This is a genomic window from Streptomyces sp. NPDC091282 (assembly GCF_044757385.1).
GTDB lineage: Bacteria > Actinomycetota > Actinomycetes > Streptomycetales > Streptomycetaceae > Streptomyces > Streptomyces gramineus.
Map to the genome: position 1 here is coordinate 890,940 of NZ_JBIVUX010000002.1, position 112,724 is coordinate 1,003,663.

Annotated in this window: 98 protein-coding genes (1 of these 98 only partly in view); 45 read left to right on the forward strand and 53 right to left on the reverse strand. The window is 72.4% G+C overall.

Annotation, left to right across the window (positions count from 1 at the left end; all coding sequences use genetic code 11):
* Positions 1-378: 378 nt before the first annotated feature.
* The 11 genes from ACIQOE_RS11075 to ACIQOE_RS11125 all read left to right on the forward strand — a co-directional run bounded on the left by ACIQOE_RS11075 (position 379) and on the right by ACIQOE_RS11125 (position 15,554).
* Positions 379-3,453: a glycine--tRNA ligase gene (locus ACIQOE_RS11075; protein WP_401411572.1), complete on the forward strand. Its 3,075-nt coding sequence runs from the start codon at positions 379-381 to the stop codon at positions 3,451-3,453.
* 318 nt (positions 3,454-3,771) lie between these two features.
* A complete protein-coding gene (locus ACIQOE_RS11080; protein ID WP_401411009.1) occupies positions 3,772-6,759 on the forward strand; it encodes an AfsR/SARP family transcriptional regulator in 2,988 nt (995 codons plus the stop codon).
* 247 nt (positions 6,760-7,006) lie between these two features.
* Positions 7,007-7,357, forward strand: coding sequence for a hypothetical protein (locus ACIQOE_RS11085; RefSeq protein ID WP_351315435.1), 351 nt, complete (start codon positions 7,007-7,009; stop codon positions 7,355-7,357).
* 112 nt (positions 7,358-7,469) lie between these two features.
* Positions 7,470-8,765, forward strand: a complete 1,296-nt coding sequence (locus tag ACIQOE_RS11090; protein ID WP_351937323.1) for a radical SAM protein — start codon at positions 7,470-7,472, stop codon at positions 8,763-8,765.
* The gene (locus ACIQOE_RS11095) at positions 8,762-9,622 is read left to right on the forward strand and encodes a radical SAM protein (RefSeq protein ID WP_351937322.1); all 861 of its coding nucleotides are present in this window, start codon (positions 8,762-8,764) and stop codon (positions 9,620-9,622) included. The genes ACIQOE_RS11090 and ACIQOE_RS11095 overlap by 4 nt, the downstream gene beginning before the upstream one ends.
* A gap of 7 nt (positions 9,623-9,629) precedes the next feature.
* On the forward strand, positions 9,630-10,439 hold the full coding sequence (locus ACIQOE_RS11100) for an aldo/keto reductase family protein (protein WP_401411012.1): 810 nt from the start codon (positions 9,630-9,632) through the stop codon (positions 10,437-10,439).
* Positions 10,426-11,109, forward strand: coding sequence for a phytanoyl-CoA dioxygenase family protein (locus ACIQOE_RS11105; RefSeq protein WP_365561493.1), 684 nt, complete (start codon positions 10,426-10,428; stop codon positions 11,107-11,109). Before ACIQOE_RS11100 ends, ACIQOE_RS11105 begins: the two co-directional genes overlap by 14 nt.
* A 17-nt stretch (positions 11,110-11,126) precedes the next feature.
* Complete coding sequence (locus ACIQOE_RS11110; protein WP_365561566.1) at positions 11,127-11,792, forward strand: phytanoyl-CoA dioxygenase family protein; 666 nt, start codon at positions 11,127-11,129, stop codon at positions 11,790-11,792.
* A gap of 60 nt (positions 11,793-11,852) precedes the next feature.
* The gene (locus ACIQOE_RS11115) at positions 11,853-13,046 is read left to right on the forward strand and encodes a cytochrome P450 (protein ID WP_401411014.1); all 1,194 of its coding nucleotides are present in this window, start codon (positions 11,853-11,855) and stop codon (positions 13,044-13,046) included.
* Between the two features lie 78 nt (positions 13,047-13,124).
* On the forward strand, positions 13,125-14,375 hold the full coding sequence (locus ACIQOE_RS11120; protein WP_401411016.1) for a YcaO-like family protein: 1,251 nt from the start codon (positions 13,125-13,127) through the stop codon (positions 14,373-14,375).
* A 3-nt stretch (positions 14,376-14,378) separates the two neighbouring features.
* Positions 14,379-15,554, forward strand: coding sequence for a TfuA-like protein (locus ACIQOE_RS11125; RefSeq protein ID WP_401411018.1), 1,176 nt, complete (start codon positions 14,379-14,381; stop codon positions 15,552-15,554).
* 59 nt (positions 15,555-15,613) lie between these two features.
* On the opposite strand, the gene ACIQOE_RS11130 is transcribed toward ACIQOE_RS11125, so the two are convergent.
* The 8 genes from ACIQOE_RS11130 to ACIQOE_RS11165 form a co-directional block, all read right to left on the reverse strand.
* Complete coding sequence (locus ACIQOE_RS11130) at positions 15,614-17,638, reverse strand: SWIM zinc finger family protein (RefSeq protein ID WP_401411020.1); 2,025 nt, start codon at positions 17,636-17,638, stop codon at positions 15,614-15,616.
* Positions 17,635-20,442, reverse strand: coding sequence for a DEAD/DEAH box helicase (locus tag ACIQOE_RS11135; RefSeq protein WP_365576974.1), 2,808 nt, complete (start codon positions 20,440-20,442; stop codon positions 17,635-17,637). The genes ACIQOE_RS11130 and ACIQOE_RS11135 overlap by 4 nt, the downstream gene beginning before the upstream one ends.
* Positions 20,443-20,538: 96 nt before the next feature.
* Positions 20,539-21,120 carry a sugar kinase gene (locus ACIQOE_RS11140; protein WP_362648802.1) on the reverse strand — a complete coding sequence of 194 codons (582 nt, stop codon included), beginning with the start codon at positions 21,118-21,120 and terminating at the stop codon, positions 20,539-20,541.
* Entirely contained in the window at positions 21,117-22,262 is a 1,146-nt protein-coding gene (locus ACIQOE_RS11145; protein ID WP_351315466.1) for an ROK family glucokinase, read from the reverse strand. The genes ACIQOE_RS11140 and ACIQOE_RS11145 overlap by 4 nt, the downstream gene beginning before the upstream one ends.
* A gap of 91 nt (positions 22,263-22,353) precedes the next feature.
* On the reverse strand, positions 22,354-23,142 hold the full coding sequence (locus ACIQOE_RS11150) for an ATP-binding cassette domain-containing protein (RefSeq protein ID WP_351315469.1): 789 nt from the start codon (positions 23,140-23,142) through the stop codon (positions 22,354-22,356).
* Positions 23,139-24,179, reverse strand: a complete 1,041-nt coding sequence (locus ACIQOE_RS11155; protein WP_365561478.1) for an ABC transporter permease — start codon at positions 24,177-24,179, stop codon at positions 23,139-23,141. The genes ACIQOE_RS11150 and ACIQOE_RS11155 overlap by 4 nt, the downstream gene beginning before the upstream one ends.
* On the reverse strand, positions 24,176-25,180 hold the full coding sequence (locus ACIQOE_RS11160; RefSeq protein WP_351315475.1) for a sugar ABC transporter substrate-binding protein: 1,005 nt from the start codon (positions 25,178-25,180) through the stop codon (positions 24,176-24,178). Before ACIQOE_RS11160 ends, ACIQOE_RS11155 begins: the two co-directional genes overlap by 4 nt.
* Before the next feature lie 199 nt (positions 25,181-25,379).
* On the reverse strand, positions 25,380-26,117 hold the full coding sequence (locus ACIQOE_RS11165; protein WP_351937350.1) for a GntR family transcriptional regulator: 738 nt from the start codon (positions 26,115-26,117) through the stop codon (positions 25,380-25,382).
* A gap of 130 nt (positions 26,118-26,247) precedes the next feature.
* On the opposite strand from ACIQOE_RS11165, the gene ACIQOE_RS11170 reads away from it, so the two are divergent.
* Positions 26,248-27,255, forward strand: a complete 1,008-nt coding sequence (locus tag ACIQOE_RS11170; protein ID WP_365561474.1) for a Gfo/Idh/MocA family oxidoreductase — start codon at positions 26,248-26,250, stop codon at positions 27,253-27,255.
* A gap of 40 nt (positions 27,256-27,295) precedes the next feature.
* Here ACIQOE_RS11170 and ACIQOE_RS11175 read toward each other — a convergent pair whose 3' ends face one another.
* The 3 genes from ACIQOE_RS11175 to ACIQOE_RS11185 form a co-directional block, all read right to left on the reverse strand.
* Positions 27,296-28,477 carry a cytochrome P450 gene (locus tag ACIQOE_RS11175; protein WP_351315481.1) on the reverse strand — a complete coding sequence of 394 codons (1,182 nt, stop codon included), beginning with the start codon at positions 28,475-28,477 and terminating at the stop codon, positions 27,296-27,298.
* 74 nt (positions 28,478-28,551) lie between these two features.
* Positions 28,552-29,214, reverse strand: coding sequence for a response regulator transcription factor (locus tag ACIQOE_RS11180; protein ID WP_351315484.1), 663 nt, complete (start codon positions 29,212-29,214; stop codon positions 28,552-28,554).
* Between the two features lie 62 nt (positions 29,215-29,276).
* Positions 29,277-30,536: a histidine kinase gene (locus ACIQOE_RS11185; protein ID WP_351315487.1), complete on the reverse strand. Its 1,260-nt coding sequence runs from the start codon at positions 30,534-30,536 to the stop codon at positions 29,277-29,279.
* A gap of 170 nt (positions 30,537-30,706) precedes the next feature.
* On the opposite strand from ACIQOE_RS11185, the gene ACIQOE_RS11190 reads away from it, so the two are divergent.
* Positions 30,707-30,907 (forward strand): hypothetical protein, encoded by a 201-nt coding sequence (locus tag ACIQOE_RS11190; protein WP_351315490.1) that lies wholly within the window; start codon positions 30,707-30,709, stop codon positions 30,905-30,907.
* 43 nt (positions 30,908-30,950) lie between these two features.
* Here ACIQOE_RS11190 and ACIQOE_RS11195 read toward each other — a convergent pair whose 3' ends face one another.
* From ACIQOE_RS11195 to allB, 4 genes are all read right to left on the reverse strand, one after another.
* Entirely contained in the window at positions 30,951-31,346 is a 396-nt protein-coding gene (locus ACIQOE_RS11195) for a ribonuclease domain-containing protein (RefSeq protein ID WP_351315493.1), read from the reverse strand.
* Positions 31,347-31,452: 106 nt separating this feature from the next.
* Positions 31,453-32,262: an AIM24 family protein gene (locus ACIQOE_RS11200; protein ID WP_351937304.1), complete on the reverse strand. Its 810-nt coding sequence runs from the start codon at positions 32,260-32,262 to the stop codon at positions 31,453-31,455.
* A 75-nt stretch (positions 32,263-32,337) separates the two neighbouring features.
* Positions 32,338-33,450: an allantoicase gene (gene alc / locus ACIQOE_RS11205; RefSeq protein WP_365561461.1), complete on the reverse strand. Its 1,113-nt coding sequence runs from the start codon at positions 33,448-33,450 to the stop codon at positions 32,338-32,340.
* A gap of 45 nt (positions 33,451-33,495) precedes the next feature.
* Positions 33,496-34,836 carry an allantoinase AllB gene (gene allB, locus ACIQOE_RS11210; RefSeq protein ID WP_390631551.1) on the reverse strand — a complete coding sequence of 447 codons (1,341 nt, stop codon included), beginning with the start codon at positions 34,834-34,836 and terminating at the stop codon, positions 33,496-33,498.
* A 284-nt stretch (positions 34,837-35,120) separates the two neighbouring features.
* On the opposite strand from allB, the gene ACIQOE_RS11215 reads away from it, so the two are divergent.
* Complete coding sequence (locus ACIQOE_RS11215) at positions 35,121-35,912, forward strand: IclR family transcriptional regulator (RefSeq protein ID WP_351315504.1); 792 nt, start codon at positions 35,121-35,123, stop codon at positions 35,910-35,912.
* Positions 35,913-36,349: 437 nt separating this feature from the next.
* On the opposite strand, the gene ACIQOE_RS11220 is transcribed toward ACIQOE_RS11215, so the two are convergent.
* Positions 36,350-36,637: a DUF5955 family protein gene (locus tag ACIQOE_RS11220; RefSeq protein WP_351315507.1), complete on the reverse strand. Its 288-nt coding sequence runs from the start codon at positions 36,635-36,637 to the stop codon at positions 36,350-36,352.
* Between the two features lie 188 nt (positions 36,638-36,825).
* On the opposite strand from ACIQOE_RS11220, the gene ACIQOE_RS11225 reads away from it, so the two are divergent.
* Both ACIQOE_RS11225 and aceB read left to right on the forward strand, forming a co-directional pair.
* Entirely contained in the window at positions 36,826-37,425 is a 600-nt protein-coding gene (locus ACIQOE_RS11225; RefSeq protein WP_365576927.1) for a nucleotidyltransferase family protein, read from the forward strand.
* Between the two features lie 184 nt (positions 37,426-37,609).
* Positions 37,610-39,232 carry a malate synthase A gene (gene aceB, locus ACIQOE_RS11230; RefSeq protein ID WP_401411027.1) on the forward strand — a complete coding sequence of 541 codons (1,623 nt, stop codon included), beginning with the start codon at positions 37,610-37,612 and terminating at the stop codon, positions 39,230-39,232.
* A gap of 11 nt (positions 39,233-39,243) precedes the next feature.
* Here the strand turns inward: aceB and ACIQOE_RS11235 are convergent, their stop codons facing one another.
* The 3 genes from ACIQOE_RS11235 to ACIQOE_RS11245 form a co-directional block, all read right to left on the reverse strand.
* Positions 39,244-39,519, reverse strand: coding sequence for an Rdx family protein (locus ACIQOE_RS11235; protein WP_351315516.1), 276 nt, complete (start codon positions 39,517-39,519; stop codon positions 39,244-39,246).
* On the reverse strand, positions 39,516-40,421 hold the full coding sequence (locus ACIQOE_RS11240; protein WP_351937297.1) for a HipA family kinase: 906 nt from the start codon (positions 40,419-40,421) through the stop codon (positions 39,516-39,518). Before ACIQOE_RS11240 ends, ACIQOE_RS11235 begins: the two co-directional genes overlap by 4 nt.
* 89 nt (positions 40,422-40,510) lie before the next feature.
* A complete protein-coding gene (locus tag ACIQOE_RS11245) occupies positions 40,511-42,034 on the reverse strand; it encodes an IucA/IucC family protein (protein WP_401411030.1) in 1,524 nt (507 codons plus the stop codon).
* Between the two features lie 93 nt (positions 42,035-42,127).
* On the opposite strand from ACIQOE_RS11245, the gene ACIQOE_RS11250 reads away from it, so the two are divergent.
* The 3 genes from ACIQOE_RS11250 to ACIQOE_RS11260 all read left to right on the forward strand — a co-directional run bounded on the left by ACIQOE_RS11250 (position 42,128) and on the right by ACIQOE_RS11260 (position 45,815).
* Complete coding sequence (locus ACIQOE_RS11250; protein WP_401411032.1) at positions 42,128-43,633, forward strand: IucA/IucC family protein; 1,506 nt, start codon at positions 42,128-42,130, stop codon at positions 43,631-43,633.
* A gap of 107 nt (positions 43,634-43,740) precedes the next feature.
* Complete coding sequence (locus tag ACIQOE_RS11255) at positions 43,741-45,015, forward strand: VWA domain-containing protein (protein WP_351315571.1); 1,275 nt, start codon at positions 43,741-43,743, stop codon at positions 45,013-45,015.
* Complete coding sequence (locus ACIQOE_RS11260) at positions 45,015-45,815, forward strand: hypothetical protein (RefSeq protein WP_351315574.1); 801 nt, start codon at positions 45,015-45,017, stop codon at positions 45,813-45,815. Before ACIQOE_RS11255 ends, ACIQOE_RS11260 begins: the two co-directional genes overlap by 1 nt.
* Positions 45,816-45,867: 52 nt before the next feature.
* Here ACIQOE_RS11260 and ACIQOE_RS11265 read toward each other — a convergent pair whose 3' ends face one another.
* Positions 45,868-46,494: a winged helix-turn-helix transcriptional regulator gene (locus tag ACIQOE_RS11265; RefSeq protein WP_401411036.1), complete on the reverse strand. Its 627-nt coding sequence runs from the start codon at positions 46,492-46,494 to the stop codon at positions 45,868-45,870.
* Positions 46,495-46,575: 81 nt separating this feature from the next.
* Here ACIQOE_RS11265 and ACIQOE_RS11270 point away from each other — a divergent pair, with 81 nt between their 5' ends.
* The 4 genes from ACIQOE_RS11270 (at position 46,576) to ACIQOE_RS11285 (ending at position 49,715) form a co-directional block, all read left to right on the forward strand.
* Positions 46,576-47,784 carry a pyridoxal phosphate-dependent aminotransferase gene (locus tag ACIQOE_RS11270; protein WP_365576887.1) on the forward strand — a complete coding sequence of 403 codons (1,209 nt, stop codon included), beginning with the start codon at positions 46,576-46,578 and terminating at the stop codon, positions 47,782-47,784.
* 49 nt (positions 47,785-47,833) lie between these two features.
* Positions 47,834-48,364 carry a hypothetical protein gene (locus tag ACIQOE_RS11275; protein ID WP_365561438.1) on the forward strand — a complete coding sequence of 177 codons (531 nt, stop codon included), beginning with the start codon at positions 47,834-47,836 and terminating at the stop codon, positions 48,362-48,364.
* A gap of 3 nt (positions 48,365-48,367) precedes the next feature.
* A complete protein-coding gene (locus ACIQOE_RS11280) occupies positions 48,368-48,976 on the forward strand; it encodes a histidine phosphatase family protein (protein ID WP_365561436.1) in 609 nt (202 codons plus the stop codon).
* A gap of 106 nt (positions 48,977-49,082) precedes the next feature.
* Positions 49,083-49,715 (forward strand): hypothetical protein, encoded by a 633-nt coding sequence (locus ACIQOE_RS11285; protein ID WP_365576885.1) that lies wholly within the window; start codon positions 49,083-49,085, stop codon positions 49,713-49,715.
* 12 nt (positions 49,716-49,727) lie between these two features.
* Here ACIQOE_RS11285 and ACIQOE_RS11290 read toward each other — a convergent pair whose 3' ends face one another.
* From ACIQOE_RS11290 to ACIQOE_RS11330, 9 genes are all read right to left on the reverse strand, one after another.
* Entirely contained in the window at positions 49,728-50,129 is a 402-nt protein-coding gene (locus ACIQOE_RS11290; RefSeq protein WP_401411040.1) for a winged helix-turn-helix transcriptional regulator, read from the reverse strand.
* Between the two features lie 214 nt (positions 50,130-50,343).
* Positions 50,344-51,726, reverse strand: a complete 1,383-nt coding sequence (locus ACIQOE_RS11295; protein ID WP_365576883.1) for a nucleobase:cation symporter-2 family protein — start codon at positions 51,724-51,726, stop codon at positions 50,344-50,346.
* A gap of 272 nt (positions 51,727-51,998) precedes the next feature.
* Complete coding sequence (locus ACIQOE_RS11300) at positions 51,999-53,372, reverse strand: 8-oxoguanine deaminase (RefSeq protein ID WP_351315597.1); 1,374 nt, start codon at positions 53,370-53,372, stop codon at positions 51,999-52,001.
* 119 nt (positions 53,373-53,491) lie between these two features.
* The gene (pucL, locus tag ACIQOE_RS11305; RefSeq protein WP_351315601.1) at positions 53,492-54,415 is read right to left on the reverse strand and encodes a factor-independent urate hydroxylase; all 924 of its coding nucleotides are present in this window, start codon (positions 54,413-54,415) and stop codon (positions 53,492-53,494) included.
* Between the two features lie 4 nt (positions 54,416-54,419).
* Complete coding sequence (gene uraH, locus ACIQOE_RS11310; protein WP_362650291.1) at positions 54,420-54,809, reverse strand: hydroxyisourate hydrolase; 390 nt, start codon at positions 54,807-54,809, stop codon at positions 54,420-54,422.
* Positions 54,810-54,813: 4 nt separating this feature from the next.
* Positions 54,814-55,326 (reverse strand): 2-oxo-4-hydroxy-4-carboxy-5-ureidoimidazoline decarboxylase, encoded by a 513-nt coding sequence (gene uraD, locus ACIQOE_RS11315; RefSeq protein ID WP_351315607.1) that lies wholly within the window; start codon positions 55,324-55,326, stop codon positions 54,814-54,816.
* Between the two features lie 144 nt (positions 55,327-55,470).
* Positions 55,471-55,839 carry a helix-turn-helix domain-containing protein gene (locus ACIQOE_RS11320; protein ID WP_351315610.1) on the reverse strand — a complete coding sequence of 123 codons (369 nt, stop codon included), beginning with the start codon at positions 55,837-55,839 and terminating at the stop codon, positions 55,471-55,473.
* Positions 55,836-56,090 (reverse strand): hypothetical protein, encoded by a 255-nt coding sequence (locus ACIQOE_RS11325; RefSeq protein WP_351315613.1) that lies wholly within the window; start codon positions 56,088-56,090, stop codon positions 55,836-55,838. Before ACIQOE_RS11325 ends, ACIQOE_RS11320 begins: the two co-directional genes overlap by 4 nt.
* A gap of 168 nt (positions 56,091-56,258) precedes the next feature.
* Positions 56,259-56,789 carry a YbhB/YbcL family Raf kinase inhibitor-like protein gene (locus ACIQOE_RS11330; protein WP_351315619.1) on the reverse strand — a complete coding sequence of 177 codons (531 nt, stop codon included), beginning with the start codon at positions 56,787-56,789 and terminating at the stop codon, positions 56,259-56,261.
* Between the two features lie 217 nt (positions 56,790-57,006).
* Between ACIQOE_RS11330 and ACIQOE_RS11335 the strand changes: the two genes are divergently transcribed.
* Positions 57,007-58,074, forward strand: a complete 1,068-nt coding sequence (locus ACIQOE_RS11335; protein ID WP_351315621.1) for an NAD(P)-dependent alcohol dehydrogenase — start codon at positions 57,007-57,009, stop codon at positions 58,072-58,074.
* A gap of 18 nt (positions 58,075-58,092) precedes the next feature.
* Here ACIQOE_RS11335 and polX read toward each other — a convergent pair whose 3' ends face one another.
* Entirely contained in the window at positions 58,093-59,832 is a 1,740-nt protein-coding gene (polX, locus tag ACIQOE_RS11340; RefSeq protein ID WP_365576880.1) for a DNA polymerase/3'-5' exonuclease PolX, read from the reverse strand.
* A 134-nt stretch (positions 59,833-59,966) separates the two neighbouring features.
* On the opposite strand from polX, the gene ACIQOE_RS11345 reads away from it, so the two are divergent.
* From ACIQOE_RS11345 to ACIQOE_RS11360, 4 genes are all read left to right on the forward strand, one after another.
* Positions 59,967-60,824 (forward strand): TIM barrel protein, encoded by an 858-nt coding sequence (locus ACIQOE_RS11345; RefSeq protein ID WP_351315627.1) that lies wholly within the window; start codon positions 59,967-59,969, stop codon positions 60,822-60,824.
* A 42-nt stretch (positions 60,825-60,866) separates the two neighbouring features.
* Positions 60,867-61,775 (forward strand): 2-hydroxy-3-oxopropionate reductase, encoded by a 909-nt coding sequence (locus ACIQOE_RS11350; RefSeq protein WP_399011266.1) that lies wholly within the window; start codon positions 60,867-60,869, stop codon positions 61,773-61,775.
* A gap of 173 nt (positions 61,776-61,948) precedes the next feature.
* Positions 61,949-63,406, forward strand: coding sequence for a catalase (locus ACIQOE_RS11355; protein WP_401411046.1), 1,458 nt, complete (start codon positions 61,949-61,951; stop codon positions 63,404-63,406).
* Between the two features lie 351 nt (positions 63,407-63,757).
* Positions 63,758-64,003 carry a hypothetical protein gene (locus ACIQOE_RS11360; RefSeq protein ID WP_399011265.1) on the forward strand — a complete coding sequence of 82 codons (246 nt, stop codon included), beginning with the start codon at positions 63,758-63,760 and terminating at the stop codon, positions 64,001-64,003.
* 198 nt (positions 64,004-64,201) lie between these two features.
* On the opposite strand, the gene gcl is transcribed toward ACIQOE_RS11360, so the two are convergent.
* Positions 64,202-65,986: a glyoxylate carboligase gene (gene gcl, locus ACIQOE_RS11365; protein WP_362650272.1), complete on the reverse strand. Its 1,785-nt coding sequence runs from the start codon at positions 65,984-65,986 to the stop codon at positions 64,202-64,204.
* 197 nt (positions 65,987-66,183) lie between these two features.
* Here gcl and ACIQOE_RS11370 point away from each other — a divergent pair, with 197 nt between their 5' ends.
* On the forward strand, positions 66,184-66,855 hold the full coding sequence (locus tag ACIQOE_RS11370) for a hypothetical protein (protein ID WP_399011263.1): 672 nt from the start codon (positions 66,184-66,186) through the stop codon (positions 66,853-66,855).
* A 21-nt stretch (positions 66,856-66,876) separates the two neighbouring features.
* Here the strand turns inward: ACIQOE_RS11370 and ACIQOE_RS11375 are convergent, their stop codons facing one another.
* Positions 66,877-68,484, reverse strand: coding sequence for an AMP-binding protein (locus ACIQOE_RS11375; protein WP_351315644.1), 1,608 nt, complete (start codon positions 68,482-68,484; stop codon positions 66,877-66,879).
* Positions 68,481-70,151, reverse strand: coding sequence for an AMP-binding protein (locus tag ACIQOE_RS11380; RefSeq protein ID WP_365561403.1), 1,671 nt, complete (start codon positions 70,149-70,151; stop codon positions 68,481-68,483). The genes ACIQOE_RS11375 and ACIQOE_RS11380 overlap by 4 nt, the downstream gene beginning before the upstream one ends.
* A 128-nt stretch (positions 70,152-70,279) precedes the next feature.
* Between ACIQOE_RS11380 and ACIQOE_RS11385 the strand changes: the two genes are divergently transcribed.
* The 3 genes from ACIQOE_RS11385 (at position 70,280) to ACIQOE_RS11395 (ending at position 75,052) form a co-directional block, all read left to right on the forward strand.
* Positions 70,280-71,113, forward strand: a complete 834-nt coding sequence (locus ACIQOE_RS11385) for a helix-turn-helix transcriptional regulator (protein WP_351315650.1) — start codon at positions 70,280-70,282, stop codon at positions 71,111-71,113.
* A 143-nt stretch (positions 71,114-71,256) separates the two neighbouring features.
* Positions 71,257-74,058, forward strand: a complete 2,802-nt coding sequence (locus ACIQOE_RS11390) for an AAA family ATPase (RefSeq protein WP_365561400.1) — start codon at positions 71,257-71,259, stop codon at positions 74,056-74,058.
* 202 nt (positions 74,059-74,260) lie between these two features.
* Positions 74,261-75,052 carry a serine protease gene (locus ACIQOE_RS11395; RefSeq protein ID WP_351315656.1) on the forward strand — a complete coding sequence of 264 codons (792 nt, stop codon included), beginning with the start codon at positions 74,261-74,263 and terminating at the stop codon, positions 75,050-75,052.
* A gap of 97 nt (positions 75,053-75,149) precedes the next feature.
* On the opposite strand, the gene dmpI is transcribed toward ACIQOE_RS11395, so the two are convergent.
* From dmpI to ACIQOE_RS11410, 3 genes are all read right to left on the reverse strand, one after another.
* Complete coding sequence (dmpI, locus tag ACIQOE_RS11400) at positions 75,150-75,332, reverse strand: 4-oxalocrotonate tautomerase DmpI (protein WP_351315658.1); 183 nt, start codon at positions 75,330-75,332, stop codon at positions 75,150-75,152.
* 92 nt (positions 75,333-75,424) lie between these two features.
* A complete protein-coding gene (locus ACIQOE_RS11405; protein WP_401411050.1) occupies positions 75,425-76,291 on the reverse strand; it encodes a LysR substrate-binding domain-containing protein in 867 nt (288 codons plus the stop codon).
* Positions 76,292-76,378: 87 nt separating this feature from the next.
* On the reverse strand, positions 76,379-77,491 hold the full coding sequence (locus ACIQOE_RS11410) for a winged helix DNA-binding domain-containing protein (RefSeq protein WP_401411053.1): 1,113 nt from the start codon (positions 77,489-77,491) through the stop codon (positions 76,379-76,381).
* 179 nt (positions 77,492-77,670) lie between these two features.
* Between ACIQOE_RS11410 and ACIQOE_RS11415 the strand changes: the two genes are divergently transcribed.
* Complete coding sequence (locus ACIQOE_RS11415) at positions 77,671-78,849, forward strand: magnesium and cobalt transport protein CorA (protein WP_365561390.1); 1,179 nt, start codon at positions 77,671-77,673, stop codon at positions 78,847-78,849.
* 42 nt (positions 78,850-78,891) lie between these two features.
* On the opposite strand, the gene ACIQOE_RS11420 is transcribed toward ACIQOE_RS11415, so the two are convergent.
* From ACIQOE_RS11420 to ACIQOE_RS11430, 3 genes are all read right to left on the reverse strand, one after another.
* Positions 78,892-79,305, reverse strand: a complete 414-nt coding sequence (locus ACIQOE_RS11420) for a cupin domain-containing protein (protein WP_401411056.1) — start codon at positions 79,303-79,305, stop codon at positions 78,892-78,894.
* A 259-nt stretch (positions 79,306-79,564) separates the two neighbouring features.
* Positions 79,565-80,500: an alpha/beta hydrolase gene (locus ACIQOE_RS11425; RefSeq protein WP_401411058.1), complete on the reverse strand. Its 936-nt coding sequence runs from the start codon at positions 80,498-80,500 to the stop codon at positions 79,565-79,567.
* Positions 80,497-80,721, reverse strand: a complete 225-nt coding sequence (locus ACIQOE_RS11430; protein ID WP_401411060.1) for a hypothetical protein — start codon at positions 80,719-80,721, stop codon at positions 80,497-80,499. Before ACIQOE_RS11430 ends, ACIQOE_RS11425 begins: the two co-directional genes overlap by 4 nt.
* Positions 80,722-80,933: 212 nt before the next feature.
* On the opposite strand from ACIQOE_RS11430, the gene ACIQOE_RS11435 reads away from it, so the two are divergent.
* A complete protein-coding gene (locus ACIQOE_RS11435) occupies positions 80,934-81,845 on the forward strand; it encodes a helix-turn-helix domain-containing protein (RefSeq protein WP_401411062.1) in 912 nt (303 codons plus the stop codon).
* A gap of 420 nt (positions 81,846-82,265) precedes the next feature.
* Here the strand turns inward: ACIQOE_RS11435 and ACIQOE_RS11440 are convergent, their stop codons facing one another.
* From ACIQOE_RS11440 to ACIQOE_RS11450, 3 genes are all read right to left on the reverse strand, one after another.
* Positions 82,266-82,607, reverse strand: a complete 342-nt coding sequence (locus ACIQOE_RS11440; protein ID WP_401411064.1) for a cupredoxin domain-containing protein — start codon at positions 82,605-82,607, stop codon at positions 82,266-82,268.
* 251 nt (positions 82,608-82,858) lie between these two features.
* The gene (locus ACIQOE_RS11445; protein ID WP_401411066.1) at positions 82,859-83,647 is read right to left on the reverse strand and encodes a ferritin-like domain-containing protein; all 789 of its coding nucleotides are present in this window, start codon (positions 83,645-83,647) and stop codon (positions 82,859-82,861) included.
* The gene (locus tag ACIQOE_RS11450; protein ID WP_399011254.1) at positions 83,644-84,333 is read right to left on the reverse strand and encodes a ferritin-like domain-containing protein; all 690 of its coding nucleotides are present in this window, start codon (positions 84,331-84,333) and stop codon (positions 83,644-83,646) included. Before ACIQOE_RS11450 ends, ACIQOE_RS11445 begins: the two co-directional genes overlap by 4 nt.
* Before the next feature lie 237 nt (positions 84,334-84,570).
* On the opposite strand from ACIQOE_RS11450, the gene ACIQOE_RS11455 reads away from it, so the two are divergent.
* Positions 84,571-86,388: a cytochrome c biogenesis protein CcdA gene (locus ACIQOE_RS11455; protein WP_401411068.1), complete on the forward strand. Its 1,818-nt coding sequence runs from the start codon at positions 84,571-84,573 to the stop codon at positions 86,386-86,388.
* A gap of 135 nt (positions 86,389-86,523) precedes the next feature.
* Here the strand turns inward: ACIQOE_RS11455 and ACIQOE_RS11460 are convergent, their stop codons facing one another.
* The 3 genes from ACIQOE_RS11460 to ACIQOE_RS11470 all read right to left on the reverse strand — a co-directional run bounded on the left by ACIQOE_RS11460 (position 86,524) and on the right by ACIQOE_RS11470 (position 88,322).
* Positions 86,524-86,856 carry a hypothetical protein gene (locus ACIQOE_RS11460; protein ID WP_365576860.1) on the reverse strand — a complete coding sequence of 111 codons (333 nt, stop codon included), beginning with the start codon at positions 86,854-86,856 and terminating at the stop codon, positions 86,524-86,526.
* 161 nt (positions 86,857-87,017) lie between these two features.
* On the reverse strand, positions 87,018-87,662 hold the full coding sequence (locus ACIQOE_RS11465; RefSeq protein ID WP_401411575.1) for a fasciclin domain-containing protein: 645 nt from the start codon (positions 87,660-87,662) through the stop codon (positions 87,018-87,020).
* Between the two features lie 408 nt (positions 87,663-88,070).
* Complete coding sequence (locus ACIQOE_RS11470) at positions 88,071-88,322, reverse strand: chaplin (protein ID WP_362647868.1); 252 nt, start codon at positions 88,320-88,322, stop codon at positions 88,071-88,073.
* 306 nt (positions 88,323-88,628) lie between these two features.
* Between ACIQOE_RS11470 and ACIQOE_RS11475 the strand changes: the two genes are divergently transcribed.
* Positions 88,629-89,306 (forward strand): methyltransferase domain-containing protein, encoded by a 678-nt coding sequence (locus ACIQOE_RS11475; protein WP_351315703.1) that lies wholly within the window; start codon positions 88,629-88,631, stop codon positions 89,304-89,306.
* Between the two features lie 14 nt (positions 89,307-89,320).
* Here ACIQOE_RS11475 and ACIQOE_RS11480 read toward each other — a convergent pair whose 3' ends face one another.
* The gene (locus ACIQOE_RS11480; protein ID WP_401411071.1) at positions 89,321-90,910 is read right to left on the reverse strand and encodes an ATP-binding protein; all 1,590 of its coding nucleotides are present in this window, start codon (positions 90,908-90,910) and stop codon (positions 89,321-89,323) included.
* A 110-nt stretch (positions 90,911-91,020) separates the two neighbouring features.
* On the opposite strand from ACIQOE_RS11480, the gene ACIQOE_RS11485 reads away from it, so the two are divergent.
* Genes ACIQOE_RS11485 through ACIQOE_RS11495 form a run of 3 tightly spaced genes read left to right on the forward strand, consistent with a single transcriptional unit; the run spans position 91,021 to position 92,275 of the window.
* On the forward strand, positions 91,021-91,392 hold the full coding sequence (locus ACIQOE_RS11485) for a hypothetical protein (protein ID WP_351942070.1): 372 nt from the start codon (positions 91,021-91,023) through the stop codon (positions 91,390-91,392).
* A complete protein-coding gene (locus tag ACIQOE_RS11490; protein ID WP_351942072.1) occupies positions 91,392-91,823 on the forward strand; it encodes a response regulator in 432 nt (143 codons plus the stop codon). The genes ACIQOE_RS11485 and ACIQOE_RS11490 overlap by 1 nt, the downstream gene beginning before the upstream one ends.
* 47 nt (positions 91,824-91,870) lie before the next feature.
* A complete protein-coding gene (locus ACIQOE_RS11495; protein ID WP_401411073.1) occupies positions 91,871-92,275 on the forward strand; it encodes an FKBP-type peptidyl-prolyl cis-trans isomerase in 405 nt (134 codons plus the stop codon).
* A 32-nt stretch (positions 92,276-92,307) separates the two neighbouring features.
* Here the strand turns inward: ACIQOE_RS11495 and ACIQOE_RS11500 are convergent, their stop codons facing one another.
* The 3 genes from ACIQOE_RS11500 to ACIQOE_RS11510 form a co-directional block, all read right to left on the reverse strand.
* Positions 92,308-93,321: a cytochrome d ubiquinol oxidase subunit II gene (locus ACIQOE_RS11500; protein ID WP_401411075.1), complete on the reverse strand. Its 1,014-nt coding sequence runs from the start codon at positions 93,319-93,321 to the stop codon at positions 92,308-92,310.
* Positions 93,322-94,758: a cytochrome ubiquinol oxidase subunit I gene (locus ACIQOE_RS11505; protein WP_401411077.1), complete on the reverse strand. Its 1,437-nt coding sequence runs from the start codon at positions 94,756-94,758 to the stop codon at positions 93,322-93,324.
* Positions 94,759-94,929: 171 nt separating this feature from the next.
* A complete protein-coding gene (locus ACIQOE_RS11510) occupies positions 94,930-96,234 on the reverse strand; it encodes a cytochrome P450 (protein ID WP_401411079.1) in 1,305 nt (434 codons plus the stop codon).
* Between the two features lie 294 nt (positions 96,235-96,528).
* Between ACIQOE_RS11510 and ACIQOE_RS11515 the strand changes: the two genes are divergently transcribed.
* The 3 genes from ACIQOE_RS11515 (at position 96,529) to ACIQOE_RS11525 (ending at position 99,644) form a co-directional block, all read left to right on the forward strand.
* Positions 96,529-98,154: an FAD-dependent oxidoreductase gene (locus ACIQOE_RS11515; protein WP_401411577.1), complete on the forward strand. Its 1,626-nt coding sequence runs from the start codon at positions 96,529-96,531 to the stop codon at positions 98,152-98,154.
* A 47-nt stretch (positions 98,155-98,201) separates the two neighbouring features.
* Positions 98,202-99,227: an amidohydrolase family protein gene (locus tag ACIQOE_RS11520; protein WP_401411082.1), complete on the forward strand. Its 1,026-nt coding sequence runs from the start codon at positions 98,202-98,204 to the stop codon at positions 99,225-99,227.
* Positions 99,228-99,374: 147 nt separating this feature from the next.
* The gene (locus ACIQOE_RS11525; protein WP_401411084.1) at positions 99,375-99,644 is read left to right on the forward strand and encodes a hypothetical protein; all 270 of its coding nucleotides are present in this window, start codon (positions 99,375-99,377) and stop codon (positions 99,642-99,644) included.
* A 77-nt stretch (positions 99,645-99,721) separates the two neighbouring features.
* On the opposite strand, the gene ACIQOE_RS11530 is transcribed toward ACIQOE_RS11525, so the two are convergent.
* Positions 99,722-101,224 (reverse strand): MFS transporter, encoded by a 1,503-nt coding sequence (locus ACIQOE_RS11530; protein WP_365561327.1) that lies wholly within the window; start codon positions 101,222-101,224, stop codon positions 99,722-99,724.
* 254 nt (positions 101,225-101,478) lie between these two features.
* Between ACIQOE_RS11530 and ACIQOE_RS11535 the strand changes: the two genes are divergently transcribed.
* Complete coding sequence (locus ACIQOE_RS11535) at positions 101,479-103,107, forward strand: molybdopterin-dependent oxidoreductase (protein ID WP_399011244.1); 1,629 nt, start codon at positions 101,479-101,481, stop codon at positions 103,105-103,107.
* Positions 103,108-103,323: 216 nt separating this feature from the next.
* Positions 103,324-104,277, forward strand: a complete 954-nt coding sequence (locus ACIQOE_RS11540) for a polyphosphate kinase 2 family protein (protein WP_401411086.1) — start codon at positions 103,324-103,326, stop codon at positions 104,275-104,277.
* 100 nt (positions 104,278-104,377) lie between these two features.
* Here ACIQOE_RS11540 and ACIQOE_RS11545 read toward each other — a convergent pair whose 3' ends face one another.
* The 3 genes from ACIQOE_RS11545 to ACIQOE_RS11555 form a co-directional block, all read right to left on the reverse strand.
* Complete coding sequence (locus ACIQOE_RS11545; RefSeq protein ID WP_401411088.1) at positions 104,378-109,276, reverse strand: DNA repair ATPase; 4,899 nt, start codon at positions 109,274-109,276, stop codon at positions 104,378-104,380.
* A gap of 78 nt (positions 109,277-109,354) precedes the next feature.
* The gene (locus ACIQOE_RS11550) at positions 109,355-111,421 is read right to left on the reverse strand and encodes a flotillin family protein (protein WP_365576837.1); all 2,067 of its coding nucleotides are present in this window, start codon (positions 111,419-111,421) and stop codon (positions 109,355-109,357) included.
* Between the two features lie 95 nt (positions 111,422-111,516).
* Positions 111,517-111,834, reverse strand: coding sequence for a hypothetical protein (locus tag ACIQOE_RS11555; protein ID WP_365576835.1), 318 nt, complete (start codon positions 111,832-111,834; stop codon positions 111,517-111,519).
* Between the two features lie 240 nt (positions 111,835-112,074).
* On the opposite strand from ACIQOE_RS11555, the gene ACIQOE_RS11560 reads away from it, so the two are divergent.
* A protein-coding gene (locus tag ACIQOE_RS11560; RefSeq protein ID WP_399011240.1) for a PucR family transcriptional regulator crosses the window boundary here: on the forward strand, positions 112,075-112,724 show its 5' portion. Its footprint extends 409 nt past the window's final position; the window shows 650 of its 1,059 coding nt (coding positions 1-650); its start codon is at positions 112,075-112,077; the stop codon falls past the right edge of the window.

Sequence of the window (112,724 nt, forward strand, 5' to 3'; positions counted from 1 at the left end):
ATAAACATCCACACTCATGGTGGCATGGAAATCGACGGGCAGAACGGCGGCCCGGGAAAACTAGTGGATTCCCTAGATCTTCGCGCCGCGCGCCCTGTCCGGGCGCCGGGCACGCGCGCGTCCGGCCGCGGGACGCGGCCGCGGACGCCCACGCCCGTGGCGACGGCCGCCGGCAGGCCCCGGCCGCTCGCAGGCCCGTCGGGCGGCCCGCGGGGCCGGTCGCAAATGGCCCGGCCGAGGCCCCCGTTGGCTCCCCGGCGATGCCGAGCGGAAACGCCCTGATTGGTAGACTCCCGCAGGCCATGGTCTCCTGAGCCTCAGCCGGGAGATGCCCTGAGCATGTGCCGTACCCGTGGAGGAATGATCTCGGTGTTGACGATGCAAGAAGCACTGCTGGTGCTGAACAAGTACTGGACCGAACACGGGTGTTTGGTCGTTCAGCCCATGAACACCGAGGTGGGTGCGGGCACGCTCAACCCCGCTACGTTCCTGCGGGTCCAGGGACCGGAGCCGTGGCGTGTCGCATACGTGGAACCGAGCGTCAGGCCCGACGACTCCCGTTACGGCGAGAACCCGAATCGGCTGCAGACCCACACGCAGTACCAGGTCATCCTCAAGCCCGAGCCCGGAAACGCGCAGGAGCTTTTCCTGGGCAGTCTCCAGGCACTGGGCATCGACACGGCGGCACATGACATTCGCTTCGTCGAGGACAACTGGGCGTCCCCGGCGCTGGGCGCCTGGGGGCTCGGCTGGGAAGTATGGCTCGATGGTCTGGAAATCACCCAGTTCACCTACTTCCAGCAGGCCGGCGGCATCACCCTGGACCCGGTGTCCGTCGAGATCACCTACGGCATGGAGCGCATCCTGATGGCGCTCCAGGGCGTCAATCACTTCAAGGACCTCAAGTACGCGCCGGGTGTCACCTACGGCGAGGCCTTCGGCCAGGCCGAGTACGAGATGAGCCGGTACTACCTCGACGAGGCCGACCTGGAGACCCAGCGGAGCCTTTTCGAGGCCTACGCGGGCGAGGCGCGCCGGATGCTCGACGCGCGTCTTCCCGTTCCCGCGTACTCCTTCGTCCTCAAGTGCTCGCACGCGTTCAACGTGCTCGACGCGCGAGGCGCCATCTCCACCACGGAGCGGGCGCGTTCCTTCGCCCGGATGCGCGGGCTGGCGCACGAGGTCGCCGAGCTGTGGGTCGCGCGCCGCGAGGAACTCGGTTTCCCCCTCGGCCGCGTGTCGGGCGGCGACGTGGTCCCGGCCTCCACCGCGGTCCCGGCCCCCACCGCGGTCGCGGCGGACGAGGCCCAGAACCGCACGGCCGCCGCGGAACCCGCGGCGGCCGAGCAGAGCGCGGTGGCCGAGCAGGACGCGGTGGCCCCGCCGGCCGAACCGGGACCGGCCACCCTCGTGGTGGAGATCGGCGTGGAGGAGATGCCGCCGGCCGAGGTCACCCGGACCGCGCAGGCGGTGCGCACCGCGCTGACGGAGAAGCTCGGCGCCACCCGGCTCGGGCACGGTGAGATCACGGTCGACGCCAGCCCCCGGCGCGTGGTGGCCACCGTCCTCGCCGTGGAACCCCGCGAGGCCGACTACGAGCAGACCGTGCGCGGGCCGCGGGTCTCGGCGGCGTACGACGCGGAGGGGAACCCCACCAAGGCGGCCGTCGGCTTCGCCAGGAGCAACGGCGCCGAACCGGCGCACCTCGGCCGTGTCACCGTCGGTGCCAACGAGCATGTCGCGCTCACCCGGCAGGTCGTCGGACGCCCCGCCGAGGAGGTCCTGTCCGCTCTCCTCGCCGAGGTCGTGACCGGACTCCGCTCCGAGAAGAACATGCGGTGGAACGCCCCGCGGCTCTCCTTCACCCGTCCGATCCGCTGGATCGTGGCCCTGCTGGGGGAGCGGGTCGTCCCTTTCACGGTGTCCAGCCTGACGTCGGGACGGACGACGCAGGTCCACCGTGACGCGGTGCCGCCCACCGCGGAGGTGGCGACCGCCGACGGGTACCTGCCCTTTCTGAAGGAGCACGGAATCCTCGCGGACGCCGCCGAGCGGCGGCGCCTCGTGGTGGACGGCGCGGCCCGGCTCGCCGAGGCCGTGGGCGGACACATCCAGACGGAGCAGTACGGCGCGCTGATCGACGAGATCACCAACCTGGTCGAGTCCCCCACCCCGATCCTCGGGAACTTCGACCCGAAGTACCTGACGCTGCCCGCGGACATCCTCGTCACCGTCATGCGCAAGCACCAGCGCTACCTTCCCGTGGTGGACGCCGGCGGCAGCATGCTGCCCCACTTCGTCGCGGTGGCCAACGGAGCGTGCGACCACGACGTCGTCCGCCACGGCAACGAGGCGGTCCTGCGGGCCCGGTACGAGGACGCCTCCTTCTTCTGGAAGGCGGACCTGGAGACCCCGCTGAGCGAGATGCGGCAGAAGACGCGCCTCCTCACGTTCGAGGAGCGTCTGGGCTCCATGGCGGACCGCGCCGACCGCATCTCGGCGATCGCCCTGCGGCTCGCGCAAGCCGTCGGCCTGTCCGGCCCGGACCGCGAGGTCCTGGAACGGGCCGCGGCCCTGACCAAGTTCGACCTCGGCTCCCAGATGGTCACCGAACTGTCCAGCCTCGCGGGCATCATGGCGCGCGAATACGCCGTGCGCGCGGGCGAGAGCCAGGCGGTGGCGCAGGCCCTCTACGAGAACGAGCTGCCGCGCTCCGCCGGCGACGCGCTGCCCGAGACCCTGCCGGGCGCCCTGCTGGCGCTGGCGGACCGGCTCGACCTGCTGGTCGGCCTCTTCGCGATCGGGGCCGAACCCACCGGCAGCTCCGACGCGTTCGGGCTGCGCCGCTCCGCGCTGGGCGTGGTCAACATCCTCCTCGGCAGGAGCGACCTGGCCGCGATCAGGCTCGGCCAGGCGCTGGCCGTCGCGGCGGAGTACCAGGCCGTCGCGGTCGAGCAGCGGCACCTGGAGGACGCGGCCCAGTTCGTGCTGCGCCGCTTCGAGCAGCAGCTGATCGAGCTGGGGCACTCCACCACCGACGTCCGCGCGGTGCTGGTGCGCGGCGACTCGCCGCGGCTGGCCGCGCGGACCCTGGAGGAGCTGGAAAGCCTGCAGGGTGACGCCCGGTTCGCCACCGTGCTCGCGGCGTTCCAGCGGGTCCGGCGCATCGTGCCGGCCGGGCTGGAGGCGGTGTACGACCCGGAGCAGCTGCACGAGCCCGCCGAACAGGCCCTGCACGCCGCCCTGGCCAAGTGCCGGCAGGTCCTCGAAGGGGAGACCTCGCTCGTCCGCTTCGCCGCGGAGACGGGCGAACTGGTCGACGCGGTGAACATCTTCTTCGACAACGTCCTGGTGATGTCCGAGGACCCCGCGGTCCGGGCCAACAGGCTGGGCCTGCTCGCCGGGGTCCGCGACCTCGCGGAGGGCATCGTCGACTGGGAGTCCCTGGTCTGAGAGATCCGCCCGGCCACGCGGCCGGAGCGGCCTCGACCGCACCTCGGCCGGCACGGCGGACACGTCGTGCCGGCCGTTCGCATGTCCTCCCCCGGAGCCGCCGTTCCCGCTCCGCGGTCCCGGCGGCGGCGGGTTGTATACACATTTTCGAGGAGGAACCGGCGCGATTGATAAGCTGGTTGTCCGCCGGCCTCGGTCGGCTGGCCATCTCAGCGCACAGGCGATCGATCCGAACGTGAACCGATCCCCACGGTGAGTTCGTGACCACGGTGGTGACGACGGCGTTGGGAGTGGTCGGGCGAGGAGGGCCTGGGCGAGGTGACGGACGAACTGTTCTTCGCCGTTCTCGGAGCGGTCCGCGCGTACCGCGGCGACGCCGAACTGCACCTCGGTCCGCCCCAGCTCCGGGCGATGCTCGCGGTCCTGCTCCTGCGGCCGGGACACACCGCGTCGAAGACGCAGCTGGTGGACGCGTTGTGGGGTCCCACGCCCCCGAGCAAGGCCACCACCACGATCCGTACCTACGCCTGGCAGTTGCGCAGGCTCCTGGAGCCGGACCGCTCCGCGCCGAGCGTGCTGGTGTCGGTCGGCGACGGCTACCGCCTGGTCGTCCCCCCGTCCTCGCTGGACGTCGGACAGGCCGAGACGCTCACGCGCGAGGCGGCCCAGGCACGCGCTTCGGGCCGGCTGGAGGAGGCGAGCGACAGGCTGGTGCGCGCGCTGGACCTGTGGCAGGGAGAGACGCTGGCCGGAGTGCCGGGCCCCTTCGCCATGCGGCAGCGCGACCGGCTTGAGGAATTACGGATCGCCCTGCTGGAGGAACGTTTCGACCTCGATCTGGCCCTCGGCCGCCACCGTCAGGTCATTCCCGACCTCGCGGACCTCACCGCCATGTACCCCCTGCGCGAGCGTCCGTACGGCCTGCTGATGCGCGCGCTCTACGGGGCGGGCAGACAGGCCGACGCGCTCGCGGTGTTCAGCGGTGTCAGGAAGCTGCTGCTGGAGGAACAGGGCATCGATCCGGGGCCCGAGCTGACCGCCGTCTACCGGCAGGTCCTGGAGAACGATCCGGCCCTGTCCATAGCGGCCGTCGAGGAACCCGCGGCGCCCGACGAGCCGAAGGCGCCCGAACCGCTTCCCGCGCCCGTCCGGGACCGGGAGCCGCTGCCCGTACCGGCGCAGCTTCCGCCGCTGCTGCCCGACTTCGCCGGCCGCACCGACGCCGTCAGCGACATGCACACCCTGCTGACGACGCCCGGCCGGCGCGCGCCGACCGTCGTGGCCATAGCCGGGATGGGCGGGATCGGGAAGACCTCGCTGGCCCTGTTCACCGCCCACGGCGTACGGCACGCCTACCCGGACGGGCAGCTCTACGCCGATCTGCGCGGCGCCGACGACAATCCGGCCGAGCCCGCGGGCGTCCTGACGGGGTTCCTGCTGTCGCTGGGCGTCGCCGCCGAGGCCGTACCCGACACCCTGGAGGACCGGACCAAGCTCTTCCGTTCGATGCTGGACGGGCACCGGGTGCTGATCGTCCTGGACAACGCGCGGGACGCCTCGCAGGTGCTGGACCTGATGCCCGGGTCGGTCGGCTGCGGGGTCATCATCACCGGCAGGTCCCGGCTCTTCGGTCTGCCGGTCACCAAGCAGCTCGGCATCGACACGTTCACGCCCGACGAGGCCCTCTCGCTGCTCGGCGCGGTCATCGGGCAGGAACGGCTCGACGCCGAGCGTGACCAGGCGCTCGAACTGCTCCGGCTGTGCGGATTCCTGCCGCTGGCGATCCGGATCGTGGCCACCAGGCTGGCGTCCCGGCCGCGATGGGCCGTCGCGACGCTGACCGCCCGGCTCGCCAACGAGCAGCGGCGCATCGAGGAACTGCGCGTCGGCGAGGTGTCGATCCACGCGGTCTTCGAACTCGGCTACCGGCAACTGCCGCCCGAACAGGCCCGCGCCTTCCGGCTGCTCGCCGTCCCGGGATCCCTGGACTTCGGGCTGCCGGTGGCGGCGGCCGCCCTCGCGACGGACGAGGAGACGGCGGAGGAGCTGCTGGAGGCCCTGGTGGACGCCGCCATGCTGGAGTCCCCCGAACCGGGTCGCTACCACTACCACGACCTGCTCCGCGCCTTCGCCCAGTGCACGGAGCCGGAACACCCGGACGAGACCCGGCAGGCCTTCGGCAGACTGCTCGACTACCTGCTGGCCACCGCGTGCAACGCCTTCGAGCAGGCCGTGCCCGGCGACCCGGTGGCGAACTCCCTCGGCCCGCTGCGGTCCCAGGGGCTGCGCTTCGACGACGTCCACACGGCCCGTTCCTGGATCACCGGTGAGATCGGGCTGGTGACGGCGGCCGCGCTGCACACCGTGGGGCTGCGGTCGGAGCCCTACGACGGTCAGTTGCGGACCGCCGTGGACCTCCTCATCGCGGTCAGTCCCTTCTGCGCGGACGTCCGGTTCGAGGAGCTGCGGTCCGCCGCCCTGGAGCTGGCGCGGGAGGCCGGGCTGCGGGGCGACCAACGGGTGCTGGGCCGGGCCCAGTTGCTGTGCAGCAGCATCGCCCTGCAGGCCGCCCGCCCGTCCGACACCGAGGAGCACGCGCGGCTGGCCGTCACGGCGTCCCGGAGCACGAAGGACACGGTCATCCTCCGGCAGGCGCTCAACAACCTCGGTGTGGCGGTCATGTTCCTGCATCGCTACGACGAGGCGGTGGAGTGCTTCGACGAGGCGATCGCGCTCGCCCGGGTCCTCGGCCACAGGTCCGGCGAGGCGGCGACCACCATCAACGCGGCGCTCGCCCGGGTGCGCAGCGGCCGGGCCGCCGAGGCGATACCGGCCTGCGAGGCGACGCTGGTGACCCTGCGTTCCCTGGGCGATCTTCCGGGCGTCGCCTACGCGTTGTACGTGCTGGCGCTGGCGCTGCACGAGCACGAGCGGTTCGGCGACGCCGTCGCCCGCTACACCGAGTGCCTCGCGGTCTGCCGGTCCGCCGGCATCCGGGGGCGCGAGGCGCACGCCCTGTACCGGCTCGCCGAGACGCTCCGCAGGACGGGCCGGTACGACGAGGCGGTGCGGTACGCCACCGAGGCCGTGGCCCGGTGCGAGCAGATCGGAGCCGTCCGGGACCACGCCTACGCGTTGATGGTCCTGGGCCGGGCCGAGGCCGACCGCGGCGCCGTCGAGACCGCCCGCCTGCGGCTCGCCAAGGCGTACGAACTCTTCACCGGGCTCGGTCTGCCCGATGCCAACGATGTCAGCCGGATCCTCGGCCGGCTGCCGGGCGGTTCCGCACCGGCGGACGCCACCTGACGGAGCCGGCAGCCGGCTCCTGAGGGCACATCACGGCACGTCGGCGAAATCCGTTTCGCGGCGGAACGGGAATGCCGAAATGGCGGGGCGCACGTCGAATATACCAGGGATGGACCACGTATATTCTCCGGCGTGCGAGAGTGGGCGCCAGCGGTCGCAATATGCGCAGAAAAAGCCGTGGAGCATTCAGTAATTCAGCTCCGGGGCGGCGCGGACCGAATTCGGCCCTTTCTTAGGAGGCGTTTGAATGCCCAAACCCCGCGAACAGAAGGACAACCACCTCATCTACGCCGACGCCGTGGGATCGCGCGGTAAGTCGGGCGTGTGGTTCGGCGAGCGCGAGGACTTCAAGGCCAAGCAGGTCAGCGTCATGGACGCCGTCAAGGAGCGGATCGAGTGGGTGCCGGTCGAGGACGCCGTCATGGCGATCAGCCTTGACCCGCCCGGCATCGTCCTGATGGCGCCCAACCCGTCGCTGCCCGGCATCATCGTCCTCGCCGACGGTGCGACGGCCGAGAACACCGAGCATCTCAAGAAGCACTACACCGAGATCGTTCAGGGCGTCCTGAAGGACGCGAACATCGCGCAAGAAGACTGATCGATCCATCCTGCTGCGGTGTCATCGGCAAGCGACGGTGGCACCGCAGCGGGCTTCTCGCTGTGCGGTTCGTTCCGACGCATGGCTGGTTCCGTTTCTTTAGGAGTTCACCGTGACGAACGATGCCGATCGACTCTGGAACAAGTATTTGCTTGTCGCGCAGGGAGCGGAGGGTATCGTCTTCGATCCCGTCTCCCTGGGGAGCGCGAGTCTCACCGCCGACGAGATGAAGCGGATACGCGACGACGAGCCTCAGATCCTGGCGGAGATGAAACAGCTGGGCTTCACCTCCGAGCCGCCGGCCGCACCTCAGCGCGATCTCATCTTCGACCGGATCAACGGGCTCGGCATGACCGGAAAGCCGCCGCGGATCAGCGGATACCGCATCGTGGTGACCGACCGCTGCAACATGACCTGCACGTACTGCTTCGTGGACACCAACACGGGCGCCGACGACATCACCATCCCCGACCTCCGCGAGGGGCTCGAGTACCTCTTCGAGCAGAACGCGGGTCAGGAGGAGGTCACCATCCAGTGGTTCGGCGGCGAGCCGACCACGCGGTTCGACCTGATGCAGTACGGCGACGAGTACGCTCTCGAACTCGCCGAGAAGCACGGGGTGGGGCGGGTGCAGTTCACCGTCGTCACCAATGGCGTCCTCATCAAGGACCCCATGATCGAGCACTTCAAGAAGTTCAAGTACGGCGTGGGCGTCTCCTTCGACGGGGCTCCCGACGACAACAAGGTCGAGCGGTTCCTGCTGTCCGGCAAGCCCGCCGACCAGCGGATCCACCGGAACATCCAGCGGCTGCTCGACGCCGGGGTGCACGTGGGCTGCAACCTCACCCCCACGCCGATCAACGTGAGCAACCTGCCGGACACCGTCGAGTACGTGCTGTCCCTCGGCATCAACTTCATCTACGTCAACACCCCCATTCCGATCTCCGGCCGCTGGCACGTCGACGGCGAGGCGCTGTGCCGCGCCGTGTTCCGTTCCCGGCTCCTCGCGCTGTCCCGCGGCGCCATGCTGTTCTCCTCGCTCGACCGCATCTACCAGGCCCTGGACACCCGCCTGCCGAAGATGTACGAGCACATCCAGCAGGACGGCGGCCTGAACGCGGCCCTGCTGTCCCGCGGGCGCATCTCCATCCTCGACCTGAACTGGCGCGACGACTCGTTCGTCTTCCCGATCAGCCAGCTTCGCGAGCAGCCGGAACTCCTCGCGGGAGCCGCCAAGAACCTCCTGCCGGCCAAGCAGTGCGGCGAGTGCCCCGCGGCCGCCGTCTGCGGTGGTCCGTCCCGCAACGACGTCTCGCTCCGGAACAACCCCGAGCCCGACCCGCAGATGTGCGACTTCTTCCAGGTGGGTCTCGAACTCGCCCTCACCGACCAGACGGGGTTGCAGTGACCGACAGCCTCGGAGCACTCAGCGGAGTGCTCGTCTCGACCGCCGACAACTGCGAAGTGAACTGCCGGTTCTGCTTCCGCGCCGATGTCGGGCGCGACGTCCTGAGCCTGGAGACCTACGCACGGGCCCTGTCGCGGCTCCACGAACTCGGCGTGGACGAGCTGTGCCTGTCCGGCGGCGAGCCGACCGACCACCCGGAGTTCCGTCAACTCGTGCGCGTCGCGATGCAGTTCGGCTTCCGCACCTCGGTGGTCACCGCCGCCAGGACCGGCCCGCGGCTCGATGCCCTCGCCGGTGTCGCCGGCATGCTCAGCCATGTCACCGTCTCCGCCGACAGCCGCAGGGCGGACGAGATCGGCCGTACCGGCCGGACCATCTCCTCGACACCGAAGGTCTTCGAGGCGCTGGGACACCGCCGGGCGAGCCTGCACGTCACCGCCTTCGAACTGGACGAGGACGACCTGAAGGACATCGTCTCGGTGGTCGAGGCGGCCGAGGTCCCGGTGGAGGTCAGCCCGCTGCTGCCGTCGCCGACGTTCCGTTTCGAGAACCCCCACCTCAAGCGCGACCTGGCGCTGATCGACACGTTCTTCGGCATGTCGGAGCAGCTGCGGACGGTGGTGTCGGACTACCACGAGTGGCTGCGCGGCCCGGTCGTGCGGTCCTGCCAGTCCGCACGGCTGTACCTGTCCGCGGACGGCTTCCTGCGCCGCTGCCCCTACGACAGTTCTCAGCAGGTGTCGGTCTTCGCGACGCGGCAGGAGATCGGCGAAGCGCTCAGGCAGTCGTTCTGCGAACCACCGACCACCGGTCTGGCGTGCATGGCGATCTGCCGTTCGGAATCCCACGAAGGGTGAGTCGTCCATGAACACGATGCAGGATCAGCCGTCCGTGGTGGTCGGCACCATGCGCTGCTCGGGGTCCTTCAACGGCCTGATGGTGCTGGGCCGCGACGCCGACGAGGGCCGGGAGTTCGTCGAGGGCGCGACCGCCCGCGGCTTCACCACGTTCGACACCTCGCCCGTGTACGCCCGCGGGAGAGCGGAGGAGGACCTCGGCGCGCACCTTCCCGCCGACGCGTCGGTCTGGACCAAGGTCGGGATCGACACCACCACGCCGCTGCCCACCCTGGACTACGGCCTCGAAGGAATGGCCAAGTCGCTGGAGGGCAGCCTGAAGCGGCTCGGCCGCGACCACGTCGAGGTCGCCTTCGTGCACAATCCGGAGCCGCGGCGGGTGTCGGACATCGACTTCGCCGGGTTCGCCGGGCACTGCTCGCGGACGGGGCAGGCGGATCTGGTGGGCGTCAGCGTGCTGCTGCCGGACGTGAGCCTGCCGCAGATCGCCGGCCGGCTGCCCGCCGGCAGCGTGGTCATGTGCGAGGCGGACCAGCTGGATCCGCGGGACACGACCGTGCGGCACCTCCTCGCCGACTACCGGCTCGTGATCCGCAGCCTCTTCTCGGGCGGCTCCCGGCTGCGGGAGGTGCCGGCCGAGCGCAGGGCGCAGACGATCGCCGCCAGGATCGCCGAGATCCACGAGATCTACCGCCCCGAGGCCGTGGTCATCGGTGCCAGGACCGGGGAGCAGCTGGACGACTACACGGCGGGACCGGCCTGGCTCGCGTCCGCCGCCCGGCACTCCGCACCCGGGCGGTCCCATGCCGCTCGATGAGACCGAGGTCGCGCAGCGGCTGCGGGTGTTCGGATTCGCCCACCTCCCGGGCGCCGCCGCGGACGCCGTGGAGGAACTGGGGCACGCCTTCGACCGGCTGATCGAGCTGCCGGCCGACGGTGCCCCGGCCGAACGGGTCACCCGGTTCGACGCCCTCGACGAGATGCCCGAGCTGCGGCGGATCTCCGGATCGGCGTGGGTGGGCGCGCTCTGCGGGGCGTTCTTCGAACGCCGCCACCAGGTCATCACCGGCGACGCCAACGCGCTCGTCGGCGACTCGTACTGGCACTCGGACGGCTTCTACACCACGCCGTTCCTGCGGTTCGTGCTGTACCTGGACGCCACCGCGCACGACACGGGCGCCCTGCGCTTCCTCCCCGGTTCGCACCGCGCCGACAACGGCTGGCTCGGGGAACCGACCCAGCACGTCATCAGGCACCGGGAGGACCTCGGCCTCACCGGCGGCGACGTCCCGGCGGTGGTCGTCGAGTCCCGGCCGGGCGACGTCATCGTCTTCGACACGAACGTCATGCACGCGGCCTGGCACGGCGACGTACGGCGGCAGCTGGCGTTCAACTGCGTCGGTGAGCCGGTGACCGAGACCGAGCAGCGCGACACGCGCCGCTACTTCCTCAACCGCTACGTCTCCGGATCGGTGTCCATCGGATGAAACTCGCCCCCTTGTCGGTGACCGACGCCGAGGTCACCCGCTTCAGGACGTTCGGCTTCCTCCACCTGCGCGGCGTGCAGGACGACGTCGTACCGGCCGTCTCCGACGCCTTCGAGGACGTCTTCGAGAACTTCCCGCAGGTCGGCCGCAAGGGGCGGGCGGGAGTCGCCCGGATCGCCGAGCGCAGCGAGGTGCTCCAGAAGGCGCTCCTGGCCGACGACCGGTGCCCCCGGGTGGCCCGCCGGCTGCTGGGCACGGACGTCGTCTACGTCGGCGGCGACGGGGTCCGCTACGACGGCGCCAGCTACTGGCACCGGGACGGCGACCACCGCGCCCTGCGGCTCCTGAAGATCGTCCAGTATCTGGAGCCGCTCGACCGCGGCACCGGAGCGCTGCGGATCATTCCGGGCACCCACCGCAGAGGCGGGAGCTGGGACTCGTTCGCCGCGGACCTGGAGAACCCGGGGCGTCGCCTCGGGATGCGGCCCGAGGAGGTGCCGGCCTTCGCCGTCGACTCCTCACCCGGTGATCTCATCGCCTTCGATCCGCACTCCTACCACGCGTCGTTCGGCGGCGGCGACCGGCGGCGGCAGATCACCACGACGTACGCGGCCGTGCCGGAGTCGGCCGAGGCGCGTCAGGAGCTGACGAGCTATCTGCTCGCCGACCGGACTCTCCTGTAGCCCCTCCCCCGGCACTCCGTCGGCCTTGTGAAGCGCGCGAATCGAACGGGTTGGATTGTGATGGACAACGTAACGGCGCAGACCACGGTGGCGCAGATCCCGACGGACCGGGAAGCGGAACCGGTCAAGTGGTTCGACGAAGTGCGTGAGTCGCACGGCGTGCACTGGGACGAGACCACGAACACGTGGTACGTGACGCGGTACGACGACGTGTACGACCTGCTGCCCGATCCCCGGCTCGGCGCCCAGGTGGAGACCTACTGCCCGCCCTCGCTGACGGAGGAGCAGGAGAACACCTACTGGCGGGTGACGGAGTTCATCGACCGCTGGCCCGTCTTCTCCGATCCGCCGCGGCACACCGGTATGCGGCGTCTGCTCCTGCCGCTGTTCACGCCCGCCGCGGTCCGGCGGATGGTCGCGGCGATGACGGACTCCGTGGCGGCGACGAGCCCCGCGGTGACGCCCGACCGGCTGTTCTCCGACGTCGTCAGGCCCGCTCTGGCGGCCGGCCTGAGCGATCTGCTGGACGAGGAGCCGGACGGGCTGGCACAGCTCGCGGACTGCGCCACCCGGATCCTGGCGGTCGGGCCGATCGAGACGTACGACCCGGCCGTCGGGCGGCTCGCGGAGGAGGCCCTGGACGAGCTGACCGCGCTCGTCGCACAGCGCTGCACGACTCCCCGGGGGGTCCTCGCCTCGGCGCTGAGCCGCGCTCTGACCGACGGGACGCTGGATCTCCTGGACGCGACCGCGATCTACGCCCAGCTGGTGAGCGGCGCGCTGGAGCCCACCGCGGCGGCCGTCGCCCGCCTGCTGGAGGCGCTGACCGGGCCGGAGAGCGCCGCCGTCGACCTGAAGGAGGACGTCGACGGCGCCGTGGACGAGGCGCTGCGGCTGGTCACGCCCTTCCACCTGGCCACCCGGCGCGCGCTGGCCGAGATGCCGCTGCACGGGCACACCGTCCGGGCCGAGTCGCGCGTGGTCCTCGTGCTCGTGGCGGCCAACCGCGACCCGAGGCGGTTCGCCGATCCGGAGACCTTCCGCGCGGACCGGACCGGGGCCCGCCATGTCGCCTTCGGGCGGGGCCGGCACGCGTGTCTGGCCGCCGGCCTCACGCGGCAGGTCATGCGGGAGATGATGCTGCAGCTCGCGGCGACCGGCGTGCTGGAGGGACTGCCCCGGCTGACCGCGGTGTGGAAGGGGGACTTCGGGGCGCGTTTCGCCGACGACCTCGTGGTCGCGCGGGACGCCTGAGGCAGGCCGCAGCAGAGCAGCAGCGACGCGCGGCGGTACGCCCTCCCGTCGGTCCCCGCTTCCAGAGAAGGCATCACGATGATGGTCGAACCGAACAGCCTGACAGCCCTGCGCCCGGACAGCTTCCGGCCCGACGCGGAGAGTTCGGACGCCGGACACGCCAGAAGCTTCGAGGAGACGTGGGACCTCCTGGAACCGCTGCTGCCGAGCGTCCCCGTCACCCGCGTGTACGACACCACCCCGCTGGACTACATCAGCTCCCCCGTGTGGTCGGCCGTGACCCCGCTGGCCGAGGACCTGATGGTGAGCGCGGGCAAGGGGGCGACACCGATCGCGGCGAAGCTCAGCGCCGTCATGGAGGCGATCGAGCGCGTCTCGGCCGAGGAGCTTCCGGCCCGCAGGATCGTCAGGGGTTCCTACGCGGACCTCGCTCCCGCCGGCGCGGTCGACCCGGCGGACTTCAACCTGCCGCTGGACACGGCGTACCGGCCCGACGCGGTCTTCTCCTGGACGGGGGCGTACGACCTGGCGCGCGGCGGCCATCATCTGGTGCCGGCCGACCTCGTCCTCAATCCCGCCACGGAAGGCATGACGGCCCGGATCGAGACCAACGGGCTGGCCTCCGGGAACACGTACTCGGAGGCGGTCCTGCACGCCGTCTGTGAACTCGTCGAACGCGACGCGGTGTCGGAGGAGGCGTTCTACTCCGCGCACCACGACCCGCTCTTCTCGCCCCGCCGGCCTCTGCGGGTCGTCTCCCCGGAGTCGGTCCCGGCCGGGGCCGCGAAGGACCTCCTCGACGCGCTGACCGGTCAGCAGCTGGTCGTGCGGATCCAGGATCTGACCAACGTGATCGGCGTGCCGGTCGTCCGGGTCGTCCTCTTCGACGACGGCTACTTCGGGCAGGAGGGCAAGGTGACCTACTTCCCCGGGTACGGGGCCGACCTGCGGCCCGAACGGGCGCTGCTGCGCGCCCTCACCGAGGCGTGCCAGGGCCACGCGAGCTTCGCCACGGGCGCGCGCGAGGTGTTCGAGACCGGGCGGGCCGGGCGCAGGCCGGCCGAGATGAAGCGGATCGACTCTCTGTACCGGAACCCCGGTTCCCTGCCGTTCCCGCGGGCCGAGGACGCTGGCGGCAGCATCCTGGAGAACCTGCGCACGATCGTGGGCCGGCTGCGGGACGCGGGACACGACCGGTGCCTGGTGACCGAACTGACCCGCGCGGACCTCGGGGTGCCGGTGGTCCGTGTCCTGGTCCCGGGCCTCGCCTCCCCCTACGGGGAGAGTTCGCGCACCCCCACCCTCCGCCTGCTGGAATCGGTGATCTGAGCCATGAGAACCACCATCTTCACCGGGCCGTCCCTGCCGCCGGGCGAGGCGCGGGCCCTGCTGCCGCAGGCGGACGTCCTTCCGCCCGCGCGACGCGGCGACGTCTACCGGGCCAGGGAGAGCGGCAGCTCCCGGATCCTCATCATCGACGGTTCCTTCTCGCAGGTGCTCCCGGTGTCCCCGCGCGAGGTCGTCGAGGTGGCCCGGGACGGCGCTCAGGTCGTCGGGGCGTCCAGCATGGGGGCCGTACGGGCCGCGGAGTGCTGGCCCGTCGGCGTCCACGGTGTCGGGGCCGTCTACCGGATGTACCGGGCCGGCCTCTTCGACTCGGACGACCCCGTCGTGGTGGCGACGGATCCCGACGACGACCACGCCGCGGTGAGCGTCGCCCTGGTCAACATCCGTGCGGCGGTCAGGAGGCTGTACGGCCTCAAGCTGATCACCCGGTCCCAGGGGGCGGAACTCCGCCGGGTCGCCGAGGAGTCGTACTATCCCGACCGGGTCTGGCGGCTGCTGTTCAAGAAGGCCGGGATCGACGACCCGGGGGGCGTGATCGCGGAAGCCGCGGCCCGCGTCGACATCAAGCGGACGGACGCGCTGCGGGCCGTCCGCTTCCTCTCGGCCCTGCCCGTCGGGGCTCCCGCCGACGGGGACGGCCGCCGGTTCGACCAGGGGCCGCGGTACGCCTCGCACGACCCGCTTCTCGGCCACAGCCGTACGGAACTCGACCTGTCCCTGCCCCCGTTCGTCTTCGGGACCGGCCGGTACCAGAAATACATCCGGTTCCTGCTGGCCGGGCAGGTCGACTTCGCGGGGCTGACCGCCAAAGGCGGGTCGAAACTGTCCCGGAATCCCTCGGTCGAGCCGGCTCTCGCGCGCCTCTTCCTGGACCGTCCGTCCCTGTCCGCGAACCTGATGGACAAGATCCGTCATTTCCGGCAGTTCGAGACGGAGGTGATGCTGTGGCATGCCGTCCGCCGGCTGAAGGACCACAAGACGAGCCGCACGAGGGTGACACCTCCGCAGGAGGCGAAGGCCAGGGACTCGGTGGCGAGGGCCCACGGCTATGACGACTGGGACGCGCTGACGGCCGACGTCCGTGGCGACGCCCTGCCCAGCGGGGTCCCCCTCGCCTGGATCGAGGAAGCCTGCCGGGACCTGGCCCTCGCCAGGTCCTGACCGCTCCGGGGGGCGGCCTCGCGGCGGCACCGGCGGGGCAGGGGGCGGGAGCGCAGCCGCTAGAGGTCGTCCGCCGCGCCGAGTCCGGTCAGTGCCCCCACCGGATCCGGGTCGGGGGTGCCTCTGGGCCACCAGTCGTCCTGGCCCGGCTCCGATTCGTAGGCGTACCACAGGCCGTCGCGGCCCAGCCGGAGCTGGACATGACCGCCGGGGTGGGTCAGGTGGTTGCGCCAGGGCCGGAACGCCGGGAGGTCGGCGGCCAGGAGCAGCGGTCTGGCCCGGTCGAAACGGCCGGCCGGCGGATCCCAGGGCTCCTCCAGCACGGCCAGCCCCTCCGGGCCGCCCTGGCGCCAGGCGGCGACCGCTCGGGCCAGGTCGCCCGGCGTGCGGCCGACGGCGTCCGCGAGCGAGGCGTACAGGGCGCGGGTGGACGCGGTCAGGCCGGAGCCGGGGCGGGCGGCGGCGAGGCGGACCGCGTCCTGCCACAGGGTCAGTTCGCCGACCGGATCGTGCCCGGTGGCGAGCAGGGCGTGGGCGCGGGCCGCGGCGTCCGTGGCGAGCTGGTCCAGGGTGAAGGCGTCGGGTCCGCCGGGCACGCCCGGGTAGACCGGTGGCTGCTCGGGGTGCGGCGGCACCGGCAGCGGGGGCGGCAGCGGCGGCAGCCGGCGCGGCTCCAGGGCCTCGGTGGCACGGACGCCGGGCAGCGGCACCGGCTGCCGTTTGCGGGCCGCGCGGGCCGCGTTGCGCCGGGTCAGCGCGTCGAGCACCTCGCGTTCCCCGCGGCCGCGGAGCAGGAGCAGGACGAACGGGTCGGCGTCCAGCAGCCGTGCCGTCCGGTAGCAGAGGGCGGCCGCGTGCTTGCAGGGGTGACCGAAGTCCGGGCAGCTGCACCGGGGTTCGAGTTCGCCGGGCCCCGGCAGCAGTGGCACCCCGCTCTCCGCGAGGGTCTGCGGCAGCTCCTTGTCGAGCAGCGCGGCGATGTTCCCGGGCCGGTCGGCGGCGGCCTCCAGGAACCGCTCCCACTCGTCCGCGCCGAAGGTACGCAACCGCACCTGCACGCGATACGGCCGCGGCCGGCTCCCCTGCACGTACGCGAGGACCAGTCCCGGTGTCACGGTGATGGCGTCCACCTGTCCCCGCTCGGCGTACCCGCGCCCGCGCGCCAGCCGTTTCGCGTCCAGCGCGCCCTCCTCCAGCGCCCGCACCCAGGCGTTGCCCCACCAGGTCCCGGCGAGGCCGGTGGGGGACGGCGGGGCGGGGAGGGCGGGGAAGGTGCGGCGCAGTTCGGTGTCGCGGTGCGGGGTCGCCATGGTGCCGGGCAGCCGCGGAGAGGCCACCGGTACGGCGGGCCCCGGGTCCGCGGGATCCGCCGCGCGGGGGCCCGCCGTACCGGGGTGTGCCTCGTCCTGGCCGGGGCGTTGCGCCGGAGCCCGCCGGGCGGGCGGGGCGTCGGTGCGGGCCGTTTCCGATTCCGGCTCAGGTACCTGATCCGGCTCGGGTTCCTGATCCGGCTCGGTTTCCGGCTCCGGCTCCGGCTCGTCCTTCGGCATCCTGAACGCGGTGCCCAGGTACTGCTTCAGGTCGCGGGCGGTGCGGCCGCGGGTCGTCTCCTGCGCCGGCGGCGCGGACCGGCGTGCCGCGCGGTCCGGGGACGCTTCCGGGGTCTTTGCCACCGCCGTCTCGGCCCGCCGCGCCTCCGCGCGGGCCGCACGCAGCGCCTCGCGCGCGGCGTCCCCGGGCCGGGCACCCGGCCGGACGGCGGCGGGGGCCGCGTCGACGGCGGCCGCCTCCTCCTCGGCGCCGGCCCCGGCGTCCCGCTGCCCCGCGTCCTTCGCCGCCGCGGCCGTCCGCAGCGCCCGCCGCGCCGCATCGCCCGGCCTGGCCTCCCGCCCGCCGACGGCAGCGGCCTCCGGAGGAACCGTGCCCGCGTCCGGGGAGCCCGCGTCCTCCCCCGCGGCAGCCGTGCCCTCGCGTCCGGTCCCGGCCGGTGCCGCCTTCTCGTCCTCGGTGTGCGCGTCGTGTCCCCGGGCCGCCCGCAGCGCCCGCCGTGCCGCGTCGCCCGGCCGCCGCTCGTCCTCGCTCATGCCGTCCTCCGCAGCGACACCAGGTCGGACAGCTCACGGTCCGTCAGTTCGGTCAGGGCCGACTCGCCGGAGCCGAGGATCGCGTCGGCGAGGGCACGCTTGGCCTCCAGCATCTCCGCGATGCGGTCCTCCACGGTGCCCTCGGTGACCAGCCGGTGCACCTGGACGGGCTGGGTCTGGCCGATGCGGTACGCGCGGTCGGTGGCCTGCTCCTCCACCGCCGGGTTCCACCAGCGGTCGAAGTGGACGACATGGCCGGCGCGGGTCAGGTTGAGGCCGGTGCCCGCGGCCTTCAGCGACAGCACCAGGACCGGAACGGCACCGCTCTGGAAACGGTCCACCATGTGCTCCCGCTCCGGCACCGGTGTGCCGCCGTGCAGCAGGTCGACCGGGACGGCGCGGTCCCGCAGGTGCGCGGTGATCATGCGGGCCATGCCCACGTACTGGGTGAAGACCAGCACCGAGCCGTCCTCGGCCAGGACGGTGTCGACCAGCTCGTCGAGCAGGGCGAGCTTGCCGGAGCGGGCGGCCTGGCCGTCGGCGCGCGGCTCCTCCTTGAGGTAGAGCGCGGGGTGGTCGCAGATCTGTTTCAGGGCGCCGAGCAGCTTGAGCACCAGGCCCCGGCGCGCGATGCCCTGCGCCGTCTCGATGGCGAGCATCGACTCGCGGACCACCGCCTCGTACAGCGCGGCCTGTTCACGGGTGAGAGGGACGGGGTGGTCGGTCTCGGTCTTGGGCGGCAGCTCGGGCACGATGCCGGGGTCGGACTTCTTGCGGCGCAGCAGGAAGGGGCGGACCAGGCGGGCCAGCCGGGCCACCGCCTCCTGGTCCTCGCCGTTCTCCACCGCGCGCGCGTGCCGGGCGCGGAAGGACTTCAGCGGGCCGAGGAGGCCGGGAGTGGTCCAGTCCAGGAGGGCCCAGAGTTCGGAGAGGTTGTTCTCCACGGGGGTGCCGGTGAGGGCCACGCGCGCGCGGGTGGGGAGGGTGCGCAGCGCCTTGGCGGTCGCCGAGTAGGGGTTCTTGACGTGCTGTGCCTCGTCGGCGACGACCATGCCCCAGGACCGGTCGGCGAGGCTGTCCGCGGCGGCGCGCATGGTGGCGTAGGTGGTCAGGACGAAGCCGCCGTCGACGCCGTCCAGGGTGCGGTCGGAGCCGTGGAAGCGGCGGACCGGGGTGCCGGGCGCGAACCGGGAGATCTCCCGCTGCCAGTTGCCGAGCAGCGAGGCGGGGCAGACCACGAGGGTCGGTTCGGTGCGGGCCCGCTTGAGATGCAGGGCGATGACGGTGATCGTCTTGCCGAGGCCCATGTCGTCGGCGAGACAGCCGCCGAGGCCGAGGGAGGTCATGAGGTCGAGCCAGGCCAGGCCGCGCAGTTGGTAGTCGCGCAGGGTGGCGTGCAGGCCGGCGGGCGGCTCGGCGGGCCTGAGGCCCTCCGTGAGGCGGTCGCGCAGGTCCGCGAGGAGGCCGACGGGGACCGCGGGGACGCTCTCGCCGTCCACCTCGGCCTCGCCGGTGAGCGCCGCGGAGAGCGCGTCGACCGGGTCGAGCAGACCCAGTTCGCGCTTGCGGGCCTTGCGTACCAGGGCCGGGTCGACGAGCACCCAGCGGTCCCGCAGCCGTACGACCGGACGGTGGGCCTCGGCGAGCGCGTCCATCTCCGCGTCGCTGAGCGGGTCGCCGCCGAGCGCCAGCTGCCAGCGGAACCGGAGCAGGTCCTCGCCCTCGAAGAAGCCGGTGCCGTCGGTCGCCGAGCCGGGGGCGGAGCGGATCACGGCGGCCGCGGTGAGGTCCTGGGCCAGGTCCCGGGGCCAGTGCACGGCGACCCCGGCCGCCGCCAGCCGGGTCGCGGCCACCCCGAGGAGGTCGCCCAGTTCCTCGTCGGAGAGGGCGAGGACGTCGGGTACGTCCTGCTCGGCCAGGCGGTCCAGCGGCGGCCACACCCGGGCGGCCCGGCGCACGGCAAGGGCCGCGTCCACCCGGGCGCGCGGGCCGAAGGCGCCGGCGTCGGACCGCCCGGCCCACAGGGCCGCCGCGTCGGTCATCAGGGTGGGGTCGGCGAGGCTGTGCACCTGGACGATCGCCGCGCCCGCGCGGTGCGCTCCCTCGCCGTCGTCGAACAGGTCGTGGGCCGACAGGTCCAGGCGGAGCGAGACGCGTACGCCCGCGTCCATGCCCGCGGCGACCTCCGCGGCCCACTCCCGGGCGTCCGGCAGCCGCTGGGCCCCGGCGGCGGCGAACGGCCTGCCCGAGGTGTGCGGTGCGGCCGGGGTGCGGGGCAGGGTGTCGGCGACGGCGTCCAGGAAGGAGCGGACCAGGGCCTCCGGCTGGGGCAGCCGGAGCGGGCCGGGGCCCGGCAGCGGGACGGCGTGGCCCTCGGCGGGCAGCGCGGCGGCCACCGCGCGCAGGTGGGCGATGTCGGCGGGTTCCAGGGGACCGGCCCGCCAGGCGTCGTGGCCGGCCGGGGTGAGGCCGGGCAGCAGGCGGCCCCGGGCGGCGAGCCGCAGCGCGTGCTGGGCGGCGGCGCCCCAGCAGGCGGTGGCGGGATGGGCGGCCGGGTCGTGGCGGGCCCGGACGAGCAGCGGCAGGGCCTCGCCGAGCGGCAGGGTCAGCGCGGGCACCTGCCGGCGGCGGACACCGGCTCCGTGCCGTCGTACGACCGTCAGGTCCTCGGTCGCGGCGGGCAGCGGGTCGCCGTCCGGGTCCCAGAAGGCGACGCGGCCCTGGCGCGGGAGGTCGGCCGGCAGGTAGACCGCGGCCAGGCGCGGCGAGACGCCGCCGGGTGTCCCGGCCGCCGTGCCGTCCATACGTTCTGCCACCTCCCGCCCACCTGTCGGATCAGACGTCTTCGACTGTACGGGCGGGGTCGGACAATCGGCTCCGGCGGCCTGCCGGTGCCCTCGCTAGGGAACGGTGCGCGAGACGACGTAGACCATCGGGTAGTTCGGGTCGGCCGTGTTCACGACGACGTCCTGGGTGGGTGCCGGGTTCTTCTGCTTGTGCGTCAGGCCCGACCAGGTTCCGGGGCCGGAGAACGTCCAGCCGGAGACCTTCCGGTCGCGGGCGGTGATGGTGATGTCGTCCTTCTTCAGGTCGCCCCGGTTGACGCCCATGCCTTCGAGGAAGCTGTCCAGACCGGCGCTGTTGGTGCGGAACTGGACATAGAGACGGCTGGTCTTCCAGTTGTTCGTCTCGTAGTAGGCGATCGTGTCGGCCGGGTGCGGGACCGGCACCTGGTAGAGCCGCCGCTGCACCTTGGAGGGCCAGCCCTCGGTGAGGCCGGTCGCGGAGTACTTGGACTCCTTGTCCTTGCCGCTGTTGCGGCTCTGGTTGGCGGAGATCACCAGATAGCCGGCCGGTACGCCGATCAGCAGCACGATGATCAGCAGGGTCAGTGCCCGGCGGCGCGCCTTGTGGCCCGGTGTCTCCGGCGGGCGGCGCGGTTCGTCGGGGGGCGCGGCCTGGCGGGGCAGTGCAGCGGTCATGCGGTGTCCCGGGTCCGGCGGGCCTCCGCGAACCGCTCGTACCGCTCGTGCCGCTCGACCCGGCGCCGCTTGGCGCGCCGGAACCGGCGGGCGACCAGGCGCGCGAGGTCGGCGGCGCCGACCATGCCGGCCTCGGGGCCCAGCTGGGCGCGGGCGATGCGGGCCTCGGGCCGGTAGCCGCGGCCGGTGAGCTGGCGCTTGAACGCGTCCCGCGCGGGTCCGATCAGCAGGTCGTCGGCGGCGCTGACGCCGCCGCCGATGACGAAGCAGGACGGGTCGAGGGCGGCGGCGAGGTTGGCGATGCCGACGCCGAGCCACTGGCCGATGTCCTGGAGCAGTTCGACGCACATCGCGTCGCCCTCACGGGCCAGCTCGGTGATCATCGGGCCGGAGATCTCGCCGATGTTGCCCTTGACGTGCTCGATGATCCCGTAGGCCACCGGGGAGTCGGCCTGGGCCAGCTCCTTGGCCTCGCGGACCAGGGCGTTGCCGGAGCTGTACTGCTCCCAGCAGCCGCGGTTGCCGCACGCGCAGCGGTGGCCGCCGGGCACCACCTGCATGTGGCCGAACTCGCCGGCGACGCCGAACTTGCCGCGCTTGACCTGGCCGTCCTCCAGGATCGCGCCGCCGATGCCGGTACCGAGGGTGATCATGACCAGGTGGTCCTCGCCGCGGCCGGCGCCGAACCGCCACTCCGCCCAGGCGGCGGTGTTGGCGTCGTTGTCGACGAGGACGGGGACCGAGAGCCGGCCGGAGAGGCGGTCGCGCAGGGGTTCGTTGCGCCAGGACAGGTGCGGGGCGAACAGCACGCGGTTGCGGTCGGCGTCGACCCAGCCGGCCGCGCCGATGCCGACGGCGTGCACGTCGTGCCGGTCGGACAGGTCCAGGACCAGCTCGACGATCGTGTCCTCGACGACCTTCGGGCTCTTGGACTTGTCCGGGGTCTCCGTGCGGAGCTTCTCCAGGATGTTGCCGTCGGCGTCCACCACGCCCGCCATGACCTTGGTGCCGCCGATGTCGATGCCGACGGTGGGGACACGGGGGGCCGTCAGGTGGGACCGGCGTTCCCTCGTCCCGACCGTTCGCAGGACGGGGGCTCGGCGGGAGCCTATGGGGGCGGTGAGGTCGCGGTAGGTGCTCATCGGGCTTGATTCTGCCGCACGGGGAGGAGTGCCGCCGTTCGGGGGAGATAAGGAAGGGTGCGCGCCGGTGCCGGGCGCGGGTGCGCGGCGGCTAGTCGCGCGGGGTCCCGGGCCCCGGGGTCCGCCGCAGTTCGTGGCTCAGTGCTTCCAGGTCGCTGCCGCCCGCCATCTGCCGGGCCAGCTCGTCCACGGTGACCGAGTCGCGGTCGTGGCTCGCCGCCATCGTGCCCCTCCTCAGCAGCACGAACCGGTCCCCGACCAGGTACGCGTGATGCGGGTTGTGCGTGATCAACACAACACCCAGGCCCTGGTCGCGTGCCGCGGCCAGGTAGGAGAGGACCACGCCCGACTGCTTCACTCCCAGTGCCGCGGTCGGCTCGTCCAGGACGAGGACCTTGGCGCCGAAGTGGACGGCCCGCGCGATGGCCACGCACTGGCGTTCGCCGCCCGACAGGGTGCCGATCGGCTGGTCGACGTCGCGCAGGTCGATGCCCATGCGCAGGAGTTCGGCGCGGGTGGTGCGGCGCATGTGGTCGACGTCCAGGCGCTTGAACACGCCCGTGCGCGGCTCCGAGCCGAGGAAGAAGTTGCGCCACACCGGCATCAGGGGCACCACCGCGAGGTCCTGGTAGACCGTGGCGATGCCGCGGTCCAGGGCCTCGCGCGGGGAGCCGAGCGTCGTCTCCTCGCCGTCGATGCGCAGGCTGCCGCCGTCGTGCGGGTGCAGGCCCGCGATGATCTTGATCAGGGTGGACTTGCCGGCGCCGTTGTCGCCGAGGACGCAGGTGATCTCGCCCGCGTGGACCTCCAGCGAGACCCCTTCCAGGGCGCGGACGCCGCCGTAGTGCTTGCTGACGCCGGTCAGCTGGACGAGGGTCATGCGGTGGCCTCCGCGCGCTTGCGGACCCAGGTGTTGAGCAGGGTCGCGAGGAGCAGCATCGCTCCGAGGAAGAACTTGAACCAGTCGGGGTTCCATTCGGCGAAGACGATGCCCTTGCTGGTCATGCCGAAGATGAGCGCCCCGACCGCCGAGCCGACCGCGCTGCCGTAGCCGCCGGTGATCAGGCAGCCGCCGATCACGGCCGCGATGATATAGATCAGCTCGTTGCCGACGCCCTCGCCGGACTGGACGGCGTCGTAGGAGAAGAGCAGGTGCTGGCCGGAGATCCAGGCGCCGAGCGCGACTCCCATGTAGAGGCCGATCTTGGTCCTGGCGACCGGGACGCCGACCGCGCGGGCCGCGTCCTGGTTGCCGCCGACCGCGAAGATCCAGTTGCCTGCGCGGGTGCGCAGCAGGATCCAGGAGGCGGCCGCGACCAGGGCGAGCCACCAGATGATCGTGATCTTGAAGTCGACGCCGCCCACGGTGAGGGTGGAGGCGAAGACCGCGCGGGCCGACCCGAAGCCCTCCATGTCGGCGATCGTCTTGGTGGAGACCGTGCCGTCGATCAGTTTGGTGAGGCCGAGGTTCATGCCGGTGAGCATGAGGAAGGTGCCCAGGGTGACGATGAAGCTGGGCAGCTTGGTGCGGGTGAGCACGAAGCCGTTGAAGGCGCCGACGGCGAGCGTCACGAGCAGCGAGACGCCCACGCCGACCCAGGTGTTCGCCGTCATCTGGTAGCTGAACATCGAGGAGACCAGCGCGGAGGAGGTCACCAGGACGCCCGCCGAGAGGTCGAACTCCCCGCCGATCATCAGCAGCGCGACCGGTACGGCCATGATGCCGATCGTCGAGGAGGCGTAGAGGACCGTGCTGATGCTCGACGCGCGCAGGAAGCCGTCGGCCGCCACGGCGAAGAAGAGGAGGACGGCCAGGGCGCCGACGACCGAGCCCAGCTCCGGACGGGAGAGGAGCCTGCGCAGCGGAGAGGTCTGCAGAATCCTTTCGTCAGGAGCCCGGTCCACGGTCGCGCTCATCGGGTGCCCCGCTCGGTGTACTGCGCCAGCTCGGCCGCCTGGTCCTTGGTGACGATCTGCGGGCCGGTGAGCACCGGCCGGCCGCCGCCGAGGACGTCGCCGTTGTACTTGTAGAGCCACAGCAGGTCGACCGCCTGGTAGCCCTGGAGGTAGGGCTGCTGGTCCACGGCGAAGCCGAGGGTGCCGTCCTTCAGTTCGGCGGCGACCTTCGCGTTGAGGTCGAAGGTGTCGACCTCGGCGCGGCTGCCCGCGTCCGTCCTCGCCTGCACGGCGGTGTCGGCGTACGGCGCCCCGAGCGTGACGACCGCGTCGACCGACCGGTCCGCCTGGAGCTTCGCCTCGATCGAGGACTGCACGTCGGGCATGTTGGTGCCGTTGACGTAGAGGTTCTCGACCTCGCCGTGGAAGGTCTTCGCGACGCCCGCGCAGCGCTGCTCGTGGCCGACGTTGCCCTGCTCGTGCAGGACGCACAGGGCCTTCTTCCGGCCGCGCCGGTTCAGCTCGTCGCCGACCGCCTGGCCCGCGACGGTCTCGTCCTGGCCGATGTGCGTGAGGGCGCCGAAGGCCTTGGACTCCTCCGAGCCGGAGTTCACGGTGATCACCGGGATGCCGGCCTTCTCGGCCCGGGCCACGGCCGCCTTGAGCGCGTCGGGCTTGGCGAGGGTGACGATGATGCCGTCGACCTTCTTGTCGACCGCCGCGTCCACGAGCTGCGCCTGCTGCTGGGCCTCGTCGTCGTGCGAGTACAGGAAGTTGATGTTGTCCTTGCGGGCGGCCTGCTTCGCACCGCTCTGCACGATGTCCCAGAAGGTGTCGCCGTCCCCCGAGTGCGTGATCATCGCGAAGGTCCAGCGGGGCGTGTTCACCGCCGCCCGTCCCTGGGCCGCCGCCGCGCTGCGGGCGTCCTCCGCCCGCTTGCCGCCGGTACTGCTGCATCCCGCGAGGGTGACGCCGAGCGCCACCGCCACCGCGGTGCCCACCCAGGTCCGAAACCGTGCCACGAGGCCGTGCCCTTCTTGCCGTGCTCATACGTGCGAGAGGGGCGGGCAAGGCTCACCGTGGGTGACCACCGACGGCGACCTCGCCTGCCCCAAAAGCCTCAGTATCGAACATGGGGACACTCCTGACGGCGGCGGGCCGCACTCCGCGTCCGCCTTGTCCGGACATTGCGACTAACACGGCGTCGGGAACGGGCCGCGGTCAGGACCGCACGAGCAGCTGGAACTCGAAGGAGTAGCGGGTCGGCCGGTAGATGTGATCGCCGAACTCGACGGCCCGGCCGGTGTCGTCGTACGTGGTGCGCCGCATGGTGAGCAGCGGGGCGCCCTCCGGCTCGGTGAGCCGCTCGGCCTCGGCGGCACTCGCGCCGCGGGCGCCGATGGACTGGCGGGCGCTGTGCAGGGTGATCCCGGCGGCCCGCATCAGCCGGTACAGGCCGGTCGCCTCCAGCTGGCCGGTGTCCAGGTCGAGCAGGCCGGAGGGCAGATAGTTGGTCAGGTACGCCATCGGCTCACCGTGCGCCAGCCGCAGCCGCTCCACCCGGCACACCTCGGTGCCCTCGGCGACCGAGAGCGCGGCGGCGATCTCGGCGGACGCCGGGACGACCGTGTTGACCAGCACCTTCGTCGCGGGTCGCTGGCCGGCCGACTCCAGGTCGTCGTAGAGGCTGCTGAGCTCCAGCGGGCGCTTGACCTGACTGTGCACGACCTGGGTGCCGACACCGCGGCGGCGCACCAGCAGGCCCTTGTCGACGAGCGACTGGATGGCCTGGCGCACGGTCGGACGGGACAGACCGAGCCGCGCGGCGAGCTCGATCTCGTTGCCGAGCAGGCTGCCGGGAGTGAGCGAGCCGTGCTCGATGGCCGCCTCCAGCTGCTGCGCGAGCTGGTAGTACAACGGCACCGGAGAACTCCGGTCCACCCTCAGGTCGAGCGGCACGGTCGGGTCCACATCTGGTTTCGGCACGGGCCCGAGCGTATCCCCGTGACGGGTTGACGGGAAGTTGTGTAGTTCGATTGTCCGGACATACGGATTGACAGCGCACCGGGTGCACCACCACCTTGTTCCCATGCGCATCGGGGTCATCGGTACGGGCCGCATCGGAACCATTCATGCGACCACGCTCAGCCGTCATCGCGAGGTCGGATCGCTGATCCTCTCGGACGCCGACCCGGCGCGGGCCCAGGATCTGGCGCACCGGCTCGGCGAGACGGCGGCGCCCGGGGCGGACGAGATCTTCCGGTGGGGCGTGGACGCGGTGGTGATCACCACGGCGACCTCGGCGCACGCCGACCTGATCGGCCGGGCCGCGCGGTCCGGGCTCCCGGTCTTCTGCGAGAAGCCCATCGCCCTCGACCTGCCGGGCACCCTGCACGCCCTGGCGGAGGTGGAGCGGGCCAAGACGGTGCTGCAGATGGGCTTCCAGCGGCGCTTCGACAAGGGGTACGCGGGCGCCAGGGAGGCGGTGCGCTCGGGCCGGCTGGGACGGCTGCACACCGTGCGGGCGCTGACCTCGGACCAGTCGCCGCCTCCGCCTCAGTGGCTGCCGCTGTCCGGCGGGCTGTTCCGGGACACGCTGATCCACGACTTCGACGTGCTGCGCTGGGTGACCGGCCGCGAGGTCGTCGACGTGTACGCGACCGGGTCGGACGCAGGGCCGGCCATGTTCCGCGAGGCCGGGGACGTGGACACCGGCGCGGCCCTGCTCACGCTGGACGACGGCACGCTCGCCACCGCCACCGCGACCCGGCTGAACGGCGCCGGGTACGACGTGCGGATGGAGCTGTCCGGGGAGCGGGACACCGTGGTGGTCGGCCTGGACGACCGGACGCCGGTGGCCTCCACCGAGCCGACCGGGCCGCCGCCCGCGGACAAGCCGTGGCCCGGTTTCCTGGAACGGTTCGGACCCGCCTACGAGGCCGAGCTGTGCGCCTTCGTCGACGTGGTGCGCGGCGGGCTCGCCAACCCCTGCGACGGGCGCGAGGCGCTCCAGGCGCTGCGGATCGCGGAGGCCTGCGAGATCTCCCGCCACGAGCGGCGCCCGGTCGCGCTCACGGAGATCCCGGACACGGCGTAGGCCGCGGCCCGCGCCGGACCACGGGCGCCGCGCGCGCCTGCTACCAGCGCACCGGCAGGGTCCGCACCCCTCGCATCAGCGTGCCCGGCAGCCACTCGCCGTGCGGGCCGTCCAGGGCCAGGTCCGGGGCGCGCTCCAGGAGGGCGCGCAGGGCCGTACGGCTCTCCAGGCGGGCCAGCGGCGCGCCCAGGCAGAAGTGGATGCCGTGGCCGAAGGCGAGGTGGCCGCGGTTGTCGCGGCGGATGTCGAAGCGGTCGGGCTCGGGGTAGCGGGTGCCGTCGCGGTCGGCGGCGGTGAGCCCGATCATCACCGCGTCGCCCTGGCCGATGGCGGTGCCGGCGATCTCCAGGGGTTCGGCCGCGTACCGGTACGTCGCGTTCTCCACCGGGCCCTCCCAGCGCAGGATCTCCTCGACCGCGCCGTCCAGCAGGCTCGGGTCGGCGCGCAGGTCGGCGAGCTGGCCGGGGTGGGTGAGCAGCGCGAGCACGCCGTTGCCGATGAGGTTGACGGTGGTCTCGTGGCCGGCGATCAGCAGCACGTAGGCCATGCCGCGCAGTTCGTCGGCGGAGAGCCGGTCGCCGTCCTCGGCGGTGGTGCGGATCAGCTCGCTGAGCAGGTCGTCGCCCGGGCCCGCGCACCGCTTGTCCTCGATCAGCTCGCGCAGGTATCCGCCGAGTTCGACGAACGCGTCGTACTCGCTGGTCGGACGGGCGGAGCCGACGACCTCGTTGGAGAGTTTCCGGAACCGGGCGCGGTCCAGCTCGGGGACGCCGAGCAGTTCGCTGATCACCGTGATCGGCAGGGGGTAGGCGAGGGCGTCGATGAGGTCGGCGCGGCCGCGCGGCAGCATCTCGTCGAGCAGGCGGTCGGTGATCTCGCGGATCCGCGGCTCCAGGGCGGCGACCCGGCGGGCCGTGAACGCGCGCGTGATGAGCCCGCGCAGCCGGGTGTGCTGGGGCGGGTCGGTGACCAGCAGGTAGCGGCCGATCAGGTCCTCGTCGAGGAACCTGAAGCCGATCTTGCCGGTGTCCTTGACCAGCCGGGGATCGGCCAGGGCGGCGCGGGCCTGTTCGTACCCGACGACCAGCCAGGTCTCGTGGTAGGCGTCGGGCAGCGGCCAGCGCACCCGGTGCACCGGGCCGCGCTCACGCAGCCGGGCGTACACCGTGTGCGGGTCGCTGCGCAGAGCGTCGCCGTACACGCCGAGGTCGGTCACCTGCATGCCCACTCCCCCTTCAGGAGGTCCCCGAGGCCGTCCCGTACCCGGAGAACGACCGGGGTGCCCCGCCGGTGCCCCTATTCGTCCAGCAGTCCCGCGTCGTAGGCCAGCAGCGCGATCTGGACGCGGTTGTTCAGGCCGAGCTTGGCCAGGATGCGCGAGACGTGGGTCTTGACGGTGGCCACGCTCATGAACAGCCCGGTGGCGATCTCGGCGTTGGCGAGGCCCCGGCCGACCGCGACGGCGACCTCGCGTTCGCGGTCGTTGAGGGCGGCGAGCCGGTCACGCGCGCGTGCCTGCCGGGTGTCGGCCCGGGTGCCGGCCGCGTGCCGCATCAGCTGGCGGGTGACGGCGGGCGACAGGACGGGGTCGCCGGCCGCGACGCGGCGCACGGCGTCCACGATCTCGGCGGGCGGGGTGTCCTTGAGGACGAACCCGGCGGCGCCCGCGCGCAGGGCGTGCAGCACCTGTTCGTCGGCGTGGAAGGTGGTCAGGACGACGACCTGCGGGGCGTCCGCACGCGCGCGCAGCCGCTCGGTGGCGGTGAGCCCGTCCACGGACGGCATGCGGATGTCCATCAGGACGACGTCCGGGCGGGTGCGGTCGACGAGCGCCTCGGCCTCGTCGCCGTCGGCGCCCTCCCCGACGATCTCGATGTCCCCTGCCCCGCCCATCATCAGGGACAGACCCGCCCGCACGAGCGGGTCGTCGTCGACGAGCAGCACTCTGATCGCTGTCATGGCTCCAACGTAATCACGCGGGTACGACGGCATGTGGCCGTCCGGTCGGCGGGCGTCGCCGGTCAGGCGGCGCCCCAGGGCAGCCAGGCCCGTACCTCGAAGCCGCCGTCGCCGGTGGCCCGGTGCGCCAGCCGGCCGCCGGCCAGCGTCGCGCGTTCGGTCAGGCCGATCAGTCCCTGGCCGGAGCCCGGGACGTGCGGGACCTCGGCCTCCGGGGCGGGGTTGCGCACGGTGATGTCCAGGCCGTCGCCCGGGGCTCCGGTGACGCGCACGGTGACCTCGGTGCCGGGAGCGTGCTTGCGGGCGTTGGTGAGGCCCTCCTGGGCGATGCGGTAGGCGGTGCGGCCCACCGAGGCGGGGACGGCCGACGGGTCGCCCACGTGGTTGTCGAGGGTGACCTTCATGCCGGCCTGGCGGGACTCGCCGACCAGGGTGTCGAGCGCGGCGAGCGTGGGCTGCGGACGGCCGCCGGCCTCGTCGCCGTCGGCGGCGCGCAGGACTCCGATGATCTCGCGCAGGTCCTGGAGGGCCTCGTGGGCGCTCTCCCGGATCACCCCGGCGGCCCGCGCGATCTCCTCCCGGGGTGCGTCGGGCCGGAACTCCAGGGCTCCGGCGTGCACGCTGAGCAGGGTCAGCCGGTGGGCGAGGACGTCGTGCATCTCGCGGGCGATGGCCTCGCGGGCCAGCCGCTGGGCCCGCTCCGCGCGCAGCCCGGCCTCGGTCTCGGCGCGCCGGGCCCGGTCGCGCAGGCTGACCATCAGCTGCCGCTTGGAGCGCACGAACATGCCGAGGCTGATGGTCAGCAGGGTGAAGAGCACGACCAGGACGACGACGGCCAGGTAGGGCAGGTCGGGGTCGGGGCGCACCCAGTAGAAGAGCGGCACCAGCGCGAGGTTGGTGCCGGCGATCCAGGCGACGTACCGGAACGGGCGGTGCACGGCGAGCGTGAACAGCGCCACCATGGCGGCGCCGCCGGCGGTGTCGGAGACGAAGCCGACCGGGACCATGGCGATGGCCAGGCCCGTCGGCCAGCGGCGGCGCAGCCAGACCGCGGCGCAGGCCAGCCCGCCGATCAGCTGGTCGGCGACGGCCAGGCCGTGCGAGACGTTCGGGTCCTGCCGCATGGTGTTGGCGGCGGCCACGCCCAGCAGCACGGCGAGCACGAAGCTGCTGAAGTCGACGAGCCAGTCCCGGGCGGTGCGCCTGGGACGCCGGCCGGCCGGGCCGGCGTCGGGATCGAGTTCGTGGATCACGGCGGACGGGAAGAGCCACCGCCGCCGCTCGAACGTGTGTACCGAGATGTCACCGCTCACGGTCGACAAATCTACGCAGGACCGGTCCGTGTCACCTCCCCGCGCGCGAAATCGCCGACCAAAGTCGGGCCCGCGGCGACTTTCGGCGCGCCACGCGCGCGTGCGGGCGGACTTCCGGCGGGCACGACTCGCCCCGCGGCCGATGGCGTGGGGGGAGGCCGCGGGGCGAGAGTCGTGCCGTGAAACAGGTGCTGGAACTGCTCGGCTTCGTCGCTCTGGTACAGGGCGTGCTGGGCCTGCTGCACGAGTTCACCCACTGGCACGTGGGACTCCTGCGGCGGCTCGGCTTCCTCGACGGCTACGGCGTCTACGCGAGCGTCGCGCTGGTCGTGCTGGCGATCGCGCTGTTCGCCGTCGCGGAGAGCCGGAGGTCCGGCTGACGACGGACCGGCCCTCCACCGTCGGGTCACCCCGGCCAGGTGCTCAGCAGCCGAAGTCGACCAGGTCGAACGTCACGTAGTGGTCCGCCGTGTAGTAGTCCTCGCGGGTCTTCTTGCCGGTCACGATGCGCCGCGCGCCGCGCGTGGAGGAGCCCGGCGTCTTGACGGTGTACTCGTGGTAGTAGCCGCTGGCCTGGCCGGGCAGCACGCCTTCCTGGTTGCGGAAGACGACACCGTCCTGCGAGTACGGGAACGGGCCGCCCGACGCGATCAGGCCGAGGGTGTCGTAGGCCTGGGACGGCAGGTCGCTGTAGCAGACGCTGCCGACCGAGGCGGCCGAGGCGTCCGCCGTGGTGGCGGTGACGGTGCCGCCGACGAGGAGGGCGGACAGGACGACGCCGGCGACGCCTGCGCGGGTGATGCGTGGGGGGAATCTCATGGCTTCATGATGACGCGCGTAGACCATGGCATGTCAATGACAAGTCTGCGGAGTTTCCCGGCAAGACCCGTGAATTTTCAGGGAGTTAACCTGGGGACCTGGGTCTTCACCCCGTGTGCGTCGAGAACAGTCCGCCCGTCGGGCCCTGCTTGTCGCCGCCCTGGGCCTTCTTCAGGGCGTTGGCGAGGCTCTCGATGGTCAGGGACTGCAGGATCACCCGGCCGTTGCCCTCCAGGGTGGCCAGGGACAGGCCCTCACCGCCGAACACGGCGTTCATCAGGCCCTGGCGGTTGAGGCCGCCGACGCGCTGCACGCCGTACTGGATGCCCTCCTCGAAGGCGACGACACAGCCCGTGTCGACCTCGATACGGCCGCCGAAGTCGGCCGGGTTGAGATCGATGAAGTTGCCGGCGCCGGCGATGATCACGGTGCCGTGGCCGGTGAACTTCTCCAGGATGAAGCCCTCGCCGCCGCTCATGCCGGTGCGGCCGCCCTGGAAGGCGATGCCGAACTCGACGGTGGACTCGGCCGCCACGAAGGCGTCCTTCTCGGCGAACCACGCGCGCGTGCCGGTCAGCTCCAGGGCGCGCATCTCGCCGGGCAGCACGCCCGCGAAGCCGACCGTGCCCTCGCCGCCCTGCGCGCTGAAGTACTGGAACGCCATCGACTCACCGGCCAGCATGCGCTGGCCGACCTGCATGGCGGTGCCCATGGCCTGGCGCAGCATGCCGCCCATGCCACCGCCGCCGCCCTGCTGCTGCCCGCCGCCGTTCGGACCGCTGAGCCGGGTCTCCATGGTCACGTTCGTGGTCTTGAAGAGGAACTTCCCGGCTTCGCAGTAGACGGTCTGGCCGGGGTGCAGGTTGACGACCGCCATCTGCATGGCGTTGCCGACGATCTCTTGCTGAAGGGTCACGGCAGAAGAACGTAGCCGACGGCCCCGCGGTTCCCCTCGCCCGCCCCGCCGGGAGGCGGGACGGGCGGGCAGGCGTCAGGACAGTTCGCGGTGGAGTGCCGTCAGGGCCGCCGTGCCGGCCTCGGTCGGCGTGCCGAACAGCCGCAGCCGGGAGATCCCGCCGTCCGGGAAGATGTCCACGCGCGCGTGCGTGCCCACCGCCGGGGAGGCCAGGACGAAGCGGTGGTTCGTGTCCGGCTGGAGGCGGGTGCGCGGAAGGATCTCCCGCCACTCGCCGTCCTCGCCGTCGCGCACCGACACCGACGCCCAGCCGGCGCTGTTGCCCTTCAGGTACGCCGTGTCGATCTCGACGGCCCGGATCTGGGACTGGGCCACCAGCCGGTAGCGGATCCAGTCGTTGCCCTGGTCGCGGCGGCGGCGGGTCTCCCAGCCGTCGTCCATCTTGCGGGAGCGGCCCGGCTGGATGGTGTTGGTGGCCGGCGAGTAGAAGAGGTCGGAGGCGTCCTCGACGCGGCCGCCGTTCTCCAGCGCGAGCACGTCGAAGGTGCCGAGCACGCGGAGCCACTCGGGGTCCGGGACGACCTCGCCGTACACGCGCAGGCGCGCGATGCCGCCGTCGGGGTGCTGGTTGACGCGCAGGTGCGTGAAGCGCTGTTCGGCCGAGACGGCGAAGCCGTTCGCCGCGTGGCCGCCGACCGGCGTGCGCGGGACCAGCGTCGTCCACTTCACGTCGTCGCCGAGGAGCTCCTCCGGGGACGGCGAGCCCGGCACCGACGTGCCCTCGACCGACACCGCCTGCGGGTAGTTGCCGCGGAAGTGCGCCGTGTCGACGACGATCCCGCGGACGACACCGGGGGCGCCGAGGCGGACCAGCGCCCAGTCGTGGTCCTCGGCCGTCGGCCAGGGGTGGCCGGCCGAGGCCCCGCGGCGGCGGCGCGTCTCCCAGCCGTCCATGACCTTGCCCTTGTGCCCGAAGTGCTCGGGGTCGAACTCGGCCCGTCCCGGCACCAGCAGGTTCTCCCGCTGGGCGAAGAACTCGTCGTTGGCGGCGATGACCCCGGCGCCGAGCCGCCGGTCGGCCAGGTCGGCGTACCGGGTGAAGGGGAGGTCGGCCGTGCGGTAGTCGGCGTACGGGTCGCCGCCGGAGTAGGGATGCGCGTCGCCGGTGAAGGTCGGGATCGCCGTCAAAGAAGGTCTTCCTCTCGGTGTCGGCCGCTGCGGGAGCGGGTCCGGTCAGGGGGTGCGGGTCAGCAGGCGTCCCTTCGGGGCGGTGAACTCGCCGTCCGCGACGATGCGTTCACCGCGCAGCCAGGTCGATCTCACGACGCCGTGGAGGGTCTTGCCCGCGTACGCGGTGACCCGGTTGCGGTGCTGGAGCCCCGCCGGGTCCACGGTGAAGGTCTCGTCGGGCGCGAGGACGGCGAAGTCGGCGTCCAGGCCCGGGGCGATGGCGCCCTTGCGGTCGTCCAGGCCGACGAGCGCGGCCGTGCGGGCGGACATCCAGCGGACCACGTCCGCCAGGTCGTGGCCGCGCCTGCGGGCCTCGGTCCACACGGCGGGCAGGCTGAGCTGGAGGCCGGAGATGCCGCCCCACGCGGTCGCGAAGTCCGCGGTCTTCAGGTCGGCGGTCGAGGGCGAGTGGTCGGTGACCACGCAGTCGACGGTGCCGTCGGCCAGCGCCTGCCAGAGCAGGTCCTGGTTGGCCGACTCCCGGATGGGCGGGCAGCACTTGAACTCGCTGGCCCCGTCGGGGACTTCCTCGGCCGTCAGGGTGAGGTAGTGCGGGCAGGTCTCGACGGTGATGCGGACGCCGTCCCGCTTGGCCTCGGCGATCAGCGGCAGCGCGTCCGAGGAGGACAGGTGCAGCACGTGCACGCGCGCGTCGAGGCGTTTCGCCTGGGCGATGAGCTGGGCGATCGCCGTGTCCTCGGCGTCCCGCGGCCGTGAGGCCAGGAAGTCGGCGTACCGGGGGCCGCCGTGCTGCGGGGCGGCGGCGAGGTGGTGCGGGTCCTCGGCGTGCACGATCAGCAGGCCGCCGAAGGAGGTGATCTCCGCCAGGGAGCGGGCCAGCTGCTCCTGGTCGAGGTGCGGGAACTCCTCGACGCCGGACGGCGACAGGAACGCCTTGAAGCCGAAGACCCCGGCCTCGTGCAGCGGGCGCAGGTCCTTGACGTTGCCGGGCAGCGCGCCGCCCCAGAAGCCGACGTCCATGTGCGCCTTGTCGGCCGCGACCTCCCGCTTGACGCGGAGGTTGTCGGCCGTCGTGGTCGGCGGGAGGGAGTTGAGCGGCATGTCGACGAGAGTGGTGATGCCGCCGGCCGCCGCCGCGCGGGTGGCGGTCCAGAAGCCCTCCCACTCGGTGCGGCCCGGGTCGTTCACGTGCACGTGGGTGTCGACCAGGCCGGGCAGCAGCACGTCGTCGCCGAGGTCCTCCAGGCGGGCGCCCGCCGGTACGGGGGCGTCGTGCGGCAGTACGGCCGTGATCGTCCCGGCGGACACGGCGACCGCGGCGGCCCGTGTCCCCTCCGGGGTGATGACGCGCGTCGAGCGCAGTACCAGTTCAGCGTCGGACACCCGGACCCCTCTCTCTGCCGCCGTCTGCTTCCGGGAAACGGGATGCACATCCACGCCACGGAATTCAACGTTCTGTTGAAGGAGTCTTCACTCCCGCTTCCGTGACGTCAAGGGCACACTGCTTCCCTGGGCCGCGGGGGCGCCACCTCTGGACCTTTCCACAAAGTGGAATTATAATTCCGTCAAGCAGAACGTAGCTACGCACAAGCAGGGCGTCAACCGGCCGCCGGGTAGGCTTCTGCTCTTCTGCCCGGCCCGAAAGGCAGCCCCGAAAGGAACGCGCCGTGCCGACGTCCAGCGCCAGCACCACCGACTCCGCCAAGTCCAGCAGCGGCGGGGTCCAGTCCCTCGAGCGCGCCTTCGATCTGCTGGAGCGGATGGCGGACGCGGGCGGCGAGGTGGGCCTGAGCGAACTGTCCGCGAGCAGCGGGCTGCCGCTGCCGACGATCCACCGGCTGATGCGCACGCTGGTCGCCTGCGGCTACGTGCGCCAGCAGCCCAACCGGCGGTACGCGCTCGGGCCCCGGCTGATCCGGCTCGGCGAGTCGGCGTCCCGGCTGCTGGGCACCTGGGCCAGGCCCTACCTCGCCCGGCTGGTCGAGGAGACCGGCGAGACGGCGAACATGGCGCTGCTCGACGGCGACGAGATCGTGTACGTGGCGCAGGTGCCGTCGAAGCACTCGATGCGGATGTTCACCGAGGTGGGCCGGCGGGTGCTGCCGCACTCCACGGGCGTGGGGAAGGCGCTGCTGGCGAGCGTGCCGGACGCCGAGGTGCGGGCGCTGCTGGCGCGGACCGGGATGCCGGCCGCCACGGAGAAGACGATCACCACGCCCGAGGGGTTCCTGGCCGCTCTGGCGGAGGTGCGGGAGCTCGGGTACGCGGTCGACGACAACGAGCAGGAGGTGGGGGTGCGCTGCCTCGCGGTGTCCGTGCCCGACTCGCCGACGGCGGCCGCCATCTCGATCTCCGGACCCGCCGGGCGGGTCACCGAGGCCGCGACCGGCAAGATCGTGCCGGTGCTCCAGCAGGTGGCCGTCGAACTGTCCCAGGCACTGGTGAACTCGGGAGCCTGAGACGCCGGAGCGCAGCGGGACCCGGGCGCCGGGCGCACAACGGCCCGGCACGGGTCACGCCCCGGCGGGTCACGGCACGCCGGCAGGGGTTAACCCGCAGCGGGTCACGGCACACCGGCGCGCGTCACACCGCGGCCGGCCGCCGTCGCACACCGGAACCCGCGCACGGCAGCCCCGCACCCTTCACGGAACCGGCGTACCCCGCCCGGCACGGGTCACGCCCCCGGCCGGTCACGGCACGTCGGCAGGGGGCACCCCACAGCGGTCACGGCACGCCGGCGCGCGTCACCCCGCGGCCGGCCGCCGCCACGCACCGGAACCGCACCCGCGCACGGCCGCCCCGCACCTTTCTCGGAACCGGCGTGAACCGGGCGGGCGCGGGTTATGTCCGGGTCGTCGATCCGCACCCGGGCGGGTCCCCTGCCGTTCGCGGGCGGTCAGCGGCCCGGTGTCTCGCCGAACAGGTCCACCGCCCGGCGCACCTCCGACAGGCCCCGGGAGAGCGCGCTCACCGACCCGATGGCTCCCGCGATCAGTAACAGGGACCGGCGCAGGCGCGGGATCTCCGGCAGGCCGCCCGTGGCCATCGCGGCGAGGGCGGCCAGCTCGTCCTCGGCTATCGCGCGGTCCGTGAACTCGGCCGGATGCGCGGCAAGTTCACGACGCAGCCGGGAGACCGCCGTCCGCAGTCCCGCCACCCTCGGATCCTCGTCTCCGCCGGTCACTGGCCTCTGTCTCTGTCCCAAGCTCCGCAGCACAGCGCTCCCCCTCCCGCCCGCACCCCCGTGACGGTGGCCGGGCCCCCCGGACGCCGGTCAGTAAACGCCTTCCTCAGCGCCGCGCGCTACAGCACGGACCGAAATTCAGCCCTGCGGAACCGGCCGCCCGCCCCGGCGTCGGGTATGCAGGACGCATGACGGACACGCATGACCAGATCGCCGGGCTGCTGCTGGCCGCCGGCGGCGGCAGAAGGCTCGGCGGGCGGCCCAAGGCGCTCCTGGCGCACCACGGACGGCCCCTGGTGGAACACGCGGTCGAGGTGTTGCGCGCGGGCGGCTGCGGGCCGGTGCACGTGGTGCTGGGGGCCGCCGCGGACGACGTGCGGGAGCGGGCGCGGCTGACCGGCTGCGTGGTCGTGGAGAACCCGGAGTGGGCGGAAGGGATGGGTTCCTCGCTGCGGGTGGGTCTTGCCTCGCTCGCCGGGGCGGGGGCGCGGGCCGCGCTGGTGTCCCTGGTGGACCAGCCGGGGATCGGGAGCGAGGCGGTGGCCCGGGTGCTCGGCGGCTACCGGGACGAGGGCTCGCTGGTGGCGGCCGCCTACGACGGGGTGCGCGGCCATCCCGTGCTGTTCGGCGCCCGGCACTGGCCGGGGATCGCCGCGAGCGCGACCGGGGACCGGGGCGCCCGCGCCTACCTCAAGGCCCACGAGGCGGAGATCGCGCTCGTGGAGTGCGCGGACGCGGCCGAGCCGTACGACATCGACACCGAGGCGGATCTGCGCCACCTTGCGTGAACAGGATGGCACCGAGCGCCACCTTGGCTCGACCCGGAGAATCTCGACATCAACAGACCATTGAACTTCCACAATGAGGAAACTAGTATCCACTGTTCAGAAGCGCCCGTCCCTTGATCGGGTGCGCTTCGCTCTACCCGGAACGACTGGCACCCGGTGCCACCGCTGAAGGAAGTGACAGCTCATGTCCGCACCAGCGCCGTCTCCGCTGGCCATCGTCGACGCCGCGCCCCTGCCCCGGCAGGAGGAGGTGCTCACCGACGCGGCCCTCGCCTTCGTCGCCGAGCTGCACCGGCGGTTCTCGCCGCGCCGTGCCGAACTCCTCGCCCGCAGGGCCGAACGCCGCGCCGAGATCGCCCGCACCTCCACGCTCGACTTCCTCCCGGAGACCGCCGCGATCCGCGCGGACGACTCCTGGCGGGTGGCGCCCTCCCCCGCGGCCCTGAACGACCGGCGGGTCGAGATCACCGGGCCCACCGACCGCAAGATGACCATCAACGCCCTCAACTCGGGCGCGAAGGTCTGGCTCGCGGACTTCGAGGACGCCTCGGCGCCGACCTGGGAGAACGTCGTCCTCGGCCAGCTGAACCTGATCGACGCCTACGCCCGGAACATCGACTTCACCGACTCCGGCTCCGGCAAGTCGTACGCTCTGCGCCCGGCCGAGGAACTGGCCACGGTGGTGATGCGGCCGCGCGGCTGGCACCTGGACGAGCGGCACGTCGAGGTCGACGGCGAGCAGGTGCCCGGCGCCTTCGTCGACTTCGGTCTCTACTTCTTCCACAACGCCAAGCGGCTGCTCGACCTCGGCAAGGGCCCCTACTTCTACCTGCCGAAGACCGAGTCGCACCTCGAAGCCCGGCTGTGGAACGACGTGTTCGTCTTCGCCCAGGACTACGTCGGCGTCCCGCAGGGCACCGTCCGCGCCACCGTGCTGATCGAGACCATCACGGCCGCGTACGAGATGGAGGAGATCCTCTACGAACTCCGCGACCACGCCTCGGGACTGAACGCGGGCCGCTGGGACTACCTGTTCTCCATCGTCAAGAACTTCCGTGACGGCGGGCCCCGGTTCGTCCTCCCGGACCGCAACGCGGTCACGATGACGGCCCCGTTCATGCGGGCGTACACCGAACTCCTCGTCCGCACCTGCCACAAGCGCGGGGCGCACGCGATCGGCGGCATGGCGGCCTTCATCCCGTCCCGGCGCGACCCCGAGGTCAACAAGGTGGCCTTCGAGAAGGTCCGCGCCGACAAGGACCGCGAGGCGGGCGACGGTTTCGACGGCTCCTGGGTCGCCCACCCCGACCTGGTGCCGATCGCCATGGAGTCCTTCGACCGGGTCCTCGGCGACAGGCCGAACCAGAAGGACCGGCTCCGCGAGGACGTCCGCGTCGAGGCCGCCGACCTGATCGCCGTCGACTCGCTGGACGCGAAGCCGACCTACCCCGGTCTCGTCAACGCCGTCCAGGTGGGCATCCGTTACATCGAGGCCTGGCTGCGCGGCCTGGGCGCGGTGGCCATCTTCAACCTCATGGAGGACGCGGCCACCGCGGAGATCTCCCGCTCGCAGATCTGGCAGTGGATCAACGCGGGCGTCGAGTTCGAGAACGGCGAGAAGGCCACGCCCGAGCTGGCCCGCGAGATCGCCGCCGAGGAACTCGACGCCATCCGCAAGGAGATCGGCGAGGAGGCCTTCGCGGCCGGCCACTGGCAGCAGGCGCACGACCTGCTGCTCACCGTCGCCCTCGACGACGACTACGCCGACTTCCTGACGCTGCCGGCGTACCGGCAGCTGCGCGGCTGACCCTCAGGGACTCATCCGTCCGAGTGGCCCAGGGACTTCCCCGGGGCCACTCGGTCGCGTACGGCCCGCTTCACCGCCGTCGGCTCGGGAAAGCCCTGCTCCTTGCGGTCCCACACCACCTCGCCGGCCACCCGGACGACGAAGACGCCGCCCCTGCCGGGCTTCAGGACCAGTTCGGTCAGTTCGGTCTCGAAGGTGGTCAGCAGCTCCTGGGCCAGCCAGGCCGCGCGCGGCAGCCAGCGGCACTGGGTGCAGTACTCGATCTCGACGCGACGGCTCTCGCTCATCCGAGGTGCACCGACCAGTCCTGCCGGGCCGCCGGCTTGCCGTGCAGGTCGGGGACCTGCTTCAGCCAGGCCGGGCGGCCCCGCTGGGCCCGGGCCGCGCGGTCGGCCTCCTCGGCGGCGAGCTGCTCGCGGCCCGGGAAGTCGGTGGGCAGCCACTGCGCGGAGGCCCGGACCCGGGCCAGCAGGTAGCCGGCGTAGGCCTCGCGCATCTCGTCGGGCGTGCCGAAGTCGGTGAGCCAGGCGTCCGGGACCTCGGCGAGGATGTCCCGGAGCAGCTTCTCGGTCACCCTGGGCGCGAGTTCGGCGTCGGCGGCCGCGGTGTCCGGGCCGAACCGGCCGAGAGCGTGGTGCCGGAAGTCGTAGGCCTTCTCGGGTGCCGAGGTGTCCCAGCGGTGGTGGAAGACGAGGGCGGCGCCGTGGTCGATGAGCCACAGGCGCGGCGGGGCGGTGCCGAACGTCGGCCAGACCATGAGGTTGGAGCTGTGCACCGTACGGTCGACGTTGACGGTGAGCGCGTCCAGCCAGACGATCCGGCCGGCCTCCAGCGGGTCCACCGGGAAGACCTCGGCGAGCTGGGGGGTGAGGTCCTTCGCGCCGGGCAGGAAGTCCATCCCGAGGTTGATCCCGGCGCTGGCCGCGTGCAGTTCGCGCACCTCCTGGTGCGGCTCGTCGGCGGCGATCGCCGGGTCGAAGCGGACCAGGACCAGCTCGGGGAAGCGCAGTCCCAGGGCCCGCGCCAGCTCGCCCACGATCACCTCGGCGACCAGCGCCTTGCGGCCCTGCGCGGAGCCGGTGAACTTCACGACGTACGTCCCGAGGTCGTCGGCCTCGACGATCCCGGGCACCGACCCGCCGGACCGCAGGGGTTCGACGTAGCGGGTCGCGGTCACCTCTCTCAGCATGTCCTCGGGCCACCCATCCCTTCGGCGTCACCGCCCCCCGGCGTGAAGCAACCATAGTAACCGAGGGTGACCGGCGGCGGAGGGTGCGGTCAGGGCCCGTCCGGCTCGTGCGCGGCCAACGGGTTCGGCAGCGGCAGGTAGCGCGCGTCGGCGCCGTCCGCGCCGGTCCAGCGCAGCAGCAGGTTCGTCTTGCCGGGCAGGGTCGGCGCGGCCGCCAGGGCGCGCGCCTCCGGGAGCCCGTGCCGGGCCAGTTCCCGGCGGACCGCGGGCCACGGGTCGAACCCGGGGCGGCGCTCGGCGAGCGCGGCGGCGACCTCGATCAGGTGGTTGACGACCAGGCAGTACACCAGCCGCTCCCACCCGGCGGCCCGCTCCACGTCGGGCAGCAGCTTGACGCCCTCGGCGTCCCGGTACAGCGCCTGCACCGGCATGCCGTCCGCGTCGACGGCCACCAGCGTGTTCTGCAGATGCGCTTCGAGGACGACGCCGTGGTCCGCGAAGGCCGTGAGCGCCGGGGGTACGACCGCGCGCAGGTACGCCCGCCACCAGGCCCCGGGGTCCGCCGCCGCGGCCGGCGGGCTGCCCTCGAAGCCCTCCACCAGGCCGGCCGCGAGCAGCGGGGTCGCGCCGGGCAGCAGCGAGCCGCGCAGCCCGTCCCGGACGACGACGGCCAACTGCTCGAAGGCGAAGCGGGCGGTGCGGTAGCCGCGGTCGCCGAGCCAGACGGCGGGTCCTTCCATGGCGGCGAAGGCGGCGGTCACGGCGGCGTCCGTGCGGCGCAGCCGGCGCAGGTCGTGCGCCCACAGCCGGCGGATGTCGTTGGTGATGCGGACGTCCAGGCTGAACTTCAGGAAGAGATCGCCCGCCGGGTCGTACACCGTGCGGATCGCGGCCGTGGGCCAGACCTCGGCCCCGGTCTCCGGCAGCCGCACCAGCCGTCCGTCGGCGAAGGCCGCCGCCAGGTCCGGGCCGGCCAGGTCGAGCTGCCAGGGGTGGGCGGGCAGCAGCCGGTAGCCCGGCGGTACGGCGGCCGCCGCGTCCAGCGCCGAGGTGTCGCCCTCCTCCACCACCTGGTCCTCGCGCACCCCGAGCAGCACCAGCGGGAACCGGGCGTGCGCCTCGGGCGCGTACGGCATCCAGGCGGTGACCGGGCCGCCGCCGCGCGCCTTCGGGGCAGGGTGGTAGGGATGGCCGGTGATGAGGGACTGCTCCGAGCGCAGGTACGGGTCGTCGGGCGCCGTCGCCCGGGCGCGTGCCGTGAGCAGCGCGGCGACCGCGTCCCTGCTGTCGATCATCTCGGCGGGCAGGTCGCCGTTGGACAGCCCGGTGTGCGCGCGCAGCTCCTCGGCGACGAGTTTCACCAGCTCGGTGTGGCCGACGCGGTGCCAGCGGCCGGCCGCGTACACCTCGGGCGCGGCCGGGCGGCGCGCGCCGCGCACCCGCAGCAGCCGGCCGCCGCCGGGCAGCTGGTAGACCCGCGTCTCGCCCTGCCCGGCGTCCGGGAGCGGCTCGGCCACCTCCCGCAGCAGGCAGTTGAGCAGGGGCGCGGCGGCGTACGCGTCGGCGCGCTCGCCGATGCGGTCGCTGGAGAGGTCGGGATCCACGCGTTCCATTCGTTCGCTGCGTCCGTACAGTCCGATCGTGATCAGTATGTCTGTCCTCGACAGCCATCATGACCGCAGAACCCCGTTGCGAGGAGCCTCACCGTGCACCGTCCCTCCCCCATCGAGACACAGCTCGCCACGGAGCTGGCCGAGGCGCGGCCGGACCTGGTGTCCCGGTACACGGCCGAGCTGCCCGGGGCGCGCGCGGCGGTGCTGACCAGGCTGTGGCGGGCGCTGGCGCACGAGCCGCTGCCGTGGGTGGCGCGCCGGGTGCGCGGCGCGCACGGCGTGGCCCTGCGGCTGGCCGACGGACGCGCGCTGCACGGCCCGCACGCGGACCCGTACGCCACCGACGCGTACGTGAGGGCGGTACGGCTGGACGGGGTGCCGTACGACGATCCGGCGCTGCTGATGACCGATCTGGGGTGGCCGCACTCGGCGGGGTTCGCGGCCGAACTCGGGCACAGCGCGGCCTCGCTGGCGCTGTCGCGGGCGGACCGGGAGACGGCCGGCGAGGAGTGGCCCGGGCAGGACTGGGAGTGGGAGCAGCGGGTCGTGGACGGGCATCCCTTCCACCCCAACTGCCGCTCCCGGCCCGGTTTCTCGGTGGCGGACCAGCTGGCGTACGGGCCGGAGCACCGGCCCGCGGTACGGCTGGAGACGGTGCCGGTGGCGGCCGGGGAGTGCCTGGTGACCGGCGACTGGCCGGACGAACTCCGGGACGGGGAGAGGCTGTTGATTCCGGTGCATCCGTGGCAGACGGCCCGTGTCCTCAAGGGCGGCCCCGGCGAGCCCTGGCGCACCGCGCATCCGCTGATGTCCCTGCGCACCCTCGCGCTCCCCGGCGGAGCGCATGTGAAGACCGCGCTCAGCGCCCGGCTGACCTCGTCCGTCCGGGACATCTCGGCGTACTCCGTCGAGGCGGCCGTGACCCTGTCGTCGTTCGCCACGGACCTGGCGGCGCGCACGGACGGGCTCCTGCACGTCACCCGCACCCTGGGCGCGGCGACCGCCGACTCGCCCGACCTGGCGGCCGTGCTGCGCGAGTCTCCGGAAACGTACGCGGCGCCGGGCGAGCGGGTCCTGCCGGTGGCCGCCCTGGCCACCACGGGACTGCCCGGCTCGCCCGCCTGGCTGGCCGGGTTCGCCCGGCTCGCGCTGACCGTGGGGCTGCGGCTGCTGGACCTGGGTGTGGCCCTGGAGGCGCACGGCCAGAACCTCCTGGTGGTGCTGTCCGGCAGCGGGGCGCCGCTCCGGCTCGTCTACCGCGACCTGGCCGACATCCGGCTGAGCCCGGCCCGTCTGACCCGGCACGGCATCACCCCGCCCGAGCTGACGGGACGCCTGGTCACGGACGACGAAACGATGCTGCGCCGCAAGCTGTTCGGCTCTCTGGTCGCGGGCGCCCTGGCGGGCACGGCGGGCTCCGGGCCGGCGCTCGCGGCGGCGCTGGAGACGGCCGTACGGGACCTTCCGGCCACCGCCGATCTGACGGCCCTCCTCGAAGGTCCGCTGCCGGCCAAGGCGTTGACGCTGATGCGGCTGTCGCCGGAGACGCCCGGGGACCGGTGGGCGGCGCTGCCGAATCCGCTGGCCGCGGAGGGGTGAGCGGCCACCTCCCGTCCCGCCACCCGCCGTTGGCCCGCCGGCCGCTCGTGTTTCGCCGTCCGGTCCTCGTTTTGGAGCCCGGCGCCTCTGATCAATAGGATCCGCCGATGATCAGAACACAACGGACGGCGGCGGGAGTCTGCGCTCTGCTCGCCGCCCTGGCGGCCGGGATCGCGTTCCCCGCCGGAGCGGCCGCCGACGAGACGGACGAGACCGGCCAGGCCGCTCCCAAGGTGGAGCTGGTGCTGGACGTCAGCGGTTCCATGCGGACGGCGGACATCGACGGCGGTACGCGGATGGCCGCGGCCAAGCAGGCGTTCAACGACGTGCTGGACGCCACGCCCGAGGGGGTTCAGCTCGGCATCCGCACTCTCGGCGCCAACTACGCCGGAAACGACAAGAAGACCGGCTGCAAGGACACCGCGCAGCTCTACCCGGTCAGCACCCTGGACCGTACGGAGGCCAAGACCGCCGTCGCCACGCTCGCGCCGACCGGGTGGACCCCGATCGGCCCCGCGCTGCTCAAGGCGGCCGACGATCTCCAGGGCGGCTCGGGTACCCGCCGTATCGTCCTGATCAGCGACGGCGAGGACACCTGCCAGCCGCTGGACCCGTGCGAGGTGGCCCGCGAGATCGCCGCCAAGGGCGTCGGGCTGACCATCGACACGCTCGGCCTGGTACCGGACGCCAAGACCCGGGACCAGCTGAGCTGCATCGCGGACGCGACCGGCGGCACCTACACCTCCGTCCAGCACAAGGAGGAACTGACCGACCGGGTCGGCCAGTTGGTGGACCGGGCCGCCGATCCGGTGGTGACGCCGGTGGCCACCGACGGCAGCGGACAGTGCTCCTCGGCGCCCGCGCTCAAGTCCGGCCTGTACACCGACCGCGAGGAGTTCGGGCAGCAGCGCTGGTACAAGGTCGACGTCAACCCCGGCCAGGAGCTGCGGGCTTCGGTCAGCGTCGCCGCCGACCGGGCCGTCAACCCCGACTACGGCGTGCTGCTGCGCGCGGTGACCGTGCACGGACGCGAGATAGTGCGCGGCGAGGCGTCGGGCACGGGCCGCACCGACGTCATCTCGACCGGCCTGCGGTACCCGAAGGCCGAGAGCGACGACGACGCGGACACCACCCCGGAGACCGTCTGCCTCCAGGTGACCAACTCCTTCTCGGCCGCGTCCGGCGTGAAGACCAGCCCGGGGATGCCCGTCGAGCTGACGGTGGACGTCGTGGACGGGCCGTCGAAGGCGTCCGACGTCGCCTCCTTCGGTCTCGGCCGTGGCTGGTGGCTGCTCGGCGCGCTGGTGCTGGCCGGCTTCCTGGCGGGTCTGGTGTGGGGCTGGGTGTCGCGGTGGCGGGTAGCGGTCTGGAGGACCAACTGATGTCGATCACACGTGTGCTGAGCGCCGCCCTGCTGGCGGTCGGGCTGGCCGCGGGTCCGGCCGTCGCCGACGACGCCTCGCCCTCCCCGAGCGCCTCCGAGGACGGCGGCGCGCCCACCCAGGCGGGCACGTCCTTCCGTACGGCGACCGAGCTCGACCAGGGGCAGCAGGCCACCGCCAGCGGATCGACGGGCGACTACCTGTACTGGTCGTTCCCCGCCGACTCCGGGCAGCGTCCCGACGTCAAGGCGACGGTGAAGCTGCCCGACTCGCACGGGACGCAGACCTGGCAGCTCGACGTGTACGACGGTCTGCGGCGCCGCCAGGCCTGCCAGTACGGCGCGGCGACCCGCACGGCCCCGCAGGGCGCCGCGACGGTGCAGCTGGCGTGCGTGATGCGTACCGTCCGCGCCTGGTCGGAGCCGTGGGCCAACGACCCGCTGCCCGGCACGTACTACGTCCGGCTGACCGTGGTGGACCTCGGCAACGCCGACCTCGGCCAGCCGGTGAGCACCGAGGTGCGGGTGGACTCGAAGGACATCGGCGGCGCGGCGGCGGTGGACGGCTCGCTGGCGAAGCCGCTGGTGCCGGGCATCGCGGTGAGCGCGGACAAGAGCGACGACGGCAAGGCCGCCGTGCTCTCCAGCTTCGGTTCCGACGACGGCTGGTCCTCCGGCTGGTGGACCGACCGCTGGGTGTGGACCGGTATCGGCGGCGTGCTCGCCGCCCTCGCGGGCATCGGCGGATACGCGCTGACCCGCGGCACGGGCCGCCCGCGCCAGGTGCCGCCGGGCGTCTGATCCGGCATGTCCCCATGGCCGGGCCCCCGTTCGCGGGGGCCCGGCCGTCGTCTCAGACCTCCCGCAGCCTCTTGGCCGGCGGGCCGTCGCCGGTCACGGTCACCCGTCCGGCCCGTACCGCGTCCGTGAGCGTCAGCTCCCCGCGGGCCAGCGCCGCGCACGTGGCGGTGTCGAGCAGCAGCCGCGCGTCGGGCTCGCGCGGCGCGGGGCCGTCGCCGTACACCGGGCCGTCCTGTGCTCCCGCGTACAGGTGGAACTCCCCTTCGCCGAGCCGGACCTCGACCAGTCCCTCGCCCGTGAGGGCCCGCAGCAGCGGCAGCGCGAACCAGTGGGCGCGGACCGCGTCGGTGGGCCGGCGCTCGCCAAGATCGGGCTCGCCCCACCGCCCCAGCGCCTGGATCACCGGCAGCAACTCGCGCCCTCGGTCGGTGAGTTCGTAGACGTACGCCGCGGCCGGCGGAGGCAGCCGCCGCCGGGTGGCGAGATGGTCCCGCTCCATGTCCTTCAGCCGGGAGGCGAGGACGTCCGTGCTGACCCCCGGCAGATCCGCGTGCAGGTCCGTGTAGCGGCGGGGACCGGCCAGCAGCTCCCGGACGATCAGCAGGGTCCAGCGGTCGCCGACGACGTCGAGGGCACGGGCCGCGGAGCAGAACTGGTCGTAGCTTCGGCGAGGTGACATGCGGCGCAGTCTAGACAAGATGTTGGACTTTCCAAGCTGTCACTTGGTAAAACCAAGCAACACGAGTTTCCGGAGGGGCGCATGGAGTTCCGGCAGTCCAACAAGCTCAGCGAGGTCTGTTACGAGATCCGCGGACCGGTGATCGAGCACGCCAACGCGCTGGAGGAGGCGGGCCACAGCGTGCTGCGCCTGAACACCGGCAATCCCGCGCTGTTCGGCTTCGAGGCACCGGAGGAGATCCTCCAGGACATGATCCGGATGCTCCCGCAGGCCCACGGCTACACCGACTCCCGCGGCATCCTCTCCGCCCGCCGGGCGGTGGCCCAGCGCTACCAGGCCCTCGGCCTGGCGGTGGACGTCGACGACGTCTTCCTCGGCAACGGCGTCTCGGAGCTGGTCTCCATGGCCGTGCAGGCGCTGGTCGAGGACGGCGACGAGATCCTGATCCCCGCCCCGGACTTCCCCCTGTGGACCGCCGTGACCACCCTGGCCGGCGGCAAGGCCGTGCACTACCTCTGCGACGAACAGGCCGACTGGTACCCGGACCTCGCCGACATGGAGTCGAAGATCACGGACCGCACCAAGGCCGTGGTCGTCATCAACCCCAACAACCCCACCGGCGCCGTCTATCCGAAGGAGATCGTCGAGGGCATCCTCGACCTGGCCCGTCGGCACGGCCTGATGGTCTTCGCCGACGAGATCTACGACCAGATCCTCTACGACGACGCCGTCCACCACTCGGCCGCGGCCCTCGCCCCCGACCTGGTGGTCCTCACCTTCTGCGGCCTGTCCAAGACCTACCGGGTGGCCGGCTTCCGCTCCGGCTGGCTCGTCGTCACCGGCCCCAGGCAGCACGCGAAGGACTACCTGGAGGGCCTCACCATGCTGGCCTCCATGCGGCTGTGCGCCAACGCGCCCGCCCAGTACGCCATCCAGGCCGCGCTCGGCGGCCGCCAGTCCATCCGCGAACTCACCGCCCCCGGCGGCCGGTTGCACGAGCAGCGCTCGGTGGCCTGGGAGAAGCTCAACGAGATCCCCGGCGTCAGCTGCGTCAAACCCAAGGGCGCCCTGTACGCCTTCCCGCGCCTGGATCCCAAGGTCCACCGGATCCACGACGACGAGCGGTTCGTGCTCGACCTGCTCCTCCAGGAGAAGATCCAGGTCGTCCAGGGCACCGGCTTCAACTGGCCCGCCCCGGACCACTTCCGCATCCTCACCCTCCCGCACGCGGACGACCTGGAGACCGCGATCGGCCGGATCGGGCGGTTCCTGAGCGGGTACCGGCAGTAGAGCCCGGCCGGGCCGTGCGCGGACCGGGCGAGGCGGGTATCCCCTCCCCATGACCCAGCGCCCGCTGCTCCTCCTCGACGTCGACGGACCCCTCAACCCGTTCCGGGCCCGGCTGCTGCGGCACCGCGGTTACGTGACCCACCGGCTGCGCCCGGCGAACTGGGCCGCCCGCCAGCGGCCCGGCTCGCGCCGGCTCCGCCGCGGACTGCGGGTGCGGCTGCATCCGGGGCACGGGGCACGGCTGCTCGCGCTCCCCTACCAGCTGGCCTGGGCCACCACCTGGATGCACGAGGCCAACGAGATGATCGGACCGGCCGTCGGGCTGCCCGAGCTGCCCGTCATCGAGTGGCCCGAGCTGTTCGCGAAGGATCCGGACGGGCTGTACTGGAAGACGCGGACCGTGGTGGCCTGGGCGGCGGGACGGCCGTTCGTGTGGGTGGACGACATGGTCACCGATCTGGACGTCCGCCATGTCGCCGAGCACCACGACGGCCCCGCGTTGCTCCTTCCGGTCGACGCGCGCCACGGCCTGCGGGCGCGTGAGTTCGCCGAACTGGAACGCTGGGCTCATAGCCTCTGACGTATGGCTGATGTCTTTCTCGTCCGGCACGGTGAGACCGAGTGGTCGCGGTCCGGACGGCACACCGGATGGACCGACCTGCCCCTCACCGAGCGCGGGCGGCAGGAGGCACGGGGGCTGGCCCCGCTGGTCCGCTCGCAGCGCCTCGCAGCCGCCTTCGTGAGCCCGCTCGAGCGGGCCCGCAGGACCGCCGAGCTGATCGGCGCACCCGACGCCACGGTCGACGCCGACCTGCGGGAATGGGACTACGGCGGCTACGAGGGCGTGACCACCGCGGAGATCCAGCGCACCCGGCCGGGCTGGTTCCTCTTCACCGACGGGGTCGCGCCAGGCCCGCCGGAGCACCCCGGGGAGACGCCGGAGGAGGTCGGCGAGCGGGCCGACCGGATGCTGGCCAAGGTCGAGGCGGCCCTCGCCGGGGCGGAGGGCGGCGTGCTGCTGGTCGCCCACGGCCACTTCCTGCGCGTCCTGACCGCCCGGCGCCTCGGCCTGCCGCCCGCCGACGGCGCCCTGTTCCAGCTGGAGACCGGCACCCTGTGCAGGCTCGGCACCGAACACGGGCGTCCGGTGATCGCGGGCTGGAACATCCGGCCGGGCGAGCCGGACCGCTGACGCGGGCCGGCGGTGTTCGGCCGGTCGGGTGTCAGTGCGCGGTCGTAGCCTTCACAGGACGGACCGGGACGCGTCCGCGGGGACCGACACCGAGGAGGAGCACACCGTGACCCGACCGCCCTCCGCCGCGCAGCGGCGGGTCATCGACGCCGCCGACCCGGTCAGCGGGCGGCTGCGGGGCACACCGGCGCAGGTGGCGGCGCTGGTGCGGCTGGGGCTCGCCTTCCGGCATCCGCGGCCGCCGCACGACCACTTCCTGACGCCCGCGGGGCACCGGCTGCGGGCCGGGGACGCGCCGGAACGGGAACGGACCGGGACGGCGGCTCCGGCCGCGGAGGACCGGGTGTTCGCCGCGCGGGTCGGCGGTGAGGAGAGCGCCGTCGACGGGCCCGCTCGCGCGCGTGAGGTGCACAGCGCCTGGCAGGGGCTCCTGGAGCTGCGCCGGATGACCAACCGCGACGGTGCCACGGACCGGCCGTGCGCCTGGGAGCGTACGCACCTGGTGCGGGCCGCCGCGCTGGCCCTGGAGGCGTCCGGGCAGCCGCCGGAGGGTCCGGCGACGGCCGGGTACCGGGTGCGGGCGACCCCGCAGCCCGAGGCGGTCGCCGTGTACGCCCCGGCGGGCGAGCCGCTGCGGGCCTGCGCGGCCGCCCTGGAGCGGGCCGGCTGGCAGACCGGCGAGTACACGGAGCCCCGGACCCGGACCCGCCATCTGCTGGCCTCACCGCGCCGGGTCTGACGGCGACGCCGGTCAGGCGTCGAGCAGTTCCGGCCGGTGCTCGGCGTCGTAGGCGGCCCGCGCCCGCGCGACGTAACCGCGGTTGCGCTCCGCCCAGTCGGTGAGCCGCCGCAGCGTCTCGTGCAGTTCGAGGGCGACCGGTGTGAGTCCGTACTCCACCTTCGGCGGCACGGTCGGGTGCACGGTGCGGGTGACCAGGCCGTCGCGCTCCAGGTTGCGCAGGGTCAGGGTCAGCATCCGGCGGCTGATGCCCTCGATCCCGCGCTCCAGCTCGGTGAACCGGATGGGACCGCGCGAGGCCGCGAGCAGGATCTGCACGCTCCACTTGCCGGCGACCCGGTCGAGCACCTCACGGACCCGGCAGGTGTCCGGGTCGACGACCTGGACGCTCGTACCGGCGTTCCTCTGGGACATCTGGCTGCCTCCTCGCGTCTCCCCCGTGCTCACCCACCATGAACCTGCCAGGCGAGTGCCGCGGCGACTGCGGAGGCCGGAGGCCGTGCCGGTCACGACCGGAACACCGACGCCGGCACCGGCGGCCCCGGTGGCACCCCCACGAACATAACCCCGCCCGGCGTCCCGCGCCGTTTCGCGCGGGACGCCGAGCGGGCGCCGGACGGGTGGGCGGTCAGGGGATCGACTGCGGCGAGACGAGCGGGACCGCCCCCGGGGTCTCGGGGGCTTCGGGTGCCGTCGTCCGCGTGCGCCGCCCGCCCAGGTGGTTGAAGACCAGGTTGAGCAGGACGGCCGCCACGCAGCCCGTGGAGATGCCCGAGTCCAGGACGATCCGGGCGGTCTCCGGGAAGGCGTGGTAGAAGTCCGGCGCGGTGATCGGGACGATGCCGACGGCCAGCGACACGGCCACGATCAGCACGTTCTCGTCCCGTTCCAGTCCGGCTCTGACCAGGGTCTGGATGCCGCTGGCCGCCACCGAACCGAAGAGCACCACGCCCGCGCCGCCGAGCACCGGTCGCGGTACGACGGCGATCAGCGCGGCGGCCGCCGGGCACAGGCCCATCAGCACCAGGAAGCCGCCGCCGGCCGCGACCACGAACCGGCTGCGGATCCGGGTCATCGCCACCAGGCCGATGTTCTGGGCGAAGGCGCTGCACATGAACCCGTTGAAGAGCGGGCTGATCGCCGAGCCCAGGGTGTCGGCGCGCAGCCCGGCCGCGATCGTCCGTTCGTCCGCGGGGCGTTCGACGATCTCGCCCAGCGCGAGCATGTCCGCGGTCGACTCGGTCATCGAGACCACCATCACCACGCACATGGACAGGATCGCCGCGATGTGGAACTGCGGGGCGCCGAAGTGGAACGGGGTCGGGAAGCCGACGGCGTCCGCGTCCGCGACCGGGCCGAAGTCGGTGAGGCCGAAGGGCAGTGCGAGGACCGTGCCGGCGACCAGGCCGATCAGCACGGCGATCTGCTTGACGAAGCCCCGGGTGAAGCGGCGCAGCAGCAGCACCAGGAGCAGGGTCGCCCCGGCCAGGCCGAGGTACTTGGCGGCGCCGTAGTCGTGCGCCGCCGCATCGGGGCCCTGCGCCCAGCCGAAGGCCACCGGGAGCAGCGAGACGCCGATCAGCGTGATGACCGTGCCGGTGACGACGGGCGGGAAGAAGCGGACGGCCTTGCTGAAGAAGGGCGCGGCGAGGAAGCCGAGGAGTCCGGCGACGATCACCGCGCCGAAGATGACCGGCAGCGCGTCGGACTTGTCGTGGGTGGAGGCGGCGATCGCGGTCATCGGGGCGACCCCGGCGAAGGTGACGCCGTTGACGAAGGGCAGCCGGGCACCGATCTTCCAGATGCCGAGGGTCTGCAGGAAGGTGGCGAGGCCCGCGGTGAAGAGGCAGGCGCCGGTGAGGAAGGTCAGGTCGGTGCCGGTGAGGCCGATGGCCGCGCCGACGATCAGGGGCGGGGCGACGACTCCGGCGTACATGGCGGCCACGTGCTGCAGGCCCGTGGTGGCCATTCTCAGGGGCGGGAGTTTCTCGTCGACAGGGTGCGAGGACACGGCGGCTCTCCTCCGGTCGGGTACGCGTCGGCTCTGACGCGGGTTTCAGGGAGGTGCGTGTGGGTCATGAGGGGGGCCTCCCGCTCGACGGAGCCGAGCGTGGGGGAGGGACCGACGTGGACGGGTGACCGTTCCCGGGCGCGCGCGAGGAAGCACACGCCCGGGAGACGGCCGCCATGGACCCGGGTGGGGTCCACGGCTGCCGGTCAGGAGCCGTCCCTCCTGACCGGAGCTGGGATGCCGTACTTGAAGTGCCGTACGGGGGCGGGGTGTTACTGGGCGAGCTGGGCGAGGCGCCGGGCCTCGGCCCGGGTGGAGCGCGCGATCGCGTCCTCGTCGACGTGCAGCAGGCGGCCCGCCTCGACGATCTGACGGCCGTTCACGAAGGAGGCGGTGACCGGGGCCGCCGCGCCGAGGACGAGGGCGGTGACCGGGTCCGCGATGGAGGCGTGTGCGAGGGTGTCCAGCTTCCAGAGCACCAGGTCGGCGAGCTTGCCGGGTTCCAGCGAGCCGATCTGGTCGGCCCGGCCGAGGACCTGGGCGCCGCCGTGGGTGCCCAGGCGCAGTGCCTGGCGGGCGTTCAGGGCGGCCTCCCGGTGCGCGCCGAGGCGGTTGATCAGCAGCGCGTTGCGCAGCTCGGTGTGGAGTTCGCCGGACTCGTTGGACGCGGTGCCGTCGACGCCGAGGCCGACCGGGACGCCGGCGGCGAGCATGTCCGGGACGCGGGCGATGCCGGCCGCGAGGCGGGCGTTGGACGACGGGCAGTGGGCGACACCGGTCTTGGTGCGGGCGAAGGCGGCGATGTCGGAGTCGTTCATGTGGACGCAGTGCGCCATCCACACGTCCTCGCCGAGCCAGCCGGTGGACTCGAAGTAGTCGGTCGGGCCCATCCCGAACAGTTCCTTGCAGAACTGCTCCTCCTCGACGGTCTCCGAGCCGTGGGTGTGCAGCCGTACGCCGAGTCGGCGGGCCAGTTCGGCGCCCTGGCGCAGGAGTTCGGTGGAGACGGAGAAGGGCGAGCAGGGTGCGACGGCCACCTGGGTCATGGCGTCGAAGGAGGCGTCGTGGTGTTCCCTGACGGTCGCCTCGGTGGCGGTGAGGGCGCCTTCGAGGGTCTCGACGGCGAAGTCCGGGGGCAGGCCGCCGTCCTTCTCGCTGCGGTCCATGGAGCCGCGGGCGAGGGTGAAGCGGACGCCCGTCTCGCGGGCGGCCCGGATGATCGCGCCGGAGAGGTCGCCGGAGCCCTGCGGGTAGACGTAGTGGTGGTCCATCGCGGTGGTGACACCGCCGCGGGCCATCATCGCGAGCGAGCCCTGGGCGGCCGCGTACACCATCGGCTCGTCGATGCGCGCCCAGGTCGGGTACAGCGCGACCAGCCAGTTGAAGAGGTTGTGGTCGGTGGCCAGGCCCCGGGTGATCCACTGGTAGTAGTGGTGGTGGGTGTTGACCAGGCCGGGCGTCACCAGGTGGCCGGTGGCGTCGATCCGGCGTTCGACGTTCTCCAGATCCTCGGGGGCCCTGCCCGCGCCGAGCGACTCGATGCGGTTGCCGGCGATGACGACGTACCCGCTCGCGTACTCGGTGTCCTGGGCGTCGACGGTCGCGATCGAACAGTTCTCGATGACGATGCGCCGGTCTGCTGCCATGATTCGTCCTTTTCGCTCAGTGGACTGGTGGTGAGGGCACGGCAGGACCCTGGGGATTTGAGTGCCGCGGCCGGAACGCAGGGCGTCGCCGGCCGCGGGTGCCGAGAAGGGGGGGTCGGTCAGAGGTTGGTGAGGTCCACCGGGATCTTCGCCGTGCAGCCGTCCCGCAGCACGGTCGCCTCGATCAGGCCGTAGGGCCGGTCGGCGGCGTAGTAGACCTCGTTGTCGTTCTTGAGGCCGAACGGTTCCAGGTCGACGAGGAAGTGGTGCTTGTTGGGCAGCGAGAAGCGGACCTCGTCGATCTCACCGCGGTTGTTGATGATGCGCGAGCCCATCTGGTACAGCGTCTGCTGGAGCGAGAGGGAGTAGGTCTCGGCGAAGGCCTGGAGCATGTGCTTCCTGGTCTGCTCGTAGGACTTCTCCCAGTGCGGCATCTTCTGCTCGTCGTCGGTCCAGTTGAACCGCCAGCGGGCGGCGACCTGGGTGGCGAGGATGCGGTCGTAGGCCTCGGGCAGGGTCGTGTACTTGTCCTTGACGAAGCCCCAGAACTCGGAGTTGGTGGAGTTCATCACGACCAGGTCCTTGAGGCCCGAGACGACCTCCCACGACCGGCCGTCGTAGGTGATCTGGGTGAGCCGGGTCTCCTGGCCCTTCCTGACGAACGAGTGCTTGACCTCGTCGGCGCCGATGAACCTGGAGTTGGCGTCGGAGGCCTCGATGCGCTCCCAGGCGTACTCCTCGATCCGGATCCGGGCCGTCTGGATCGGCTCCTGGCTGGTCACGAAGTGCCGGGCCAGGTGGATGCCGAACTGCTCGGCCGACTCGATGCCGTACTCCTTGGCGAACGCGTACACCGTGTTCTTGGTGGTGTCGGTCGGCAGGACGTTGGCGTTGGAGCCGGAGTAGTGGACCTCGTCCATGTCGCCGGAGAGCGACACCGACACGTTCAGGTCCTTGATGTGGTGGGTGGCACCGTCCCGCGTGATCTTTACGACCCGGTTCTCGGCCTTGCCGTACTGGTTCTGTCCCAGGATGGTGGGCATGTAGCTAGCTCCCTCGGTAAACGGAGTAGCCGAACGGGTTGAGCAGCAGCGGTACGTGGTAGTGCTCGCCGGGCTTGACGGCGAAGGTGATCGCTACCTCTGGGAAGAACGCACCGCTGTCCCGATTCGCGGGGGCGTCCTGCTGCGCATCGGCTTGCTTCTTCTCGAAATACGGCTCCACGGCGAAGTCGAGCCGTACGTGGGTGGTCCCCTCCGGCAGCGCCGGCAGGTCCTTGCACCGGCCGTCCGCGTCGGTCGCGCCGCCGCCGAGCTCCCGCCAGTCGGCGGCGCGGTCCCGGCGGGCGGACAGCCGGACGGCGACGCCCTCGGCGGGCCGGCCGAGCGAGGTGTCCAGGATGTGGGTGGACACGGAGGCGGTGGTGCTGGTGCTCATGGTGTCAGGCGTCCTCTGCGACGAGTCGGGCGAGCCGGATGCGGTTGATCCTGCCCAGTTCGGTGCGGACGATCTCGCGCTCCTGCTCGGGCGCGTTGCCGATCCGCTCCTTGACCGCGTCCCGCATCTCCTCGGCGGTGCGGCCGGTGGCGCAGATCAGGAAGACGTGGCCGAACCTGTCCTGGTACGCCAGGTTGAGTTCGAGCATCTCCGCCTTGAGCGCTTCGGCGGCGCCGGCCATGCCGGACTGTTCGCGGGCCGAGGTCGGGTCGCCGGGCTTGGGGCGGCCGATCGGCGGGTGACCGGCCATGGCCTCCGCCAGGTCGGCGGTGCCCAGCTCGGCCATGGCCGCGTCACTGGCGGAGTACAGGTCCTCGGTGGAGGCGTAGGGGCGGGCGGCGAGCAGTCGCCGGGCCCATGCGGTGGAGGCACACGCCTCGTGGAGGGCGGCGAGTGCCGTGTGCTCCTCCAGGTCGTTGAACCGGGCCAGACCCGGGGGCGTGGAAGTCGACGTCACGGGAGCCTCCGTGGCCGTGGGCGGCCTTCGTGCTGAACGGGCTGCCGTTAGCTAACGCCCTCCGGAACCCGGCGTCAACACTTTGTTGAAAATTCCGCGTAACAACGCCTCGGGGCCGCCACGGAGACTCCTGGCACGTGCCGTTCAGCTCTCCTTGTCGCGGTTGAGGTAGTTGTAGACCGTGAAGCGGCTGACGCCCAGCGCGCCCGCGACGGTCTCCACACCGTGCCGTACGGAGAAGGCACCCCGCGCCTCCAGTATGCGCACGACCTCCTGCTTCGCCTTGCGGTCCAGGTCGGCCAGCGGCTCGCCCCGCTTGCGCTCCATCGCGGCCAGGATGTGGTCGAGCGAGTCGGCGAGCTGGGGCAGCCGTACCGCGACCACGTCGACGCCCTCCCAGGCCAGCACGACGTCGTCGGCACCGGCCTCGTCGGGCGGGAGCATCTCCCCGCCCATGGCGTCGACCAGCGGCTTCACGGCCGTGATGAACGGCTCGTCCGCGTTCGTGGTCACTGGTCGCCGTCCTCCCCCACCACGTTGACCTGGAGCGAGATCCGGGTGGCCCCGGCCTCCAGGGTCCTGCGCAGCAGCGCGTCGACGGCGGTGAGCACGGCGTCGGCGCCGCCCTCGGCCGTGTTGCCGAACGGCCCGACGTCCACCGCGTCCAGCCGGGCACCCTCGACGACCTCGCGGGCGACCAGCGCGTGTGCGGGTGCCTCGTCCAGGTCGAAGGGCTCGGTCGTGAACTCCACTCTCAATCGCATTGTGCCCCCAGAAAACGTGCCTGACCCGCGCTTCGACCGACCGCCGCACAGCGGCGACGGACCCCTGCCCCGTCAGTTCCACCACGACGGAGCCGCTGCGCCCGCCACGAGGCGACCCTAGCCGACCCGGACACCCCCGCGCCCGGCCCCGCGCGCCGCCGGCCGGCCTCAGTCCCGCTCGAACGTGCCGTACATCGTCGCCCTCGCGACCGCGTGGCTGAACAGCAGGAAGTCCATGGCGGCCGGGGTCGAGGACGCGGACACCCCGAGTTCGTCGACGCCGACGGCGTGGACCACGAGGAAGTAGCGGTCCGGGCCGTTGCCCGGCGGTGTCGCCGGGCCGAGGTACCTGCGGTGGCCGGCGTCGTTGGCCAGCGTCTTCGCGGGGCCGGGCAGGTCCCGGCCGTCTCCGGCCCCGGCCGGCAGCTCGGTCACGGAGGCCGGCAGGTCGGCCACCGCCCAGTGCCAGAAACCGGAGGCGGTCGGCACGTCGGGGTCGAACATCGCGACCGTGAAACTCCGCGTCTCCTCGGGGAACCCGGACCAGCTCAGCTGCGGCGAGACGTCCATCCCGCCCGCTCCCAGGATGCCGCTCACCTGTTCGCGGGCCAGCCGGCCGCCGTCGGCGAGGGACTCCGAGGTCACCGAGAAGGTGCTGATCTCCGGCATGAAATCGTACGGACCGTAGGGCTTGATCATGGCAATCCCTCGCAGAGGCCGGATGGTTGCGCACACGTGGGCGACGAGCCCTCCCCGCCCTTCGGGCCCTCGTCACTCTCCGGACCTTCGATCATGCACCACCCGGTCGCCCCGCCGCACCGCGTACGGGCCCCCTTCTGACCTGAGTTGCCCGTTCTGTACAGGCCGTCCAGACTTGTGGGACACGTCTGTACGAAAGCGAGGCCGCCTCATGCAGATGCGCGCAGCCCGTATGCACGGATACCGGCAACCGCTGAGCATCGACGAGGTCCCGGTGCCCGATCCGGGGCCGGACGAGATCCTGCTGAAAGTCGCCGCGACCGGCATGTGCCGGAGCGACTACCAGCTTCTCGACGGCTATTTCGAGGGCCCGTTCCCCGTGGACCTCCCCTACATCCCCGGCCACGAGGTGACGGGCCGGGTGGCGGGGCTGGGCAGCGCGGTACCGAAGTCGGTGGGCTACTCGGAAGGCGACATGGTCGTCGTCAACCCCAGCTGGGGCGACGGCACCTGCCGGCAGTGCCGCGAGGGCAACGAGAACCTGTGCAGCGGCAACGGCCGGTGGGTGGGGTTCGGCCCGCCCGGCGGCTTCGCCGAGTACATGGCGGTGGAGTGCCGGCACGCGATCCCGGTCTCGGAGGACGCCGCGAAGTTCCCGCAGCTCCTCGCCCCGATGACCGACGCGGGCATGACCCCGTACCGCGGGATGAAGAAGCTCCGGGACGCGGGGAAGCTGGGGCCGGGCCGCACGGTCGCGGTCACCGGCATCGGCGGCCTGGGCAGTTACGCGATCCAGTACGCGAAGCTGCTGGGCGGCGGCGCGACGGTGGTGGCCTTCGCGCGCAGCGACGGCAAGCTGGACGTGGCCAGGGAGAACGGCGCGGACTACGGGATCAACGTCAGGGACAAGTCCGTCGAGGCCGTCCAGGACGAGCTGGAGAGCCTGACAGGGCGGCGCACGGTGCACGCCATCCTGGACTGCGTCGGCAGCGAGGCGTCCGTGTCCATGGGGTTCGACCTGCTGGGCCCCGAGGGTGCGCTGGCAGCCGTCGGCCTGATGAGCGACCGCGTCGAGCACCGTCAGTTCCCCTTCGTCGGCACGGAGTTGTCGTATCTCGGCTCCTTCTGGGGCAACCACCTGGACCTCGTCGAGGTGCTGTCCCTCGCCGAGGCCGGGCTCGTCACGCACAACGTCACCGAGGTCGGACTCGACGACATCAACGAGAACCTGGAGGCCCTCGGCCGCGGTGACGTGGTCGGACGCCAGGTCATCGTCTTCGACTGATCCCGGCGTCCGCGCGGCTCAGCCGCGCCCCCGCAGGAAGCTCCGCAGCCGGCGCTCCGGCCAGGTGTTGATCACGTCGTCCCCGGTGAGCCAGCCGCGCTGGGCGGTGCCGATGCCGTAGCGCATCACGTCCAGCTGCGGGACGGCGTGGGCGTCGCTGTTCACGGCGAACTTCACGCCGTACCGCCGGGCCCGCAGGATGTCCTCGTCTCGCAGGTCCAGGCGGTGCGGATGGGCGTTGATCTCCAGGGCCGTGCCGGTGCGGGCGCAGGCGGCGAAGACCGCGTCGAGGTCCGCGTCGATGCCGGGCCGCTTGCCGATGAGGCGGGTGGTGGGGTGTCCGATGATGTGCACGTGCGGGTTCTCGCAGGCCCGCACGAGGCGGCGGGTCAGGGCGTCGCGGCTCTGGTTGAAGTGCGAGTGGACCGAGGCCACGCACAGGTCGAACCCGGCGAGGAAGTCGTCCGGCCAGTCCACCCCGCCCTCGGGGCCGATGTTCAGCTCGGTGCCGTGCAGCAGCCGCAGCCCGCCGCGCCTGCCCTTGGTGGGGAAGGTGCCGTCCAGCTCGCGCACCCGCTCCCGCTGGGCCAGCATCCGCTCGTCGGTCATCCGCTGCATGGTCAGGTCGGGCGCGTGGTCGGTGATCGCGTAGTACGCGTAGCCGCGCCGGGCCGCCGCGGCCGCCATCTCCTCCAGCGGGGCGAGCCCGTCGGTGAGGTCGGTGTGGGTGTGCAGGTCGCCGCGGAGGTCGGCCTCGGTGACCAGGTCCGGCAGTTCGCCGCGCAGCCCCGCCTCGATCTCGCCGCGGTCCTCGCGCAGCGGCGGCGGGATCCAGGGCAGGCCGAGGCGCCCGTACACCTCCTCCTCGGTCCCGGAGACGATCTTCTCGCCGGTCTCGACGTCGAAGAGGCCGTACTCGGAGAGCTTGAGCCCCTGGTGCACGGCCCGCTCCCGGGTGCGGATGTTGTGGGCCTTGGAGCCGGTGAAGTACTGGAGGGCGGCGCCCCAGGAGTCCGGCGGCACGACCCGCAGGTCCACGTCGAGCCCCTTGGAGGTGCGCACCGAGGTCTTGGTCGCGCCCTGCCCGATGATCTCGGTGACGTACGGCAGCGCGGTGAACGCCCGCATGACCGGCGCCGACTCCTCGGCCGCGACCAGGATGTCGATGTCGCCGATCGTCTCGCGGCAGCGGCGCAGTGATCCGGCGTAGGCGCACTTCTCGCAGCCGTCCACCGCGGACAGTGCCGCCACGATGCTCTCCGCCAGCTCCGTGGCGACGTCGATCCGCACCCGGCCGCCGGACGCCCGGAGCAGCTCGATGCCGTGCAGGATGTTCTCCTCGGTCCTGGGCCCGAAGCCCTTGAGGTCGCGCAGCCGCTCCTGGTGGATGGCGTCGGCGAGTTCCTCGACCGAGGAGATGCCCAGCTCCTCGTAGACCGCGAGGGCCTTCTTCGGGCCGAGGGTGGGGATGGCGGTCAGCCGCCGCACCCCGTCGGGGATCCTGGCCCGCAGCTCCTCGACGGCCAGGACGGTGCCGCTGTCGACGTACTCCCGCACCTTCTGGGCGATCGACTTCCCGACGTTCGGGATCTCCTGGAGCCCCTTGAGGCCGAGCGTGGCGACGTCGGCGTGGTGTCCGCCGACCGCGCGGGCGGCCTTCTCGTAGACCCGCGCCCTGAAGGCGTCGCCGCCGGTGATGGAGATCAGGTCCGCGTACTCCTGGAGCAGCGCGGCGACCTCGTCGTTGGACCGTGCCATGTCTTCAGGGTAGGGCGCGGGTTTTGCGCGGGCGCTCTTGACAGGTCTCCCCGGTCACAGGCAGTCTTCCATTAAGCAGAAATCAACTTCCGCAATACGGAAACATAGAACAACGGAAGGGAGCGCCGGCCCCGATGCCAGGTTTCGAATCGAGCGCGGCCGCAGAGCAGCGCTTCAACGTCAACCTGTCGATCCTCTTCACGGAACTCCCGCTCCTGGAGCGCCCCGCGGCCGCCGCCGCGGCCGGCTTCGGCGCGGTCGAGCTCTGGTGGCCCTGGGTCGACTCCCCCACCCCCGAGCGCTCCGAGCTGGACGCGCTGAAGAGCGCGATCGAGGACGCGGGCGTACGGCTGACGGGCCTGAACTTCTACGCCGGACAGCTGCCGGGCCCCGACCGGGGCGCCCTGTCGGTCCCGGGCGCCGAGTCGGAGAGGTTCCGCGCCAACGTCGAGGTGGCGGCCGAGTTCGCGCAGTCCCTCGGCTGCACGGCCCTCAACGCGCTGTACGGCAACCGCGTGGACGGCGTGGACCCGGCCGAGCAGGACGCGCTGGCCCTGGAGAACCTGGTCCTCGCGGCCCGCGCCGCCGACCGGATCGGCGCGGTGCTCCTGATCGAGACCCTCAACCGGCCCGAGTCGCCGCGGTACCCGCTGGTGAGCGCGGAGGCCGGCGTCGCGGTCGTCGACAAGGTCAACGAGGCCACCGGACTCGGCAACACGCGCTTCCTCATGGACCTCTACCACCTGTCCATGAACGGCGAGGACCTGCCGTCGGTGATCGAGAGGTACACCGCAAGGACCGGCCATGTGCAGATCGCCGACAACCCCGGCCGCGGCGCCCCGGGCACGGGTTCGCTCCCGCTGCCGGAGCTGCTCGGCCTGCTGGCGAAGGCCGGTTACGACGGCTGGGTGGGCCTGGAGTACAAGCCGGGCGACCGCCCGAGCGCCGAGGCCTTCGACTGGCTCCCGCGCGAGGCGCGCGCCGCCCGCTGAATCCCCCGACTTCGCAGCGCAGTTGAGAAAGGCATTCCCATCATGAGCACCCCCTCCCCGGCCTCCTCCCGCCCGGCGATCGCCTGGATCGGCCTCGGCATCATGGGCTCGCCCATGTCCGAGAACCTGGTCAAGGCGGGTTACGACGTCACCGGCTTCACCCTGGAGAAGGAGAAGCTGGACCGGCTGGCGGCCGCCGGCGGCACGGCCGCGCCCTCCATCGCCGAAGCCGTGCGCGACGCCGACGTGATCATCACGATGGTCCCGGCGTCGCCGCAGGTCGAGGCCATCGCCTACGGCCCCGACGGCATCCTGGAGAACGCGAGGTCCGGCGCCCTCCTGATCGACATGTCGTCCATCACCCCGCAGACCTCCGTCGACCTGGCCGAGGCGGCCCGCGACAAGGGCATCCGGGTCCTGGACGCGCCGGTGTCCGGCGGCGAGGCCGGTGCCGTCGAGGCCGTGCTGTCCATCATGGTCGGCGGCGAGCAGGCCGACTTCGACACCGCGAAGCCGATCTTCGAGGCGCTGGGCCGGACCATCGTGCTGTGCGGTCCGCACGGCTCCGGCCAGACCGTGAAGGCCGCCAACCAGCTGATCGTCGCCGTGAACATCCAGGCGTGCGCCGAGGCCGTGGTCTTCCTGGAGAAGTCCGGCGTCGACCTGGCGGCGGCGCTGGACGTTCTGGGCGGCGGCCTGGCCGGCTCCACCGTACTGACGCGGAAGAAGGACAACTTCCTCAGCCGCGACTTCCGGCCCGGCTTCCGGATCGACCTGCACCACAAGGACATGGGCATCGTCACCGACGCGGCCCGCAACGTCGGCGCGGCCCTGCCGGTCGGAGCCGTGGTGGCCCAGCTGGTCGCCTCCCTGCGCGCCCAGGGCGACGGCGGCCTGGACCACTCCGCGCTGCTGCGCGCCGTGGAGCGCCTCTCCGGCGCCCAGGTCTGACCGGCACCCCATGACTTCCGGGCGGTGCCGTCGCTGACACCTGTCCTGTCGCGCCCAGGCGCCGGCACCGCCCGGAAACCACTTCAACAAACTGTTGACGCCCCAGCCGACCCGCTCCTAGGCTCCACGAAGCGGAAATGAATTTCCGCTGACACTCGCACGGAAGGTCCACGATGTCGAAGCGCGTGCTCACCACCGAGTCCGGCGCCCCGGTCGCCGACAACCAGAACTCCGCCTCCGCCGGCGCCGGCGGTCCTCTGCTTCTGCAGGACCAGCACCTCCTGGAGAAGCTCGCGCGCTTCAACCGCGAGCGGATCCCGGAGCGCGTGGTGCACGCCCGTGGCAGCGGCGCGTACGGCTACTTCGAGGTGACCGACGACGTCACCGGCTTCACGCACGCCGACTTCCTGAGCACCGTCGGCAGGCGCACCGAGGTCTTCCTGCGCTTCTCGACGGTCGCCGACTCCCTCGGCGGCGCCGACGCCGTCCGCGACCCGCGCGGCTTCGCCGTCAAGTTCTACACGGCGGAGGGCAATTACGACCTCGTCGGGAACAACACCCCGGTGTTCTTCGTCAAGGACCCGGTCAAGTTCCCCGACTTCATCCACTCGCAGAAGCGGGACCCGTTCACGGGCCGCCAGGAGCCGGACAACGTCTGGGACTTCTGGGCGCACTCCCCCGAGGCCACCCACCAGGTGACCTGGCTGATGGGCGACCGGGGCATCCCGGCGTCGTACCGCCACATGAACGGCTACGGCTCGCACACCTACCAGTGGACGAACGCCGAGGGCGCGGCCTTCTTCGTCAAGTACCACTTCAAGACCAACCAGGGCGTGCGCAGCCTGAGCGCCGAGCAGGCGGCGGAACTCGCGGGCAAGGACCCCAACTCGCACCAGACCGACCTGCTCCAGGCCATCGAGCGGGGCGTCAACCCGTCCTGGACCCTCTACGTCCAGATCATGCCGGCGGCCGAGGCGGCGGACTACCGCTTCAACCCGTTCGACCTGACCAAGGTGTGGCCGCACCGGGACTACCCGCTCCAGCGGGTGGGCCGCCTGGTGCTGGACCGCAACCCGGACAACGTCTTCGCCGAGGTCGAGCAGGCCGCGTTCTCCCCGAACAACTTCGTGCCGGGCATCGGCCCGTCCCCGGACAAGATGCTGCAGGGCCGCCTGTTCGCCTACGCGGACGCACACCGCTACCGGCTGGGCGTCAACCACACCCTGCTGGCCGTCAACGCCCCGCGGGCGACGACCGCGCGGAACTACGGTCGGGACGGGCTCATGGCCGTCAACGGGCAGGGCCGGCACGCCAAGAACTACGAGCCGAACTCGTACGACGGCCCGGTGGAGACCGGCCGTCCGCTGGCCGCGCCGCTGGCTGTCAGCGGCCACACCGGCACCCACGAGGCCCCCGCGCACACCAAGGACGACGACTTCCACCAGGCGGGCGAGCTGTACCGGCTGATGTCCGAGGAGGAGAAGCGGCGTCTGGTCGCGAACATCGCCGGCGGCCTCTCGCAGGTCTCCCGCGACGACGTGATCGAGAAGAACCTGGCCCACTTCCACGCCGCCGACCCCGAGTACGGCAAGCGCGTGGAGGAGGCGGTCCACGCCCTGCGCGAGGACTGACCCGGACGGCCCGCGCACGACCGGACGGCCCGGATGAGGGGTGGCCGGACGGTGGTGCGCGGGCGTGGCACGGACCGCGGCGGAGTGCGAGCCAGTGCGGTGGTGAAGGAACGGAACGCTCTTCTCGACCTGAGGGAAGGGGGTCCGGCTCCGTCGCACCCGCCGCGGTCCCCGCCGTGACGGACCCCGTCCGGCGGCGCGAACGACCTGTCGCGCCCAGCCTCGCGCCGTCGGACGGTCACCACACGAGAACACCCGCCGAGCGCCGGAGCGCCGGACGCGGAACCGCCCGCGTCCCGCGATCCGGCGCTTCGGCGTGCGCATCGGCCGCGGCCGCAGCACGCTGAAGGCATGACTGCGCACCCACCGGCCGACTTCCCCCATATCGTCGTGCACGCTCCCGCCCTGGACGGCTCCCGCCGGGTCACCGAGGGGGACGTGACCCTGGGCCTCGCCTCGCATCTCGACGACGTGGTCGAGATCCTGCGGATGGCCGACCTGGACCGGATCGAGGTCGAGGAGAGCGACCTCATCGAATGGCAGGGCGGCGGTCCTGACGACTGGCCGGGGCTGACCGAGCACCCCGAAAGCCCGTGAACCCCGGCAAAGCGGATGGCGGTTCCTCAAATCCAGCTCTGAATCATGTTCAGCATGCTTCGGCCGCACCGGTCATGGGGCATATTCACTGCACACGGAGGCCGCCGGCACGGGGGCGGCGGCCCCCGTGTCACCCACAGCGCGAAGCGGGCGGCCCATCCGTGTGGATGGACCGCCCGCTCTGTGCCGTACGGCGGCTCAGGCCTTCAGCGTCCTGATGGACGTCGGGGCGTGGCCGGGCTCGGTGGCGATCTCCTCGAACTCGACGACGTTGCCGATGTCGTTGGTCGTGGACATCGAGATGTTGGTGACCCGCTCCAGGATCGCCTCGACGACCACCGGCACCTGGTGCTCCTGGGCCAGCTTCTTGGCCTGCTCGAAGGCCGCGCCCAGCTCGCTGGGGTCGGTCACCCGGATCGCCTTGCAGCCCAGGCCCTCGGCGACCTTGACGTGGTCGACGCCGTAGACGCCCAGCTCGGGCGAGTTGATGTTCTCGAACTCCAGGTTGACCTGGAAGTCGATGTCGAACGCCCGCTGGGCCTGGCGGATCAGGCCCAGGTAGGAGTTGTTGACCAGGACGTGCACGTACGGGATCTTGTGCTGCGCGCCGACCGCCAGCTCCTCCAGCATGAACTGGAAGTCGTAGTCGCCGGAGAGGGCGACGACGGAGGCCTCCGGGTCGGCCTTGGCCACGCCGAGGGCGGCCGGGATCGTCCAGCCGAGCGGGCCCGCCTGACCGCAGTTGATCCAGTGCCGCGGCTTGAAGACGTGCAGCATCTGGGCGCCGGCGATCTGTGAGAGGCCGATCGTGGAGACGTACCGGGTCTCCGGTCCGAACGCCTTGTTCATCTCCTCGTAGACGCGCTGCGGCTTGATCGGGATGTCGTCGAAGTGGGTGCGGCGCTGGAGGGTCGCCTTCTTCTCCTGGGCCGCGGCGGCCCATTCGCTCCGGTCGGGGAGCCGGCCCGCCGCCTTCGCCTCGCGCGCCGCCGCCACGAAGAGTTCCAGCGCCGCCCTGGCGTCGGAGGCGATGCCGTAGTCCGGGGCGAAGATCTTGCCGATCTGGGTGGGCTCGACGTCGACGTGCACGAACGTCCGCCCGGCGGTGTAGACGTCCAGCTTGCCGGTGTGGCGGTTGGCCCAGCGGTTGCCGATGCCGAGGACGAAGTCGGACTCCAGGAAGGTCGCGTTGCCGTAGCGGTGCGAGGTCTGCAGGCCCACCATGCCGGCGTTCAGCTCGTGGTCGTCGGGGAGCACGCCCCAGCCCATCAGGGTCGGGACGACCGGGACGCCGGTCAGCTCGGCGAACTCCACGAGCAGGTCGGCGGCGTCGGCGTTGATGACTCCGCCGCCCGCGACGATCAGCGGCCGCCGCGACGCGTTCAGCAGGCCGATCGCCTTGTCGATCTGGGCGCGGGTCGCGGCCGGCTTGTAGACCGGGAGCGGCGCGTAGGTCTCCGGGTCGAACTCGATCTCGGTGAGCTGGACGTCGATCGGCAGGTCGATCAGGACCGGGCCGGGGCGTCCGGAGCGCATCAGGTGGAAGGCCTGCTGGAAGACGCCGGGGACCTGGGCCGCCTCCAGCACGGTGACGGCCATCTTGGTCACCGGCGCGGCGATCGAGGCGATGTCGACGGCCTGGAAGTCCTCCTTGTGGATCACCGCGGTCGGGGCCTGGCCGGTGATGCACAGGATCGGGATGGAATCACCGATGGCCGAGTACAGGCCGGTGATCATGTCGGTGCCGGCCGGTCCTGAAGTGCCGATGCAGACGCCGATGTTGCCGGGGCTGGTCCGGGTGTACCCCTCGGCCATGTGCGAGGCGCCCTCGACGTGGCGGGCGAGGGTGTGGTTGATGCCTCCGGAGGCCTTGAGCGCCGCGTAGAACGGGTTGATCGCCGCGCCCGGCACCCCGAACGCGGCGCTGACGCCCTCGCGCTTGAGGATCTCAACTGCCGCGCGGGCAGCGGTCATTCGAGCCATGGAGTACTCCTGCTTCGGCTGTCGGATGCCTGCTCCCGTCGCGCCCCGCGGTGAGCATCTTTCGCATTGTGGAAACTAACTTCTACTATCTGAAATCAATGTAGGTGGGCCGGCGAACGTCGTCAAGGGACGGACAACCGCGCCCCGACGGGAGCACCATGGGACGGCCGAACCGTCGCGACGCAGTGGGTGGGGCCATGTCCGAGAGCGTGCCGGTGCGCTGTCCGGCCTGCCGGCGCGAGCACGTCTACGTCGCGCCGTCCTACCCGTGCGCCTGCGGCGCCCCGGTCACCCCGTCCCTCGACGGCGGCACCGCGCCGGCGACGGTGGCGCACCGCGCCTGGGACGAGGAATGGGTGACGGTGAGCTGCGGATCCTGCGGCCGCCTGGACCAGTGGCCGCAGCCGGAGCTGGGCTGCGCCTGCGGGGCGGTGCTGCGGGTCCCGGTCGCGGGCCCCCGCTCCGGGCCCGGGTCCGAGCCGGTGCCCGAGCCCCGGCCGCCGTTCCGGCCGGTCACCATCCGGACCGCCCAGGACGCGGTCTCCGCCGCCGCGCTCTATCTGCGCTGGCTCGGCCACCGGGACGTGCGCCGCGCCGGGCACCGGCCGCCGTCCGGCGTGGGCCTCGCCGCCCGCGGCCTGGTCGCGCAGGTGGACCCGACCGTGCGGCCGGCCTCGCTGCGGGACGTGGAGTGCCTGTGGCTGACGGCGATGACGGAGGACGCGGCCTGCGCCTACTTCTCCCTCGCGGGATACACCGAGGAGGCGCACGAGCGGGCCGACGCGCTGGGCGTGCCGCTGTTCGTCCTGGACCTCACGGGCACGCCGCAGCCGGTCAACGGGCCCGCGGGCGACTGGGAGGGGCCGTGAGGCGCGCACGGCCCGCCGCCGCTACACGGCGCTGTACCGCTCCCTCAGTTCGATCTTCCGCACCTTGCCCGACACGGTCATCGGGAAGCTCTCCAGGATCTGGACGCGGCTGGGCGCCTTGTAGTGGGCGAGGCGGCCCGCGCAGAAGGCGCGCAGGTCCTCCAGGGTCGGCGGGTCGGCCGGGTCGTGCGCGATGACGCAGGCCAGGACCTCCTCGCCGTAGCGCTCGTGCGGCACCCCGACGACCTGGACGTCCCGGACCTTGGGGTGGGCGTAGAGGAACTCCTCGATCTCGCGCGGGTAGATGTTCTCGCCGCCACGGATGATCATGTCCTTGATCCGGCCGACGATCTCGACGTACCCGTCGTCGCGCATCACCGCCAGGTCGCCGGTGTGCATCCAGCGGCCGGGGTCGACGGCCTCGGCGGTCTTGTCGGGCTCGTTCCAGTAGCCGAGCATCACGCTGTAGCCGCGGGTGCACAGCTCGCCCGCCGTGCCGCGGGGCCGGGTGACGCCGGTCGCCGGGTCGACGACCTTGACCTCCAGGTGCGGCAGGACCCGGCCGACCGTGCCGGTGCGGTGCTCCAGGTCGTCGTCGATACGGGTCTGCAGGGACACCGGGCTGGTCTCGGTCATGCCGTAGCAGATGGAGACCTCGGCCATGTGCATCTCCGCGACCACCCGCTTCATCACCTCGACCGGGCAGGGCGAGCCCGCCATGATGCCGGTGCGCAGCGACGACAGGTCGTAGGAGGCGAACCCGGGGAGGTTCAGCTCCGCGATGAACATGGTGGGGACGCCGTACAGCGAGGTGCAGCGCTCCTGGCGGACCGCCTCCAGGGTGGCCTTCGGCTCGAAGGACGGGGCCGGGATCACGATGCAGGCGCCGTGCGAGGTGGCCGCGAGGTTGCCCATCACCATGCCGAAGCAGTGGTAGAAGGGCACCGGCACGCAGATCCGGTCCTGCTCGGTGTAGGAGACCAACTCCCCCACGAAGTATCCGTTGTTGAGGATGTTGTGGTGGGAGAGCGTGGCGCCCTTCGGGAACCCGGTGGTGCCCGAGGTGTACTGGATGTTGATGGCGTCGTCGCAGGACAGCTCCGCCGCGCGCGCCTCCAGTTCGGCGGCCCGGCCCGATCCGCCCCGCGCCAGCAGCGCGTCCCAGCCCGGGTCCCCGATGTACACGGTCTCCCGCAGCTCGGGGCAGTTGCCCCGCACGTCCTCCACCATCGCCCGGTAGTCGCTGCCCTTGTGGCTGACCGAGGCGAACAGCAGCCGGATCCCTGCCTGGTTGAGGACGTACTCGACCTCGTGGGTGCGGTAGGCCGGGTTGATGTTGACCATGACGGCGCCGATGCGGGCGGTGGCGTACTGCACCAGCATCCACTCGGCGCAGTTGACCGCCCAGATGCCCACCCGGTCGCCCTTGGCGATCCCGCTCGCCAGCAGGGCGCCGGCCAGTTCGTCGACGTCGGCGCCGAACTCGCGGTAGGTCCAGCGTCGTCCGGACGGCACGTCGACGAGGGCCTCGCGGTCCGGCCAGGCGGCGACGGCCCTGCCGAGGTTGGCGCCGATGGTGTCGCCGAGCAGCGCGGTCCCGCTCGTGCCGTGGGCGTAGGAGGTGCTCACCGGAAGTCCTCCTCGCGGTACTCGCCGGTGGTCCCGGCGGCCGTTGCCTCGCGCAGTTCGATCCGGCGGATCTTGCCGGAGACGGTCTTGGGCAGGGCGCCGAACTCCAGCCTGCGGACCCGCTTGTAGGGCGCGAGGACCTGCCGGGAGTGCTCGAACAGCGTCTTCGCGGTGTCCGGGCCCGGCTCCCAGCCCGCCGCCAGCACGATGTACGCCTTCGGCACGGCCAGCCGCACCTCGTCCGGTGCCGGGACGACGGCGGCCTCCGCCACCGCCTCGTGCTCCAGGAGCGCGCTCTCCAGCTCGAACGGGCTGATCTTGTAGTCGGACGCCTTGAACACGTCGTCCGCGCGGCCCACGTAGGTGATGTAGCCGTCCTCGTCCCGGGAGCCGATGTCGCCGGTGCGGTAGTAGCCGCCGGCCATCGCCTCCGCGGTTCGGTCCGCGTCCCCGTGGTAGCCGGTCATCAGGCCCACCGGCCGCGCCGAAAGGTCGAGGGCGATCTCGCCCTCCGCCGCGCCCGGCGCGCCCGAGACGGGGTCGAGCAGTTCGACGCGGTAGCCGGGACTCGGGCGGCCCATCGAGCCCGTCTTCAGCGGCTGCCCGGGGCTGTTGGAGACCTGCACGGCCGTCTCGGTCTGCCCGAAGCCGTCCCGGACGGTGACGTTCCAGGCCCGCCGGACCTGCTCGATCACCTCGGGGTTGAGCGGCTCGCCGGCCGCCACCACCTCGCGGGGCGGGGTGCGCAGCTGGGTCAGGTCGGCCTGGATCAGCATCCGCCACACCGTCGGCGGGGCGCAGAAGGACGTCACCCCGTGCCGGTCCATCTCGGCCATCAGCCGGCTCGCGTCGAACCGGCTGTAGTTGTGGATGAAGACGGTCGCCTCCGCGTTCCACGGCGCGAACAGGTTCGACCAGGCGTGCTTGGCCCAGCCCGGCGAGGAGATGTTCAGGTGCACGTCGCCGGGCTTGAGACCGATCCAGTACAGGGTCGCCAGATGGCCGATGGGGTACGAGGTGTGGGTGTGCTCGACCAGTTTGGGCCGGGCCGTGGTGCCGGAGGTGAAGTAGAGCATCAGCGGGTCGTCGGCGAGCGTCGGCCCGTCCGGCACGAACCCGGCGTCCGCCGCGTACGCGTCCTCGTACGCCTCCCAGCCCTCCGCGAGCCCGCCCACCGCGATCCGGGTGTACGTCCCCGCCACCTCCGCGAACTTGACGGCGTCCTCGGCGCGCGCGATCACGTGCTTCACCCGGCCCCGGTCCACGCGGTCGCGCAGGTCGGCGGGGCCGAGCAGCGGCGTGGCCGGGATGACGACGGCGCGCAGCTTCATCGCGGCCAGCGCGGTCTCCCACAGCTCCGCCTGGTTGCCGAGCATGACCAGGACGCGGTCCTCCGGCTCGACACCGCGCGCCCGCAGGTGGCCCGCGACCCGGTCGGAGCGCTCGGACAGCTCGGCGAAGGACAGCTTCGTCTCGGTGCCGTCCTCCTCCACGATGTGCAGGGCGGTGCGGTCGTTGCCCTCGGCGATGACGTCGAACCAGTCGAGCGCCCAGTTGAAGTGGTCGGGACGCGGCCACACGAAGCCCTCGCAGGCGGCGGCGTAGTCCGTACGGTGTTCCAGCAGGAAGTCCCGTGCCCTGCGGAAGTCCTCCGTCGCACTCGTCATTCGCGTCTCCTTCGGTACCGGACCATTGCCGGGCGGCTCTCTGGCATCGTGTAATCCGTGATGCAGGTCTCACTACCCCCGTACGGGGGTGTGAACAGCACGGGGCCGGGGTCGAAGGGGCAGGACAGGTGGCAGCAGAGGTCGCCGGGGCGGTGGAGATACGCGGTGCGCTGGCCAGGCTCCGGCGCGCCACCGGGCTTCCGATCGCCTTCGGCGGACTGGTCGACGCCGACCGGCCGCAGGTCCGGATCAGCGAGCTGACCGGCACCCACACGGCGGCGCTGCGCTCCCTGGCGGTCAGCTCCGGCAACGGACTGGGCGGCCGGGCCGTCCTGCTGGCCCGCCCGTGCGCGGTCACCGACTACTCGGTCTCCCGGCGGATCAGCCACGAGTACGACGTCCCGGTGGCGGCGGAGGGCATCCGTTCGGTCCTGGCGGTGCCGGTGGTGGTACGGCGCCGGGTGCGGGGCGTGCTGTACGGCGCGCTGCGCACCGCGGAGCCGCTGGGCGACCGCACGCTGGGCGCGGCGGTGGCGGCGGCGCGCGACGTCGAACAGGCCCTGGTGGTACGGGACGAGGCGGTCGGCCTGCTGGCGGCGGCGCGGCCGGAGCCCGCGGCCGTGCCGGACGCGGGGGCCGCCTGGGAGCAGGTGCGGGAGGCGCATGCCGCGCTGCGGGCCCTCGCGCCGCGCATCTCCGATCCCGCGCTGCGTTCCGAACTCCTCGCGGCCTGCGGGCTGCTGACCGCCCCGGCACCCGCGGCCGCAAAGGCGCTGGCGCCCAGGGAGCTGGATGTGCTGGCCTGGGTGGCGGCCGGCGCCACCAACGCGGCGGTGGCCGAACGGCTGGGACTGCGGCCGGAGACGGTCAAGGGGTACCTGCGCTCGGCGATGCGGAAACTGGGCGCGCACACGCGGGGGGAGGCGGTGTCGGCGGCTCGTCGGACGGGGTTGTTGCCGTAGCGGAGGGAACCCATTCCATTCATGCACGCGCGCTTTGAATTAGCTGATGCAAGGCCGCTGTTATTTCCCTCACCTCGGCGTTCGACCGGATTTCAGGGTTCGTTGCCTAGAATTTGGCCCGAACACGACACACGAGGGGAGCGGTGACCGTGCGACGGGACTTCCAGGAGCCTGCCCGATGCCGCCCCGACCTGGTCATCGGCCGGGCGGAGCTGCTCTCGGCCGCCCGCGACCAGCTCGCCTCGGGCGGCAGCGTGCTCCTGCACGGGCCGGCCGGAATTGGGAAATCCACCGTCCTGCGGGCTTTGGAGGCCGAATACTCCGGCACCGCCCGCACCGTCCTGCGCTGCTCGGCCACCGAGTCCGAATCCCATCTTCCGTTCCTGGCCCTCGCCGACCTCTTCGGGCTCGTCCTCGACGAGGTCGCGCCCCGCCTGCCCGGCGCCCAGCGCACCGCCCTGGAGTCCGCGCTCACCGGCCGCGGCGAGTCCACCCTGCAACGCGACGGCCTCGCCCTGCGCCTCGCGGTGCTCTCCACGCTGCGCACGCTGGCCGCCGACGGCCCGGTGCTGATCGTCGCCGACGACCTCCAGTGGCTGGATCCGGCCAGCGCCGAACTCCTCGGCTTCGCCGCCCGCCGCCTCGGCGGCACCCCCGTCCAACTGCTCTGCGCGGTCCGCACCGAGGGCCAGGAGTACGACCGTCACCTACGCGCGTCACCACCGGACACCGTCGCCGTCCGGCTCGGCCCGCTCACCCGCACGCAGGTCGCCGACCTCCTCGACCACCGCGGCCACGCCGCGCTGACCCGCGCCGCGGTCCGGGAGATCCACCACACCAGCGGCGGCAACCCGCTCTTCGCGCTGGAACTCGGCCGCGCCCTCGCCGAGAACCCCACCCCGCCCCGCCCCGGCGAGCCGCTGCCGGTGCCGACCTCGCTGCGCGCCCTGGTCCTCACCCGTCTGGACATGCTCTCCGTGGAGGCCCGCCGCACCCTGCTGGTGGCCAGCGCCGGCGCCCGGCCCACGCACGCCCTGCTGCACGCGGCCGGCCGGGAGAACGCCGAGGCCGAGTGCGCCCAGGCGGCCGAACTCGGGCTGCTGGCCACCGAGCCGGAGGGCCCGGCCGTACGCTTCGCCCACCCGCTCATCTCCGCCGCGCTGTACGCCGAGGCACCCGCCCAGGAACGCCGGGCCGCGCACGCGGCGCTGTCCACGGCCGCCTCCGACCCGATCGAACGGGCCCGGCACCTGGCGCTGGCCGCCACCGGCACCGACCCGGAGGTCGCCGCCCGGCTCGCCGAGGCCGCGGCCCAGGCCCGGGACCGCGGAGCGCCCTCGGTGGCCGCGCAGCTGGGTCTGCTCGCCGCCCGCCACACCCCCGGCGCCGACAGACCCGGCCCGGACGAGCACCGGCTGCGGGCCGCCGAGGACGCGATCAGCGCCGGCGAGGTGGACCTCGCCCAGGACATCGCCCGCGAGGTGCTCACCCGGGCCACCCGGCCCGTCGACCGGGTGCGGGCCTGGATCCTGGTGATCGACTCCGCCGGCCACACCATGACCGAGGTCGACGCGGCCTTCCCGCAGGCCCTCGCCGACGCCGGCGACGACCCGAGGCTGCTCGGCAAGGTCCACTACCAGCTGGCCTGGCGGGCCCTGATCGTGGAGGGCGACTTCACCGAGGCACGGCGGGCGGCCGCGCACTCCGCCGGCCTCGCGGCGCGCGGCGCCGACCGGCGCACCGAACTGCTCGCGCTCTCCCTGCAGGCCCAGGTCGAGACCCTGATGGGCCACCCGGCCGCACCCGCCACCATCAAACGCGCCCTGAAGGAACCCCAGGACCCGAACGTGTCCTGCCATCACAACGGGGCCGGCAGCGCCCGGTTCCGCTGGCTCGTGATGGGCGACCAGCTCGCCGAGGCACGGGCCACGGTCACCGCGCTGCTGCGCGAGGTGCGCCGGCGCGGCCAGGTGGAGAGCGAGGTGCACTTCCTGCGCGGGCTCGCCGAGACCGAACTGCGCTCCGGACACTGCGGCCGGGCCCTGGACCTGGCCCGCGAGGGCCTGCGCCTGGCCCACGACAGCGGCATCGGCGAGACCGCTTCCGCGATGCTCACCTCACTGGCCGAGGCCTCCGGGGGTGACGTGGACCGCGGCCTCGCGCTGGCCCGCGAGGCGGTCGACCACGCCGAGCAGGACGGCGACACCATGTACCTGTCGCGGGCGCTCGGCGCCCTCGGATACGCCCAGTTGGTGGCGGGCGACCCGGCGGGCACCGTGCGCTCGCTGCGCCGGGTGCGGGAACTGGAGCAGAGCCTCGGCATCACCGACCCGGCGCGCGGCCGCTGGCAGGGCGACCTGGCCGAGGCGCTCGTCCGGGTGGGTGAGGCGGCCGAGGCGCAGGACGTCATCGACGTCACCCGGCAGCACGCGCTCCGGCTCGGCCGAGAGAGTGTCCTGGCCGCGCTCGACCGGGCCGAGGCGCTGGTCAGGGCGGCGCACGGGGAGCACGAGGCGGCCGTCGCCCAGCTGACCTCGGCTCAGGACCGGTTCGCCAAACTGGGCTACGGCCTGGAGGAGGCCCGGGCCGCGTTCGCCCTGGCCTCGCTGCGCGAGCGGCGCTCCCCCACGGCGTACGACGAGGCCACCCGGCTGTTCCGGCGGTGCCGGGCACTGCCGTGGCTGCGCCAGGTGGACGAGGCCGTGGCCGCGCCGGAGCCGCCGGTCGAGGCACCGGCCGCGCTGGACGCCCTGGAGGGACTGGCCGCGATGGAGCGTCAGGTCGCCGCGCTGGTCATGGAGGGCGCCACCAACCGGGAGATCGCGGCCCGGCTGTTCATCAGCGTCAAGACGGTGGAGGCGACCCTGACGCGGGTCTACCGCAAGCTGGGCATACGATCGCGGGTGGACATAGTCCGTTTGGCGGCAGGGCGGCGCGCGAAGTGAGAGCGCTCCCGGTTAACTGAGGCGGACCGAGGGTTTTCCCTCCCCCATCCCCCTAGGGGGTTCCCTCATTGGGAGGGTGGGGTTCCGCGTTCTAGCTTATGGATGTGCCGCTCGCCCGGGCATACGGGGGCCGGTCCCGCGACCCCCGTGCTCCCCCCACGCCCGCGCGACCCCCCACCGGCAACCCCCACTGAGGAGACTCATGTTCGGGCTCAACCGCGCCAGACAGACCGCCGTCGTCGTGGCGGCGACGGCTGCCGCCGCAGCGACCGCGCTGATCGCGTCCCCCACCGCGTCAGCCGCCCCCCAGCCGATCGTCGGCGGCACGACGACCACGACCACCGCGTACCCGTTCGTGATGCAGATCACGGACGCGTCGGGGAGCCAGTTCTGCGGCGGCACCCTGGTGTCGGCCACCAAGGTGATCACCGCGGCGCACTGCATGGAGGGCGAGACCACCAGCAGCGTCCGCGTGGTCGGCGGCCGGACGAACCTGAACGGCACCAACGGCACGGTGAGCCGGGTCAGCAAGATCTGGATCAACCCGGACTACACGGACGCCACCAACGGCGACGACGTGTCGGTCCTGACCCTCTCGACGGCGATGCCGTACACCCCGGCGTCGTACGCCGGCTCTTCCCAGACCAGCCTGTACGCGGCCGGCACCACGGCCCGCATCCTCGGCTGGGGCACCACCTCGGAGAACGGCAGCTCCTCCAACCAGCTGCGGACCGCGACCGTCCCGATCGTGTCCGACTCCAGCTGCAAGAGCTCCTACGGTTCGGACTTCGTCCAGACCGACATGGTTTGCGCCGGATACACGTCCGGCGGCGTAGACACCTGCCAGGGCGACAGCGGCGGTCCCCTGCTCATCGGGGGCGTCCTGGCAGGGATCACTTCCTGGGGAGAGGGGTGCGCGGAGGCCGGTTACCCGGGTGTCTACACCCGGCTGACCACCTTCTCGAACCTGGTGACCGCTCAGGTCACCTCGTAACCGGAGGTTTCCCGGGCTTCGCCCGGGTGAGTGACCGGGGGGCGTTGCGGGCTACCACGAGCAGCCCGCAGCGCCCCCTATCCAGGTTCCGGCCCGGCTACTTGTCGGCGGTGAGCGTGCCCGCCGCGCCCCAGCTGTCGGCCGGGACCTCGTGGATCCACACCTGGACGGTCTCGGCGGGGACCCGGTAGGCGTCGACGAACGCGTCGGTGATCCGCCGGACCAGGTCCCGCTTGAGTTCGGTGTCGCGGGGACCCTGCTGGACGGTGACGATCGGCATCGCTGAACTCCTCTGGTCGCGCTTCCTGTTCGGTGGCTCCAGTCCACCGCACCGGACGTCCGCGACCAAGGAGCGGATCGCGACCGCAGCGATCAGCGATCGTGATCGCCGCAGGCCAACAAGAGGGTGTCCAGGTGCCGGGGCGGGTCGGCGGCGGAGACGGCGAGGCCGGTCGCCAGGGCCAGGCCGGGGGCCCGGAACGGGACGAAGGCCACCCTCGGGCTGTGCAGGACGCGCGCGTGGGACGCGTAGACGACCGTCCACAGCGGGCGGGTCCCGATGCTGGCGAGGGTGTCCTGGAGGGAGCCGCCCGAGGGGCCGGGCAGCGGCTCGAAGCCGGCGTCACGGCAGGCGCCGACGACCAGGTCGACCAGGGCAGGGTTGGTGCGGCGGTCGGTGAGCGCGAGCGGCAGCCCGGCCAGGTCGCCGACGCCGATCTCGGCACACCGGGCGAGCGGGTGGCCGGCCGGGAGGGCGGCCACCAGGGGATCGGGCCACAGCGGGTGGACCCGCACGCCGGGCACCGGCTCGACGGCACGGACGAACGCGGCGTCCAGCGCCCCGCCCGCGACCCGGGCCAGGCGCTCGGCGGCCGGCAGCGAGTACAGCTCCACCGGCACGCCCGGCGCCCGGCGGGCGAACGCGGCCAGGATCCGGTCCAGGTGCGCGCCGAGTCCGGTGCTGGTGCCGATCCTGAGCCCGGCCGGCGGCACGACGGAGGACCGGGCCCGCTCGGCCGCCGCCAGCACGGCCCGCGCCTCGGGCAGCAGCCGCTCCCCCGCACCGGTGAGCCGGACCCGCCGCGGCGTACGGTCGAACAGCTCGGCGCCCAGCTCCCGTTCCAGCCGCTGTATCTGCATGCTCACCGCGGACTGCACGATGTGCAGCCGGTCGGCCGCCCTCCCGAAGTGCAACTCCTCGGCGACGGCGACGAAGTAGGTGAGCTGCCGGAGTTCCATGCCCCGACTCTAGGGCCCCGTCCGGCCGGGATCCGGACGAGCGGCGCTGGTACGGAGGTGACGGCGGAAGACCGGGGGGACGCGGGGTCACCGGCCTGACGCGGATACGACGCTCCCGAACCGGATGTCGTACGAGGTCCCGGGGTGCAGGGTGGCCATCGTGCGCTCGCCCTCCGCCAGCACGGCGGCCCGTGACTCCCGGCTCAGCGGTCCGAACGTCTCGACGACCAGGGTGTCGTCCACCGGCTTCCACACACCGGCCGCGAACCCGTCGACGAGCAGGGTGCGGTACGGCTGGTTGCCCTGCCGGAGCCGGCCGCGGTGTTCGGGCGCGACGACACGGGTGCGGTCGGCGTGCGCGAGGAGGAGGCTGTCGTACTCGGGGAGGAAGCGCGGCGGGGCGGGGGTCGCGGGGTCGGGGCGGGGTGCGCCCGGCAGGTCGAAGAGTTCGGTGCCGTGCTCGTCCCGGAAGACGAGGAGGCGGGGCCTGAGCCGTGCGAAGACCTCGCGCAGCCGGGTGAGTCCGGCCCAGGTCTGCATGTCCTTGACGGAGGCGGGCCCATAGGCGGCGAGATAGCGCAGGACGGTGTCGTCCGGCGCCGGGACCGGTGCGGCGGGGCGGCCCAGCCAGTGCTCGGCGGTGGTCAGCGTGACCTGTCCCGACCGGCCCCACAGTCCGCGCGGGGGAACCTGGACGAGGGGCAGGGTGCAGCGGGCGGCGACGGCGAGGGCCTGCGGGTCGGCGCCGGGCCATGCGGCGTGCAGGGCCCGGCGCAGGTCGGCCATGGTGCGCGGCTCGGCCTCGACCAGATCACGGGCGAACGCGGCGAGCCGGTCCAGGTCGACGCCGGTGAGGCCGTCGCGGAAGAGGCTCAGCTCCCGGTCCCGGGCGGGCTGGACCAGCGGACGCAGAGTGCGGGCGTCGGCGGCGGTGTGGGTGTGGATGGTCGACCGCAGGGTGACGATGCGGACCACCTCGCGGTCCGTCATCAGCTGCGAGAGCCGTTGCGGGTCGAAGCCGTCGAGGCGGGCGGCGAGCGCGTAGTACGGCGGCTGCACGTTCTGCGCCTGGAGGCCGAGAAGATGCGCCACGGCGTCCTTCACCGGCCGGGGCGAGCGGAGCAGCAGGAGCTGACGGTCGAGGGTGGCACGGTTGAGCGCGCGGGTGCCGAGCACGGGCCCGGAGGACGTCTTCGCCATGCCGCGCACGCTAGCGCCCGAGGCGGACGGATCCTGTCCGCTGCCCGCACTGCGTCCCGCCCCTCTCCCCGGCCGGGCCCCTGTGCCCCGTATATCCTGCTCCACGACCCACTGATCGCGTCCGGCCACTACGATCACACGGATCACGCCGAAGCAGTCACCACCGAGAGGCGGCCGCGATGTCCGAGCGACGCCCCACCCCGGCCTCGAAGAACTCCGGAAACGGCAGGAACGGCCGGAGCACCAGGAGATCCGTCTGGCGCCGCGCCCTGCCGCCCGAGCAGGACACGGCCGAGCTGCCGGAGCCGGGCTCCGCGGCGGCGCCGATCGGTGAGCCGCCGAGCGTGGTGGAGGCGGCCCTGTACCGGGACGGGGTGCGGATGTCGACGCCGGCGACCCTCGCGGAGACGTACCGCGAACTGCGCGAGCAGCCCGCGGGGATGGCGTGGATCGGCCTCGCCCGGCCCACCTCGGACGAACTCCTCTCGCTGGCCGCCGAGTTCGACCTGCACCCGCTCGCGGTCGAGGACGCGATGGAGGCGCACCAGCGTCCGAAGCTGGAACGGTACGGCGAGACGCTGTTCGTGGTCCTGCGGGCCGCCCGCTACCTGGACGCGCCGGAGGAGGTCGACTTCGCCGAGCTGCACGTCTTCGTGGGCCCGGACTTCGTGATCACGGTCAGACACGGCGCGGCACCGGACCTCTCGGCGGTCCGCCACCGCATGGAGGACAGCCCCGACCTGCTCGGACTCGGCCCGGAGGCGGTCCTCTACGCCATACTCGACGCGGTCGTGGACGGCTACGCCCCGGTCGTCGAGGGCGTCCAGAACGACATCGACGAGATCGAGACGGAGGTCTTCCGCGGCGACCCGGAGGTCTCCCGCCGCATCTACGAACTCTCCCGCGAGACGGTCGAGTTCCAGCGCGCCACCCGCCCCCTGGTCGGCATGCTGCACAGCCTGATCGCCGGCTTCGCCAAGTACGACACGGACGAGGAACTCCAGCGCTACCTCCGCGACGTCGCCGACCACGTCACGCACATCAGCGAACGCGTGGACGGCTTCCGCCAGGCCCTCACGGAGATCCTCACGGTCAACGCGACCCTGGTCACCCAGCAACAGAACGCGGAGATGCGCGCGTTGGCGGAAGCGGGCTTCGAACAGAACGAGGAGATCAAGAAGATCTCGTCGTGGGCGGCGATTCTGTTTGCTCCGACGCTGGTCGGCACGATCTACGGCATGAACTTCCGGGAGATGCCGGAGTTGCACTGGGTGCTGGGATACCCCTTCGCCATCGTCCTGATGGCGATCGTATGCACCAGCCTGTACTTCATCTTCAAGCGCAAGGACTGGCTCTGAGCGACGGCCGGGCGGGCGGCCCGGCCGTCCTCCTGCTCGCGCTCAGCGGGCGACGGTGGCGAGCGCTGCGGCGTACTGCTCGTCGGTCACCGGTTCCAGCCACGTGGTGCCGTCACCATCGGCGTCGCCGACGACCATGGCGATGTGGGCCATGAGGGTCGTGTCGGTGCCTCCGTGCCAGTGCTCCTCGCCGGGCGGACACTTGACGGTCTGGCCGGCGCCGACACGGACGACACCGCCGTCGCGGGTGCCGACGAGACCTGTGCCGTCGGTGACGTAGAGGACCTGGCCGTTGGCGTGGGAGTGCCAGTTGGTGCGGGCTCCGGGGGTGAAGCGGACCAGGGCGGCCGCCAGCCGGGCCGGTTCGATCGGGGTCTCGATCATGTTGAGGTAGACATCGCCGGTGAAGCGCCCGGCGGGAGCCTTGACGGTCGGGGTCTGCGTGACGTGTTCCACGGGGGTGTTCCTTGCTGTGCGGGTGCGGGTGTGGGTGCGGGGGCCGTACGCAACGGCCGTACGGACATCAGACGTGATCTTGCCGCCGCGGCGGCAGGATCGGTCCGCGGATGCGGGGCAGGGCGGTGCTCACCGCCCGAGGTGTTTCTTGCCGAAGAGGCGCCCGAAGTTCTCGCCTGTGACGCCGCCGACGGAGTAGCCACCGCCACCGCACACGCCGATGACGCGGCAAGGGCTGGGCAGCGCGGCCCGCGGGTGATCAGCCCTGGTCGGCGGTCTCGCCCGTCAGATGCTCCCGGAAGAACGGGACGGCGTGGGAGACGGCCCGGTCGACGTACTCGGGCACGTCGTAGAAGCTCATGTGCCTGCCGCCCTCGACGATCTGGAGCCGCTTGGCGCTGCGGACCCGGCCGTGCAGTTCCGTGGACATCCACAGCGACCCCGCCTCGCTGCCGGCCACGATGAGGATCGGCTGGGTGAGGAGGTCCTCGACCATGTGGAAGGCGTCGAAGGTGAAGATCCGCGAGACGCTCTTGGTGAAGAGGAACCTGTTCTTGGCGTTGGGGTGCTGGGCGCGCGGGGTGAGGTAGTAGTCGCCTGCCTCGACCAGGTCGCGCGGGGTGTTCTCGTCCGGCTCCGGCGGGACGTAGGACAGGTAGGCCGGGTCGGCGCCCTTGGTGGCCTCGGCGGTCCGCTGCTCGGCGAGGGCCCTGAGGGTGGGGACGGCGGCCGCGTCGGAATCGGTGCCGTACCAGCCGCGGCGGAAGGAGGTGCCGATGTTGACGGCGCTGACGGTGGTGAGGGCCTTGATCCGGTAGTCGGTCATCGCGGCGCTGACGCTGTAGCCGCCGCCGGCGCAGACGCCCAGGGTGCCGATGCGCTCCGGGTCGACGCAGTCGAGGGACTGGATGTGGTCGACGGCGGCGCGGATGTCCTCGACGCGGGCGTAGGGGTCCTCCAGGTGGTGGGGCTCGCCGCCGCTGTCGCCCTGGAAGGAGGCGTCGAAGGCGAGCGCGACGAAGCCCTGCTCGGCGAGCTTGCTCGCGTACAGTCCGGCGGCCTGTTCCTTCACGCCGCCACCGGGGTGGACTACGACGACGGCCGCGTGACGGGTGCCCGGGGCGGCGCCGTCGGGCAGGTAGAGGTTGCCCGCCATGGTGATCGGGCCGTTGGGGAAGGTGATGGCTTCCATCATCTGCTCCTGTTGTTGTGCGTGGGTGCGGTGCGGTGCGGTGTGTCCCAGTGGGTGCGCAGGTGCGCGAGGTCGTCCGGAGGCAGGTCGGCGGCGTCGAGGGCACCGGAGACGTCCGGCCGGGCCCCGGCGACCGGGGCGGTGAAGTCCCCGATGGGCCGGCCCGGCCCGGAGAAGACCTCGGAGGCCTTGCCCCCTGCTCGATCCGTAGCCGCGTTCCGCATTCCCGGACACGGGCGAGCATGCGCCTCTCCGTCATTCTTCTCTCGATCACGGAATTCTTCTCTGGACCGCGGAATTCTTCTCGGGACCACGGAAACGACGGTCACACGCGCCCGGCGCCCCCACCAGAGGAGACTTTCGTCCCGGGAGGAATCCATCCAGGGATAAAAATGTCCCTGCCACCCCGGCTGCCCGCCGGGTGACACTGGAGGACATGACCAGCCGTGCGCGCCCCGATGAACTGGGTGCCTTCCTGAAGGCACGCCGAGCCGACCTGAGCCCGCGAACGGTCGGCCTCCCCGAGGGCGGAGCCCGCCGCCGCGTCCCGGGGCTGCGCCGCGAGGAGGTCGCCGCCCTGGCCTCGATCAGCACCGACTACTACACCCGCCTGGAGCAGGGCCGTATGCAGGCGTCGGCGCCGGTGCTGAACACGCTGGCACGTGTCCTGCAGCTGGACGACGACCAGCGCACCTACCTGTTCCAGCTGGCCGGGCGCCCCTCGGACAGGCCGGCACGCCGGTCCGCCCAGAAGGCACAGCCCCGGCTGCAGCGTCTGCTCGACGACCTGGCCACGACCCCGGGAATCATTCTCGGCCGGTGCATGGACATTCTCGCGTGGAATCCACTCGCGGCGGCCCTCGTCACCGACTTCGCGAGCATTCCGGAGAAGCACCGGAACTATATCCGCCTGGTTTTCACCGACCCGCGCATGCGGGAACTGTATGCCGATTGGAAGAACGTGGCCCACACCTGTGTGGCCCAGCTGCGCATGGAAGCGGCACGCACCCCGGACAGTCCGCGCCTGGCCGCGCTCGTGGGCGAGCTGTCGGTCCAGGACGCCGACTTCCGGCGGTGGTGGGCCGACCACCACGTCGCGGTGCGCGGAGTCGGTACGAAGACGCTCAGGCATCCGGTGGTGGGCGAGCTGACCCTCGACTGGGACACCCTCGCCTCCACCGCCGACACCGACCAGCAGCTCGTGGTCTGGTCCGCCGAACCCGGTTCCCCCTCCCACGACGCCCTGCGCATCCTCGCGTCCTGGGCCGGTTCCACGGCCTCGGCCGCCACCGAGACCGGAACCGGAACCGGCACCGGCACCGGCACCGACCGCTCGCTGCCGGGCTGACCCGCGCCGCCGTCGTACTCGGGCCGGGACACCGACCAGGCCGACCGCCACCCGGCAGCATGTCGTCATCTGGACGGCGGACTCCGGCAGTCCCTCCGGAGAGGGGTCTTCGTCGTCCGGCAGCAGCCGACGAGCAGCGCTCAGGCCTCCCTGCGCGTCGTCCGTGAACGCCCGCCGTCAGACACCTCACCGGCGTGAGTGGGAGCAAGACCCCGATGGCTCTTGGACTTCTCGGCGTACTCCTTGATGCCAACCTCGGTATTGCCCTCCGGCACGAGCAGGTACGAGTGGTGTGTGCCGACTCTGTGCCGGTACGGGTCCCAGAACGCGCGTTCGGGAGTACGGCACCGGGTCGGCGTGCGGTCGGGGCCGGTACTGGGGAGCTTGTCTGTGACGGCCTCTCAGGACACAGGCAGAGGGTCAGCCGACAGTGAGCGCGCCGGACATGAACGGGTGGAAGTCACACCGGTAGGGGTAGTCGCCGTGAGTACGGGGCGCCGTGAACCGCGTGCTGCCACCTGGGACGATGCGTCCGGTGTCGAAATTCGCGGAGCCGTTGGCGGTCACCGTGTGGGGGTCGGTGTCCTTGTTGACGACGGTCACGACTGTGCCGGGAGCGACCCTCAGCCGCTTCGGGCTGAACCCGAAGTCCTTGATCACGATGCGGTCCGGACTCGCCCGCGAAGCAGGCTGCGAATGTGCGGTCGCGGGTGGCAGGCAGGCCGCCGAGAGGACAAGTACGACCAGAGTGGTACGGGTCATAGCCGCCCGCGACAAGAGTCCGGCGGAGCGAAGGACATGCATGGTGGTCCTTTCGGGATGCGCGAGGTGGGCGGTCGTACTCGCTCGACGGCAGGGTCCGAATCCGCGCGGTCCAGCGGTCACCCGGGCCGGCGGCTCGTTGCGTTCAGGCTCATGGCCGAGAGCGCGGTCTTCGTCGAGCACGGGCCGCCGGGCGGGCTGCCGTCCATGACCGGAGCCTCAGGCAGTGGTGCGGCCGGTCAGTCGAGATGTCACACGGTCAGCAGTGCGGGTTTCGCCGCGTGGTCCGTCCGAAGAAACGCATCCGGGACCGGATACTGACCCAGGACGAAGCGCAGGATGGCGGCGTGCATCGCCTCGACCGGGGCGATGCTCGCCGCTGTCGTGATCCCCGCGTGGCTGCTGACGTGGCCTGCGGCGAAGAGGTAGGTCTGCGCGGCCTGGTCCTCCAGCGAGAGAGCGAGCCGGGCGACCTCGCCGACGTTCCTGGCCCGGCCGAGCGCTTTGAGCGTGGCGGGCTGGTTGGACAGCGGCACTCCTTGCACCGCGGGGCGCCCCGCGCCGGTCAGCGCCGCGTTCCAGGCCCTGGCATGCTCAGCGTGCTGTTTCATCGCGACTGTCGCGAAGGTACCCACCGCGGGGGGCACCGCGCCGAGCCTGCCCGCCCGGGCCGCTTTCAGGGCCGCGTCGTACGCTCCGACCGCCTGGTGCTCCAAGGCCACCGCGAGAGCGACGACCCGCAGGTCTCCGGTGTAGGGGCTGCTCTGCGCGGCCGGCGCGGACGACCTCTCGGCCGCGACGGCGGGCTCTGCCCCGGCGCCCGCCGCGACCGCAACCGAGGCCACGGCGACCGCGGCTCCGGCGCCCGCGAGGAAACGGCGGCGGTCGACGTCACCGGCCCGCACCTCCTCGGTGAGCGCAGCGACCCCTGCGCGCATCGCGGGCAAGGACTCCTGGTGCGCCTCCTCCATCTCGCCGGTGAGGCGCACGAGTTGCTCCTCGCTGATGCCCAGCTCCCAGCCCTGCTCGGTGGTGTTCACCTGACGGCTCCCTCGGTGATCGGAGAAGCGTTCTTGACGGAGTAGAAGGCACTCGGGAACCCGACCGAGCCCGCCGCCGAGGGCAGCGCGGAGATGTGGGTCGGCAGAGCGACCAACTGCGGCTTCCCGGCCTTGAGAAGCGCCTGTACGGCCAGCAGGACCGCCCGGTGCTGGGCTTCGACCGGCGCGATCGAGGCGAACAGTGTCCGCAGCCGGGCGTCGTGCACCTGCCCGGTGTTCTTGGTGTACGTCTGCGCGGCGACGTCCTCCAGGGTGATCGCCAGCGCGACCACATCGGCCGGGCCCTTGATCTTGGGCAGTGCCTGCTTGACGACGGCGGCGTACCTGGGGTCGGGCGAGTGCTGCGCCCGCCCGCCCGCGCGTGTGACCGCCGAGTTGAACGCGCGTGCGTGCGCGGAGTGCTGGCTGATGGTGGTGCCGATGAAGGCGGCCACCGTTTTGTTGCCGTGCCGGATGAAGGGGAGGCCCGCTGCCGTGCGATAGACGTCGACGGCCAGGTTCTCCAGCGATGCCGCCGTCTGCAACGCCATGACGTCGTTGCGGGAGGTCCGCCCGTCCAACTGGCCGAACTCCGTTCCGGTTCGTCGCACGGCACTGCTGTTGAGGTCCTGCGACTCCTCGGTCAGCTGCCGCAACAGCCGGTCATCGATTCGGTTTACGCCCATCACGCCCCATTCCTCATCTGTAACGGCGTCCGCTCGATCACGGGCGCCTTCCAGGAGGGGATCCGGAGCCGACTGCCGGACAGATTGGCCGTTTCGGCATACTTCACCCTGAAGGGTGAGGATATGTCTCTGGTCTGGGGCAGAGCCGGACGCGCGACCAATCCGGAAGGGCGGGCTGTTTCGGATCAGGGGGGAGCCGGCCGGGAGGGCCGACCTGTACCCCGGAGGCTGCTTCGCATGATCACCTTGGTTCTGATCGGGTTGCTGGGAGGGCTGATCACGGCCGTGTCGCCGTGCATCCTGCCGGTGCTTCCGGTGGTGTTCCTGGCGGGCGGGCCGGGCGGCAGGGCGGGCGAGGGTCCGCCGGGCGGTACGACGGCACCCGAGGGCGGACCGACCGGCCGGGCGAGCGGTGACGGGGCCGTCCCGCTGTCCGCAGAGAGCCACGGTGACGTCCTGGTGGCCGGTCCGCCGTCCGAGGCGGCCCCACGCAACCGGCGGCCGTACGCCGTTGTCGCCGGCCTGGTGCTGAGCTTCAGCTTCTTCACCCTGCTCGGCGTGACGATCATCTCCGCGCTCGGCCTGCCCGACGACATCCTGCGTTACGTCGGGCTGACGTTGCTGGTCCTGATCGCCCTGGGGCTGGTCTTCCCGCCGGTCGAGCGGCTGTTGGAGAAGCCCTTCGCGCGGATTCCGCAGCGGCAGGTCAACAAGGAGGGCAGCGCGTTCGCGCTGGGCCTCGGTCTCGGTCTGCTCTACGTGCCGTGCGCCGGGCCCGTGCTGGCGGCCATCACCGTCGCCGGTGCACGCGGTGAACTGAGCCTGGACATCGTGGCGTTGACGGTCTCCTTCGCCCTGGGCACGGCTCTGCCGCTGCTGGTGTTCGCACTCGCGGGACGGCGGGTCGCGGAGCGGGTCGGCGCCTTCCGCAAGCGGGCCAGGGGCCTGCGGATCGCGGCAGGCTGCCTGATGACGGCGCTCGCGCTGGCGCTGGCCTTCAACGTGACCGACTCGATCCAGCGGGCCCTGCCCGACTACACCTCGGCGGCACAGAAGAAGATCGAGGACAGTGACGTGGCCCGGCAGAAGCTGTCCGGTCTGTACGACGACTCCAACAAGGAACTCTCGCGCTGCGAGGACGGCGTGGACGAGCTGCGCGCGTGCGGACAGGCACCGCCGATCGCCGGCATCGCGAAGTGGCTCAACACTCCGGGCGGACGGCCGGTCGACCTGAAGCAGCAGCGCGGCAAGGTCGTCCTGGTCGACTTCTGGACCTATTCGTGCATCAACTGCCAGCGGAGCCTGCCGCACATCGAGGCGTGGGACCGCGCCTACCGGAACGCCGGGCTGGAGATCATCGGCGTGCACTCTCCCGAGTTCGCCTTCGAGAAGGACGCCGCCAACGTCGCCGGTCAGGCCCGCAAGCTGGGTGTCACGTATCCGGTGGCCCTCGACAACCAGCTGACCACCTGGAACAACTACCGCAATCGGTTCTGGCCGGCCAAGTACCTGATCGACTCCCACGGGACCGTGCGCTACTTCAAGTTCGGTGAGGGCCAGTACGCCCAGACCGAGGACCTGATCCGCACCCTGCTCAAGCAGGCCGACCCGTCGGTCGTACTGCCCCCGAAGACGGGGCAGCGGGACGCGCAACTCACCAAGGACCGCACTCCGGAGACCTACCTCAGCAATATGCGGATCAGCGGGTACGTGGGTGACCCGCTCCTGAACGACAAGCCGCGGACCTACCGCTTCCCCAGCGACATCCCGGTCAACAGGCTCTCTCTGGACGGCACATGGACGGCCGGGTACCAGTACTTCACCGCGGGCGACCACGCACGGCTCGCGTTCACCTACCGGGCCAGGAACGTCAACCTCGTCCTCGGCGGCAAGGGAACGGTCACCGTCCTCGTCGACGGCAAGACCGTGAAGAGCGTACCGGTGGCAGGCACGCCCACGCTGTACCGTCTCGTCGACGAGAACACGGCCCGGACGGCACATCTCGAACTCCGGGTCACACCGGGCGTCCAGGCGTATTCCTTCACCTTCGGGTGAGGCCGGCCCGGCCGAGTCGCCATGCCGCCCCAGGTCGCTTCAGGCGCCTGGGGCGGTTCCGTTCATGCGGTGGAGGCCCGTGTCAGGTGGCGATCGTAGGGGCGGGGATCCGCGGGTCCGGTTCCGTGCCCAGGCTCAGAGGGAGAGCGCGGACCACGCCTGCCAGGCGGTCCGGAGTTCGGTGTGCCAGTGCAGACGTGGGTCCTCGGCCGTGCGGGAGCTCAACGACTCCGACGCCAGAACATGGATCGCGCGGGGGCCGTCCGGCCACGGCGCGGGCAGCAAAACCCCCGCTGAGACGCAGGTGAGTTGGCGCAGGTCGAGGGCGACCACCGTCGCGCCCGCGCATCGGTCGGTCAGCTCGGTGCGCAGGGCGTGAGCGGTGCCCGCGGTCAGCGGACCGGCGACCGCGCACCACAGGCGCGTGCCGCTGACGGCGAGGGCGCGGACACGGAAGAGCGCCGACATGGGCTGTGCTCCGTCATCTCTTCTCACCGGCCGGGCGACGGGCCGGTTCGGATACAGCGGTGAGGGGCGGGGCATGTGCCCCGCCCCTCACCCTTCTCCCCGTCACAGGAGTCGGGGGCCGGGTGCCGTGACAGCAGGCACCCGGCTGTGCTGATGGCTCGTCAGCTGGACGGCATCAGGACGGTGTCGATGATGTACACGTTGGCGTTGGCGGTCTTGACGTTGCCGCAGACGACCTTGGCGGAGTCGTTGACCGTGTAGGACTCGCCGGAGCCGGACGTGGTCAGCTTGGCCTTCTCCAGGGTGTCGAAGGAGCCCTTGCTCAGGTCCTTGGGCGCCAGGGGCTGGCCCACGACGTGGTACGTCAGGATCTTGGTGAGCTGGGCCTTGTCCGCGAGGACCTTGTCCAGGGTCGCCTTCGGGATCTTGGCGAAGGCGTCGTTGGTCGGCGCGAACACCGTGATGCCCTGGGCGTTGTTGAGGGTGTCGACCAGTCCTGCCTTCTTCACCGCGGTCACCAGGGTGGACAGCGCGGGGTTGTTGGAGGCGGCCGTGGCCACCGGGTCCTTGGCCATGCCGTCGAAGGAACCGGCACCGCTCTTCGGCACACCGGAACAGGCCGGGCCGAACGGCGCGTCGGCCGTGGTCGCGCCACCGCCGCCCATGCTGCTGCCGGAGGCGGACGCCTTGTCCGAGGTCTTGGACTTCGCGGAGTCACCGCTGTTGTCGGAGCAGGCACTCAGGGCCAGCGGAAGCACGGCGGCGGCGGCAAGGACGACCGCGGAACGGCGGATACGAGTGTTCATCATGAATCTCCTGTTGTCGGTACGGCACGTGCCGCCTGCAGACGGGGAAAAAAGTTGTTCGAAATCAGTAATGCTGACTGGGAGTTCGCGCGCGCCGCCTGCATTCCGGACTGCGGAACGCGCTGCTTTCTACGGCGGTGTCGATCTCTTCGTCGGCCACATGGGGAATCCGGATCCGCGGACTCCCCGGATTGGCCGTCCGCCCGATCCGATGAATTTTTTTCTCGGACCAATCCGCGTCCGGACCTGCTACGGATATACGGCCATGGAAATCGACCGTGGTCGGCGGGAACCCTGCTACGCCTGAAAAGGGGTGCCCCGCATATGCCGGGCACGGCGATCGGCGGGGTGCCGCCGCCGGCGCCTCCAGGGTCCCGGGAGGCGCCGGCGGCCGACGGGGTCAGCCGGTCACATGCCCCGGCCGAGGTTGGCGCAGGTGTTGCCGAAGGCCGGGTTGAGCAGGGCGATCACGTTGACCGAGTTGCCGCAGGCGTTGACCGGGATGTGCACCGGGATCTGGACGACGTTGCCGGACAGCACGCCCGGAGAGCCCACGGCGACCCCCTGCGCGCCCGCGTCGGCGGACGCCACGGCGGCACCGCCCAGCACCACGGCACCGGACGCGACCAGCAGGGCAGCACCGCGCATCACACGAGACATCATGTTCTTCTCCTTCACAGAGCCGGCATCGGCGGATCCGGCCGCCGTCCGACGCGCCGTTCGCCTCGGACGGCGGTAATCCGGGCCCGCGTCGCTCAAGGACGGGTCTCTCGGCTCGTATTCACCCGAAAGGCGCAGTAAGCGACTCATATGCACGGTGGACGGGCGCCGCCCTGGCGAACGGAGGCGGTGTCCGCGTCCGCACGCCCGTTCGACACTCCCGGAAGGCGGGACCGCGCGGGACTCACTAGCGTCGTGCACGGCCGTTCCGGCCATGCGAGGAATTCACGACCACGGGGAGCGTGTGTGACCACCGCCGGATCACCGGAGGCCGACTTCCCGGACCCCTGGGCGGGCCCCGCCTACGGACAGGCGGTCCGTGCGGGGGCGGGCGACCTGTCGCTGCGGGACCGGGAGGGCTGGAGTCTGCCTCTCGACGTCAGGCGGTGGACAGGGCGGGCGGACGCCGGGGACCGGTCGGTCGTGGAGCGGTGCGTGGGCCGGGTGCTGGACATCGGCTGCGGTGGCGGCCGGCTCGTCGAGGCGCTGGCGTCGTGCGGAAGAGAGGTGCTCGGGATCGACGTGTCGCCCTCGGCGGTGGCCTCGACCCTGCTGCGGGGTGGCGCGGCACGCAGCGGGTCGGTGTTCGGTCCCCTGCCGAGGGAGGGTTCGTGGGACACGGCGCTGCTGATCGACGGGAACATCGGGATCGGCGGCGCGCCCCGCGTGCTGCTGCGGCGGATCAGAGGCCTCGTCCATGGCCGGGGACTGCTCATCGTGGAGTGCGTCGAGAGCGACGTGGACGAGTGCCGCCGGGTCCGCATGCACGCCGGGCAGCGGCCCGTCGGGCCCTTCTTCTCCTGGGCGACCGTCGGTTCCCCCGCCCTGGTCCGGTACGCCCTGACGTCGGGCTGGACGGTCGCCGAGCAGTGGACCACCTCTTCGACGGAACGTCACTTCGTCGCTCTGCGCGCCCACGCCTGAGGCGGAGGCGAGCGTTACCGCACGGGTGATCCGGAGCCCTCCGCGGCCGGGGTGCCGACGGGGAGGGTGAAGGCGATACGGGTGCCGGGGCCGCCGGTGGGCCGGAGGGCGATGGTGCCGTCGTGGTACTCGACGATCTTCTTGCACATGGCCAGTCCGATGCCGCTGCCGGGATAGCTGTCCTTGGTGTGCAGGCGTTGGAAGATGACGAAGATGCGGTCGGCGTACTCCGGGTCGATCCCGATCCCGTTGTCGGTGACGGAGAAGTTCCACATGCCTGCCTCACGTGACACGGCGATGTGGATGTCCGGCGTGCGGTCGGGGGCGCGGAACTTCACGGCGTTGGCGATGAGGTTCTGCCAGAGCATGCCGAGCTGGGTGGCGTCTCCGGTGACGGTGGGCAGGTCGTCACGGGTGATGCGTGCGCCGGACTCCTCGATGGAGAGGCTGAGAGTGTCGAGTGTCTTGTCGACGAGCGCGTTGAGGTCGACGGGTCCGTCGTTGTTGTGGACGCGGCCGATGCGGGAGAAGGCGAGCAGGTCGTTGATGAGGACCTGCATGCGGTTCGCGCCGTCGACGGCGTAGGAGATGTACTGGTCGGCACGGGCGTCGAGGTGACCGCCGTAGCGGCGCTGGAGCAGCTGGGTGAAGCTGGAGACCTTGCGCAGGGGTTCCTGAAGGTCGTGCGAGGCGATGTAGGCGAACTGCTCCAGCTCCTCGTTGGAGCGTTTGAGATCGAGAGCCTGTTCGTCCAGGAGGGAGCGCTGCTCCTCGCTCACGGCGAGTTCGTCGGCCAGTCGGCGGCGCATGGATTCGATGTCCGTGCCGAGCTGTCGCAGGTCGGCGGGGCCGGACGCGGCGATGGCGTGGGTGAAGTCGCCGCCGGTGACCTGACTGGCGTCGTGGCTGAGCCGGGCCAGCGGGTCGGTGACGCCACGGCGCAGCCCCTCGAACGCGGCCACGGCCATCAGGACGATCACCAGCGCGATGGCGGCGAAGATCCAGTTGCGCAGCCGCTGGGCGTTCCGCAGGTCGCTCACCGCGCTGGTGCGGGCGTCGAGAAGACGATCCTGCTGGGCCGTCATGGCCTGGCGCAGGTGGTCGAAGGCGGCCTTGCCCTCCGTGGCCCGGTCGGTGGCCAGCGGCACGGGGGCGCCCGCGGGAGCCTGGGAGACAGGGGTGGCGATCCGCTCCTGCCACGTCCGTGCGCGGTCGAGGACGGTCTCCAGGTCGGCCTGGCCGCGCGTGTTGCCGGCGAGCAGCTGCCTGAGCCGGTCGACCGCCGTCTTCTCGTCGGTGAGTCCCTGCCGGTAGGGCTGGAGGAACTCCTTCTGGCCGGTCAGGCCGTAGCCGCGGATGCCGGTCTCCTGGTTGACCAGTGCGATCTCCAGGCGGACCGAGTTGGTCAGCGAGGGTGAGCGGGTGTTGACGAGGTTGTCGGTGATCGAGGTCGCCCGGCTCAGGGTCCACACGCCGAGGCCGCTCAGCACGGCCAGCAGCACGAGGGCGCAGCTCACACTCACCTGCAACCAGCGGCGTGTCGCCCAGTGTGCCGTCGCGCCTCGCCGTACCACCGGCTCCGGATGTGCCTGACCTGCGGTCATCTCGTGTGCCCCTCACTCGGATGTCCGCCTGACGTGCACGCGGCGTGCACACTTTAGCGTGACGACAACGATTGTTGTCACGCGCTCGGAACAGGCCCTAAAGTGTGCCCATGCCAGGCATCCACTTCTCCTTGCGGATGACCGACGCCGAGATCGGCGACCTCGCAGCCATCGAGATCGACGACCTCGTCACGCGGCTTGTCCCGGAGGTATTCGCACCCGTACAGGGCCCCGCCGACCACACCCCCGAACAGGCGACGGCCCTGGCACAGCTGCATCTGCTCACCTATCTCCGCCAGGCCGTGGACCTGCTGGAAGTGAAGGCCGCTCACGCCGCCGCCGACGCCGGCGCCGGCTACCCCCAGATCGGCCGGGCCTCCAACATGACCCGGCAGGGCGCCCGCCGCCGCTGGCCCGGCCTGCTCCACCAGTCACCCGACGCACCACACCGCCCCACCAGCCCCGAAACCGGGAGTCCGTGATGATGATCGCCCCTGCCCGCCCCTACGACGTCCTGCTCGTCGAGGACGACGAGGCCGACGCACTGCTCATCCAGGACGCCCTCCAGGCACGCGGAGCCCGCCGCCTCACCCAGGTCCAGGACGGCGTCGCCGGTCTCGAATACCTCCGCGACCGGGCCAACCCCCGCCCGGACCTGATCGTCCTGGACCTCAACATGCCGCGCATGAACGGCCGTGAGCTCCTCGCCGTCATCAAGGAGGACGAGGACCTGCGCACCATCCCGGTCGTCGTCCTCACCACGTCCTCGGCCCCCGAGGACGTCAGCGGCGCCTACCGCAAGCACGCCAACGCGTACGTGACCAAGCCGGTCAACCTCGACGACTTCGAACGCGCGGTCCAGAGCATCGACATGTTCTACCTGGAGACCGTCACCCAGCTCCCGCGTTCCTGATACGCCGCCCCCCGATACACGCGCACCGGAAGGGTGACGAGGCTGCCATGAGCGAACCGACGAGACCGCGGGTCGACGTTCCGGAGGGTGACGCTCCCACCGAGCTGACCGTACGGGACCTGGTCGTCGGGGACGGGCCCGAGGTGAAGCCGGGCATGGTGGTCAGGGTCCACTACGTCGGGGTGACCTTCGCGACCGGGAAGGAGTTCGACGCCTCCTGGGACCGGGGTGAGCCGTACAAGTTCGCCCTGGGCAGCGGCAAGGTCATCAAGGGGTGGGACCGCGGGGTGCGGGGGATGAGGGTCGGCGGCCGGCGCGAGATCGTCGTACCCCCGCGCCTCGGCTACGGCAAGCAGTCGCCGTCGCCGTCGATCCCGGCGGGCTCGACCCTGGTCTTCGTGGTCGACCTGGTGGCCTCGTACTCCGCGACGACCGGGTGGAGCAACTCCTAGGCCGTGTCCCGCCGCCGTCCGGGGCCGCGCGGTCACCCGCTCCGCGGGCCGGCCGGTCCCGTCGTGTCGCCGCGGGCCGCGAGGCGGAACAGCAGGACCAGGGACGGCAGGATCAGCAGGCCCGCCACGCAGGCGACGCCTACGAGCACCGCGAGGGTGGCGTCCGGGGCCGCCGCGTTCGCGAGCGGGACGTGGGTGCCCAGGAGGTACGGGAACTGGGCCACACCCCATCCGAGGATGATCGACGCGACCGCTGCCGCCGCCGTGGCGCGCAGTGCGCGCGTCCTGCGGGTGTACAGGAGCAGGAGTCCGGCCAGGCCTCCGAGCGCCGCCAGGAGGACCAGCGGAAGCGCCCGGTGGCTGAGACCGCGGAAGAGCCGGGGGGCGTCCGCGCGCAGCACGAAGACGCCGACGACGCTGGCGGCGCCGGTGGCCGCGCCGGCCACGATGCCGCGGTGCCGGAAGTACCGGGACAGGCGCGGGTCCTCGCGCTGGTGGGCGGCCGCGGTGAGGTAGACGGCCGCGAGGTAGGCGCAGGCGAGCACCGCGAGCACACCGCCGAGGACGCCGGTGGGGTTGAGCCAGCTGGTGACCGCGTCGCCGTCGCCCTCCGCCGGGACGCGGCCCGACGCCAGGGCGCCGGCGATGGCGCCGAAGCAGAAGGGCGTCAGCACCGAGGAGAGGGCGAAGGCGGCACCGTACAGCCGCTGTTCGGGAGTGCGGATGGACGCCTTGCGGAAGGCGAAGCCGGCCCCGCGCAGGACGATCCCGAGCACGGCGAGACCGAGCGGGACGTACAGGGTGGTGGTCATGGCGGCGAAGGCCGTCGGGAACCCGCTCCAGAGGAACACCAGGCAGTAGATGAGCCAGGTGTGGTTCGCCTCCCACACGGGTGCCAGCGAGGAGTCGATCAGGGCGCGCGGTGCCCGGCCGCGCTCGGCTCCGCCCGCGACCAGGTCCCAGAGTCCGGCTCCGAAGTCGGCGCCGCCGAGCACGGCGTAGGCGATGACGCCGATGAACAGGAAGACCGCGACCAGATCGACCATTCAGGACACCGCTCCCTCGACGCCCCGGGGGTGCGGGCCGGCCGGGTGTTCCGGGCCGTAGGGGACGGACACGGCGTCGTCGCCCTGCCGCCGCCAGCGGTTCTTCATGGACCGCAGGACCCACAGCGCGGCGGCGCCGACGGCGAGGTAGACCGCCAGCACGCCGGCGAAGAACGGCCACAGGTCGCCGTGCGTGGCCACGGCGTCGCGTGTCAGCAGGTGCCCCACCACGATCCAGGGCTGCCGGCCCACCTCGGTGACCACCCAGCCGCTCTCCAGGCAGACGACCGCGGTGAGCGCGCACAGGAAGGCCGCGCGCAGGAACCAGCGGCTGGTGGCGAGCCGGTCGCGGCGGCGCCACCACAGCCAGGCGAACCAGAGCGCCACGGCGAACATGAAGGAGGCGGTCCCGACCATGATGTCGAAGGCCCAGTGGACGATGTCGGTCTGCGCGACGGTCGGCCGCACTTCTACCGGTACGGCGTCCAGGCCCCGGATGGTGGTGGAGGGCCGGAAGCCCGCGAGCACCGACGCGAGGTCCGGGATCCTGATGCCGCCGACGACCTTGCCGTCGATCAGCAGGCCGCCCAGGGTCTCGGGCACGTGGGCGCCGGTCCGCGGCAGCATCTCGATGACCGCGAACTTCGCGGGCTCATGGTCGAAGACGTACCGGGCGATGGTGTCACCGACCACCATCTGCGCGGGCAGGGCACAGGCGGCGACGGAGAAGCCGGTGAGGAAGCCCAGCCGGTGGTAGCGGTCCTTCCGTCCGCGCAGCATGCCCACCGCGTAGACGGCCGCGACGGCGAAGCCGGCGACGATGTACGCGGCCAGGAACATGTGGAGGAACTCCCACCAGAACGCGTCGTTGAAGAACACCGCGGCCGGCCGTACCGCGCTCACCTCGCCGTTCGTGAGCGTGAATCCGCCGGGCTTGTTCATCCAGCTGTTGGCCGCGACGACGGCGGCGGTGCCGCCGAGGCTGGCCAGCGGGACGGGGACGCCGGACCAGAAGTGGGCCCAGGGCGGCATCCGGTCCCAGCCGTAGATGTACACGGCGACGAAGATGGCTTCCAGGAAGAAGAACAGGCCCTCGATCGCGAAGGGGAACCCGAAGGCGGCTCCGTAGTTCTTCATCAGGCCGGGCCACAGAATGCCGAGTTCGAAGGAGAGCACGGTCCCGGTGATCGCCCCGACGGCGAACAGGACGGCGGCGACCTTCGACCATCTCCGCGCGAGCAGCAGGGCTTCGGCGTCGTTCTTGCGCAGCCCCCGTAGATGCACGATCAGCATGAACGTGGTCAGGGCGACGCCGAAGGGCACCAGAATGATGTGGAAGCCCAGTGTGAACGCCATCTGCTCGCGCGCCGGGAGCAATTGCCCGGGTTCCGCGAGCGCGAGCGCGGGAAAGGTGAGCAGCCGGCCGGGTGGGGTCATGAGAACGTGTCCCGCCTGGGGATCGAGGCTCGACTCGGCGCCTTCGGGAAACACGTCGTCGCGTCGAACGGGTCGGGAGAAGGACCGGCTCCGGACGTCCCGGCGCTTTTCCGGCGGCGCGCCCGCCGTGCTCGCGGGCGCGTCACCGGGGCCGGGGCCGCGGACCTCGTGTCAGGCCGTGCCGACCGTGCCGGACGCCCGGTCGCCCACGATCTTCGAGGGGTCCAGGACGATGGGCAGTTCGGTCAGGCCGCGGAAGGCGGGGAAGGGCACCTGGAGCCACTTGGCCTCGTCCGCCGGCGTCGCCAGGGCGAGGTCCGGGAAGCGGCGGAAGAGCGAGGCGAGGGCGATCTGCATCTCCATCCGCGCCAGCGGCGCGCCCAGGCAGAAGTGCGGGCCGGTGCCGAAGGAGAGGTGCTTGCTCTGCACGCCCGGCCGGGCGATGTCGAAGAGGTCGGGGTTCTCGAACGCGTCGGCGTCCCGGTTGGCGGAGGTGACCGCGATCTGCACCAGCGACCCCTTGGGGATGAGCGTCCCCGCGATGGTGATGTCCTCCAGGGCGTGCCGGAAGGTCGCGTTCTCGACGGAGCCCTCGAAGCGGATGATCTCCTCGATCGCGTTCGGGAGCAGGTCGGGCGAGCCGATCACCTGCTTGAGCTGCTCGGGGTGGGTGAGCAGGGTGTAGACGGCGTTGCCGATGAGGTAGGCGGTCGTCTTGTGGCCCGCGAACAGCAGCACCCACAGCGTGGAGAGCAGTTCGCCGTCCGTCAGCGACTCCTGCTCGTCGCTCGTCTGGATGAGGACGCTGAGCAGGTCGTCCTCGGGGGCCTTGCGCTTACGGGCGATCAGGACCTCGAAGTACTCCCGGAGCGTGTTCTCCGCCTCGGCCAGCCGGTCCTTGTCCTTCTTGCTGAAGCCGGTCCGCGCGACGACGCTGCACCACTGCTGGACCTCCAGCCGCTCCTCCTCGGGGACGCCGATGAGTTCGCAGATCACCTGGAGCGGCAGCGGGAAGGCGAACGCCGACAGCAGGTCGACGGGCTGCCGGGTGGAGCAGTTGTCGAGCAGCGTGTCGGTGAGCTCCTGGACCCGCGGGCGCAGCGCCTCGATGCGGCGGGGCACGAAGGCACGGCTGACGATCCGGCGCAGCCGCGTGTGCTTCGGCGGGTCGGCGAACAGCATGTTGTCGTCCAGGGCGATCGAGGAGTCGCCGAAGATGGACCGGTAGGCGTCGATGGCCGCGTACATGTCCTTGCTGATCCGCGGGTCGGCGAGGGCGGTCTTCGCGTCCTCGAACCGGGTGATCAGGTACGAGTGCACACCGTGCGGCGGGGTGATGCGGACGACCGGCGCGTTCTCCCGCAGGTGCCGGTAGAGGGGGTGCGGATCCGCGCGGTACGCCGGGCAGCCGCGGGACGCCGCGTCCACCGCGCGGGCTGTCTCGTCCGAGATCTCCTGCTCCTGCATCTGGGTCATCGACGGCCCTCTCCTCTTCCCACGGTTTCCCACGGTGGCACCGGTCGGCTGCACGCCTGCAATTCATTGACGCCACGCGGAAAGGGAAAACGCGATTCACCCTGACGCGGACCCGGGTCACAAGTGCCGTACGGATACCCGGAAACGGAGTGTGCCGTCCGGGGGAATGCTCGATTGCCGACCCCGCGGGCCTGTGCGAGGTTCGGATCGAGGGCCGCCATGAATGCGCATCGCTGCCCGAACTACCGCTGGGTCGCTGGAGGAGGACGGGCCGTGGAAACGCGCGAAAAGGAAATGGTGCCGGTACTGATCGTGGGCGGTTCGCTGGTCGGACTGTCCGCGTCGGTGTTCCTGGGCAGGCTGGGCGTCAGCCATGTGGTCGCCGAGCGCCGGGCCGCCACGTCCGAACATCCCCGGGGCCGGGGCAACAACATGCGGACGATGGAACTGTTCCGCACCGCGGGCCTGGAGCCGGACATCAGGGAGGCCGCGGCCGTCCTGTCCGGCAATCACGGCATCATGCAGACGGACAAGCTCGCGGGCGGCAACAGCCGCTGGCTCTCGGCCCGTCTCACCGGCCGGTCCCAGCCGCCCGAGACGGGCGTCTGCTCCACCCGGCGGTGTGCGTGCAGCCAGAACGACCTGGAGCCGGTCCTGCTCTCGCACGCCCGCGCGCTGGGCGGGGACGTGCGCTTCGGTACGGAGCTGATCTCCTTCGCCGAGGACGGCGACGGTGTGACGTGCGAGCTGCGGGAGCGGGAGAGCGGCCGGACCTACTCGGTGCGCACGGCCTACCTGCTGGCGGCCGACGGGCCGCGCAGCCCCGTCCGCGAGCGGCTGGGCATCGGGCAGAGCGGCGGCGGCGACCTGTTCCACAACGTGAGCGTCACCTTCCGCAGCAAGCTCCTGCGCCAGGTGGTGGAGGACCAGCGGTTCCTCGTGTGCTACCTGAACGGCACCGAGGGCGAGGGGGTGCTGCTGCCCGTCGACAACGAGGAGAAGTGGGTCTTCCACGTCCCGTGGTTCCCCGAGCGCGGCCAGACGCTGGAGTCCTTCACCGACACGCGGATCGCCGACCACATCAGGGCCGCCGCCGGCGTACGGGACCTGGACGTCGAGGTCACGGGACGCGCCCCGTGGCACGCGGCGGACCGGGTCGCCGACAGCTACCGGGAGGGACGGGTCTTCCTCATGGGCGACTCGGCCCACGAGATGCCGCCGACCGGTGCCTTCGGCTCCAACACGGGCATCCAGGACGCGCACAACCTCGCCTGGAAGATCACGGCCGTGCTGAACGGCTGGGCGGGCGAGGGCCTGCTGGACACCTACGAGAACGAGCGGCGCCCGGTCGCCCTGGCCACCAGTGCCCGCGCCATCGAGCAGGCCGCCCGTGAGCAGCACCCCGGCTACGCCGCCGCACAGGGCGGGGGCCAGAGCACGGACCTGATGACCGTGTCGCTCGGCTACCGCTACGTCTCCACGGCCGTGTCCGGCGCCGATACCGACGCGCCGACCATCCCGCAGACGCTCCGCCTGCAGGGGGACCCGGGCACCCGGGCCCCGCACATGGCCGTCGTGCACGACGGTGCCGACAGGTCGACGGTCGACCTGTACGAGCGGGACTTCGTCCTGCTGTGCGGTCTCGCGGACGGGCCGTGGCCGTCGGCGGCCCTGGCCGTGGCGGGCCGGCTCGACGTCCCGCTGGTGTCCTACCGCGCGGGCGCGGGACCGGACTTCGACCTCGACACCTCCCCGGCGGTGGCCGCCGGCGGCGAGGACTGGGCCGCCGCGCACGGCGTCACCCCGCAGGGCGCGGTGCTGGTACGCCCCGACGGCATGGTCGCGTGGCGCTCCGCCGGCCTGCCCGCCAAGCCCGAGGACGAGCTGACGCGCGTGCTGCAGGGCCTCCTCAGCCGCTGACCCCGCCCTTCGAGCCTCCGAACCGTTCCAGCACAGGGAGCACCTCCATGTCTCAAGCCGCCGAGACCACCGCGACACAGGCCCCGGGCGACATAGGCCCGCGCACCGTGCCGGGCGACGACGCCCGGCACGAGCGCATCGACGTACACCATCACTACACCGCGCCCGAATGGGTGAGCTGGGCCGAGCAGAACGGGATCGCGGACCGCGACAACCTGCCGCCGTGGACACGCTGGGACGAGAGTGCCGCCCTGGACCTGATGGACCGGACCGGCACCCGCACCAGCGTCCTCACCGTCGCCATGCTGGGGCGCTTCCGGGACGCGGCGGCACGCAAGGAGAGCACGCGTGTCGCCCTGGAGGCCGCGGGCGATCTGACGGCGCGGCACGCGGGCCGCTTCGCCTTCTTCACACCGGTCTTCCTCGACGACGCCGAACTCTCCCGCTGGTCCGTCGCGCACGGCATGGACCGGCTGGGCGCGGTCGGCGTCAGCGCCCGCACCAGTACGGGCGGGACGTTCCTGGGCGACCCGAAGCTCGACCCGATCATGGCGGAACTCGACGAGCGTTCCGCCGTGATCAGCACGCACCCCATGCAGGTGAACTCCTGCGGCGGCCCCGAGGGCGTACCGCCGTTCGTGTGCGACTTCCTGATGGACACGACGGCGGCCGCGCTGAGCCTGATCATGAACGGCACGCTGGACCGCTTCCCGCGGCTCACGTTCGTCCTGCCGCACGGCGGCGGGTACCTCCCCTACATCGCGGGCCGGATCGAGGTCTTCGGACGTCAGCTGGTCCCCGCCGTCGACCCCGGCCGCGTCGCCGACTACCTGCACCGCTTCTACTACGACACGGCCGCCCCGATGTCCCCGTCGGCCACCCCCACCCTGCTGGCCGCCGCGGGCTCCTCCCGCATCCTCTACGGAAGCGACTGGCCGCCCACCCCCACCCGGGTGGTCACCGACGTGACGACTCCCGCCCTTGACGAGGATCCCGCTCTCGGCGAGCGGGAGCGCCGGCACATCAACCGCGGGAACGCCCTGCGTCTCCTGCCCGCCCTGGCGCGCGTCTGAGCACACCCGCCGGCCCCGGCCGTGCGGCTCGATGGCCGAGCCGCACGGCCGACGCGTGTGCGCGCGGCACGGAGTAGCAGCGGTGGCGGCCCCAACCGGCCGTACCTAGGCTCGCTAGCGAGAACGAGCCCGCGGGAAGGACAGAGAATGCCTCAGGCAGACGAGGAAGAGATCCGCGTCGGCACGACCGGTGCGGCGGACCGGCCCGGCGGGTTCCGCGGTGCGCTGCGGTCCGCGGTCAGGGAGACCATGCTGCTGCCGGTGTTCCTGGTCCTCAGCGTCATGATGGTCGCGCTGTGGCTCATGGGAATGCCCTTCACGCAGGCCCTGACCATCTCGACCGCGGTGAAGATCTCCATGGTCCTCTTCGAGGCGCGCCGGCGGCCTCGCACGGGACGCCCGCGCGCGGAAGTCTGAAAGCCCGCGTCACCCAGGCCGGATGTGCGTGTTCCGGCCGCGTGACGCGGGCTTCGTTCTCCGGTGCCCGGCCGCTGTCAGGCGCCGCGGCCGGCCATCTCGCCGGCGCCGTTCTCGTCGTGGCCGCGCGGTGCGGCCGCCGCGAGGTCGTCGCGGCCGGGGCGGGTCCGGCGCTCCCGCAGGTCGGCCACCGCCAGGACGAGGGCGACGAGGATGATCCCCACGGCGGTGAGCAGCCCGAGCTGCAGGGCGGTCGTGGGCCGGGCGTGGTTGGCGACGTGGGCGAAGTAGACGGAGCCGACGACGGCGATGCCGAGGGCCGAGCCGATGCGCTGGCCGGTCTGCAGCACCCCGCCCGCCGCACCGGCACGCCGTACCGGCACCAGCGTGAGCGTGAGGGTGGTGTTGGGCGAGACCGTGAGCCCGGACCCGATGCCGGCGACGACCAGCGGCAGCGCCATGGCCCAGCCCACGCCGTCCCCGGGCACGAGTTGGACGGCGGCGACGACCCCGAGCAGCCCGAGGGCCACCGCGCTCAGGCCGATGACGACCAGGCTGCGGCCGTAGCGCATCACCAGCCGGCCTCCCACGGCCGCGCCGACGGCGGAGGCGGCCGCGAACGGAAGGATCGACAGGCCCGTGGCCAGCGCGCTGTATCCCACGGTGTTCTGCAGGAACAGGGACAGCACGAAGAAGATGGTGGTCAGCCCGGCGAAGAACATGAGGCTGATGAGCGCGCCGAGCGTGAAGGAGCGCAGCGAGAACAGCCCGAGGTCGACCAGCGGGGCGTGCCCGAGGCGGGCCTGCGTCTTCTCCCACGTCCAGAAGGCGCCGAGCAGCAGCGCGGCCACCGGAACGAGCAGCCACTTGGCCCGGCCCTGCCACTGCTGCTCCTGCACCAGGGGCAGCAGCAGGGCGAGGACGCCCATGCCGAGCAGCAGTACGCCGAACGGGTCGAACTTCTCCCGCCGGTCGTCCGGCACCGGCAGGCGCGGCAGCACCCGGTGGCCCGCGACGAGCGCGGCGACGCCGATCGGCGCGTTGACGAAGAACACCCAGCGCCAGCCGTCGGCCGTGCCGAACGCCTGGATCAGCACTCCGCCGACCAGCGGACCGACCGCGGTGGACACGGCGACGACGCTGCCGTGGAAGCCGAACGCCCGGGCCCGTTCGGCGCCTTGGAACATCTGCTGGATCAGCGCGGAGGTCTGCGGGGCGACCACACCGGCGGCCGCGCCCTGGATCAGCCGGCACACCACCAGCCAGGTCGGGCCGGTGGCGAACCCGCACGCCACCGACGCGGCCGTGAACACGGCGAGGCCGAACAGCAGCGCCTGGCGGCGGCCGCGCAGGTCACCGAGGCGTCCCGCCGGTGCCAGCGCGAGCCCGAAGGCCAGGGCGTAGCCGGACACCACCCAGGCCTGGGTGGCGTCGGAGGCACCGAGGCCGCGTTCCATGGAAGGCAGCGCCACGTTCACGATCGAGACGTCGAGCAGTGAGATGAACCCCGCGGTCAGGCAGACCCCGAGCGCTTTCCACCGCCGGTCGTCGAGAGCGGGCCGGGCCGTTTCTGTGGTCATGTGATCACGCTATGCAGCCGCGACCGGTCTCACCAGCCGGGCGGCGGCCGCCCCGGCGGTCCCCGGATTCCCGGACGGGGCGGCACCGGGTCCGCAGGCCGGAGGCGCGCTCCCGCTGTCCGCTCCCCCGCGCTCCGGTGTCTCCTCTTTCTCTCTTGTCCGTAGCGGAACGGCCCGCGGACGGGTGCGGCGCGCACATTCATCCGATCAGGTGAGCGACCCATCCGCCTCGTCCGCGGCACCGGATTCCTTCCATGACCGACGACGACACGACAGCACACGAACCGGCCGGCCGGCTCCGCCTCCTGGCAGCCGCCCTCGCCGGTGCGGTGGCCGGGTTCGCCGCGCTCGCCGTCGCCGAACTCGCCTCGGCGGCGGTCCGGCCGGAGGCGGGGCCCGTGATCGCCGTGGGCGGCGCGGCGATCGACCGGACTCCGACGGCCGTGAAGGACTGGGCGGTACGGCACTTCGGCACCGACGACAAACTGGTGCTGGAACTCGGGATCCTGGCGGTGCTGGCGGTCTTCGCCGTCGCCCTCGGCGTGGCGGCGCTGCGCTTCCGGCGTGCGGGAGCCGCCGGGGTGGCGCTGTTCGGCGTGGTCGGCGCGGTCGCGGCGACCGGTCGGCCCGACTCCCGGGGGTTCGCCGACGCCGTGCCGTCGCTGGTGGGCGCGGGCGCCGGAGCGGTCCTGCTGTACGTCCTGGCGGGCCGGCTGGCCCGGCGGGACCGTGCGGCCGGTGCGCGGGACGGATCGGATGCCGGGGCCGGTGCGGGCCGGGTGCCGGCCGGGGACTGGGACCGGCGCGGGTTCGTGGTGGCGGCGTCCGCCGCCGCCGTGGCCTCCGCGGGAGCCGGGGTACTGGGCCGGGCGCTGAACGGCGCGAGTGGGCGCGGCGCGGTCGCCTCCCGGGACCGGGTGGTGCTGCCGGCGCCGGGCTCGCCCGCCTCCGCGGTGCCGCGGGGCGCCGGGCCGCGGATCGCCGGGATCAGCCCGTTCATCACGTCGAACGACGCCTTCTACCGGGTCGACACCGCGCTGGTGGTGCCCAAGGTGGACGCCACGGCCTGGCGGCTGCGGATCCACGGCGAGGGCGTCGCCCGGCCGGTCACGCTCTCCTTCGCGGACCTGCTGCGCCGCGAGCTGGTCGAACGCGACATCACGCTCACCTGCGTCTCCAACGAGGTCGGCGGCCCGTACGTGGGCAACGCCCGCTGGATCGGCGTGCGCCTGGCCGCGCTGCTGGCCGAGTGCGGGGTGCGGCCGCCGTCGCGGGGCGGACCGGCCGATCAGCTGGTGGCGCGCTCGGTGGACGGCATGACCCTCGGGAGCCCGGTCGAGGAGGTCATGGACGGCCGGGACGCCCTGCTCGCCGTCGGGATGAACGGCGTCCCGCTCCCCTTCGAGCACGGCTTTCCCGTCCGAATGGTCGTGCCGGGCCTGTACGGGTTCGTCTCGGCCTGCAAGTGGATCGAGGACATCGAGCTCACCACGTTCGACGCCTACGACCCCTACTGGGTCAAGCGCGGCTGGGCCAGGAAAGCGCCGGTGAAGACGCAGTCGCGGATCGACACCCCCAAGCCCTTCGCCCGCCCGGAGGCCGGCACGGTCATGGTCGCCGGGGTCGCCTGGGCCCAGCACCGCGGCATCGACCGCGTCGAGGTCCGCGTCGACGACGGCCCCTGGCAGCAGGCCCGGCTGGCCGCCGAGGACAGCCGCGACACCTGGCGCCAGTGGTCCTTCCCCTGGCAGGCCACCCGGGGCGGTCACACGCTCACCGTGCGCGCCACCGACCGCACCGGCCGGGTCCAGACCGAGGAGCGCACCGGCACGGTCCCCGACGGCGCCAGCGGCCGGCACTCGGTCGTGGTCACCGTCGAGTGACCCCGCGGACCGGCCCCCGCCCGCCCCGCTGACCGCCCGTCACTCCCCCACCCGCGGTGGTGCCGATGCCGCCCTCCCGGCGATCGGCTCCGGCTCCGGCTCCGGCTCCGGCTCCGGCTCCGGCTCCAAGGGGCGATCTTGTCCGTCCGGCACGAGAATGGGTGCGGAGGGCGGCACGCGGGCGAGGGCGGCGGCTGCGAGAGGAACTGATCGGTGATGTCGGACGAACGGGCCAGGCGCATCGCGGACTTCGTCGAACCGCTGCGGGTGGAACCGGGGACCAGGATCCGGGTGGACCGGGACTTCGACCCCCGCTTCAAAGCCGGTCTGAAGAAGCGTGACTCGGCCGAACTGCTGCGGTCCGGAGTGGAGTTGCTCGCCGAGTACCAGGAACGGCTGGCCGCCCAGGACACCTACGGCGTGCTGCTGTGCCTGCAGGCGCTCGACGCCGGCGGCAAGGACGGGACGATCCGGCACGTGATGAGCGGCGTCAACCCGCAGGGCGTGCGCGTGAGCAGCTTCAAGGTGCCCTCCGCCGAGGAACTGGACCACGACTACCTGTGGCGTTACGGCATGCGGCTGCCCGGGCGCGGCGAGATCGCCCTGTTCAACCGCTCGCACTACGAGGAGGTCCTCGTCGTCCGCGTGCACCCCGAACTCCTCCTCCGGCAGAGGCTGCCGGAGGCCGCACGCGGGCACGGCGTGTGGAAGCGGCGGTACCGCGAGATCAACGACTGGGAGCGCTGCCTCACGGACAACGGGTTCAAGGTGGTGAAGATCTTCCTGAACCTGTCGAAGGAGGAGCAGCGCACCCGCTTCCTGAAGCGCCTGGATCTGCCCGAGAAGAACTGGAAGTTCTCCGCGGCCGACGTCCGGGAGCGGCGCCACTGGGACGAGTACCAGCACGCGTTCTCCCGCATGCTGTCGGCGACCAGTACGGAGTGGGCGCCCTGGTACGTGGTGCCGGCGGACCGGAAGTGGTTCGCGCGGATCTGTACGGCGGCGATCCTCGCGCACACCCTGATCGGCATCGATCCCCACTACCCGGAGGTGGACGGCGCGGCGCGGCGGGAACTGCGCGCCGCCAGGGCGGAGTTGGAGCGGGAGGCTCCCGAGGGGCTGCCGGCCGACCCGTACGCGGCCCGGCACCCGAAGGCGGCCGGCGCCTGACCGCGGGGGCCCGCGGTGCGCCGCCGGTCCGCGCGGACCAGCGGGACGGTGATCACCGCCACGATCAGCACGGCGGCGGCGACCGGGACCAGGAAGCCCGTCATGACCGTGGCTCCCGGGCGGCGGCCCGGTCGATCGCCGTCTCCACCGCCGCGAGCCGGTCGGCGAGCAGGCCGAGGGCGGACACCGCGCGGCCGAGCGGGTCGTCCGCCGGGCCGTCCAGGGTCCGGGCCCGGACGTACGCGGCCTTCAACTCGTCCCATCGGTGCGCCTGTTCGGACGTGAGTGTGCCGCGCAGTTCGGCGAGTTTCAGCAGGTTGGCCTCGGCGTCCGTGGTGAGGGTCCGGGCCTCGGCCGTGTAGTGGTCGTGGACGACGGCGGCGAGTTCGGCGTCGTCCATGACCGGCTGGATGCGCTGGGCGATCCGGTTCATGCTGCGGTAGGAGCCCTGGAGCCGGAACGGCGGTTCGGTGCGGGTGGCGTCGGACCGGGCGGCGGAGGCGATGTAGGCGGCGTTGACCGCGAGGACCGTCGTGCGGGCGGTCAGCAGGTGGCGCAGCACCGCGAGGATCCGGTCCCGTTCGGCGGGCGGGCAGGGGTGGACGAGACGGTCCGCGCGGGCCGTGCTGTCGCCCTGCGCCATGCGGACCAGCAGCCGGAGGTCGGCGCGGTCACGGCCGGCGAGCGGGGCGAGCACGGCGTTCGCGGTCAGGGCGTTCTCGACGAAACTGAGGGCGAACGCCTCTTCCTTGCCGGTCAGGACGTCGCCGAGGTTCCACACGTCGGCCCGGTTGGCGAGCATGTCGGGGATGTGGAAGCGGGTGCCGGACGCGGTGTAGGGGTTTCCCGCCATGCAGACGGCGAACCGCTTGCCCCTGAGGTCGTAGGTGCGCGGCTCGCCGTCGTACACGCCCTCGACGCGGCGGGTGGCGTCGCACAGCGGGATGAACCGCTGCAGGAGTTCGGGCGAGGTGTGCTGGATGTCGTCCAGGTACAGGAGGGTGTTGGAGCCGGCCGCCAGCGCGAAGTTGATCTTCTCGACCTCCCGGCGGGCGGTGGCGTTCGGGGCCTCGGCCGGATCCAGCGAGGTGACGTCGTGGCCGAGCGCCGGGCCGTCGGCCTTGACCAGGAGCAGGCCGAGGCGTTCGGCGACGTACTCGACGAGGGTCGTCTTGCCGTAGCCGGGCGGTGAGACGAGCAGGAGAAGGCCGCCGGTCCCGGTGCGGTCCGCGGCACCGGTGGTGCCGAGCTGTCCGGCCAGGCTGTCCCCGATCAACGGCAGGTAGACCTCGTCGACGAGCCGGTTGCGGACGAACGCCGGTGTCACCCGGGGCCGGTGCTCCTCCAGCCGGATCCGGGCCCGTTCGGCGGCCACCAGTGCCGTGCGGCGCCGCTGGCGGGCGCGGTGCGCGGGGACCTCGTGGGCGCGGAACCGGGCGGTGCGGGCGAGGAGTTCGTCGATGCGGACCGTGAGCGTACGGCGGTGGATGCGCGGGTGGGTGCCGAGCAGCCCTTCGACGGTCTCGGTCAGCGGCGCGTCGGACGCGTGGCGCGGCAGCTCCGGGCACAGCTCGGCGGCCACCGCCTCCGCGAGGTCGCCGGTGCCGAGTTCGGCGCCGGTCGCGGTGGCGTACGACGTCAGCCATGCCTCGGCGAGTTGCCGGCGGGCGGCCGGGTCGTGCAGGGCGGCCAGGTCGTCGTCGTAGGCGGACGTGCCGGCCGTGCGGCGGAACTTGTCGAGCAGGGTGCGGGTGCCGGAGCCGATGACGAAGCCGTCGGGGCCGGTGGTGAGTTCCTCGAAGAGGTAGCCGGCCGCGGCGTCAGCCGCCGGACCGCCGATGGCGGCGGCCAGTTCCCGCTCCAGGTCGGCGACGGCCGGGACGCGGCCGAAGGCCGCGCGGGCGCGGGCCAGGGACCGGGCCCTGCGGGTCCAGGCCGCGCGCTCCTCGGCGGTGGTGGCGTGCGCCCAGAACAGCTGGGCCTCGGCGCGGGCGGCCGGTTCGTGGCGGAGCGGTCCGGCGCCGTCGTACAGGCGGAGCAGGGCGGTGAGGATGAGGACGGTGTCGTGGTCGTGGACGCCCCGCTCGTAGCCCTCGTCGTAGGCGGCCTCGGCGGCCTGCCGGACCAGGTCGGGCAGGTCGGCCGCCGCCAGGGCCGCCGGGCCGTGCGCGTCGAGCAGCCGGGCGGCCAGGTGTTCGGCGCGGTACACCTCCGGGGACTCCGAGGGCAGCGGGCGGTCCAGGAGCGCGCGGTCGGCGCTGAACTCCGGGTCGGTGACCGGGGCGCGGTAGTCGGTGCCGGTGACGGCGAAGGCGAGGCCGTCGCCGTGCGGGACCAGGGTCAGGTCCAGGGGCTGGGTGTTGACGGCGAAGCGGTGAGCGCCCAGGCGCAGGGTGCGGCCGCCGTCGGTGTACAGCTCGCCGCGGTCGCGCAGGGCGCGCAGGGCCTCCTGCCGGGTGGCCGCGAGCCGCCCTTCCAGTTCCTCCGCCCTGCTCCGGTCGCCGAGTTCACGCAGGTCGGCGATGGTGCGGCGGAGTCCGGCGGGCAGCGGGTCGGAGGTGAAGTAGGTGGCGACGGCGTCCGCGTCGGGCAGGGCGGTGGCGCGCCGGGCCAGTGTGCCGAGGACGCGGGCGGCGGAGCCGGCGAGGCGTTCGGCGCGCCGGGCGCGGGCGTCGGCGAGGGTCTGCTTGCGGGCGGCGAACGCCTCGTGCACCTCGTCGCGCCGGCCGGCGAGGGCGTCGAGGAAGGCGTCGTGGTCGGCGAACCGGGTCTCCAGGTCCTCGATCCGGACGAGCACCCTGACCAGTTGGTCGTCGCAGGCCTCGGGGCTGCCGGCGGCGGCGAGCGCTGCGGTGACGGTCTGCCCGAGCAGGGTGGACTCGGCCGCGAACGCGGCGCGTTGCTCGCGGTCGAGGAGATCGCGGCGGCGGCCGTCGAGGGTGGCGCGGGCGCGGTTGAGGGCGCCGAGGACCTCGGCGATCCGTTCCAGCACGGCGGTGCGCACGGTGGCGTCGCCGACGTCGAGGCCGCCGACGACCTCGGTCACCGTGCGCAGCCCGGCGGCGAGTTGGTCCAGGCGTGCGGAGACCGGAGCGGCCTCGGTGGCCGTGTGGATCGTCGCGGCGTCGGCGGCGAGGCGTTCGGCGTCGGCCAGGTGGTCGGCGAAGGCGTCCTCGCGGGCGAGGTGGGCGACGGCACGCTGCGCGAAGGCGGCGAGGTCGGCGCCGGCGGCCGCGGCCAGTGCGTCGACGCGGCCGGTGTCCGCGTACCGCATGTCCTTGAGGGTGAGCACGTGTCCCTGGGCGCGGCGCAGTTCGGTCAGTCCTTCGACCCAGGCGGCGGCTCCGCGCGGGGCCTCGCCGCGCAGCCGTCGGACGACCGCGGCGATCCGGGTCTCCGCGTCGGCGAGCGCGCCGGCGGCCTGCCGGGTGAGGTCCCGCACGGTCCTGAACTCGCCGAGCACCTGTTCGGCCGTCGCCCGGACCTGGGTCAACGGCGCTGCGAGGTCGCCGAGTTCGGACTCGCCCAGCCAGTGGTGGGCGTCGGCCGCGCGGACGCAGGCGGCGGCCAGCGCCTCGTACACCTCGGCGGTCGGCGTCGGCGCCGACTCGTCGACGGCGCGGGCGACGGAGAGGCAGTCGGAGATGCCGCGGACCAGGTCGGCGTTGCCGACGCGGGCGAGCGGTCCGGTGCCGAGCGGCCGGGCCGCCGCGTGGGTGTCGGAGACGTACGGGGAGGTCCACAGCCGGAGCGGGTGCACCCGGCGGGGTTCGTCGTCCTCCGTGTGCAGGACGGCCAGTGTGCCGTCGTCGAACAGGGTCCAGCCGTGGCAGGTCAGCGGCGCGGCGACCTCCTTGCGGATCATGTTGTACGGCAGCAGCAGGCCGCGGCCCGTCGCGGGGGCGTGGAAGGCGTACAGCACGTCCTCGCCGTTCGGGGAGCGCACCTCGCGCTCGAACTCCAGGTCCGCGATGTCGAGGTCGTACGTCTTGTGGCTGCCGGTGGCCAGGCAGTAGCCGCCGGGGAAGACCACGCCCTGGTCCTCGGGCAGCCGGCGGCAGGCCCGGCCGATGCCGTCGAGGCGGACGACGGTCCTGGTCAGGGTGTTGAAGACGAGGTGGCGGTCGGAGTCCTCCTGGTAGGGGCGGATCCGGAGCAGGAGCAGCGCGCCCACCCGGGCGTAGGCGATGTCCGCGTCGGCGAGGGACTGCAGCGGCTCGTCGACCGCCTCGGAGTAGATGCCCCGGTCCGTGCCGGTGTCGTTCTCGGTCTTGATCGTCAGCGTGCCGCCGACCGTCGCGACGAAGACCTCGCCCTGGACGCTGACGTGCGGGTGCCGGCCCAGGACGTGGTCCTCGCGGGTGGTCGCCGTCCACTCGACGTCGTGGGCGGGCGGCGGGACGTGGTCGCGGTCGCCGCGCGCGTCGAGGAACCCGGCGCGGCCGCCGTCGGTGAGCGTCCAGCGCAGGACGCGGGTGTCGTCGGCCGTCTCACCGGTCTGGAAGACGGCCAGCAGTCTGCCGTCCGCGCGGTGCAGCCGCAGCAGGCGTGCCTGGCGGTAGTAGCGGTACAGGCCGGCGATCTCGCGGACGAACGCGGGGTCGTCGAGCAGGCCGGGGACGGCGCCGTCGGGCAGCCGGTTCAGCTCGCGGTCGTAGAGCGCGAGGACGTCGCCGGCCGGGCCCGCGGGTCCGGGGTTGTGGCCGAGGAGGAGGACGTCGCCGACGGCGACGACGTCGCGGGGCACGCCGGCGTGCTCGGTGCGCAGCCGCCCGGTGCCGGCCGCTTCGAGGCGTGTCGAGCCGAACTCCTCGACGCGCAGGGCGTTCAGTGCCTCGGCGCGGCGGGCGAGTTCGGCGGCCTGCGCGGTGAGCCGGTCGCGCAGCACTTCGTAGGCGCCGGTGGCCGCGGTGCCGTCGTGCGGTGCCGCGGGCGGGCCAGCGTCCGGTGCGCCGGCCGTCGCCGTGTCGTGGGTGCCGGTGTCCTGGCCGGTGCTCATGGGTCCCTCTCAGCGGGTCGAAGGAGGTGGGGTCCAAAGCCGCCGTCCCCTGCGCGGCGGCTCCGGACCACGGCCGGGTCAGCCTCTGGCGCTGCCGTTGAGGGCGGCGAGGGAGGTGTCGGCGAGGCCCAGCTCGCCCGCCCTGTCCAGCAGTTGCTGAAGCTGCCCGGAGTTCGCGGCGCCCGAGGTCATGAGCCTGGTCAGCAGCGCGGACACCGTCAGGTCACGGACGCCGGCCGCGGAGACGGCGCCGAGGGCGCGGCCGAGGTCGGCGGGGAGGCTCGCGGTGCCGTCCAGCCAGGGTCCGGCGAGCGCCTGTGCGGTGTCGGAGTTCTGGACGAAGCCGTCGACGCTCTTGCCGAAGGAGACCGCGGAGACGAGCCGGTCGAAGAAGACGGACTCACCGCCGACGATGTCGATGTCGGCGTTCTCCAGCCCGGTGGCGAGCACGGTGGCCTGCGCCTCGGCGATCTGCCGCTGTGCGTCCAGCCCGGCGAGCCGGATGTCCTTCTCCGCCGCCAGGCGCAGCCGGTACTCCTCGTGGCCGCGGGAGGCGTCGTCCAGGGCGGCCATCGCCGCGGCCTTCTCGGTGAGGCCGGCCGCCTCCGCCTTGAGCTTCTCGCCGATGCCCTCGGCCTCGGCGAGCACCTTGGCGCGGGCGCCCTCCGCCTCGGCGAGCGCCTTCGCCCGGGTGCCCTCCGCGTCGGCGCGCAGCCGTGCCTCGGACGCGGCGGCCTCCGCCCGGCCGGCCTTCTCCACGACCTCGGCCTCCTTGTCACGGACCTGGACGGCGGCCAGCCCCTCGGCGGCGGCCTCGGCGCGGACGCCCTCGGCCAGCCGCAGCTTCGCCTGCGCGTCCAGGTCGGCGGTCTTCAACCGGGCTTCGGCGAGGGTGAGTTCCTGTGCGGCGCGGTGGACCGCGGCCTGTTCGGCGGCCTCGGCGGCCTTGATGTCCTTGACCAGCTTCTCCTGCGCCTCGGCCTCGGCGGCGATGACGACGGCCTGCCGCTCCCGCTCGGCCTCCTCCACGGCCCGCAGCTTCTTGATGGCCTCCTCCTGCTCGGCGACCGTGCGGTCCACCGCGACCCGTTCGCGGACGACCTCGGCGATCTCCCGCTTCTCCGCCTCGACCTCCTTGTCGGCGGCGATCCGGGTCAGCTGGGTCTCCCGCTCCCGGGCGATGACCTCCAGCAGCCGGTCCTTCTCGATGCGCTCGTTCTCGACGGCGATGACCCGTTCGCGGTTCTTCGCGGCGACCGCGACCTCGCGGGCCTGGTTCTCGCGCTGGACGCCGAGCAGTTCCTCGGTCTTCAGGAAGGCCCCCTGCGACCGCAGCCGCTCCTCCTCCACGACCCGGGCGGTCTCGGCCTCCTCGCGGGCCCGTACGGTCTCGATCTCGCGGCGCTGCTTGATCTCGGCGTCCGTCTGACGGCGCTCCAGCTCCAGGATGGCCTCGCGCGCGTCGACGTTCTGCCGGGTGATCTCCATCTCCTCGGTGCGCTGCGCCTCGTTGGTGCGCACGTGCTCGACGGCCGTCAGCTCGGTGATCTTCCGGATGCCCTGCGCGTCGAGGACGTTGGCCGGGTCGAGCTGGGACAGCGGCGTCTGCTCCAGGTAGTCGATCGCCGCGTCCTCCAGGTGGTAGCCGCTGAGGTCGATACCGATCAACTCGATGATCTTGTACCGGAGTTCCTCGCGCTTCGTGTAGAGGTCGGTGAAGTCCAGCTGCTTGCCGACGGTCTTCAGCGCCTCGGAGAACTTCGCGTGGAACAGTTCCTGGAGCGTCTTCTGGTCGCTGGCTCTCGCGGTGCCGACGGCCTGGGCGACCTTGACGACGTCCTGGGCGGTCTTGTTGACCTTCACGAAGAACGAGATCCGGATGTCCGCGCGGATGTTGTCCCGGCAGATCAGTCCGTCCCGGCCGGCCCGGGTGATCTCGATGGCCTTCACCGAGATGTCCATCACCTCGGCCTTGTGCAGCACCGGCAGCACGACCTGCCCGGTGAAGGTGACGTCGACCCTGCGCAGTTTGGAGACGATCAGCGCCTTGCCCTGTTCCACCTTGCGGAACAGCAGGGAGACGACGGCGACGGCGAACAGGCAGACGGCGGCGAGCACACCGATGCCCATGGTCATGGGAGTCATGGCATACGTCCTTGAGGCGTAAGGGAGTTCGAACGTGCGGGGGCGCGAGAGGGTCGCCCGCGGGCCCGGAAAGGGAGTCCCGGTGCGCGTGTGGCTCAGGCGGCAAAGGCCCGTGACGGGGCCTGGGCCACCACGGGTTCGTCCGGCTCGTCCGGTTCGTCCGCGAGCGCGAGGGACCTGGGCGGCCCGGCGGCGCGGCCCGGCGGTCCGGCCGGGACACGCGGCCCGCCGGCCGGGGCACCCGGGGTCCGGTCGGGCGCCGCGGGAGGCGCGAGGGCGGGCGTCACGGGCGTCCCGTGCATATGCCACGGCCTTAGTGCCGCGTCCGCGTCGAAGGCGTCGGCACCGGCCGGACGTCCCGGCGGCGTACGGTCGGCGGGCGGTACGGCGGCGGCCACCGGAGACGTCCGCATCCCCTGCCCCCTTTCGGCCCGTGCCGCTCGTCGTCGTGGGGCGCGGGACGGCTCCGGTCCCGGTGCGGGCACCTGCCGGTGTCCGGCACCGGAACCGTCTTCCGTGCTCCCCTGCGGCCATGCTCCACGATCATCACCGGCCCGCGCATTGCCGCTGTCCGGCAATGTTCACTAGGGTCAGCGTGCCGGTGACCGTCAAGGAACCGTCAGCGGCGCGTCAGGACGGCGGGGGGGGACGACGTGACGGACAGGCCCGCGCCCGAGCGGTACCTCGACGGCTACGACCGCATACTGGCCGAGGTGTCGGCCACCGGCCGGCGCCTGACCCGGGAGGAACTCTCCTCCCGGCGCGCCCTCGGCGAACAGGCCGCCACGGCGGGCCACGGACTGCGCACCATGGTCAGCGCGCACCTCACGGCGGCCCGCACGGCCTGGCCGGCCGCCGCCGGATCCGCCGACGAGGCGCTCGCCGCCGTCCAGCAGGTCGTGGACGCCTTCACCGAGGGCTTCGAGCGCGCCCAGCTGCTCGCCGTGCGCCAGGAGGAGGCGGCCCGGCGGGAGTTCATCGACGACCTCCTGTACGGCCGCAGCGACCTGGGCCGTCTCGCCGAACGCGCCGAGCGGTTCGGCCTGCGCCTGTCCCACGCCCACGCGGTGGCCGTCGCGGAGGGCGCCGGCGCCTACGGCGAGGGCGATGCCGTGCCCCGGCAGGTGGAGCGGGCCGTCATCGGGCGGTTCGGCGACCGCAGCGTCCTGGTCACCACCAAGGACGGCCGGCTGGTGTGCGTCGCGCCCGGCCACCAGGCCGACGTGCTCGCCCACTTCGCCAAGCAGGCGCACGCGGCCACCGAGGGCGGCCGGGTCGCGATCGGCCGCCCGCAGCCCGGCGC

What these genes read in the sequence shown, in the direction of transcription:
- ACIQOE_RS11105 (WP_365561493.1), top strand. Translation starts at nt 10,426, where the DNA reads ATGCCGCTCGATGAGACCGAGGTCGCGCAGCGGCTGCGGGTGTTCGGA.
- ACIQOE_RS11535 (WP_399011244.1), top strand. Translation starts at nt 101,479, where the DNA reads ATGACCGACGACGACACGACAGCACACGAACCGGCCGGCCGGCTCCGC.
- ACIQOE_RS11380 (WP_365561403.1), bottom strand. Translation starts at nt 70,151, where the DNA reads ATGACGAGTGCGACGGAGGACTTCCGCAGGGCACGGGACTTCCTGCTG.
- ACIQOE_RS11515 (WP_401411577.1), top strand. Translation starts at nt 96,529, where the DNA reads ATGGTGCCGGTACTGATCGTGGGCGGTTCGCTGGTCGGACTGTCCGCG.
- ACIQOE_RS11155 (WP_365561478.1), bottom strand. Translation starts at nt 24,179, where the DNA reads ATGAGCGCGACCGTGGACCGGGCTCCTGACGAAAGGATTCTGCAGACC.
- ACIQOE_RS11485 (WP_351942070.1), top strand. Translation starts at nt 91,021, where the DNA reads ATGCCAGGCATCCACTTCTCCTTGCGGATGACCGACGCCGAGATCGGC.
- ACIQOE_RS11275 (WP_365561438.1), top strand. Translation starts at nt 47,834, where the DNA reads ATGACCCAGCGCCCGCTGCTCCTCCTCGACGTCGACGGACCCCTCAAC.
- ACIQOE_RS11470 (WP_362647868.1), bottom strand. Translation starts at nt 88,322, where the DNA reads ATGTCTCGTGTGATGCGCGGTGCTGCCCTGCTGGTCGCGTCCGGTGCC.
- ACIQOE_RS11345 (WP_351315627.1), top strand. Translation starts at nt 59,967, where the DNA reads ATGCCAGGTTTCGAATCGAGCGCGGCCGCAGAGCAGCGCTTCAACGTC.
- ACIQOE_RS11520 (WP_401411082.1), top strand. Translation starts at nt 98,202, where the DNA reads ATGTCTCAAGCCGCCGAGACCACCGCGACACAGGCCCCGGGCGACATA.
- ACIQOE_RS11435 (WP_401411062.1), top strand. Translation starts at nt 80,934, where the DNA reads ATGACCAGCCGTGCGCGCCCCGATGAACTGGGTGCCTTCCTGAAGGCA.
- ACIQOE_RS11130 (WP_401411020.1), bottom strand. Translation starts at nt 17,638, where the DNA reads ATGAGCGAGGACGAGCGGCGGCCGGGCGACGCGGCACGGCGGGCGCTG.
- ACIQOE_RS11170 (WP_365561474.1), top strand. Translation starts at nt 26,248, where the DNA reads ATGCGCATCGGGGTCATCGGTACGGGCCGCATCGGAACCATTCATGCG.
- ACIQOE_RS11325 (WP_351315613.1), bottom strand. Translation starts at nt 56,090, where the DNA reads ATGCGATTGAGAGTGGAGTTCACGACCGAGCCCTTCGACCTGGACGAG.
- ACIQOE_RS11500 (WP_401411075.1), bottom strand. Translation starts at nt 93,321, where the DNA reads ATGGTCGATCTGGTCGCGGTCTTCCTGTTCATCGGCGTCATCGCCTAC.
- ACIQOE_RS11265 (WP_401411036.1), bottom strand. Translation starts at nt 46,494, where the DNA reads ATGTCACCTCGCCGAAGCTACGACCAGTTCTGCTCCGCGGCCCGTGCC.
- ACIQOE_RS11440 (WP_401411064.1), bottom strand. Translation starts at nt 82,607, where the DNA reads ATGACCCGTACCACTCTGGTCGTACTTGTCCTCTCGGCGGCCTGCCTG.
- ACIQOE_RS11415 (WP_365561390.1), top strand. Translation starts at nt 77,671, where the DNA reads ATGTCCGAGCGACGCCCCACCCCGGCCTCGAAGAACTCCGGAAACGGC.
- ACIQOE_RS11480 (WP_401411071.1), bottom strand. Translation starts at nt 90,910, where the DNA reads ATGACCGCAGGTCAGGCACATCCGGAGCCGGTGGTACGGCGAGGCGCG.
- ACIQOE_RS11490 (WP_351942072.1), top strand. Translation starts at nt 91,392, where the DNA reads ATGATGATCGCCCCTGCCCGCCCCTACGACGTCCTGCTCGTCGAGGAC.
- ACIQOE_RS11150 (WP_351315469.1), bottom strand. Translation starts at nt 23,142, where the DNA reads ATGACCCTCGTCCAGCTGACCGGCGTCAGCAAGCACTACGGCGGCGTC.
- ACIQOE_RS11245 (WP_401411030.1), bottom strand. Translation starts at nt 42,034, where the DNA reads ATGGAACGCGTGGATCCCGACCTCTCCAGCGACCGCATCGGCGAGCGC.
- ACIQOE_RS11235 (WP_351315516.1), bottom strand. Translation starts at nt 39,519, where the DNA reads ATGAGCGAGAGCCGTCGCGTCGAGATCGAGTACTGCACCCAGTGCCGC.
- ACIQOE_RS11335 (WP_351315621.1), top strand. Translation starts at nt 57,007, where the DNA reads ATGCGCGCAGCCCGTATGCACGGATACCGGCAACCGCTGAGCATCGAC.
- ACIQOE_RS11085 (WP_351315435.1), top strand. Translation starts at nt 7,007, where the DNA reads ATGCCCAAACCCCGCGAACAGAAGGACAACCACCTCATCTACGCCGAC.
- ACIQOE_RS11100 (WP_401411012.1), top strand. Translation starts at nt 9,630, where the DNA reads ATGAACACGATGCAGGATCAGCCGTCCGTGGTGGTCGGCACCATGCGC.
- ACIQOE_RS11280 (WP_365561436.1), top strand. Translation starts at nt 48,368, where the DNA reads ATGGCTGATGTCTTTCTCGTCCGGCACGGTGAGACCGAGTGGTCGCGG.
- ACIQOE_RS11465 (WP_401411575.1), bottom strand. Translation starts at nt 87,662, where the DNA reads ATGAACACTCGTATCCGCCGTTCCGCGGTCGTCCTTGCCGCCGCCGCC.
- ACIQOE_RS11145 (WP_351315466.1), bottom strand. Translation starts at nt 22,262, where the DNA reads ATGAGCACCTACCGCGACCTCACCGCCCCCATAGGCTCCCGCCGAGCC.
- dmpI (WP_351315658.1), bottom strand. Translation starts at nt 75,332, where the DNA reads ATGCCGATCGTCACCGTCCAGCAGGGTCCCCGCGACACCGAACTCAAG.
- ACIQOE_RS11350 (WP_399011266.1), top strand. Translation starts at nt 60,867, where the DNA reads ATGAGCACCCCCTCCCCGGCCTCCTCCCGCCCGGCGATCGCCTGGATC.
- ACIQOE_RS11195 (WP_351315493.1), bottom strand. Translation starts at nt 31,346, where the DNA reads ATGAGATTCCCCCCACGCATCACCCGCGCAGGCGTCGCCGGCGTCGTC.
- ACIQOE_RS11270 (WP_365576887.1), top strand. Translation starts at nt 46,576, where the DNA reads ATGGAGTTCCGGCAGTCCAACAAGCTCAGCGAGGTCTGTTACGAGATC.
- ACIQOE_RS11530 (WP_365561327.1), bottom strand. Translation starts at nt 101,224, where the DNA reads ATGACCACAGAAACGGCCCGGCCCGCTCTCGACGACCGGCGGTGGAAA.
- ACIQOE_RS11410 (WP_401411053.1), bottom strand. Translation starts at nt 77,491, where the DNA reads ATGGCGAAGACGTCCTCCGGGCCCGTGCTCGGCACCCGCGCGCTCAAC.
- ACIQOE_RS11240 (WP_351937297.1), bottom strand. Translation starts at nt 40,421, where the DNA reads ATGCTGAGAGAGGTGACCGCGACCCGCTACGTCGAACCCCTGCGGTCC.
- ACIQOE_RS11355 (WP_401411046.1), top strand. Translation starts at nt 61,949, where the DNA reads ATGTCGAAGCGCGTGCTCACCACCGAGTCCGGCGCCCCGGTCGCCGAC.
- uraH (WP_362650291.1), bottom strand. Translation starts at nt 54,809, where the DNA reads ATGAGCACCAGCACCACCGCCTCCGTGTCCACCCACATCCTGGACACC.
- ACIQOE_RS11260 (WP_351315574.1), top strand. Translation starts at nt 45,015, where the DNA reads ATGTCGATCACACGTGTGCTGAGCGCCGCCCTGCTGGCGGTCGGGCTG.
- ACIQOE_RS11290 (WP_401411040.1), bottom strand. Translation starts at nt 50,129, where the DNA reads ATGTCCCAGAGGAACGCCGGTACGAGCGTCCAGGTCGTCGACCCGGAC.
- ACIQOE_RS11525 (WP_401411084.1), top strand. Translation starts at nt 99,375, where the DNA reads ATGCCTCAGGCAGACGAGGAAGAGATCCGCGTCGGCACGACCGGTGCG.
- ACIQOE_RS11495 (WP_401411073.1), top strand. Translation starts at nt 91,871, where the DNA reads ATGAGCGAACCGACGAGACCGCGGGTCGACGTTCCGGAGGGTGACGCT.
- ACIQOE_RS11510 (WP_401411079.1), bottom strand. Translation starts at nt 96,234, where the DNA reads ATGACCCAGATGCAGGAGCAGGAGATCTCGGACGAGACAGCCCGCGCG.
- ACIQOE_RS11405 (WP_401411050.1), bottom strand. Translation starts at nt 76,291, where the DNA reads ATGGAACTCCGGCAGCTCACCTACTTCGTCGCCGTCGCCGAGGAGTTG.
- aceB (WP_401411027.1), top strand. Translation starts at nt 37,610, where the DNA reads ATGTCCGCACCAGCGCCGTCTCCGCTGGCCATCGTCGACGCCGCGCCC.
- ACIQOE_RS11555 (WP_365576835.1), bottom strand. Translation starts at nt 111,834, where the DNA reads ATGCGGACGTCTCCGGTGGCCGCCGCCGTACCGCCCGCCGACCGTACG.
- ACIQOE_RS11125 (WP_401411018.1), top strand. Translation starts at nt 14,379, where the DNA reads ATGAGAACCACCATCTTCACCGGGCCGTCCCTGCCGCCGGGCGAGGCG.
- ACIQOE_RS11360 (WP_399011265.1), top strand. Translation starts at nt 63,758, where the DNA reads ATGACTGCGCACCCACCGGCCGACTTCCCCCATATCGTCGTGCACGCT.
- ACIQOE_RS11505 (WP_401411077.1), bottom strand. Translation starts at nt 94,758, where the DNA reads ATGACCCCACCCGGCCGGCTGCTCACCTTTCCCGCGCTCGCGCTCGCG.
- ACIQOE_RS11255 (WP_351315571.1), top strand. Translation starts at nt 43,741, where the DNA reads ATGATCAGAACACAACGGACGGCGGCGGGAGTCTGCGCTCTGCTCGCC.
- ACIQOE_RS11330 (WP_351315619.1), bottom strand. Translation starts at nt 56,789, where the DNA reads ATGATCAAGCCCTACGGTCCGTACGATTTCATGCCGGAGATCAGCACC.
- ACIQOE_RS11135 (WP_365576974.1), bottom strand. Translation starts at nt 20,442, where the DNA reads ATGGACGGCACGGCGGCCGGGACACCCGGCGGCGTCTCGCCGCGCCTG.
- ACIQOE_RS11540 (WP_401411086.1), top strand. Translation starts at nt 103,324, where the DNA reads ATGTCGGACGAACGGGCCAGGCGCATCGCGGACTTCGTCGAACCGCTG.
- ACIQOE_RS11450 (WP_399011254.1), bottom strand. Translation starts at nt 84,333, where the DNA reads ATGGGCGTAAACCGAATCGATGACCGGCTGTTGCGGCAGCTGACCGAG.
- ACIQOE_RS11075 (WP_401411572.1), top strand. Translation starts at nt 379, where the DNA reads ATGCAAGAAGCACTGCTGGTGCTGAACAAGTACTGGACCGAACACGGG.
- polX (WP_365576880.1), bottom strand. Translation starts at nt 59,832, where the DNA reads ATGGCACGGTCCAACGACGAGGTCGCCGCGCTGCTCCAGGAGTACGCG.
- ACIQOE_RS11455 (WP_401411068.1), top strand. Translation starts at nt 84,571, where the DNA reads ATGATCACCTTGGTTCTGATCGGGTTGCTGGGAGGGCTGATCACGGCC.
- ACIQOE_RS11545 (WP_401411088.1), bottom strand. Translation starts at nt 109,276, where the DNA reads ATGAGCACCGGCCAGGACACCGGCACCCACGACACGGCGACGGCCGGC.
- ACIQOE_RS11300 (WP_351315597.1), bottom strand. Translation starts at nt 53,372, where the DNA reads ATGGCAGCAGACCGGCGCATCGTCATCGAGAACTGTTCGATCGCGACC.
- ACIQOE_RS11395 (WP_351315656.1), top strand. Translation starts at nt 74,261, where the DNA reads ATGTTCGGGCTCAACCGCGCCAGACAGACCGCCGTCGTCGTGGCGGCG.
- ACIQOE_RS11120 (WP_401411016.1), top strand. Translation starts at nt 13,125, where the DNA reads ATGATGGTCGAACCGAACAGCCTGACAGCCCTGCGCCCGGACAGCTTC.
- ACIQOE_RS11425 (WP_401411058.1), bottom strand. Translation starts at nt 80,500, where the DNA reads ATGATGGAAGCCATCACCTTCCCCAACGGCCCGATCACCATGGCGGGC.
- ACIQOE_RS11550 (WP_365576837.1), bottom strand. Translation starts at nt 111,421, where the DNA reads ATGACTCCCATGACCATGGGCATCGGTGTGCTCGCCGCCGTCTGCCTG.
- pucL (WP_351315601.1), bottom strand. Translation starts at nt 54,415, where the DNA reads ATGCCCACCATCCTGGGACAGAACCAGTACGGCAAGGCCGAGAACCGG.
- ACIQOE_RS11115 (WP_401411014.1), top strand. Translation starts at nt 11,853, where the DNA reads ATGGACAACGTAACGGCGCAGACCACGGTGGCGCAGATCCCGACGGAC.
- ACIQOE_RS11175 (WP_351315481.1), bottom strand. Translation starts at nt 28,477, where the DNA reads ATGCAGGTGACCGACCTCGGCGTGTACGGCGACGCTCTGCGCAGCGAC.
- ACIQOE_RS11225 (WP_365576927.1), top strand. Translation starts at nt 36,826, where the DNA reads ATGACGGACACGCATGACCAGATCGCCGGGCTGCTGCTGGCCGCCGGC.
- gcl (WP_362650272.1), bottom strand. Translation starts at nt 65,986, where the DNA reads ATGGCTCGAATGACCGCTGCCCGCGCGGCAGTTGAGATCCTCAAGCGC.
- ACIQOE_RS11180 (WP_351315484.1), bottom strand. Translation starts at nt 29,214, where the DNA reads ATGACAGCGATCAGAGTGCTGCTCGTCGACGACGACCCGCTCGTGCGG.
- ACIQOE_RS11370 (WP_399011263.1), top strand. Translation starts at nt 66,184, where the DNA reads ATGTCCGAGAGCGTGCCGGTGCGCTGTCCGGCCTGCCGGCGCGAGCAC.
- ACIQOE_RS11430 (WP_401411060.1), bottom strand. Translation starts at nt 80,721, where the DNA reads ATGCGGAACGCGGCTACGGATCGAGCAGGGGGCAAGGCCTCCGAGGTC.
- ACIQOE_RS11460 (WP_365576860.1), bottom strand. Translation starts at nt 86,856, where the DNA reads ATGTCGGCGCTCTTCCGTGTCCGCGCCCTCGCCGTCAGCGGCACGCGC.
- ACIQOE_RS11140 (WP_362648802.1), bottom strand. Translation starts at nt 21,120, where the DNA reads ATGACCGCTGCACTGCCCCGCCAGGCCGCGCCCCCCGACGAACCGCGC.